This is a genomic window from Streptomyces thermocarboxydus (genome assembly GCF_024760485.1).
GTDB lineage: Bacteria > Actinomycetota > Actinomycetes > Streptomycetales > Streptomycetaceae > Streptomyces > Streptomyces cellulosae.
On sequence record NZ_CP058273.1, the window covers coordinates 3827400 to 3942742 of the forward strand.

The window sequence follows — 115343 nt, forward strand, 5'->3', positions numbered from 1 at the left end:
GTCGGAGCCGCCGGTGCCGCGGTTGACGGCGGTCACCATCCGGCCGAACAGCGCCGCGGAGGCGGCCCGGGCGCGTCCGGCCATCGGCTGGGGCGGGGTGAGCCGTGAGGGCGGTACGACGAGCACCACCTGTTCCCGGTACACGCCCCGCAGTTCGGCGGCGAGGCGGTGCGCCAGCCCGTCGTCGCCGCACACCACCATGTGGGCGGACGGATCGCTGGGCGGGGCGGGGTTGGGAAGGAGGCTCACCACAGGGCAGAAGACTGCCTGATCATGACGTGTGGTTCCAGGGCGCACGACTAGCATGACGGGCGCACGCCTGAGGCGGACGCCGTACACCGGGACGTGCGGTGCGTACGTCGACGAGGGAGAGGTGTGGGGGAGTTGCCCGGTCAGCCCGACCCGGCCCGCCGGTCCCGTACGCCTCTGAGCCGGCAGCGGGTGCTGTCCGCCGCTGTCGCCCTCGCGGACGAGGGCGGGGCGGACGCGCTCAGCATGCGGAAGATCGCCCAGCGGCTCGGCGTCGTCCCCATGGCGCTCTACAAGCACGTGGCGAACAAGGACGAGCTGCTCGACGGCATGATCGACACCGTGGTCGGCGAGATCGACCCGCCGGTCGAGGGCGCGGACTGGCGGAGCACCGTCCGGCTGCGGGTGCTGTCGGCCCGCCGCATGCTGCTGCGCCACCCGTGGGCACCCGCGGTCATCGAGACGCGGATGAAGGAGCGCCCCGCCCCGACGCCCGCGGTGATGGCCTACCTGGACGGGATGATCGGCGTGTTCCGCGCCGGCGGGTTCTCGCTCGACCTCGTCCACCATGCGATGCACGTCATGGGGAGCAGACTGATGGGTTTCTCCCAGGAGCTGTTCACCGACTCCCCGTCCTCCGCCGCCGCCTCCTCGCCTCCGCCGGAGGAGATGGCCGCGCGCTACCCGAACATCGCCGAGTTGGCCGGCGCGGTCGCGCACGAGGCCGGGTCGGTCGTCGGCGGCGGCTGTGACGACCAGTACGAGTTCGAGTTCGCACTCGACCTGACCCTGGACGGCCTCGAACGCCTTCGCAACGCAGCCGCCACTGCCGACTGAAGCGCACGGCCGCGCGACCCCTTGCCAGGTGTACGGCGTACACCCATGATGAGAGGTGTACGCCGTACACCCACCCCCCACATCCACCCCCGGTGCGATGGAGGCGACAGGATGAAGGCGATCGTCCAGGACCGTTTCGGTCCCCCGGACACTTTGCGGCTCGCGGACGTGGACCGTCCCGAACCGGCCGACGGACAGGTGCTGGTGCGCGTGCACGCCGCCGCGGTCAACCCGTACGACTGGCACATGCTGCGCGGCGACCCCTACGCGGCCCGGCTGCTCGGAGGGATCGGCCTGACCCGCCCGAAGCAGCGGGTGGCCGGGATCGACGCGGCGGGTGAGGTGGCGGCGGTCGGCCCCGGGGTGCCGGGTCTGAGCCCCGGTGACGCGGTGCTGGGCTTCTGCCCCGGAGCTTTCGCCGAGTACGCCGTCACCACCCCGGACCTCCTCGTCCCCAAGCCCGAGAGCCTCACCTTCGAGCAGGCGGCGGCCGTCCCGATGGCGGCGGTGACCGCGCTGCGCGGCATCAGCACGGTGGGGCGGGTCCGGGCCGGGCAGCGCGTCCTCGTCAACGGGGCGGGCGGAGGCGTCGGCACGTTCGCCGTGCAGGTGGCCGTGTCGCTGGGGGCGGAAGTCACCGGCGTGTGCGGCGCGGACAAGGCCGGCCTGGTGCGCTCGCTCGGCGCCGCATACGTCGTCGACCACGCCCGCGAGGACTGGACGGACGGACGCCGGCGCCATGACGTGATCCTCGACAACGTCGGCAACCTGCCGCCGTCCCGGGTACGCCGGGCGCTGACCCCGGCGGGCACGCTGGTGGCGAACGGCGGAGGGACGCCGGGGCGGGTGTTCGGCGCGATCGGCGGGATGCTGCGCGTGGTCGCCCTGAACGTCGTGGTGCGGCAACGGCTGGCCGTGATCGTCCCGTCGGCCCCGTCCGGCCCGACGCGGGAGGACCTCACCGCCGTGAGTGAGCTCGTCGCGTCCGGGCGGCTCACCCCGGTGATCGGCCGCACGCTCCCTCTGAAGGACGCCGCCGAGGCCGTGCGCCACGTCGAGCGGGGCCACGCGCTCGGCAAGACGGTCCTCGCCGTGAGGTGAGCGGGGGCGCGGGAGCCGCCCGGACATAGGGGACGACACCCACGTCCGGCGTCATCCGTGCGGGTGCCGCCCCCCCCTGTCTCTGGGTGCCGACACGGATGGCGTAGGCGCGCGCGTCGGGTGAGGGTGTGATCACCACGCCTTTCCCGCCCCCCGCTGCCGCCTGGAGCGCGCGTGGGGCGCCGAATCGGTCGGAAGGAGTCCGCCCCCTGATGCACGCGGCGCCGCAGGGAACCGGCCTGAACGACGGTCTGCCGTCCGCCGGTGGTCCGCGGTGAGCGTCACGGCGTGGATGGCGGTGGCGGTCTTCGCCGCGGTCTACGTGCTGATCGCCACGGAATGGGTGCACCGGGTCGCCGCAGCGCTGGGCGGCGCGGTGCTGATGCTGCTGATCGGCGCGACCGACGCCGAGCACGCGTTCTTCTCCGAGGACGCCGGCATCGACTGGAACGTCATCTTCCTGCTGCTCGGGATGATGCTGGTCGTCGCGGTGCTGAAACGCACCGGCGTCTTCGAGTTCATCGCCATCTGGGCCGCGAGACGGGCGCGGGGACGGCCGTACCGGCTGATGGTGCTGCTGGTCGTGGCGACCGGCTTCCTGTCGGCGTGGCTGGACAACGTCACCACCGTGCTGCTGATCGCGCCGGTGACGATCCTGGTCTGCCGGCGGCTCGGGGTGCCGGTGGTGCCGTACCTCGTCGCCGAGGTGATGGCGTGCAACATCGGCGGCGCCGCGACCCTCATCGGGGACCCGCCGAACATCATGATCGGCTCGCGGGCGAACCTCTCCTTCAACGACTTCCTGGTCCACATGACGCCGATCGTCGTCGTGTTGATGATCATCTTGGTGCTGATGTGCCGGGTGATGTTCCGCAAGGCGTTCCACTACGACCCCGAGCGGGCCGAGTCGCTGATGGAGCTGGACCCCAAGGCGGAGATCAAGGACAAACGCCTGCTGCTGATCAGCGGGGTCGTGATCGTCGCCGTCATGACGTGCTTCGTGCTGCACACCTGGCTCCACCTGGAGCCCTCGGTGGTGGCCATGAGCGGCGGTCTGCTGCTGCTCGCGCTGTCCCGGCTCAGTCCCGGGGACGTGGTCAAGGACGTCGAGTGGGAGACGCTGGCGTTCTTCGCGGGACTGTTCGTCATGGTCGGCGGGATGGTGCGGACGGGCATCATCGGCGACCTGGGCGAACTGGCCGCGGAGGCGACCGGCGGCAACCTCGGGACGACGGCCATGGCGCTGGTCTTCGGCTCCGTGGTCCCGTCGGCGATCATCGACAACATCCCGTTCGTGGCGTCGGTGAGCCCGATCGTCAGTGAGATCGTGGCGTCGGCGGGCGGGGCCGGCGAGGCGGAGATGCTGTGGTGGTCGTTCGCGCTGGGCGCGGACCTGGCCGGGAACGCGACGATCATCGCGTCCTCGGCCAACGTGGTGGTGATCGGCATCGCCGAGCGCGAGGGCCATCACATCTCGTTCTGGCAGTTCAGCAAGTACGGCCTGATCGTCACGGCGGTCACCGTGTCGGTGGCGGGGGCGTACGTGTGGCTGAGGTACTTCGCACTGGCGTGAACCGCTGTGCGTGACCGGCGGAACACGGTGAGCTGCCGTTCGTTTTACACGCCTCGCACATGTATGCGACGTACACGAAATTTGTCGTACGGTAAACTTTACTTCGGCTTGGCGCTCTGTTGGGCTGCCGAATGCTCAGTCCGCGGGAAGCGGACCCGGATGCGAGGGGGGACGTGACATGAACCGACGTGCGGTACGCCGCGACACGAACCGGCCCGTGCGCATCGACATCACCCCCCGCGACAGCGTTCCCGAACCGGGCGCCGCCGTCTCCGGCGCCTGACCCGCCCGGCCGCCCCGCCCCTCCGTCAAGGGCGCGGCAGCTCGCCCGTACACCCGGCCCGTACGCCACCTCCGCCCGATCAGGGCCTCCCGGCGTCGCGCCGTACGCGGACCAGGACCACCCGCCGTCACCCCTCACCGCACCCCCGCGGACACCGCGCGCGACGCGGCGCCTCGAGAAGACCGCCGTCCGCCCGCACACCACCCGAGCCCCTTTCAGGCACTGACGCCGCCGTCACCGACCCGGAGGACCGACGCCCGTGCACAACACCGCCACCATGCTCATCGAACTGGGCGCGATCATCCTCGCCCTGGGTCTGCTGGGCCGCCTCGCCGGACGCGTGGGCTTCTCGCCCATCCCGCTCTACCTGCTGGCCGGACTCGCCTTCGGCCACGGAGGCTTCCTGCCGCTGCAGGCCAGCGAGGAGTTCACCGCCGTCGGCGCCGAGATCGGCGTCATCCTGCTGCTGCTCATGCTGGGCCTGGAGTACAGCGCGTCGGAACTGGTCACCAACCTCAAGACGCAGTACCCGTCGGGGGCGGTGGACTTCGTCCTCAACGCGGTGCCGGGCGCCGTGGCGGCGCTGATCCTGGGCTGGGGCCCGGTCGCGGCCGTCGCGCTGGCGGGCGTCACGTGGATCTCGTCCTCCGGCGTGATCGCGAAGGTGCTCGGCGACCTGCGCCGGCTCGGCAACCGCGAGACACCGGTGGTGCTCGGCGTCCTCGTCATCGAGGACCTGGCGATGGCGGTCTACCTGCCCATCCTCACGGCGGTGCTGGCGGGCGCGGGCCTGGCGGGCGGCTCGGTCACCCTGCTGATCGCGCTCGGCACCGTGGGCGCCGTGCTGTACCTGGCGCTGCGTCACGGCCGCCTGATCAGCCGCGCCGTCTCGTCGGACAACGCGGAGATGCTGCTGCTGGTGGTGCTGGGCCTGACGTTGCTCGTCGCGGGCCTCGCGCAGGAACTGCAGGTGTCGGCGGCCGTCGGCGCGTTCCTCGTGGGCATCGCGCTGTCCGGGGAGGTCGCGGAGGGCGCGAGCAACCTGCTCACCCCGCTGCGGGACCTGTTCGCCGCCGTCTTCTTCGTCTTCTTCGGCCTGTCCACCGACCCGTCGGACATCCCGCCGGTGCTGGTCCCGGCGCTGCTGCTGGCCCTGGTCACGGCCCTGACGAAGGTGGCGACAGGCTGGTACGCGGCCCGGCGCGCGGGCATCAAGGGCGGAGGCCGCTGGAGGGCGGGCGGCACGCTGGTGGCGCGCGGCGAGTTCTCGATCGTCATCGCGGGCCTCGCGGTCGGCGTGGAGCCCCGCATCGGCCCGCTGGCCACGGCGTACGTCCTGATCCTGGTCGTCGTCGGCCCGCTGACGGCGCGCTGGACGGAGCCGCTGGCCCGCAAGCTCACGGGGCGTCCGGAGACGCCGGTGGAGACGGAGCGGACAGCGCCGGAGCCGGCGAAGGTGTGAGGCGTCGAAGAGGCGAGCGACTACTCGCGGCTGAGGATGTCGGCGGCGACGCCCACGCCCTCACGGGTGCCGATGACGATCAGGGTGTCGCCGCCGGCCAGCCGGAAGTCGGGCCCGGGGGAGGGGATGGCCTCGGCGCGGCGCAGCACGGCGACGACGGACACACCGGTCTCGGTGCGCATCCGGGTGTCGCCGAGCACGCGCCCGTTCCAGTAGGAGGTCGCCGGCAGCTCGATCCGCTCGGCGACCAGGCCCAGTTCGGCCGTCGCCAGCAGGTTGGGGCCGTGGTGCGAGGGAAGCAGCGCGTCGACGACGGAGGCGGCCTCCTCGGCGTTCAGCTTCAGGCACACCGCGGTGTCGTCCGGGTCGTCCTTGCGGTAGACGTTCAACGTCCGGGAACCGTCGAGATGGGCGATCACCGACAACCGCCGCCGCTCCCGCGTCACGAGGTCGTACCGCACCCCGATCCCCGGCAGCGGAGTGTGCCCCATCCGCCCAGCGCCGCCCATGACCGTCCCCCTACACCGTCTCAGTTCACCTACGGGCCATGACCGACGGCACCCTACGGCACGAGGGGTCGGGGGGCGACATCCGGGCGGGGGCGAGACGCCCCGGAGCCGGGCGCGGCGGGCCCGGGGGGGACGAAGCCCCAGCGTACGGCGCACCGGGACCCTCGGTTACTCTGCGGCAGCGCCCGGGGGGAGCCGGGCCTCCACACGCCGGACCGGGGGGTTCCGGTCGGCCCGAGTTCCAGGAGTACGCCCCATGAACGGACCGCGCCGCAGTGCGCTGCTCGCCTCCGTCAGACCGATGCTCGAGCCCGACGAGCGGATCGAGGTCGTGACCATCGTGACCACGAGCCCCGTCTCGCTCGGCAGAACCACGGCGTTCGCCCTGGCGTCGGCGATCGTGAGCGGCGGCAGCATGACGATGGCCCCGGCGCCGACGGCGATGCACCTGGTCATGACGGACCGCCGCTTCTTCCTCTTCCGAGGGGAGCCGACGGTCGTCTGGCCGCGAGAACTGGTGATGACGTTCCCGCGCGCCGGCCTGGTCCGCACGGAGATCGACGACCGCAGGATCAACTCGTCCTTCGTCCTGTCCTACCCGGGCTACGAAGAGAGCCTCCAGCTCACGTTCTCGGCGTTCGGCAGGAAGAAGAGGAACCAGATAGCGGCGGCGGTGCCGGTGGGGGGCTGACACCGCAGGCACCGCCTGGACGGCGCGCAGCACGCGGCAGGCGGTGCCGGTCAGGCAGGCGGCCAACGGACGCCGGAGCGCTTCAACAGCCGCTGATACGCGGTGAAGAAGCATGCGACGGCATCGCGAGCGCTCACCGGCGTGCGCGCGGGCGCCGAAGGGGAAGGGCTGCGGGTCGGGTCACACCTTCTTGACCACGATCATGTCCGGGACCAGCTTCTCCAGGTCGTCGACGTCCGAGGTGAAGACGGTGACCTGTCCCTTCTGCTGTCGCGCGATGACGGCCAGCACGGCGTCGATCGCGTACGTGTGGCCGTGCAACTTGGCACCGGCCAGGAGCCGGCGCGCCTGGCGGGCCTCGTTCTTCCCGATGTCGACGACCTGGAGCCGGGACAGTACCCAGTCCCAGCGTTGCTCGGTAGTTCTGCCGTCGTACGCCTCGACCAGCGTCATCGGTGAGGTCACCACCTCGGCTTCCCCGCGTGCCGCGAGATCGAGCCAGGCGATCATCTTCCGGTCCCCGCGTACCGCGAGGGACAGGGCTTCACAGCCCAGCACGAAGACGCGAAGGGGCCGCCCACCGCGCTCACCGGCTCGCTGCTTCACGCAGCCTCTCCGGCATCGCGCTTTCCGGCGGCCCGACGCCGGACGTGTTCGGCGTCGAGTTCGTCCAGCTCCTCGAGCGCTGCCGCCTGCTCGTCCTCGGTGACGGGGCCGTGTTCTTCCTGCAGCCAGTCGACCAGTTCCCGAAGCCGGTCCCGGTCACGCTTGAAACGCAGCGCCTCGGTGACATACGCCGACAGGCCCCGCTCGGCCGCGTCCACGCGGATCTCGTCCAGGAGATCCTCGGGGATCGTGACGGTCACCTTCTTCGTCGCCATACAAAGGACCATACTCCTGGTATCAGACTCCTTACCACTCGGCCCACGTGACCGAACCCGGTGATCAGACGGCGGTGGCGGGCCACGGCCGACGGCTGAGTACAGGTCGGCGTGGAGTGAAGGCGAAGGGCGGGAGACACGTCCGGGAGTTGATCCTCAACTCGGCTCCCGAGCGGACCCCAGAAAGCACTCAGGGGCCCGACCCGCTAAGCGGATTAGGCCCCTGAAGTGGTGTTACGGCTGTCGGGGTGGCGGGATTTGAACCCACGACCTCTTCGTCCCGAATGAGGTTCGGGCGTGATCATCACCGGTCTCTTTGTTGTTTTGCCTGGTCAGGGCGTTGGAGTGCGGTGGTGTCGGGTGGCCTGGAAAGGGCTTGGGTAGCGGGTTGGCTCCCAGATGGCTCCCAGCGAGACCGCAGCCAACGGCCGCTGAGTCCGCGATTCGCGCCGTGTCCGCGAAGGCCGACGAGGCGAGCAGGCTTACGGATATACGTGTCACAGAGGGTGATGCACCTGGGCGGTTGATCACCGGACCGGTCAGGGCAGCCCAGTCCTGCCTGGAGACTGGCAGACTGCGATTGTGATACGCGAACCAGCAGAACTGCAGATCGATGACGACGGCCGTGTGTCCCTGCCGCTGGGACTCCTCGCGGAGGCCGGCCTGGATGCAGGCGGTCGGATCCTGGCGTTCAGCGACGGCGACGGGCGCATTGTGCTGCAGCGAGAGGCAGACGCCTTCAAGGCGCTGCTGCAGGACGGGACTCTGTGAGTGGAGATCCCGCCGCCGCTAGGCCACTCCCGTCGCAGCGGTCGGCGATCGTCGGCCTGCGACCGGGTGGCGTCGGTGAGTGCGCGGCTTGCGGCTGCCCGCCTCCACCACGGGGAAGCGCCGAGAATAGAGCTGGACGGATAGGAATGGGTCCTCGCCAGGCGGGACGACCCGGAGAAAGCTGTCCCTAAGCTGCTGGAGATATGAGCGAGCAAGGACTACCAGAAGCGCCGGCCGAGCAGTGGACACCACCGGAGGGGTCGTGGGCGTCGTCGGCCGCGAGCCGGCGGAGCATGCTTGGCAACCGGAATCGCGATACCGCACCCGAGCTGCTCCTCCGCTCGCTTGTCCACGCCGCTGGACTGCGTTACCGGGTGGCTGCAAAGCCGCTCCCGAAGATGCGCCGCACGGCCGACATGGTCTTCCGCCCAGTGAAAGTCGCAGTCTTCATCGACGGCTGCTTCTGGCACGGCTGCCCGGAGCACTTCGTGATGCCGAAGACGAACCGGTCGTACTGGGAAGAAAAGATCGGCCGGAACATCCAGCGCGACCGGGATACAGACGATCGCCTCGCGGAGGCAGGCTGGCTGGTGCTCCGCTTCTGGGAACACCTCGAACCAGAGGCGTGTGCCGCGACTGTCATCGAGGCAGTGGCCGCCCGGCGGCAGGAGGTCCAAGCCTCGAAGCATCCGAAGAATACCTCCTGACCGTCGCGTCGCTGGCGGTAGCGGCCATCTGATCTTCGCCCGGTTCAGCGAGAAGAGCTCGTGCCGCTGGTGTCCTTCTTGCCCCCTCTATGAGATGGAGTTGATCAAACTGGCGGGGTCTGGTCAGCTCCCGTCGTAGGCCACCTGCAGTCGTATGGTGCCCTTGGCCGTGTGCAGAAAGGCGTCGCCCTGTCCGGCCAGAGCTTCGGCTCCAGTCTCGTCCAGAATGATGCGGCTGTCGGTCGCCGTCTTGACCCGCAGGGCGAGTTGGGCAGGGAAGTTTGAGCGGATGGTCGTCGAGATAACGTCCGCACTCGGTCGCTGCGTGGCTGCGATGACATGGATGCCCGCAGCGCGGGCCTTCTGCGTCAGGCGCTTGAGCAACGCTTCGATTTGCTTCTTCTCTTCGGGATCGCTGGTGAGATCGGCGTACTCGTCCAGGACGATAACGATCCAGGGCTTTCGGTCTGCTTTGTCGACCTTGGCGTTGTACTCGACGAGCTTGCGTGTGCGGATCGCCTTCATCTCCTTGTAGCGCACGGCCATCTCGTCGACGGTTTCCTCAAGGATCTCGATGGCGTCAGCGGCGTCCATGCCGATCATGCCGTCAAGGTGAGGGTCGTCCTCGAAGTCGACAAGCTCGGTGCCCTTGGGATCGACGAGGCGGAGTCGCAGGGTGCTCTTGTCGTACCGGACCAGGCCCTTGAGAATCGTGTCCAGGGCGACGGACTTTCCTGATCCAGTAGTGCCGGCCACCAGCAAGTGCGGGGAGTCTGCGGAGGACAGATCAATGGTGACGGGGTTGCCCTCGATGTCGGTGCCCAGCGGGGCGATGAGGCTCTCGGGATCGGCCGGGCACCGCTGCCAAAGCGCCTTGGCGTCGACTCCGTACTTCTCGTCGTCGATCTTGGGGATCTCGAAGAGCACGGAGCCGCGGTCGCTACGGGTGCGAATGCTGAACCCGGAGGGCAATGCCAGGGCCAGGAAAATCTCGTCGCGCCGGTTGGTCAGCTTATCCACGGTGACCCCAGGACTGGGGATGAACCGGAAGATGTAGAAGCCGGGTCCTTCCTGCCACTTGCCGACTTCCGGAGCGGTGACCGCGACCTTGTGGCGGGCGAAGACGTCAACGACCTTGTTGTATCGAAGCCTCAGCTCCTCGTCGGAGAGCCCACCGCGGTGAACCTTCAGAGGGACAGGATCTACCTCTGCGGCAGGGTGATACGCAACTCCATGTTCCGGCAGGGACGTTGGCGCGGCCGCCTGGGCAACCTCAACAGGTGCCGTCGGTTCTTCCGGGGTGGGCAGTTCGACGGGAATACCCATTGAGGAGGTCTTGACGACATCGTCGGGGACTTGAACCGCCCCACTGAGGTTCCCAGAGACAACAAGGCGGTCGGCATTGGTGGGGTCCTGATTGGCGCGCAGAGCGCCGATGAGGTTCAGCAATTCCTGCTTGTTCAGCCTCACCAGGGTGTGCTTGCCGAGGCTTCCGACCGCGGGTGCCGGCTGGTCATCCTCGGCTGAGATGGCCACGGCAACGCCGGTAACCTGACCGAGCTGGACATCTTCGGAGCGTAGGGCGTCAAGGACCGTCGCCTCGACCTGACGGTGGTCGTCATTACCGATCAAGGTGCGAGCTGGAAGGTCTGCGGCCTGCAGGGCGTTTCCACTGGTCTGGGCGATTGCGGCGGCAAGCTCGTCCAGCCAGAAGGGACGGTCGTGGCGAGCCTCGCCGTCCGAACGGAAGGCATCCTCACACAGGTCGGTGGTGCGGTTGAGCTGTTCTTCAGCCGAACCGACGTCGAAGGTCTGGCGAAACTTGGACTCAGCGACCAGGACATCCAGGCGAACTGTGCCGTCGTCCTGGATGGTCAGCACGAACCGGCCCAGATCGGCACGGGTTTTCTGTCCGCGACCGAACCAGCGGTGGTGCTCGTCGAAGCTGATCCAGGTGACCAGGCTCGTACCCTGTCGAGAGACGGGAAACTGCTGATCGATGACAAATCGCGTCGCGACCAGGCCCACGACTTCGTTGACCGTGGTGCCGATGCCGAGGGAGCGCAGCACGGCGCCAGGGGCCACATTGCGGCCGACCTCGTAGATTCGCTTAGCGGTGCCTTCGGAGTCCTGCGGGGTGACGACGCCGATCTGCTCCAGGCGGCGCCGCAGTCGCTGGACGACGAACTGCCGACCGGTCTGCGAGCTGACGATGAGAGTGTAGGACTCGTTCTTGCCAACACTGGGCTTGACGAGGATGACGTCAGGGCGGTTGCGCAGGGCATCGATCTGCTCACGGCCGATGAAACTGTCGAGGGTGACGACCCAATGGGCCACGCGATGCAAAGTGGCGAACAAGTTTTGGTGCTGGTCGAACTGCACCTGCATCTCGAAGTAGTCGATGCCGTCGACACTCTCCCGGGAGACCGGGGAACGGCGGTCGTAGCGCACGCACAAGGTTGACCAGGACTCAAGAGTCTCGTCGGCGGTCTCGGGCAACAGCGCTCTCACGACGTTCTCGCTGGTCTGAGCCAGGTTGTGTGAAGCTGGGTGCTTCCAAGGGTTGAAGGAGCCCGACAAGGACTCCTTCTTGGTGCTCTCCTTGATGCTGGTCTGGGTACCGAACAGTGCCGGAGCCAGCGCGAGGTCGATGGAGTCTTCTAGCCCTGACAGGTCTGCTTCCTGCTCGGGCTCCCATGCCTGCAGGATGAGTTGGACGTCGGGCAGGAAGCTGTCCTCGGACATCTCCGCACCGGAGAAGTGCAGGTCGAAACCCTGGATGATCTCGTGATGGGTGGCCTGGGGAGCCAGCACAACCAGATCAACTTTCAGGCGAGGGTTCTTGGCTCGCATCTGCTTGGCCACGCGCATCGGCAGGACAGGGTCGCCGTTGCGGTCCAGGAGCAGCACGCGTAGGCCGTCAAGCTTGTGGGGGTAGGTCGTCAGGTAGTCGGTGATGACGCGGACCATCTCGTCGATCGCGGTCTCGTCGACGCTGGAGAGCCATTCCTTGGACTCGTTGCCGCTGAGGCGGACCGGGGCGTACTCCTCGTGCCCGGCTGATTCGCGCATCGGGATGGCGATCGTGCCGCCGGGCCCGACGAGGACCGCCGGTGTCCCATGTGGGGAGATACGGTCGATGGCGTCGAAGAAGAGATCCTCGTTCTCCTGGTTGAGACTCAGACCTCCCTCCCTGTTCAGGGCGGTCTCGATGCTGCTGGCTGCCTCCGCGTAGTTCTTTGCCAGCCAGCGCAGCTTCAGCGGGTGGGTGGCCAGCATCATCATGCGGTGATCGGCCAGCCCAATGACATCGGTCAGGACGACGGCCTCAAGGTCTGCGTTCGGAGCGTTGTCGGGAACCAGGGTGGTGCGAGCTTCGCGGAGTATGCCTTCCCACTCGCGTACGTAATCGTTGATCTTCTCAGCGTCAAGCCCGTCGGAGAACCGCTCGAAGTGCTCCAGCTTGAGGCGCTTGAGCTGACCCGCGAAATGTGATGCAGGGACAGGCGCAGGCTCGTCGACCTGCCACTGCCGGGGGTCATTGAACTTCTCGAGGAAGGTGTCGAAGGTCAGATTGCTGGCATAGCCAGGGGGGTTTCGCCAGCCGTGGATGAGGGCCGCCAGTGCGATCTGCCCGGGGATGCCCAGGGGGTCCCAGCGAAAGCGTCGCTGGGCGGCGCCGTCCATCTCGACCAGGATGCGCAGCGGGGCCCACTCGGTGTTCGGGTCAAAGGGCTCGTCCTCCTCCGGCAGGGGCGGCTTGGTCAGGTCCAGCAGGCAGTCCTTGACCTCCAAAGTCAGGCGAAGGCCGGTGGAGTCCTGGATATCACGCAGGGTGCGTGCGTACAGGAAAGCGAACAGCCAGCGGCTCCACCGCCCTGCTTCCTGGTTGCCTTCAAGCCCGACGACGACGGAGCCTTCCTCTTCGTCAGAGAAGTAGGTCAGCTCGCGCAGCAGGGCACGCAGTGGGTCCTGGACGAACTGAGAGTCCGGGAAGGCAAGCTTTTCGGCTTTGCGGCGCGACCGCTTGGACAGCAGGTCGGCCAACGGCTCGGCTCCACCAACGGGAGCCTCGTCAAGGAATCGTTGTGCGGCTTCCTGGTCTCCGCGATCAAGCGCATCTTCGATCATCATGGCGTCGAACTCGTCGACCCGATCTGCGTCGGCCCTCTCGATCTCCTGCCGGACCTGCTGGCCTAGACCGATCTTCTTGGACTTCTGCTCAAAGACCTCAAGCCAGAGGGTCAGATCCTGCTCGCGGCGCAGCTGACGAGAATCCTGCGGGGTAGAGCCACTGCGATTGAGGTTTAGTACGAGGCTGCGCATACGCGTCTTGGCAGTCTCGGAGTCCGTGCCAATGTGGTCCAGCGACTCCTCGCTGAATTCGGTCGCGGTGATGCGGTCTATCAGGTCGTCCTCGGTGATCTCCTTGCCGGTGGGCTGCTTGAAGGCACTGACCGAGACGTTCTTCTTGATCCGGGCCGGCAGCGCGGCGGGCTTGAGGAAGAGTCCTCGGTCCGGGAAGAGGTCAAGAGCGGGCAAGGCTGCAGAGATCTCGGGGTAGACCACGTCAGGGGTGTGGACCTGAGTTGCTGCGACCTTCTGCGTGGTCTCGACCAGGAAGGCCGCCCAGCGGTGCAACGACCGGGGCTCCTCATCGGTGACGGCACGCCAGATCTCCGGCAGAAAGTCGACCATCAGGGCCGGAACGGTGCCGCTGCCACCCGCCTCCCGCCAGGCTTCTGCCATGAACCTGTCGAACCCGCGCTCGCCAGAGGAGTCGTGGTAATCGCCCAGGATCGTGGCATCGTTCAGGGCATTCATGGCCGCCAGCCCCTGTGCGTCCGGAGACTGCCCCCACTCGAAGAGCAACACCGCCGTACCCTGTCCCGAATTTCGCCACTTGGTCAGCTGGTCCTGCGGATCCAGGAGGTAGTCAGCAGGGACGCCTTCAATGGGCTCTGAGGTTCCGACCTTGACGACAACCTGGCGGTCCGGTGACTCCAACAGCCGCTGGGCCGTGCGACGGAGGGCCTCGGCCACGGTCGGCCGGTCGAACCCGCTGACTCGCAGGACGGCATGGGCTCCGCTGATCTCAGTGACCTTGCGGAGTGCTTCGTCGGCGACGAATCGACCGAGCGCTCGGATGCTGCTGTCGGTCACCGGGGCTCCCCTCGAACCATGCTGGTTGCATCTGAATATTGAGTGAGCAGACCGATAGCGGCCAGCTTCTCCCGGAACGCCTTGCCGTTGTGGTCAAGGACCGATGAGTCGACCTCATAGGCCAACGGGCTCGCAGCTGCGACCTTGTTCTCCACCACGAGCCCGTACTTCTCGTACAGCAGCGCGCAGAACTGGTCGAACTCCATCTCCGTGCCCTGCGGGACGGTGGCAGATACCAAGCCCTCAAGCATCGGCGGCTTCATGGTGAAGTGCCGGCGCCCAGCCGTCGCGTTCAGGGCTCCCACAGCAGCGAGGGTCTCGCTGAAGAACGCTCGAGGCGAGCCGACCGCGTTGCCGGCCTCCTTCGTGAATCTTTCGTAGCGGCGCTTCCTGGCCTCATCGCCTTCGGCTTCGAGTTCCTCGATCATTTCCCGAGCCTGGACGTTGATCGCGTTGACGATGTCATTGCGGAAGCCGGTGAGGTTCTTCTGCGACTCTCTGCGCAGCGGGGTTGCCTCGTTGCCGAAGTCCAACAGGATCGACTCGCGATTGGTAGCACCGAGCTTCGTGCGTGCGAGGTGCAGCTGGTGGCGTGCCAAGCAGTAGGGGACCCAGTGCATGAGGCTCTCGGTGCGCTTGGCCCTGGGGACCGTCGCGATCCGAGTGACGATGTTGCGGGTCCCTTCCCTCAGCAGATCAGGCCACGGGCTGAGATCCTCACGCAGCTTGATTTCTGCGTCCGAGCCCTCCACGGGCGCTTCGTCGTAGTCGAAGTCGTGTGCGCTGAGCGCCTTGGCAAGGTTGCCCAGCGGGGTGCCGCTGTCCTGCACGAGGTCGCGCAGGCCCTGTCGGGTCGCTTCCTTGCGGTCCGGATCAGGGTCAGTGCGTAGGACTTTGTAGGCCCAGCTCCCGCCATCGCGGAAGAGGTAGCGCTCGATACTCGGAGCGTTGATGCCGGCAGCGACCTTGCTGGCCTGCTTGCGCTTTTTGGCGCTCCTCTTGGAGGATGCGTCGATCTGCTTGATTCGTCGTTCGACTGCGTCGTAGTGGATGAGCTCACCGACGAACGGATAGATGTGCGCGCCGAACCAACTGGGCTGGCTACGACGTCCAGGGATCTCAACCAACAGGGACGAGAACAGGGCGTGGAGCGTTTCCACCGTCTCGGGAGAGTCTAGCTCGACGGCCTTGCTGAGTTCCTCGTCGCCCTCAACGATGCGGGCCTTGGTCGCGATCCGCCGGGCCAGGTCGTGCGAGGTCCTCTTGTAAGCCGTGGCGGCTCCGTTGTTCAGGAGTCCCGGGAACTTCTCCGGGTCCTCCTGATGCGCCAGGTAGACGCCGCGGGCGATCGCGAGCATCTCAAGCGGGACGTAGAAACCGCGGCCCTGCTGTTCGAGATTCACTCCGAAGAGGCGAAGGACAACCTCGGCCTTGGAACGATCAGCCATCACGCACGCACCGACCTGATCTTGTCGCCGACGTCGATCATGAGCTTCCTCATGATGTTGCCCACCAGCACCTGGATCTCGTCCTCTTTGTTCGACGAGTCAGCCAGCTCTGCCAGGGATCCACTCAGGCCGCGGATCTCTGCCTCGTGCTGGACCTCGCTACGCAGGCCCGCGGCCCACCGCGTCAGCAACTCGAAGCGCAGGAGGTCCGCCTCCACCGAGACTGCGTTCTGGTTAGGTGCGATGGCCGGGATACGAATGTAGATGGCTCGGTTGAGCCACTCGACGGCGTTCTGCATCTCGGGGGTTGTGCCCGTGCCGGCTTCCCTTTGCCACTGGGTAACCTGGTCGACGACCTCGACGCCCTTGCTGGGCACTCGCCGGGAGATTACGGCGGCGCGGGCACGGTGGGTGAAGAAGGCGGGGTCAAGTATGAAGAAGTCGGGATTGCTTCCCGCCCGGTGGATGCCCTGGACGGCCTCCAGGCCCTTGAGGAAGCGGTCTCGCACCCTGGTGTCTGCCGGGTCCCGGTTCTTGTCCTGGACACGGACGAAGTCGTCGCCGGCCTGCAGGCCCATGCGGGCGAACCGGTCCGTGTCGTCGTCGCTGTTGAAGAAGTCAGCTCGTCGCAGGAACGTGTACAAGCCCCGCAACTGCTCGGCCTGCTTCTGGACGTCCCGATTCGTACGGACCTTCTGCAGATAGCTGCTGGCGTCCGCGGGAGGGAAGTCGCCAGCCGTGTCCGGGTCCAGTCGGTCGTCGACCTGGCGCCGAGAGACCTTGCCCGGGTCCAGCTTTCGTAGCGCGAAGAAGGCAGGAACCAGATGACGTTGTTGCTGGGTCAGCCGGTCACCGAAGAGAGCTTGGTGGTACAAGTGGGGAGCCTGCCACAACCTATTCGAGTGCGACCGCTGGTACTTGGCATGGACGTTCTCGCAGGACAGGCCGCCGGTGAGCATGTAGCTGGTCACCGACAGCGCCTGGCGTGTCGTGATTACCGCCCCAGTGCGCTCGGCCGCGGCGAACACGTCCCGGATCGCGGCCCGACGCTGAGGCCCGCGGGTAAGGTCGTTTAGTTCGTTGCGGTTGGCCAGGATCGGGCAGACGTTCCGTGCATCACAGGTCTCGCAGGGCTTCCACCGCGACCATTGGTTCGTCGTCCACTGCTTCAGGACCCAAGGAATGAGTCCGCCGTTGTCACTGTCAGCCGCTACGGACTGGTAGTTGAGATTGATAACAGTGACTGTGCCATCGGGGTCGGTGACCTGCCCCCGGACTATGCCCTCTGTGAGGGTCTTCACCAGAATCTTGGCGCGCCCGGTGCCGCCTTTGCCCAGGTTGTCATCTTCAGCGACGCACTTGCGCAGTTGGCCCTCGTTTGCGCAGATGATCGCGATGCCCTCGTCCGGAGGGTCAAGAAGTTCCACGAGTTTGCGAGCGCCCGCCTGCGGGCTGAGCTCGCTGAGATCGCTGAGGATGTACAGCGGGCGTCCGCTACGGGTCTGGCCTATAGAGCGGCTGGCGTCTCCGGCCCCGGACAGCTCGAGGAAAACAGCCTTCCGGACCTCTGGTGTGATCGGCTCGGCATCGACCCGCAGCTCGGCCAGAAGGCTGGCACACAGGCTCGTCTTGCCATGCCCGGCGTCCCCGGTGAGGACGATGGTCTTCGTGGTTGGCCGTTCAATGGCGTCCAGCAGGTATTTCAGCGTCACGACAGGGAACAGCGACTGCGTCCAGTCTGCCTGCAGCTCGTAGATCATCTCAGAGGTGTCGGCGTCGAACGGCTGGTAGCGACGTATCCGTTGGACGTGTTTGTTGACCTCTAGCGGCATCTGCTGTCCTTCGTCGACCGGGCCGTAAGCGCTGCAAGATTTTAGCCGCCAGCGCGCCTGACGGTAGATCAAATGGGGTGTCACAGTGCCTAGGTACGTCGGGCTCGCCAGCGCGTGACACTGTCGGGGACCTTGGGGGATCGGTGATGGCCGCGCTTGATGCTGCGGTGCTCGATGGTGACTGCGAGTCGCGTTGAGGAAGCGCGGGCCCTCAACGCCGTGGTAGCAGCAGCACCGCAGCTGATGGCGGTTGATGGGCTGGCCTAGGTGCTCGTGATGCTGGTAAGTGAGGCGTAGAACCGTCGTGATCGGCAGTTCAGGCGGCACTTAGGTGTCGGTCTGCCGCGCGCGCTCACCCTTGATCGAGTACGATGACCGCTCGTTCCGCCGGTTCTACAAGCAAGCGCAGAGGGGGCACACGTGGGTGAGCGGCACCCCTTGCGGGCCAAGCGGCGGCCGAAGTTTGAGGAGGGTGTCGGCTCTCTGCGAGTCGTGGATCTCTTCGCCGGCTGCGGTGGCCTCACCCTCGGTATTGCCCAGGCAGCCCGCAAGCATGACGTCTCGCTCGATGTTCGTCTCGCGGTTGACTTTGAGGCAGCTCCCACGAAGGTATTTAAAGCAAACTTCCCCAAGGCCAACGTCCGACAGGGAGCCGTCGAATCCTACTTTGACGGTGACCTTGGCGCACCGTTGACCGCTCAGGAGACCGAAACTCTCTCGATGGTGGGTGAGGTGGAGCTCCTGATCGGCGGGCCGCCGTGTCAGGGGCACAGTAATCTCAACAACCACACCCGTCGCGACGATCCCAAGAATCGGCTGTACCTGCGGATGGCTCGTGCGGCAGAGGTTCTGCGCCCCAGTGTAGTCGTCATCGAGAATGTGCTGGCCGTTGTCAATGACAAGCAGCAGGTCGTCTCCCGGGCCATCGTTCACCTCAAGAAGCTTGGCTACGAGGTTGCGACCAGTCGTATCGACCTACTCAAGCTCGGGGTCGCTCAGACGCGCAAGCGCCACATACTGCTGGCCGTCCGCGAAGACGCGCTGCCTTTTGGCTTTTCTGCTGCTGACCTGCTAAAGATCGAAGACCACAATGCCGCGCCCCATGACCTGCGTTGGGCGATCGGCGACCTGCTCGACGTGCGACCTAAGTCATTTTTCGATGAAGCTGCCGTACCCAACGCAGACAATCAGCGGCGTATGAAGTATCTCTTCGATAATGACGTGCACAATCTGCCGAACGAAGAGCGCCCCAAGTGTCACCAGGGCAAACATAATTACACCGCAATGTACGGCCGTTTGTGGTGGGACCGTCCGTCTCAGACCATTACCAGTGGCTTCGCGACGATGGGACGCGGGCGTTTTGTCCACCCTGGTGTTCCCCGATGTCTGACCGCCCACGAGGCTGCGCGTATCCAGGGCTTCCCGGATTATTTCAAGTTCGTCGACGAGAGGGTCAAGCCGCGCTATGAGCTGACCCACACCGAGGTTCAGATCATCATCGGCAACGCCGTACCCCCACCCCTGACCGAGGCGCTGACTTCCAGGCTCTTCGACGCTGACGTTCTGCATGTGAAGGACGACGCTTCCCAGCAGCTTGAGGACGACTTCGCTGCCTCTGCTGTAGACCTCGCCTGCTGAGCCTGCAGTGGGCTGAGTCCCTCCGAGGGCCGAGCCCGGCTCAGGTAGTCGGGGCATCGGCGCAGTACGGCTGGCCTCTCGGTTTCGGACTGCGGACTAGAGACGTTTCCTCCAGGGATGGTCCGGGGCGGTCACAGGGCGTGGGCGAGTTCCGGGGTCGTGCCGTTGGTCGGACCGTGACCGGTTGGGGCGCATAGCAGAGCAGGCACGGGCTTCGTGATCATTGGGGTGTCGAAGCTCAACGATCATGAGGTGGCCCGTGCCTGCCGCTGTATCTTCCCTCATCCCGCCGGTGCTGATGAAGTTGGGTCCGCTGGGTGCCGGTCAAGTGTCCGACCTGCGCCCCTTCCTGGATCTGGTGCCCGATCCCCGTGCGAGGCGGGGCCGCTGGTACTCGCTAACCGCGATCCTCCTCGTCTGTGCCTGCGCGACCGTGTCCGGAGCGAGGAGCGTCGACGAGATCGCCGAGTGGGCCCAGCGGGCCTCGGACGCCGTGCTGACGGCTGTCGGGGTGCGCCGGCATCCGCTGAGGTGGCGCCGTGCTCCCTCACGGACCACGATCGGCCGCGTACTGGCGACCGTTGACGGTGACGTCCTGGACCGGGCGGTCTGCGCCTACCTCGCCGACCGGAACGCAGCGGGACCGGCTTCGGGACAACGGCAGGTGATCGCCGTCGACGGCAAGTCGCTGAGGGGATCGGCCCGCCTGTCCGCCGGCCGCAGGCACCTGCTCTCCGCGGTCACCCACCACCGGGCCGTGACCCTCGCCCAGGCGGAGGTCGGAGCGAAAACCAACGAGACCGCGCACTTCCAGCCCTTGCTCGAGCACCTCGACCTGGCCGGATCCATCGTCACCTTCGACGCTCTCCACTCGGTTCGGGCGAACGTGACCTGGCTGGTCGGGACGAAGAACGCTCACTACATTGCGATGATCAAGAAAAACCAGCCAACCGCCTACCGGCAGCTCGCGGGCCTGCCCTGGCCGGACGTTGCCATCCAGCACACCGCCTCCTTCGCCGGACGCGGCCGCCGTGAATCCCGCTCCCTCAAGACCTGCGGCGTCGCCGACGAACTCGGCGGGATCGCCTTTCCTCACGCCCGCCTCGCCCTCCGCGTTCACCGCCGCCGCCGGCAGTCCGGCCGGCGCGAGACCCGCGAGACCGTCTACGCGGTCACCAGCCTCGACGCCCACCAGGCCACACCCGCCGAACTCGCTGCCGCAGTCCGCGGCCACTGGAGCATCGAGGCACTGCACCACGTCAGAGATGTCACGTTCTCCGAGGACGCCTCCACCGTCCACACCGACACCGCACCCCGAGCCATGGCCACCCTCCGCAACCTCGCCATCGGCCTGCTCAAGACCCTCGGAGCCACCAACATCGCCAAAACCACCCGCGCAATCCGAGACCAGCCCGAACGAGCCCTCCCACTCCTGGGCATCACCAACAACCCCGACCCTCACGGAACTTGATCAAGCCCTGAGGCCTTGGGCAGCGCCAACTTGCCGCGCGATGTACCGCTTTGGGCCGTCCTATGTCCAACACGATGCTGTCCCGCATCGAACTCGCCAAGCGGCGATGCGATATCGACGACCTCGTCGCCATCGCCGAAGCCCTGCAGGTATCGCCCCTCGCCCTCCTCCAGGGCCCGGGCGCCACCTGAGCCGCCCACGCATCCCTCCCGCCCTCGCGACCAGGAGCCGCCCCCTTGCACCGACCCACGCCCGCGCCCGTCCCCCACAGGCCGTCCGACGCCCCTCCGCCCCGCCTCTACCGCCCCGAGGAGATCGCCGACACCCTCGGCTGCTCGGCCTGGTGGGTCAAGGACCGCGCGCGGCGGCGCCTGATCCCGCACACCCGGGTCGGCCGCGCCTACCGCTTCACCGCCGAGCACCTCGCCGAGATCATCCGCCTCTACGAGGAGCGGCCGGCACAGCCTGCGCAGACAGTCGCCCGGGGGACCGAGCCGCTCTCCGAGCCCGGTACGCAGACCGACTCCGCGCAACGTCGCCGCCCCGCCGTGGCGCCGGCGACTCGCCTGCGGGCCCGCCCGCCGCGTCGACAGCAGCAGTACAGCACTGTCGCGTGACCCGATCGCATCTGCCGTAGCCGAGGACAAGGAAGAGGGGGGCAGCGGGACTTGGGTTTCGCGGAGAAGCGTGGAAACTACTGGCGCGGCCGGTACAAGGTCGCGCCCGGCAAGCACAACACGGTCGTCGACGAGAACGGCAAGGCGATCAGGTTCGCCACCAAGGGCGAGGCCCAACGGGCAGCGGCCGAGGCCGAGAACAAGTACCGTCGCGGCGACTGGCGCGACCCTGCCCTCGGCCAGGAGACCTTCGGTGAGTACGCGAACCGCTGGTATGAGGCCCAGGACCTGGCGGCCTCGACCATGCAGAACTACAAGCGTCACATCGAGGAGCACCTGCTCCCCGAGTTCGAGGACAAGGCGCTCGCCGGCATCCTGCGCACGGACGTCGACCTGTGGGAGAAGAAGGAGAAGGCCCTCTATGCGGCCTCCAGCGTCAAGACCTGGCACTCGACGCTCCATCTGATCTTCGAGGACGCGATCGACGAGGGCCTGATCACGTCCAACCCGGCCGCTCGGCGGCGCGGGCGGGGTAAGCGCGCCGGCCGCTCCCGAGACCGTGGTCCGGAGAAGGTGGTCACCGACGCGCTCGGCATCCTGCTGACCGCCGAGCGCGCCGCCCTGCTCTCCGGCCGTGACGACGAGTTCGTCGCCGTGGTCCTCAAGGGGTACACCGGCATGCGCTGGGGCGAGATCGTCGGCCTGGAGACCGCGTTCGTCCGCCCTGGAGCCGTCCGGGTCGAGTGGCAGCTGTACGAGCTCGACACGGGGGAGTTGGTGCGTTGCCCGCCGAAGGACGACAGCTACCGCACCATCGACTCGATGGACTGGCTGTCCGCGCTGGTCGCCAACCACATCGCCCGCACGAAGCCCAAGCCGTGCCCCTGCCACGGCAAGACCTACGTCTTCCGAGGGCAAGGTGCGGCGCGCACGGGCGGTCACCAGGGCGCGAAGCTCGTCGACGTCGCCCGCCGTGCCGGCGTCTCGACCGGCACGGTGTCCAACGTCCTCAACCACCCCGATCGCGTCACCGAGGCCACGCGAGAGAAGGTCGAGCAGGCCATCGCGGACCTGGGGTTCGTGCGGGGCGGCGTCGTGCCGGAGCATGCCGCCCACTGGCGCAGGAACGGTTTCGCAACCTGGCTGTTCACGCCGGCGGTCTCCGGCTGGTACCCGAAGAAGGCACCACAGGAGCCACGGCCGGTGCCCTTGCTCGGCGAGCCCTGGCCTGGCGTCCCGGCTCGGGGGCGAGGTGCCAGCGACCGGGCCGACGCCTGCTGGCTCCCGATAGCCAAGGGACTCACGCCCCACGGCCTTCGCCACACCCACCGGACGATGATGGAGGACCTGGGAACCGAGAAGGTGCTCATGGACGAACGCATGGGCCACATCGACGGCTCGGTCTCGGCACGCTACGCCCACGTCACCCCCGGCATGCGCCGCCGCCTCATGGTTGGCCTGACCGAACAGTGGGAGGCGACGCTCAACGCGCGCCTGGCGATGTGTCCGACGTCGCCGGTACGGGCGCTCAACGATCTTCTGTGCGCACGCCAGTAGAACAAGGGCTGCTCGGTTTCACACCCGAGCAGCCCTCAGCGCACTATGCGCCTACAGCCAGGAGATCGTCTGTTCTTCCTCGCACGGCGTGCCTGACTCAGTCCATCGGTGCACGATCGTCCCCTGACGAGAGGTCCCCATATCGAGAGCGAGGAGAAAATCAACGAAAGACTTGGACGGGATGCGGTCGGCGGTGAGTTCGTCGAATACGTGCGGGTTGTGGCCCTCGCCGACGGGCCTCATCTCCAAGACGACGTTCTCGGCAGCGATGTCACCCAGATTCTCCACGCGCAGTCGCTCCCTCACACGCCGCATCCTGACCCGCCCTTTGCTGTCCTGCTTGGGTTCGGTGTCCCACTGGAAGCTTGAGCGGAGGAGCGCCCCCGTCTGTGGGCTTTCTGACGTGTCACTCTCTGAGGTGCCAGCCGCATACGCATCGTGCTCCAGGCATGTCCGCACCTTTGCCTTGAGATCATCCGCAGATGCGTAGCTGCCAGTGAGGCCGTGTTCCTGGAGCTCCTTGCGGAACGAGTTCAGAGCAGCGAGCTGCTCCGGATCGTGGTCGCGCGAGATCGGCGCGTCGGAGAAGAAGACGTGAACTGCCGCACCGCGATCACGGGCTCTGAGGATCTCTTCGGCCGTACCGGAGACCGCGCGCTTCGTCGCCTGGCCGAGCCGGCTGTTGAACACCGCGATGACGATGTCTGCCTCGTCGGCGAACTGTGCGTTGATCACCTCCTGCGCGTCGCCCTGCCCGACCAGCGGTACTGCCCCCAGTTCCCATCGAAGAGGAAGGAGGTGGACCTTGCGCCGCATCGTGTGGTCGCTGTTCCAACTGCGGATGGAGTCCTCCACCACATCGCGATCAGGAGCGGTGTCGCCAGGGGAAGCGATGAGGACGCTCAGCGTCAGGGTCTGGATGGCCATGGCAGCAGGCTAACCACAGCCACCGACAATCCATCCCGGACAGCGAATCTCCATGGCTTGGGGAGCCGGATCACCGAGTCGGCTCCCAAACGGCTCCCAAGACGGCCCGGGAAGCCATTCAGGGGCCTGATCCGATGTCTCGGATCAGGCCCCTGACCTGGTCTTACATGTGTCGGGGTGGCGGGATTTGAACCCACGACCTCTTCGTCCCGAACGAAGCGCGCTGCCAAGCTGCGCCACACCCCGGTGTCGCTCGCTGTCGCGGCGACGACGTTTACTTTAGCCCACCGGTGGCTAGAGACGAAATCTGGTTTTCGGGCGGGTGTGGTCCAGGGCCACCAGGAGGACCGCCACGGCGTAGATCGCGAGCCCCACGAGGAGCGCGTTGGCCAGCACGCCGCGGTAGCCGTGGCGGGCCACGTCGAGGAACGGGTAGAGGTAGCGGCCGGCGGAGACGGGGAGCAGTTCGCCCCGGGCGAGGGTGAAGGCCAGGTACGCCAGCGGGTACAGCAGCCACGTCGTGGCCTGGCGCAGGTGCAGGCGGGCCGGGGGTGTCAGGACCAGCCAGTCCAGCAGCGCGGCCACCGGCAGCGCCGTGTGCAGCAGGTGGCCCGCGACCGGCTCGAGCCACGCGACGCCGCCTCCGCTCGACCCCGCAGTCATGGCGTACGCCGGCGCCGCGTCCGCGAGGGCTATGTGGTGGACCAGAGCCCCTACGACCACATACAGCAGCGCCGCCCCCGTCACCGCGCCCGGCAGCGGGTGCCGTGCCGTCCACGCCCGGCGTGCCGAGGCGAACGTCACCAACGCCAGCAGCGCCGTGCTCTGGATCACGAAGTAGCTCAGTACCCGGGTCGGGCTGCCGAGGAGGATCTCGATCAGCACGGCCGCCGTCGCCAGCACGGCCAGGGCCAGCCGGTACGCCGCGGTCAGCGGCCGGCGCACCGGCGGTATGACGGCTCGGGCGGGGACGACGGAGGGGAGCACCTGCGGAGCCGTCCGCGGGAGGGCGGGGATGTCCGGGAGGTCCCTGGGTATCGGGGCGGTCATGCCCCCAGCGTGGGACGGCAGACCGGGCGCGGCGATGTGGCGTGGGCCGGTCGGGTTATCCGCCCGTCAGACAGCCCGACCCCACGCCGACCCGACCCGACCCCACGCCGACCCGCCGGCCCGCGAACCCGCCGGCCCTCGCCTCAGCGCCCCACCAACGTCAGCAGCGTCGCCTCCGGCGGGCACGCGAACCGCACCGGCGTGTAGCGGCTCGTGCCGCAGCCCGCCGAGACGTGCAGGTACGACCTGCGGCCCTCCGCCGTGTGCCTGGACAGGCCCTTCACGCGGTCCGTGTCCAGGTCGCAGTTGGTGACCAGGGCGCCGTAGAACGGGATGCACAGCTGCCCGCCGTGCGTGTGGCCGGCGAGGATCAGCGGGTAGCCGTCCGCCGCGAACGCGTCCAGCGCCCGCAGGTACGGCGCGTGCACCACGCCCATCGAGAAGTCCGCCCCGCTCGACGGGCCGCCCGCCACCTCCGCGTACCGGTCCCGCTTGATGTGGGGGTCGTCCAGTCCCGTGAGCTCGATCGACGTGCCCTCGACCTTCAGCGTGCCCCGCGTGTTGGTGAGGTTGAGCCAGCCGGCCGAGTCGAAGCCGTCCCGCAGGTCCTCCCACGGGTTGTGGACGGCGTCCACGACCGGCGGGTTGCCGTTCAGGCCGTGGCGGCCCTGCACCTTCTCGACCAGGTAGCGGGCGGGGTTGCGCAGCCGGGGGCCGTAGTAGTCGTTGGAGCCGAAGACGTACGCGCCGGGGAACTCCATCAGCGGGCCGAGCGCGTCCAGGACCTCGGGGACGCCCTCGGGGTCGGACAGGTTGTCACCCGTGTTGATCACGAAGTCGGGGCGCAGGCCCGCCAGCGAGCGCAGCCACCGCTGCTTCTTGCGCTGGCCGCCGACCATGTGGATGTCGGACACCTGCAGCACGCGCAGGGGGCGCATCCCGGAGGGGAGGACGGGGACGGTCACCCGTCGGAGTCGGAAGGAGCGGGCCTCGAAGCCCGCGGCGTACAGCAGTCCGGCGGCGCCGGCCGCCGTGATTCCCAGGGGGATTCCGTATCGCGCGCGCATGCGCCCATCGTGTCAGACCCTGACGGTTCCTCCGTACGACCCTCGGGGCCAACTGGTACGACCCTCAAATCAGCAGGCGCAGCCGCGGCCGCACCTGCGACAATCAAGTCATGACCACGCTCAAGTCGAAGCTGCAGGATGACCTCAACGCCGCGATCAAGGAGCGCGACGAGCTCCGCTCCTCGACGCTCCGGCTGACGCTCGCCGCGATCACCAAGGAGGAGGTCGCGGGCAAGGAGAAGCGCGAGCTCTCCGACGACGAGGTGCAGAAGGTGATCGCCCGCGAGGCCAAGAAGCGCCGTGAGGCGGCCGACGCCTTCGCGCAGGGCGGCCGTCCCGAGCAGGCCGAGCGGGAGAAGGCGGAGGGCGAGGTGCTCGCCACGTACCTGCCCAAGCAGCTGTCCGACGACGAGCTGAACGCGATCGTCGCCCAGGCGGTCGAGGAGGCCCGCGCCGCCGGCGCCGAGGGGCCGCGCGCCATGGGCGCCGTTATGAAGATCGTGAACCCGAAGGTCGCCGGTCAGGCGGAGGGCGGCCGGGTGGCCGCCGCGGTGAAGAAGCTGCTGGCCGGCTGAGACGCCGTAACGACGGCCTACGGCCACGAACGGGCTGCGGCCCCTTCCCCGTCCGGGGAAGGGGCCGCAGCCCGTTGTCGGACGACCGTCGTCAGTCGCGGCCTCCCGGCCCGTTGCCAGGGCCCTGGATGAAGCCCTCCGGGATGGAGAAGGTCGGGTCCGGCTGGCCGCCGTTGCCGCCCCCGTTGCCGTTGCCGTTGCCGTTGCCGTTGCCGTTGCCGCCGCTGATCAGGCCGCCGATGAAGCCGTCGTCGCCCTTGCCGTCGTCGTCACGGCCCCGGTCACGGTCGCGGTCCTTGGGCTTCTTCGCGTCCGGGATGTGCACCCGGTTGAACCCAGGGGCGTCCTTGCCCTCCAGCGCGCCGGACATCGCGTCACGCCAGATGGGGCCCGGGACGGCGCCGCCGAAGACCAGCTCGTGGTACTGGCCGCCGATGCTGATGTCCCGCATCTTCACCTTCTGGCTGGCGCTGCCCACCCACACGGCACCCGACAGGTTCGGCGTGTAGCCGACGAACCAGGCGTTCCTGCGCTCGTCCGTCGTACCCGTCTTACCGGCGTTGTCGCGGCCCGAGAGCCCGGCCTGCTGACCCGTACCGGAGTCGATCACGCCCCTGAGCAGTTCGTTCACCGTGTCCGCCGTCTTCTCGCTCATCGCGCGCGAGCACGTGGACTTCGGGACCGGCAGGGACTGCGACTGGTTACCCGTCTTCTGGGTGATCGACTCGATGGCGACCGGCGTGCAGTACATGCCCCGGGAGGCGAAGGCCGCGTAGGCGCTCGCCATGGTGAGGGGCGACAGACCGGTGGAGCCGAGGGTCATCGAGGACGGCACCTCGGGGATCTTGTCCCCGTTGCCCTGGACCACGCCGAGCTTGTCGGTCATGGTCACCACCGGGCACATCCCGATGTCCTCGATCATCTGCACGAAGTAGGTGTTGACCGACTTGGCCATCGCCTCCTTCAGCGCGTACGGCCCGACCTCGGTCTCGTTCTCGTTCTCCAGCTTGTAGTCGCCGTCGTTCACCCACGGCTTCTCACAGCCGCGGACGGTGTCCGGGTACGGCATCTCGTACGGCGCGGAGTACTCCTGCGTCGGCGGCCGGCCCTCCTCCAGGGCGGCGGCGGCCACGAACGGCTTGAACGTCGAACCGGTCGGGAAGCCGAAGTTGGAGCCGCCCCAGGCGGAGTCCACGGAGAAGTTGATCTCCGTCTGGTTCTTGCCGTAGCCGTACGGCTTCGACTGGCCCATCGCGACGATCTTGCCGGTGCCCGGCTCGACCAGCGTGGACGCGGCGGCGACCTTGTCCGACTCGTAGACGTGGTTCTTGAGCGACTCCTGCACCGACTCCTGGGCCTGCGGGTCCAGCGTGGTGCGGATGGTCAGGCCGCCCTGGTTCCAGACCTTCGCCCGCTCCTCGCGGGTCTTGCCGAAGACCGGGTCGTTGAGGAACACCTTCTCCACGTACTTGCAGAAGAAGCCCGCGCCCTTGGCCGCGGTGATGCAGCCGTTCTTCGGCTCGCTGACCTTGAGGCCCAGCGGGGAGCGCATCGCCTCGGCGGCGTCCTCCGGAGACACGTCCCCGACCTCGGCCATCCGCTTCAGGACGATGTTGCGCCGCTTCTTCGCCTCGGCCTCGTCGTTGACCGGGTCGTAGCGGCTCGGCGACTGGACGATGCCGGCGAGGAGCGCGGCCTCCTGGAGGTTGAGATCCTTGGCCGGCTTGGAGAAGTACCGCTGGGACGCGGCTTCGACGCCGTAGGCCTGCTGGCCGAAGAACGTGATGTTCAGGTAGTTCTCGAGGATCTTCTTCTTGCCCAGCTCCTCCTCGACCTGGATCGCGTACTTCAGCTCCTGGATCTTGCGGCCGATCGTCTGCTGGGTGGCCTGCGCGACCTTCGTCGGGTCGTCGCCCGCCTCCTCGACGAAGACGTTCTTCACGTACTGCTGGGTGAGCGTCGAGGCGCCCTCGGAGACCTCGCCGCTGCGGGCGTTCTTGTTGAGCGCGCGCAGCACGCCCTTGAGGTCGACCGCCCCGTGCTCGTAGAAGCGGGAGTCCTCGATGGCGACGATCGCCTTCTGCATGTACGGCGAGATGTCCTTGAGCTCCACCACCGTGCGGTCGCGCGAGTAGACGGTGGCGATCAGGCCCCCGTCGGCGTCGAGGATGGTGGTGCGCTGGCTCAGCGGCGGCGTCTTCAGAGCGGCCGGGAGCTCGTCGAAGCTCTCCACCGACCCCTTCGCCGCCAGGCCCAGCGCGCCCACGGCGGGCAGCGCGATGCCGGCCAGGACGGCACCGGCCAGGACACTGACACCGAGGAACTTGGCGGCCTGCTGCGTGGAGGACAGACCACCGCCCGAGCGCTTCTTTGGCATGGGAGCAGCCTACGTTCTCATTCGCCGGACAAGCGTATATGCCTTGGCCTAAGCTGCACTCAACTGTCACAGCAGTGAGGCCACGTATCAATACGTCCGGCGACCCCGAATCGTTCCGGATCTTCTCGACTTTCTTTGTGCGTGTTCGTACGAGATCGGTCGAGGGGCGTGAAGACCGTGTCCGGATCGCCTCGTGTGTCACGCGGTGCCCGTTGTGACGCAACTGAACTGACCCGCAATGCCCTATTTGCCGTGCATGTCGCCCCCTCACTCCCCCGGGTGATCTGCCGCTTACCCATAGTCCGTTCGGACCATTCAAGATTGGGCCCGCTGGGGGTGTTGCGCTGTGCCCACCTTCCGTAACGTCCTCAACTGGCGGCGGTGAATATGCCGCTGCCGCCGTGGGGGAGCCTCGATTCGGGAGAGGACGGCGCCGGTATGGGCTGGGTTACCGACTGGAGTGCGCAGGCTGCCTGCCGCACTACCGATCCGGATGAACTGTTCGTTCAAGGAGCAGCGCAGAACAGGGCCAAGGCGGTGTGCACCGGTTGCCCGGTGCGCACGGAGTGCCTGGCGGACGCGCTGGACAACCGCGTCGAGTTCGGCGTGTGGGGAGGCATGACGGAGCGCGAGCGCCGTGCGCTGCTGCGCCGGCGGCCCACCGTGACCTCCTGGCGCCGGCTGCTGGAGACCGCGCGCTCGGAGTACGAGCGCGGCACGGGCGTCGTGCCGCTCAACGACGACCAGGTCTACGAGGACTACGCCGCGGTGAGCTGAGAGCTCTCGGTGAGGGCTCTCGGGGGGTCCTCGGCGGTGGGCAGTTCCGGGGTGCCTCGTCGTGCGCGGGGGCGCCCCTGTTGGTCGGGGGCGTGTACGCGCGCGCCCTCAGGGCGTATACGCACGCCCCTCAGGCCGTGCCCGGCAGCTCCGTGCCCCCGGCGGCCAGCCGCTCGCCGATGTCGCGCAGGCCCGCGAGGTCGTGGACGTCGCCGGGCAGGGCGGCCACCTCGGTCATCGCCACCTCGGGGTGGAGTGCCGTGAAGCGGTCACGCGTGCGCCGCTCGCGCTCGAGCAGCTGCATCCGCTCCGCGTGCAGCCTCAGCAGACCGGCGGTGAGACGCTCCACCGAGCGCTCGCCGTCCGGCGTGGTGTGGTCGGTCGGTTCCTCTTCGGGAGCCGCGCCCTCGGCGTCCTCGGTGGCGGGGGAGCCTCCGTCGGTGACGTTACGCGCGGATGATTCTGAACTGCCGTACGTGTCGGGAGAGTTACGAAGTCCAGCTTTCCCGTCCGGCTGATCCACAATGCGGGCGTCCTCAAGATTTTCCGCGGCGGCCAGCGCCCGCTCCGCCGACAGCCGGACGGCCCCGCTGCCGTGCACGCGGTTCAGCACCAGACCGGCGAGCGGCATGTCCTCCGCGGCCAGCCGTTCCACGAAGTACGCGGCCTCCCGCAGCGCGTCCCGCTCCGGCGCCGCGACGACGAGGAACGCCGTGCCCGGCGCCTGGAGCAGCTTGTACGTGGCGTCCGCGCGCGTCCGGAACCCCCCGAACATGGAGTCCATCGCCGCCACGAACGTCTGCACGTCCCGCAGCAGCTGACCGCCGAGCACCTTGCCGAGCGCGCCGGTCATCATCGACATCCCGACGTTCAGGAACTTCATCCCCGCCCGGCCGCCCATCTTCGCCGGCGCCAGCAGCACCCGGATGAGCTTGCCGTCGAGGAAGGAGCCGAGCCGCTTGGGCGCGTCCAGGAAGTCCAGCGCGGAACGCGACGGCGGGGTGTCGACCACGATCAGGTCCCACTCGTCCCGCGACCGCAGCTGCCCCAGCTTCTCCATCGCCATGTACTCCTGCGTGCCGGCGAAGCCCGCGGAGAGCGACTGGTAGAAGGGGTTGCCCAGAATCGCGGCGGCCCGCCCCGGGTCCGCGTGCGCCTCGACGATCTCGTCGAAGGTGCGCTTCATGTCGAGCATCATCGCGTGCAGTTCGCCGCCCGCGGAGTCGTCGATGCCCTTCACCCGGCGCGGGGTGTTGTCGAGGGAGTCGATGCCCATGGACTGGGCGAGCCGGCGCGCCGGGTCGATGGTGAGGACCACCACCTTGCGGCCCCGCTCCGCTGCCCGCAGGCCCAGCGCCGCGGCCGTGGTCGTCTTGCCGACGCCGCCCGAGCCGCAGCACACCACGATCCGGGTGTCCGGGTTCTCGATCAGCGGGTCGATCTCCAGCGCGCGGGCGGGCGAGAGGTGCTCACGGACCGGGTCCCGGTCCTGCGCCGGTTCCGGACGACGGCTCATGACATCCCCTGCTTCCGGTGGGTCCGACTCATGACGGGGGCGATGCGGTGGCGCGGATGGCCGGGAGAACGGGTGCGGCCGCTCATGACACGCCCTGCCCGCGTAGCGTCCGCGCCAGCGCGTACAGCCCGGCCAGGTCCATTCCCTCGGCGAGCAGCGGGAGTTCGTGCAGCGGCACGCCCAGCTCCGCCAGCACGGCACGCTGTTCGGTTTCCAGCGCGTACCGCTCGGCGTACTCCTCCGCCTGCGCGAGCAGCGGCTCCACCAGCCGCTCCGCGTGCCCGCCGCGCCGCGCGCCGCCGAGCCCGGCCGAGGACAGCGTGCGCGCCACGGCGGAACGGGGGACGCTGCCGACGAGGTCCAGGTCGGCGGCGTCCAGCACCTGCGGCCGCACCATGTTCACGATGACCCGTCCCACCGGCAGCCCGGCGGCGCGCAGTTCCGCGATGCCGTCCGCGGTCTCCTGGACCGGCATCTCCTCCAGCAGGGTGACCAGGTGCACGGCCGTCTCCGGCGACTTCAGCACGCGCATGACGGCCTGCGCCTGATTGTGTATCGGGCCGATCTTGGCGAGCCCGGCCACCTCGTCGTTGACGTTGAGGAAGCGGGTGATGCGGCCGGTCGGCGGGGCGTCCATCACGACGTAGTCGTAGACGAACCGTCCGCCGCGGTCCTTGCGCCGGACCGCCTCGCAGGCCTTGCCGGTGAGCAGTACGTCCCGTACGCCGGGGGCGATGGTGGTGGCGAAGTCGATCGCGCCGAGCTTGCGCAGGGCGCGGCCGGCGCTGCCGAGCTTGTAGAACATCTGGAGGTAGTCCAGAAGGGCCAGTTCGGGGTCGATGGCGAGGGCGAACACCTCCCCGCCCCCGGGAGCGACGGCGATCTTCCGCTCCTCGTACGGCAGCGCCTGCGTCTCGAAGAGCTGCGCGATGCCCTGCCGGCCCTCGACCTCGACGAGAAGCGTCCGCTTCCCCTCCTCGGCCAGGGCCAGCGCCAGAGCGGCGGCCACCGTGGTCTTGCCGGTTCCGCCCTTACCACTCACGACCTGGAGCCTGCTCACGTCTTCGAGCCTAAATGCTCACCGCGCGTGGCGGCGGCTCCGGGTGATGTTCCCGCCTCCGTGTGCCGTCCGGGCGGGCGGTGCAGGCGACGCGGGCGGCGGGCGCGGCAGCGGCTAGAGTCGGCCGCATGACCAAGTGGGAATACGCGACTGTGCCGCTGCTCGTCCACGCGACGAAGCAGATTCTGGACACCTGGGGCGAGGACGGCTGGGAGCTCGTCCAGGTCGTGCCCGGGCCGAACAACCCCGAGCAGCTGGTGGCCTACCTGAAGCGCGAGAAGCAGGCATGAGCGGCGTCGTCGAGTCCCGGCTGGCCGAGCTGGGCCTGAGCCTGCCCGAGGTCGTCCCGCCGCTCGCCTCGTACCAGCCCGCCGTCGTCTCCGGCAGGTACGTGTTCACCTCCGGCCAGCTGCCGATGGTGGACGGCAAGCTGCCGGTGACCGGCAAGGTCGGGGCGGAGGTCACCCCCGAGGAGGCCAAGGACCTGGCCCGCATCTGCGCGCTGAACGCGCTCGCCGCGGTCAAGTCCGTCGCCGGTGACCTGGACCGCGTCGCGCGCGTCGTGAAGGTCGTCGGCTTCGTCGCCTCCGCCGCGGACTTCACCGGCCAGCCGGCCGTCGTCAACGGCGCCAGCGAACTCCTGGGCGAGGTGCTCGGCGACAAGGGCGTCCACGCCCGCAGCGCGGTCGGCGTCGCGGTCCTGCCGCTGGACGCGTCCGTCGAGGTCGAGATGCAGGTGGAACTCACGGAGGCCTGACCCTCCGGCCGGGCGTCCCCGGATCTCCTCCGGGCCACGCTCCCGCCATCGCCGTACGCCGCCCCGGCCGGCCCCGCGCCTGCCGGGGCGCGGTGTTTCCGGTCGCCGGCCGGGGGCATCTCCCATCCCCAGGGGCACTCGAACATCCGGCCGTCTCGGGATAGCCTCCGGCCATGGCGAATGCGCAGGCTGGGGGGCAGTGGTACCCGCCGGAGTGGCCCGGGCGGATCAGAGCGCTGGCGAGCGGTGAGCTGACACCCGTCGCGCCGAAACGGGCGGCCACCGTCATGCTCCTCAAGGACACCGGCGCCGGGCCCGCCGTGCACATGCTGCGCCGCCGTACGTCCATGGCGTTCGCGGGCGGCGCGTACGCCTACCCGGGCGGCGGCGTCGACCCGCGCGACGACGACCGGCACGTCCGCTGGGCCGGGCCCTCGCTCGACTGGTGGGCCGACCGGCTCGGCGTGGACCGCGCCGGCGCCCAGGCGATCGTCTGCGCGGCCGTGCGGGAGACCTACGAGGAGGCCGGCGTGCTGCTCGCGGGCCCCGCCCCGGACGCCGTCGTCGGTGACACCACCGGCGCGGACTGGGAGGCCGACCGTGCCGCGCTCGTCGCGCGCGAGCTGTCCTTCGCGGAGTTCCTCGACCGGCGCGGCCTGGTGCTGCGCTCGGACCTGCTGGGCGCCTGGACCCGCTGGATCACCCCCGAGTTCGAGCCGCGCCGCTACGACACCTGGTTCTTCGTCGCCGCCCTCCCCGAGGGCCAGCGCACCCGCAACGCCTCCACGGAGGCCGACCGCACGGTGTGGATCACCCCGCGCGAGGCGGCCGGCGGCTACGACCGGGGTGAGCTGCTGATGATGCCCCCGACGATCGCGACCCTGCGCCAGCTCACCGCGTACGGCACGGCCGCGGAGGCGCTCGACGCGGCGCCCGCGCGGGACCTCACGCCGGTGCTGGCCACCGCGCGCCTGGTGGACGGCGAGATCGTCCTCGCCTGGCCCGGGCACGACGAGTTCACCAAGCACATCCCGACCGGGGGAGCCCCCGCATGACGGACGCCACCGCCCTCCCCGGCCAGCCTCGCGGCGGGGTCCTCTCCGGTCCCGCGACCGCGCGGGCCGTCAACGTGCTCGCCCCGAACCCCTCGGCGATGACGCTGGACGGCACGAACACCTGGATACTCTCCGAGCCGGACTCCGACCTCGCGGTCGTCGTCGACCCGGGCCCGCTCGACGACGGGCACCTGCGGCACGTCGTCGCCACCGCCGAGGAGGCCGGGAAGCGGGTCGCCCTGACCCTGCTGACGCACGGTCACCCCGACCACGCCGAGGGCGCCGCCCGGTTCGCCGAGCTGACCGGCACCAAGGTGCGCGCGCTGGACCCGGCGCTGCGGCTCGGCGACGAGGGGCTGGCCGCCGGGGACGTCGTCACCGTCGGCGGCCTGGAGCTGCGCGTCGTACCGGCCCCCGGGCACACCGCCGACTCCCTGTGCTTCCACCTCCCGGCGGACCAGGCGGTTCTCACCGGCGACACCGTGCTGGGACGCGGCACGACGGTCGTGGCCCACCCCGACGGGCGCCTCGGCGACTACCTGGACACCCTGCGCCGGCTCAGGTCCCTCACCGTCGACGACGGCGTCCACACGGTCCTGCCGGGACACGGGCCGGTGCTGGACGACGCCCAGGGCGCCGTCGAGTACTACCTCGCGCACCGCGCCCACCGGCTCGCCCAGGTGGAGACGGCCGTCGAGGACGGTCACCGCACCCCCGCCGAGGTCGTCGCCCACGTCTACGCCGACGTCGACCGCTCCCTCTGGCCGGCCGCGGAACTCTCCGTACGGGCCCAGCTGGAGTACCTCAAGGAGCACGGGATCATCTGACCGCACGGCCGCGCCCCCACAGCCGGAGGCCATGGGGGCGCGGGAAAGCGGGGTGACGCGTCAGCGGGAGCGCTTGGCGAGCCGCTCCACGTCCAGCAGGATCACCGCGCGGGCCTCGAGCCGCAGCCAGCCGCGCTGGGCGAAGTCCGCCAGGGCCTTGTTGACCGTCTCGCGGGACGCGCCGACCAGCTGGGCCAGCTCCTCCTGCGTGAGGTCGTGCACCACGTGGATGCCCTCCTCCGACTGCACGCCGAAGCGGCGCGAGAGGTCCAGCAGGGCGCGCGCGACGCGGCCCGGGACGTCGGAGAAGACCAGGTCGGACATGGCGTCGTTGGTCTTGCGCAGCCGGCGGGCGACGGCGCGCAGCAGCGCCGTGGCCACCTCGGGGCGGGCGCTCAGCCAGGGCGTCAGGTCGCCGTGGCCCAGGCCCAGCAGCTTCACCTCGGTGAGCGCCGTGGCGGTCGCCGTGCGCGGACCCGGGTCGAAGAGGGACAGCTCACCGATCAGCTCGCCCGGTCCGACCACGGCCAGCATGTTCTCGCGGCCGTCGGGGGAGGTGCGGTGCAGCTTCACCTTGCCCTCGGTGACCACGTACAGGCGGTCGCCCGGGTCTCCCTCGTGGAACAGTGAGTCGCCCCTCGCCAGGGTCACCTCACTCATGGAGGCGCGAAGCTCCGCGGCCTGCTCGTCATCGAGCGCCGCGAAAAGCGGGTTCCGCCGCAGAACGTCGTCCACGAGTTCTCTCCTATTCGACCTGCTCAGGGGATCTTGGTTCCCCTGCGTGCCAGGGGACCGTGGTTCCCATTTTGCCGGACCGTCCAAACAGTGTGATCTGTCACAAGGATGCCGCACAGGTTGGCCGGGGTATGCGGCAGGGGTCCAATTGGACGCCGATCTTCTGGGTCCGGGGCGGATGTCCGTGCCGGGTCGTAGGCTGGCCGGGTGTCCAAATCGCCGGTGAGAGCACAGGCCGAGGGGGCTGCGCGGGTGAGTGCAGAACGCGATTCCGCTGTGGGCGAACAGGTCTCCGATGGCGGTAGGAAGACGGCGAAGAAGGCTGCGCCGGCGACGGAGGCTGCGCCTGCGGAGAAGGCGACCGCCAAGAAGGCCGCGCCTGCGAAGAAGGCTGCGCCTGCGACGAAGGAAGCCGCCAAGAAGGCCGCGCCCGCGAAGAAGGCCGCTGCCAAGAAGTCCGCCGCGGGCGCGAAGGCGCCTGCCGCGAAGAAGGCCGCCGCCAAGAAGCCCGCCGCCAAGGCCGCCAAGAAGGCTCCCGCCAAGTCCTCCGCCCCCCTCAAGAAGGCCCCCGCCCCCAAGAAGCAGGTCGTCGCCCCCAAGAAGGCGACCGCCTCTGTGCCGGCCGCCCCGGCGAAGACGGTGGCCGCGCACCCGCAGGGGGAGTCCCGTACCGCGCTGGTGCGGCGGGCCCGCCGGATCAACCGCGAGCTCGCCGAGGTGTACCCGTACGCCCACCCCGAGCTGGACTTCGAGAACCCCTTCCAACTCCTCGTCGCGACTGTGCTGTCGGCCCAGACCACCGACCTGCGCGTCAACCAGACGACCCCCGCGCTGTTCGCGAAGTACCCCACCCCCGAGGACCTGGCGGCCGCCAACCCGGAGGAGGTGGAGGAGATCCTCCGCCCCACCGGCTTCTTCCGCGCCAAGACCAAGTCGGTCATCGGCCTGTCGAAGGCGCTGGTGGAGCAGTTCGGCGGGGAGGTGCCCGACCGGCTCGAGGACCTGGTCAAGCTGCCCGGCGTGGGCCGCAAGACCGCGTTCGTCGTGCTCGGCAACGCCTTCGGCCGCCCCGGCATCACGGTCGACACCCACTTCCAGCGCCTGGTGCGCCGGTGGAAGTGGACCGACGAGACCGACCCGGACAAGATCGAGGCGGCGGTCGGCGCGCTGTTCCCGAAGAGCGAGTGGACGGACCTGTCCCACCACGTCATCTGGCACGGCCGCCGCATCTGCCACGCCCGCAAGCCCGCCTGCGGCGCCTGCCCGATCGCCCATCTCTGCCCGTCGTACGGCGAGGGCGAGACGGACCCGGAGAAGGCGAAGAAGCTGCTGAAGTACGAGAAGGCCGGCCAGCCGGGCCAGCGGCTGAAGCCCCCGCAGGCCTACCTGGACGCGGGCGGCAAACCGGCCCCGCCGCTGGGGGCCGGATGAGGGCAGGCCGGGCGCCCCTGCGCCGCGCGGAACGATCTCGGGAGCGTCGCGCGTTGCACTCGTGGGACGGGGCCGGACGACGGGGGTGGGCATGACGCGTGCGAGCGGGACGCAGGGCGGTCCGGTGGCCCTGAGCAGGGACGGGCTGCCCGCGTGGCTGGACCCGGTGGTCCGCGCCGCCGAGACGGTCCGGCCCACGCAACTGAGCCGCTTCCTGCCGCCGCGCGACGGCTCGGGACGGCAGTCCGCCGTCCTCATCCTCTTCGGTGAGGGCGAGCGCGGCCCCGAGCTGCTGCTCATGGAGCGGGCCGGCTCGCTGCGCTCGCACGCGGGGCAGCCCGCCTTCCCGGGCGGCGCCCTCGACCCCGAGGACGGCGACCCGCAGGGCGAAGGCCCGCTGCGGGCGGCGCTGCGCGAGGCGGAGGAGGAGACCGGGCTCGACCCGTCCGGCGTGCAGCTGTTCGGCGTGCTGCCGAGGCTCTACATCCCCGTCAGCGGCTTCGTCGTGACGCCCGTGCTCGGCTGGTGGCGCGAGCCCAGCCCGGTCGGCGTCGTCGATCCGAACGAGACGGCGCGGGTGTTCACCGTGCCCGTGGCCGATCTCACCCACCCGGACAACCGTGCGACCGCGATCCACCCCAGCGGCTTCCACGGGCCCGCATTTCTGGTCGAATCGGCCCTCGTGTGGGGGTTCACCGCGGGGGTCATCGACCGGTTGCTGCACTTCGCGGGCTGGGAGCGCCCCTGGGATCGGGACAAGCGGGTCCCGCTGGACCGGAGGGCGTGACAGGGTGGGCGCCGTGCTGCGTAGGACGAGGCGAGGCTTGAATCGGTGAACGTGCTGGACATCCTGCTGCTGGTGGCAGCCGTGTGGTTCGCCGTGGTCGGCTTCCGGCAGGGCTTCGTCGTCGGCATCCTGTCGGTGATCGGTTTCCTCGGGGGCGGTCTGATCGCCGTCTACACGCTGCCGGTCATCTGGGACGCGCTGACGGACAACTCCGAGGTGGGCACCACCGCCGCCGTCGTGGCCGTCGTGGTCGTCATAGTGTGCGCGTCCGTCGGGCAGGCCCTGACCACTCATCTGGGCAACAAGCTGCGCCGGTACATCACCTGGTCCCCGGCCAGGGCGCTCGACGCCACCGGCGGGGCCCTCGTCAACGTCGTCGCGATGCTCCTGGTCGCCTGGCTGATCGGCTCCGCCCTCGCCGGGACGACGCTGCCGACGCTCGGCAAGGAGGTGCGCCAGTCCAAGGTGCTGCTCGGCGTGTCCCGCGCGCTGCCGGACCAGGCGGACATCTGGTTCGCCGACTTCTCGTCCGTCCTCGCGCAGAACGGCTTCCCGCAGGTCTTCAGTCCGTTCGCCAACGAGCCCATCACGGACGTCCGTCCGCCGGACCCGGCGCTCGCGGGCAGCCCCGTCGCCGCCCGCGCGCAGCGCTCCATCGTCAAGGTGACGGGCACGGCGACGAGCTGCGGCAAGGTGCTCGAGGGCACCGGCTTCGTCTTCGACGACCGGCGCGTCATGACCAACGCCCATGTGGTGGGCGGCGTCGACGAGCCGGTCGTGCAGATAGGCGGCGAGGGCCGCACGTACGACGCCACGGTCGTCCTGTACGACTGGAAGCGCGACATCGCCGTGCTCGACGTGCCCGACCTGGACGCGCCCGTGCTGCGGTTCGCCGCGGAGGACGCGAGCAGCGGGGACGGCGCGATCGTCGCCGGCTTCCCGGAGAACGGCGCGTACGACGTCCGCGCGGCGCGGCTGCGGGGGCGCATCACGGCCAACGGCCCCGACATCTACCACCGCGGCACGGTGCGCCGCGACGTGTACTCGCTGTACGCGACGGTCCGTCAGGGCAACTCCGGAGGCCCGCTCCTCACCCCTCAGGGCGAGGTCTACGGCGTCATCTTCGCGAAGTCGCTGGACGACGACCGGACGGGATACGCACTGACCGTGGACGAGATCCGCGAGGACATCGCCCGGGGCCGCAGCGCCGCCCAGGAGGTGGACAGCGACAAGTGCGCGCTGTGAGCGGGAACCGAACCGGAAGCCGGCCGGACGTCAGGAACGGACGGACGGTCCGTCAGCCCCGCGGGTGACGGAGCCGGACCGATACCCAGCGCGCGCGGCGGCGGAGAATGCGCGGGATGCCGACCCTGAGATCCGTAGCTGCCATCTGTGGTGCACCGCCTCGCTGGTGGGAGCCCACACCGCTCGCCGAGCGGCGATTGCGGCTTGCGTCACTGTAGTCGTGCGTCCAGCCCATACCCCGACGTTTGCCCCCGGCCCAAGGTCCATAACCGCCTGAGGGGCCGCCAATTGGCCTATGCGCCAGGCAATTGGCGTTCGTAGGACAAGCGTTCAGCGGGAGGGGTGTGAACGGGTACGGAACGGGCGCGCGAGCGGTACGGAACGCATCCGTCCGGTCACCGACCGGCTCCTCACCGGTCCGGCTCCTCACCGGTCCGGCACGTCACCGGTCCGGCTGCTCACCGGTCCGGCACGTCACCGGTCCGGCTGCTCACCGGTCCGGCACGTCACCGGTCCGGCATGTCACCGGTCCGGCACGTCACCGGTCCGGCACGTCACCGGTCCGGCTCGGGATCCTTCAGCCAGTTGATCAGCTCGGCCGAGAAGGCCGCCGGGTCCTCCTCGTGCGGGAAGTGCCCCAGCCCGTCGAACAGCCGCCAGCGGTACGGCGCTTCGACGTACTGTCCCGAGCCCGCCGCGCTGCGCGTGCGCACCACCGGGTCCAGGGAGCCGTGCAGATGCAGCGTCGGCACCCGCACCGGACGCTTCATCCGGCGGTTGAACTGAATGCCGTCCGGGCGGGCCAGCGACCGCACCATCCACCGGTACGGCTCGATCGAGCAGTGCGCGGTGGACGGGATGCACATGGCCCGCCGGTAGGTCTCCAGGGCCTTCTCGTCGGGCGGCTGCGGCCCGGACCACTCCTGGATGAGCCGGGCCACCATCGCCCCGTCGTCCGCGGTGAGCCGGCGCTCCGGGATCCAGGGCCGCTGGAAACCCCAGATGTGCGACTGGGCGGCCGTCTGCCGGGCGTCGGCGAGCATCGAGGAGCGCCAGCGCCGCGGGTGCGGCATCGAGGACACCGCGAGCCGCCGCACGAGCTTGGGGCGCATCGCCGCGGCCGTCCAGGCGAGGTAGCCGCCCAGGTCATGGCCGACCAGCGCCGCGTCCGGCTCACCCAGGGAGCGGATCACACCGGTGATGTCCAGCGCGAGGTTGGCCGGGTCGTAGCCGCGCGGGGTGCGGTCGCTGCCGCCGACGCCCCTCAAGTCCATGGCGACGGCCCGGAACCCGGCGTCGGCGAGCGCCGTCAGCTGGTGCCGCCAGGTCCACCAGAACTGCGGGAAACCGTGCAGCAGCAGCACCAGAGGGCCGTCGCCCAGCTCCGCGATGTGGAAGCGGGCGCCGTTGGCGGCGACGTCACGGTGGACGAGGCCCGGGGCGTCCGGGAGGTCCAGGCGAACGACCGAGGCCGGCTGCGCCGAAGGAGTGGCGGGGTCCGTCATGAGGACGAGCGTGCCACAGCCTCGACGGCCTCGGGGCCACGGTGCGCGGGGAGGGCCGGACGCGGGTGCGGCTTGGCCTTCTGCAGCACGCCCGCCGTCTCCTTCATCGAGGCGGCGACCTTCTGCGGGCCGCGGCCCTTCTTGGCCTTCTTGGCGAACACGACGCCGATGAGGGCGAGGAGGCCGGCGACGAGGCAGTTCGCCGCGAAGGACAGCAGGAAGCACACCGCCATGTTCCAGCCGCTCCACGTGCGGATGCCGTAGGCGAGCGCGAAGTTCAGCATCGGCAGGGAGAACAGCAGCAGTACGCCCGCCGCCATGAACGCGCCGCCGCTCGTCGCCCCCCGCTTCACGTCCTGCCTGAGCTGCGCCTTCGCCAGCGCGATCTCGTCGTGCACCAGCGCGGACATCTCCGCCGTCGCCGTGGCGAACAGCTGGCCGATGCTGCGTTCGGCGCCGACCGGGCTGCCGTCGGGTGCGCTCATCGCGGTCTCCCTCTTCTCCGTACGCCTCGCGTACGTCCGTCGTGCCTGCGCGGGACGGTCCCGTTCTTTTGTACCGTCTCGTCAGATCATGCCGGACCGTCGTCCCGATCGCCTGCCCCGCCCGGCACTTGTGCAAGCGCGTCTCGCGCGGCGGCCTTCTCCCGGGCGATCCGCCGGTGCTCGGCGGCCTTCTTCTCCAGGATCCCGGCCATGCGGAGGTGGTACTCCGGGTCGTCCTGCTCGTAGACGTCCGGGACCCCGTCGAGGTCCTCGTCCCGCTCCTCCTCCTCGGCCAGCTTGCGGTACCTGGCATTGCGGATCTTCAGCAGCACCGTCGCCAGCACGGTGGCGATCAGCGAACCGGTGAGAACCGCGGCCTTCACACTGCCAGCCATCGTCGTGTTCTCCTCGAAGGCGAGCTCGCCGATCAGCAGCGACACGGTGAAGCCGATGCCGGCGAGCGTGGCGAGCGCGAACACGTCCGCCCAGGCGAGGTCGTCGCTGAGCGAGGCGCGGGTGAACCGGGCGGTCAGCCAGGTGCCGCCGAAGATGCCGAACGTCTTGCCGACGACCAGGCCGAGCACGACGCCGAGCGTCTCGGGCTGCGTGAACACCTTGCCCAGCGCGTCCCCGGAGACGGCCACACCGGCGCTGAACAGCGCGAACAGCGGGACCGCGAGTCCTGCCGACAGCGGACGCACGCGATGCTCGATGCGCTCGCCGGGGGAGTGCTCCTCGCCCTCCTCGCGGTGGCAGCGCAGCATCAGCCCCATGGCGACACCCGCGATGGTGGCGTGGATGCCGCTGTTGTACATCAGCCCCCAGATCACCACGGCCAGCGGCACGTACACGTACCAGCCGCGCACCCGCCTGCGCAGCAGCAGCCAGAAGACGACCAGACCGGCGACCGCGCCGCCGAGTGCCGCGAAGTTCAGTTGCTCGGTGAAGAAGACCGCGATGATCAGGATCGCGAACAGGTCGTCCACGACCGCGAGGGTGAGCAGGAAGGCGCGCAGCGCGCTGGGCAGCGAGGTGCCGATGACGGCGAGCACGGCCAGCGCGAACGCGATGTCGGTGGCGGTGGGCACGGCCCAGCCCGCGAGGGAGCCGCCGCCCACTCCGCTGGTGAGCGTGTAGACCAGCGCGGGCGCGATCATCCCGCACAGGGCGGCGATGACGGGAAGGGCGGCGGCCTTGGGGTCGCGCAGGTCGCCGGCGACCAGTTCCCGCTTGAGTTCGACGCCGGCGACGAAGAAGAAGATCGCGAGCAGGCCGTCGGCCGCCCAGTGTGCGACGGACAGGTTCAGTCCGAGCGACTCGGGGCCGAAGTGCCAGTGGCTGACGGTCTCGTAGCTGTCGCCCAGCGCGGGTATGTTCGCCCACACCAGCGCGGCGACGGCGGCCAGCAGCAGCAGGACGCCCCCGACGGTCTCGGTGCGCAGGGCCTCCGCGACGAAGTTCCGCTCGGGCAGCGAGAGCAGGCCGAACGCCTTGCGGGGGGTGGGGGTGCGGGGGGCGCTCACGGGCGTCTCCTCCGGTCGTAGGGCAGCACGAATCGTGTGCCGACCAGACTTCCCGGCGCTCCATGAGACAGCGTGTTTCCGCTCTTGAGCCTAACCAACGGACCGGTGGCCCGCATCAGCGGTTTCGTGGTGGCCCATGTCACAGCCACCGGGCCGGATGCGAGAAACCGCCCGCGCCCCCACGAGCGGGGGTACGGGCGGTCGAGGCACCCGGCCGGGCGCGAGGGGAAGCGGACGGGAGCCCGTCCGCTTCCGCCGCGCGCGGCGGCCTGGGCGGCCCGGTCAGTCCTCGCTGGGCGCGGCCGGAAGCTTCGTCTGGATGAGGTCCATGACCGTGGAGTCCGTCAGCGTGGTGACGTCCCCGAGCTGGCGGTTCTCCGCGACGTCCCGGAGCAGACGCCGCATGATCTTTCCGGAGCGGGTCTTCGGCAGCTCGGCCACCGGCAGGATCCGCTTCGGCTTGGCGATCGGGCCGAGCGTGGCGCCCACGTGGTTGCGCAGCTCGCCGACGAGGTCGTCGGACTCCGCGGCCGTGCCGCGCAGGATGACGAAGGCGACGATCGCCTGACCGGTCGTCTCGTCCGTGGCGCCCACCACGGCCGCCTCGGCGACCGACGGGTGGGAGACCAGCGCGGACTCGACCTCCGTGGTGGAGATGTTGTGGCCCGACACCAGCATCACGTCGTCGACCCGGCCGAGCAGCCAGATGTCGCCGTCGTCGTCCTTCTTCGCGCCGTCACCGGCGAAGTACTTGCCCTCGAAGCGCGACCAGTAGGTGTCGATGAACCGCTGGTCGTCGCCCCAGATGGTGCGCAGCATCGACGGCCACGGCTCGGTCAGCACCAGGTAGCCGCCACCGCCGTTGCCCACCTCGTTCGCCTCGTCGTCCACGACCGTGGCGGAGATGCCCGGCAGCGGGGTCTGGGCGGAGCCCGGCTTGGCGGAGGTCACGCCCGGCAGCGGGGAGATCATGATGCCGCCGGTCTCGGTCTGCCACCAGGTGTCGACGACCGGGGTGCGGTCCGCGCCGATGTTCTTGCGGTACCAGATCCACGCCTCCGGGTTGATCGGCTCGCCGACGGAGCCGAGCACCCGCAGCGACGACAGGTCGAACTTGGCGGGGATGTCGTCGCCCCACTTCATGAACGTCCGGATCGCGGTGGGCGCCGTGTAGAGGATCGTCACGCCGTACTTCTGGACGATCTCCCAGAAGCGGCCCTGGTGGGGCGTGTCCGGCGTGCCCTCGTACATGACCTGCGTGGCGCCGTTGGCGAGCGGGCCGTAGACGATGTACGAGTGCCCGGTGACCCAGCCGACGTCGGCCGTGCACCAGTACACGTCGGTCTCCGGCTTGAGGTCGAACACCGCCCAGTGCGTGTAGGACGTCTGGGTCAGGTAGCCGCCGGAGGTGTGCAGGATGCCCTTCGGCTTCCCCGTGGTGCCTGAGGTGTAGAGGATGAACAGCGGGTGCTCGGCGTCGAACGCCTCCGGGGTGTGCTCGCTGCTCTGGCGGTCCACCGCGTCGTGCCACCACACGTCGCGGCCCTCGGTCCAGGCGACGTCCTGGCCGGTGCGGCGGACGACGAGGACGTGCTCCACGTTGTCCACCCGGCTGACGGCCTCGTCCACCGCCGGCTTCAGGGCGGAGGGCTTGCCGCGCCGGTAGCCGCCGTCGGAGGTGATGACGACCCGCGCGTCGGCGTCCTGGATGCGGGTGGCGAGCGCGTCCGCCGAGAAGCCGCCGAAGACGACCGAGTGCGCGGCGCCGATACGGGCGCAGGCCAGCATCGCGACGGCCGTCTCCGGGATCATCGGCATGTAGACGGCGACCCGGTCGCCCTTGCGGACACCCAGCTCCAGCAGGGCGTTGGCGGCCTTGGAGACCTCGTCCTTGAGCTCGGCGTAGGTGATGGCGCGGCTGTCGCCCGGCTCGCCCTCGAAGTGGATCGCGACCCGGTCGCCGTGGCCCGCCTCGACGTGCCGGTCGACGCAGTTGTAGGCGACGTTGAGCTCGCCGTCCTGGAACCACTTGGCGAACGGCGGGTTCGACCAGTCGAGGGTCTCGGTGGGCTCCTTGGCCCAGGTCAGCCGGCGGGCCTGCTCGGCCCAGAAGCCGAGCCTGTCAGCCTTGGCCTGTTCATACGCCTCCGCGGTGACGTTGGCGTTCGCGGCCAGGTCGGCGGGGGGTGCGAAGCGTCGCTCCTCCTTCAGGAGGTTGGCCAGGCTTTCATTGCTCACGGCATCTGCCTTTCCAGGGTGTCCGTTGTGTCCCAGGCCACAGCTCATCAGACCCGGGGGTGCGCTGACAAGGGTCGACGGGAAATTGGTTTAGACCTGTCGCGGTCGCGACCTGTGGCCGCCGACACCCCTTCCCACGGTGCGGGGGGCAACCCGGTTCAAGAGGTGTAACGCCTCTCACATTCGGGCGTGCGTCACACCGCCAGGTCCACATCGCGTACCCGGTCGAAAACCCTCTCCTCCTCCTGCTCGGCGAGGAGGTACGCCTGGGCCTCGCCCACGTGGAAGTACACCCCGTGCAGTTCGAGGCTCCCCTCCTGCAGGGCGCGGGCGACCGACTCGTGGGCGCGCAGATGCTCCAGCTGCTGGACCACATTGGTCAGGCAGAGCCGCTCGACGTCGTCGGCGGGGTCCCGCCCGGCCAGCCGGGGCGCGGGCGCGCCGGGGTCGCGCAGCCGCTCGAGGCTCGGCCCGCCGTACCGCAGCCAGCGTCCGAGCGGTGTGGCGGCGGGGGAGGCGGGGCGGGAGTCGAGTAGGGCCTGCATGGCGCCGCACCCGGAGTGGCCGCACACGGTGATCGACCGTACCGCCAGCACGTCGACGGCGTACTCGATGGCGGCGGCCACCGAGTCGTCGCCGCTCTCCGCCCCGGGGGGTGGCACGAGGTTGCCGACGTTGCGCACCACGAACAGGTCGCCGGGACCGCTGGAGGTGATCATCGAGGTGACCACGCGGGAGTCGGCGCAGGTCAGGAAAAGCTGCGACGGCCGCTGCCCCTCCCGCGCCAGCCGGGCCAGTTCACTCCGCACCAGGGGCGCCGTGCGGCGCTGGAACGTGCTGAGTCCGCGCACCAGTTGACGACTGCTCGAGGTGCGTCCGCGGGCGGTCGAGTCCCGGTCGGTCTCGGGGGCCGTTTCGCCGCTCTCGAGCGTCTCGTCCGGGCAGACCCCGGTGTCCTGGGCGGGGGAGGGGCGGTCGCACTGGTGGTTGCGCCAGGCCGTCCAGGGCCGGCAGCGGCAGTCGCCGGTGGAGGCGGACTCCCCGTCGGGCGCGGGCCCGGAGGCGAGGGCGCCGGGTTCGGCGATCCGCACTCCGGCGCGCCGGCCGGTGATCCTCACGCTGCCGCCGCGCGCGGTGTGCGCCCTCTGCCAGTCCTGCAGCGTCTCGTACGCCGCGTGGTCCATGAAGGACCCGTCCAACGCCACGACCGCGCCGGCCCCTTGGGGCACGAGATGCAGCGCCCGGCTGAGCCGCGGCACCGCGAGGAACGTCAGCTGTCCGCGGACGTGCACGTGATGGACGCCGTTCTCCTCCTCGTGGGTGATCCGGGTCCGGGTGAGCCGGTGCAGGGCCACGCCCACGGCCACGGCGATGCCCAGCGCCACGCCCTCCAGCACCCCGAGGGAGATCACCCCGAGGGCGGTCACGGCGTAGACCAGCACCTCGCGGTGGCGCGTCACCGTGCGGATGTGGTGCAGGGACACCATCCGGGCGCCGACCGCCATGACCAGGGCGGCGAGCGAGGCGAGCGGGATCAGCTCCAGGAGCGGGACGAGCAGCAGCGCGGCCGTCACCACCAGGGCTCCGTGCAGCATGGTGGCGTTCCGGCTGACGGCGCCCGCGTGGACGTTCGCCGTGCTGCGGACGGCGACCCCGGCCACCGGCAGGCCGCCCAGGGCGCCGGAGACGACGTTCGCCGCTCCCTGGCCGAGCATCTCCCGGTCCAGGTCGGAGCGGACGACATGGCCGGCGCCGGGGCGGGCGGCGGCCAGCTTGTCCACGGCCGTCGCGCCGAGCAGCGACTGCACGCTGCACACCAGCGTCGTGGTCAGCACGGCCGCGACAAGGCCGAGCACCGGTCCCTCGGGCAGCCCGGCCAGCGCGTGGCTGCGCCATGACGGCAGGTCCACCACGGGCAGCACCAGTCCGGCCGTCGCGGCGACCGCGGTGGCGCCGCCCACGGCGACGAGGGCGGCCGGCGTCCTCCGCAGCAGGTGTCCGGCGCGGCCGGGCAGCCGGGGCCAGAGCAGCAGGACGGCCAGGGTCAGCACGCTCACCGCGAGGGCGGCGGGGTCGAGGCGCGCCAACTGGGCGGGCAGGGCCAGGAGGTTGTCGGGCACGGAGCTCTGCGGCTCGCCCCCGAGAACGATGTGCAGCTGGGCGACGGCGATCGTGACGCCGATGCCGGCGAGCATGCCGTGCACGATCGCGGGGCTCACGGCGAGGGCGGCGCGTGCCACGCGCAGACAGCCGAGCGCGAGCTGGGAGAGGCCGGCGAGGACGGTGACGGCGCAGGTGGTGCGCCAGCCGTACTGGTGGATGAGGTCGGCCGTGACGACCGTCAGCCCCGCCGCCGGGCCGCTCACCTGGAGGGGAGAGCCGCCGAGCCGTCCGGCGACGAGCCCGCCCACCGCCGCGGCGACGAGCCCGGCCTGGAGGGGCGCGCCGGTGGCGAGGGAGATGCCGAGGGACAAGGGGAGGGCGATGAGGAACACCGCGACGGCGGCCGAGAGATCGGCGCCCGCGATACGGAAGCCCCGGCGGCGGGGTGGCGGGCTGTGCGGGGGATGGGCTCGCTCGGTGTGCGCCGGCTCGGCGTCGGCGGGAAGGCAGGCTGACATGGACTGGTGTCTCCTTCGGGTCTGCGCTGTCGCGTGAGGTGGGTCCGCTCGAACGGACTCGAACGGACTGGACCGAAGCGGTCGCGGCCGCGGGGCACGGCCCCCGGAACGGCGGGACGGACGGCTGGACGGCTGGACGGACGGCGGGACGAACAAGGGGCGAACCGCGGGGGCCAATGGCGGGACGACTGGCGAGCCGGGCCCAAAGCTCAGTAAACAGATCGTAATTGCGAGTAAAGGACCGGCATAGACTTTCCGGGCAAATAGCGGCAGGTGTCACCCCGAAGGGTGAAGTAGCCATTTCATCGGCTTGTCGTATTAATTCACTTCTTTCTTCCGTGCGACGTTGACGTCGCGGTCGGCATGGACCGGCGCAGCACCACACAACGCCTCATCGAGCTCGGCCCGAGAGAAGGAAGAAGGTGGGCGAATGGCCGCCACCCACAGGATCGCCACGGGCACCGTGATCACCGCGGTCTGCCTCTCCGCGCTCGCCGGCTGCGGAACCGGCGGGGGCGGGCCGGAGGAGGAGAAGGCACAGCCGGCCCCCGCGCCCAAGAACGTCGTGCGGCTGATCGGCGACGGCTCCACCGCCTACACCGGCGCCCAGCCGCACCTGCCGAAGCCGAAGCGGCTGAAGCCCGGCGAGAAGCCGCCGCAGTTCGTGGTGTTCTCCTGGGACGGAGCGGGCGAGGACAGCCAGAAGCTGTTCTCCCACTTCCGCAAGGTCGCCAAGGAGAACGACGCGACCATGACGTACTTCCTCAGCGGCGTGTACCTCCTGCCGGAGGAGAAGCGCGACCTGTACCGCCCGCCGCAGCACTCGCCGGGCCGCTCCGACATCGGCTTCAACGACGAGCAGGGCATCGCCGACACCGTGGAGCAACTGCGGCTCGCCTGGCTCGAGGGCAACGAGATCGGAACCCACTTCAACGGCCACTTCTGCGGCAGCGGCGGCGGGGTCGGTCAGTGGTCGGTGGAGGAGTGGAAGGAAGAGATCGCCCAGGCCAAGCAGTTCGTGAAGACCTGGAAGACCAACGCCGGCATGAAGAACGAGGCCCCGCTGCCCTTCGACTACGACAAGGAGCTCATCGGGGCCCGCACACCCTGCCTGGAAGGGCAGAAGAACTTCATGAAGGCTGCCCGGGAGCTGGGCTTCCGCTACGACACCAGCGGTGTCAACAATCAGGTCTGGCCCGAGAAGAAGTCCGGGCTGTGGGACCTGTCGATGCAGCTCGTGCCCTTCCCCGGGCACTCCTTCGAGCAGCTCACCATGGACTACAACTTCATGGTCAACCAGTCCGGCACCACCACCCAGGGCGACCCCGGCAAGCACGAGATGTGGGGCGACCAGATGCGGGACGGCCTGCTCCAGGGCTTCGAACGCGCCTACGACGGCAACAGGGCGCCCCTGATCATCGGCAACCACTTCGAGTCCTGGAACGGCGGCACCTACATGCGCGCCGTCGAGGAGGTCGTCGAGGAGGTGTGCACCAAGTCCGACGTGCGGTGCGTCTCCTTCCGCCAGCTGGTGGACTGGCTGGACGCGCAGGACCCGGCGACCCTGGAGAAGCTGCGCTCGCTGGGCGTCGGCGAGGCCCCGAAGCAGGGCTGGAAGACCTTCCTGGCCTCCGGCCCCGCCCCGGCCCCCAAGGGCGCGCCGGGTTCCTCCGCGCCGAAGGAGTGAGGCTCAGGCCTCGGCGGTGACGCTCTCGCCGAGCACGAAACCGGGGTCGACCTGCGCCGCCAGGTCGGCTCCGGTGCGCTCGTTCCCCCACGACTGGGCGTTCTTCAGGTGGAAGTGCACCATCTGGCGCGTGTACCGCTCCCGGTCCCGCCGCTCGTACGTCGCGTCGGCGGCCTCGCGCAGCGTGCGCAGGGCGAGCCGGTTGGACTCCTCCAGTGCGGCGAACCGCGGCGGGCGGCCCTTCTCCATGGCGCGCACCCAGTCCGAATGGCCCACGGTCACCAGCAGGTCGTCGCCCACCTCCGCACGCAGGAAGTCGAGGTCGTCGGGGCCTTGCACCTTGTTGCCGACGACCTTCAGCGCCACGCCGAAGTCGCGGGCGTACTCCTTGTACTGGCGGTAGACGGAGACGCCCTTCCGGGTCGGCTCGGCGACGAGGAACGTCATGTCGAAGCGGGTGAACATGCCGGAGGCGAAGGAGTCCGAGCCGGCCGTCATGTCCACCACGACGTACTCGCCGGGCCCGTCCACCAGGTGGTTCAGGCAGAGCTCCACGGCCCCGGTCTTGGAGTGGTAGCAGGCGACCCCCAGGTCGGCGTCGGTGAAGGGGCCGGTGACCATCAGGCGGACCGTGCCGCCGTCCAGCTCCACCGGGCGCGCGCAGGCGTCGTAGACCGGGTTGTCCTCCTGGACCCGCAGCAGCCGGGAGCCCTCGCCGGGCGGGGTCGTCTTGATCATCGTGTCGGCGGACGCGATGCGCGGGTTGCTGCCGCGCAGGTAGTCCTTGATCAGCCGGAGGTGCTCGCCCATCGGGGGGAGGGCGGCGGCCTCGGAGTCGTCCAGGCCCAGCGCGGCCCCGAGGTGCTGGTTGATGTCGGCGTCCACGGCGACGACCGGGGCGCCCTCGGCCGCGAGATGACGGATGAACAGGGAGGACAGGGTCGTCTTTCCGCTCCCGCCCTTCCCAACGAAAGCAATTTTCATGTTCACGAAGCGTAGTGAGTACGTAGCTGTAGGTCACGGCAGGCGTGAAGAAGACCACTCCAACGTGGGGCGGGCGTCCGGGGTGCGTAGGGTCGTACTCATGAGTACGACGGGCGCGACCGCCGATCCCCTCGCGGCCCTGGGCAACCTGCCCGGTGTGGCCGACTCCGTGGAGTCCGTACGCAAGGCCGTGGACCGGGTCTACGGGCACCGGGTCATGCGGCGGCGCAGCAACGAGATCACCTCCGAGGCGGCCCTGCGCGGCGCCCGGGGTTCGGCGGCGCTGTCCGGCGCGGACTGGGCCCTGGAGGAGGTGCGGCGGCGCAGCGACTTCAGCGGTGACGACGAGGCGCGCACCATGGGCGCGGCGCTGCGGCTGACGGCCGAGGCGGGTCAGCTGCTGTCGATCTGGCGGCAGTCGCCGCTGCGGGTGCTGGCGCGGCTGCACCTGGTCGCCGCGGCCGACAAGGCCGAGCACGTGGGCCGGCCCCGCCAGGCGGGCGAGCCGGTCGACGAGCCCCTGATCGACCTGCCCCTGCCGGGCGCCGACGAGATGCACGGCCGCCTGGAGGGGCTGGCCGAGATCGTCATCGCGGGCGGTTCGGCGCCGGCGCTGGTGACGGCCGCCGTGGTGCACGGGGAGCTGCTCGCGCTGCGTCCGTTCACGTCCCACAACGGCCTGGTCGCGCGCACGGCCGAGCGGATCGTCCTGGTCGGCAGCGGCCTCGACCCCAAGTCGGTGTGCCCCGCCGAGGTCGGCCACGCCGAACTGGGCCTGGACGCCTACCGGGAGGCACTGCGGGGCTACGTGTCCGGCACGCCGGAGGGCATGGCCGCCTGGATCGCCCACTGCGGGCGAGCCGTGGCGCTGGGTGCGCGCGAGTCCACGGCGGTGTGCGAGGCGTTGCAGCGCGGAGCCGCCTGACCGGCCGGAAGGTCACGCGGGCCGGGGTGGAGGGGCTCCGCGCAAGAATGCGGCGGTACGAATACTCGTACCGCCGCTGGCATGTCCACCGCGTTACCAAGCGTCCTCGATATGTGCCCATCAGGCCGGGGACTTTGCCCGGCCTGGTGCGGCTGGCCCGTAATCGACGGGTCGACGTCGCGTGGGTGCGCGGTTTCCATGCACGGTCCGTGGGGCCTAAAGCGTTCTGAAAGTCGTCCTCTCGGACGTCCTTGGTCTCGCGGGCCGTCAACTCCTTTGTACTCCGGCATCCCGGAGAGGGGAAGTGCTGGCCGCGTTCCTTTACTTTTTGGTTCAAACGAGCAGTAAACGGACGCCGAAACGGCGAACGCGTCCCGTAGCGGGGACGCGCGGCGAAGAAGAAGTACGTTCAGGCAACCGTCGAGCGGCGCCTGCTGGCGTACCAGACAAGCCCCGCGGTGGCCGCCGCGGCGCCTATCGCGGCCGCCGCGACAAGGGCGGGACGCGGCGCAACGGAGAACGCCGGGAAACGCTGCTTCAGCCGCACCGGACGGTGGAAATCCAGGATCGGCCACTCGCGCGTCAGGGCTTCCCGGCGCAGCGCGCGGTCCGGGTTCACGGCGTGCGGATGCCCGACGGCCTCCAGCATCGGGATGTCGGTCACCGAGTCGCTGTAGGCGTAGCAGCGGGCGAGGTCGTAGCCCTCGGACGCGGCCAGCTCCCGGACCGCCTCCGCCTTGGTCGGGCCGTACGCGTAGTACTCGACCTCGCCGGTGAAGCAACCGTCGTCGCCCACCACCATGCGGGTGGCCACCACCCGGTCGGCGCCCAGCAGTTCGCCGATCGGCTCGACCACCTCGGCGCCCGAGGTGGACACGATGACCACGTCACGGCCGGCGGTGTGGTGCTCCTCGATGAGGGTGGCGGCCTCGTCGTAGATGATCGGGTCGATCAGGTCGTGCAGGGTCTCGGCGACGATCTCCCTGACCTGCTGGACGTTCCACCCGCGGCACAGTGCGGACAGGTACTTCCGCATCCGTTCCATCTGGTCGTGGTCCGCGCCGCCGGCGAGGAACACGAACTGGGAGTACGCGGTCCGCAGGACGGCCCTGCGGTTGATCAGGCCGCCTTGGTAGAAGGACTTGCTGAAGGTGAGTGTGCTCGACTTCGCAATGACCGTCTTGTCCAGGTCGAAGAAGGCGGCTGTGCGGGGCGACAAGTGGTTTTCCACGTCCTTGAGCATAGGCGCAGCCCATTCGGCGTAGCGTGTGGCGCGTGGGTTTGCCTGAGAGGGCCCTCGGGTACACCATGGAAGTCACGGATCGTTCGCGACCGTGTCTAACCCGGTCCGACTCCTCCCCCCCCGAGTCGGCCGTGGGGACGACCCCCGCTCTCCCCCCCGGCGGGGGTCGTCGCATGTCCGGATGCATTTCCGCCGCTTTTTCCTCTTCTTCCTGTCGCGTAGTTCCGCGCGAAGGAATTGATTGTCATGTGCGTGTTCAGTGACGGAGAGTGGCGGTCGGGCGGCTCTGAGGTTATCCACAGAAGCCGTGCCGAACTCACCGGTATGCCGTGGCGGGCTCACCGGTACGGGTGACGGCGATATTCACAGCCATCGCCCCGTCCACAGTTTTCCACCAAGATCCACAAGATTTCCGGGACCGCTGCACTGTCATTCCCACGCGTCCCGCTCGCCGCGGTTTCACAGCCGCTTCCGTCGTACCGGGACGCCCGTCGGCCGGCTTCTCGCCGGCCGGTCCGCGGGAGGCCGCAGCGCGGTCTCCCACACCTGGAACAGGCGGGGCCCGAGGGCCGCGCCAGGTAGGGAGCACTGGGGACGACATGACCGGAACCGTCACGCACGACCCGCCGCCCGGAGGCAACCGCCCGGGCGCACCACTGATCGTCACCGAGGACACGGCGCTCCTCGACGACCTGCTGCGCCTGTGCGCGGCCGCCGGCGCCACCCCGGAGGTCCACCACGGACTGCCAGGGCCGCACGGCGGCTGGGATGCGGCGCCCCTGGTCCTGGTCGGCGACGACGCCGCCCGGCGGGCCCGCGGCGCGCCCCGCAGACAGGGGGTGGTGCTGGTCGGCCGCGACCAGGACGACCCCGGCGTCTGGCGGCGGGCCGTCGAGATCGGCGCCGACCACGTGCTGATGCTGCCCGACGGCGAGCAGTGGCTGGTCGACCGCATCGCCGACGTCGCCGAAGGCGTCGGACGGCCCGCCCTGACCGTCGGCGTCATCGGCGGCCGCGGCGGCGCGGGCGCGTCCACCCTGGCGTGCGCCCTCGCCGTCACCTCCGCCCGCGAGGGGCTGCGCACCCTGCTGGTGGACGCCGACCCGCTGGGCGGCGGACTGGACGTCGCGCTCGGCGGCGAGACGGCGAAAGGGCTGCGCTGGCCCGCCTTCGCCTCGTCGCACGGCCGGGTCGGCGGCGGGGCGCTGGAGGAGTCGCTGCCCGAACTGCACGCGCTGCGGGTGCTCAGCTGGGACCGCGGCGACTGCCTCTCGGTACCGCCCCGGGCCGTGCGCGCGGTCCTCGCCGCCGCCCGGCGCGGGGGCGGAGCGGTCGTGGTCGACCTGCCGCGACGTGTCGACGAGGGCGTCGCGGAGGTCCTCGCCCAGCTCGACCTGGCACTCCTCGTGGTCCCCGCCGAGCTGCGCGCCGTCGCGGCGGCCGGCCGCGTCGCCTCCGCCGTGGGCATGGTCCTGCGCAACCTGCGCGTCGCCGTCCGCGGACCGTACGCACCCGGCCTGGACGACCAGGAGGTGGCCCGGCTGCTCGGCCTGCCCCTCGTCGGGGACGTGCCCGTCGAGCCCGCCCTCCAGCGCCCGTACGGCACCGGCCGGCCGCCCGGGGTGACCGGACGGGGCCCGCTGGCCCGCTTCTGCCGGGAGTTCTGGGAGCGCGCGCTGGTGGAGGCGAGGGCGGCATGAACGGCACGCAGACGACCGGGGCGGAGATGCCGCCCGGGCTGCTCGACGGGGTGCGGCGGTGGCTGGCAGAGAGCGGCGCCGAGCCGACGCCCGCACGGGTGGCGCAGGCCCTGCGGGAACAGGGCCGGGTGCTCGGCGACGCGGAAGTGCTCGGCGCGGCCGAGCAGTTGCGGTCCGAGCTGGTCGGCAGCGGACCGCTGGAGCGGCTCCTGTCCGACCCGACGGTGACCGACGTGCTGGTGTCGGCGCCGGACAGGGTCTGGGTGGACCGCGGCGGCGGCCTGATGCTCACCTCGGTCTCCTTCCCGGACGAGCCGTCCGTACGGCGCCTGGCGCAGCGGCTTGCCGCGGTGGCCGGGCGGCGCCTGGACGACGCGCGGCCCTGGGTGGACGCCCGCCTCCCCGACGGGACCCGGCTGCACGCGGTGCTGCCACCCGTCGCGGTGGGCGGCACCTGTCTGTCCCTGCGGGTCGTGCGGCCACGCGCCTTCACCCTCGACGAACTCGTGGCGGCGGGGACGGTGCCGCCGGGCGGGGACCGGGTGCTGCGGGCACTGATGGAGGCGCGGCTGTCCTTCCTGGTCAGCGGCGGCACGGGCACCGGGAAGACGACCCTGCTCAGCGCCCTGCTGGGGCTGGTCGGGCCGGACGAGCGGATCGTGCTGGCCGAGGACTCGGCCGAACTGCGCCCCGACCACCCCCACGTCGTACGGCTGGAGACCCGGCCCGCCAACCAGGAGGGCGCCGGACTCGTGACCCTGGAGGATCTGGTGCGCCAGGCCCTGCGGATGAGGCCGGACCGGCTCGTCGTGGGCGAGGTGCGCGGACCCGAGGTGGTGCATCTGCTCGCAGCGCTCAACACGGGACATGACGGCTCCGGCACGGTCCACGCCAACGCGGCGAGCGACGTCCCCGCCCGGCTGGAGGCGCTCGGCACGGCGGCGGGCCTCGACCGGTTCGCCCTCCACAGCCAGTTGGCGGCCGCCCTGTCGGTGGTGCTGCACCTGGTGCGGGACCGCAGCGGCAGGCGGCGGATCGCCGAGGTGCACGTCCTCGAGCGGGACCCTTCGGGGCTGGTGCGGACGGCGCCGGCGCTGCGGTGGGGACCGGAGACCTTCGTCGCCGAGCCCGCCTGGCCGCGCCTGCGGCATCTGCTGCGCGCCGCGCGGGACGAGGAGGCGCGGGCCGTGCGAGAGGCGGTCGGGGCATGAGCGGGGTGACCGGGACGACCATGGGCGCCGCGGTGGCGTGCCTGGGGACGGCGGCGTGGGTGCTGGGCGGCGCCGGACACGGGGAGGTGAGGCGGGCGCGGGCGCTCGCCGGGGACGGCCAGGGGTCGGCGGGACGGCCTCCTCTCGTGCTGTGGGCGGTGGACCGGCTGCGGGGGCGACTCCGCGTCGAGTGGGCGTCGTTGGCTGCCGGTGTGGTGCTGGCGGTGCTCGGGGCGTCGGTGCTGCCGGTCGTCGCGGGGGCGGCCGGGGTGCCGTTGCTGCGGAAGGTGCGGCGGGCGGCCGCGGCGCGCAAGGAGCGGGACGGCCGTGCGGACGCGGTGGTCGCGCTGTGCGGGGCGCTAGCCGGGGAGTTGCGGGCCGGACGGCAGCCGGGTGAGGCGCTGTTGCCGGCCGCCCGGGACTCCGGAGGGCTCGGTGACATGCAGGCGGCCGTGCTGGCGGCGGCGCGGTTCGGAGGCGACGTGCCGGACGCGCTCACGGCGGCGGCCCTGCAGCCCGGCGCCGAGGGACTGCGCGGGCTCGCCGCGTGCTGGCGGGTGGCGGTGGACCAGGGCGCGGGACTCGCCGACGGCCTCGACCGGCTGGAGGCGGCGCTGCGCGCAGAGCGGAACCAGCGGGCCGACCTGCGCGCCCAGCTGTCCGGGGCCCGCACCACGGGGGTGATGCTCGCGGGACTCCCGGTGGTGGGGCTGGCGCTGGGCGCGGCCCTGGGCGCCGATCCGCTGCACGTCCTGCTGCACACGCCCTCGGGATCGGTCTGCCTGGCGGCCGGCGGGGTGCTGGAGGGGCTGGGTCTGTGGTGGGCGCTGCGGATCATGCGGGGTGCCGAGGAGGTGGCGGCGGCATGAGCGGGGACGTCGTCCACAGGCTGGGGACGCTCGCGGGGATCGCCGCCGTGCTCGTCGGGGCGTCGGCCTGGTGGCACCGGCTCCGGTGCGAGCGGCGGACCCGGCGGAGGCTCGACGCGTTTGCGGCCTGGGAGCGACGGAGAACGGGTGCGCGCCTCCCGCTGCTCAGGGCCGTGGGCGGACGGCTGCCGTACGTGGCGGTCGTGGGCGCCGGGTGGGTGACGGTGGGCGGACTCGGCGGCGTGGGGCTGGGGACGGTCCTGGCGGCCGGACTGTGGCAGTGGCACCGGCGGCAGAGGCGGGCGGCCGCTGAGGCGAGCGCCTCCGACACGGCTCTGGACACTGCTCTGGCAGCACGCCAACTCCCGCTCGCCGCCGACCTGCTGTCCGCCTGCATCACGGCGGGCGCCGGACCGGTACCGGCGGCGCAGGCCGTCGGGGAGACCTTGGGCGGCCCGGTCGGGGACGCCCTGGCGCGGGGCGCCGCGGAGGTGCGGCTCGGCGGCGAACCGGGGGAGGCCTGGCGCCGGCTGGCCGCCCTGCCAGGCGCGGTTCCGCTGGCGCGGCTGCTGGAGCGGGCCGATGTGTCCGGCCTCCCGCTGGCCGCACCGGTGGGCCGGCTCGCCGCCGAGGCGCGGGCGGAGTGGTCCCGCTCGGCGACCGCGCGGGCCCGGCGGGCGGCGGTGCTGATCAGCGCGCCGGTGGGTCTGTGCTTCCTGCCCGCCTTCATCGCCGTCGGCGTCCTGCCCGTGGTGATCGGGCTCGCGGGCGGGGTGCTGGAAGGGGGTGGGTGAGAAGGGGCGGCGGACGGCGGAGAACGACAGCAGCGGACGACGGCGACAGACGACGGCAACAGACACGGCATGTATGGAGGTTCGGATGTATCAGGCGGTGCGGGCGCGGCTGCGTGCCCTGACGGCGAGGGTGCGCGGGGCGCGGAGGGACGCCGGAATGGTGACCTCGGAGTACGCGATGGGGATCGTGGCGGCGGTGGCGTTCGCCGTGGTGCTCTACCGGGTGGTCAACAGCGGCCCGGTCAGCACGGCCCTGCGGAACATCGTGCAGCAGGCCCTCGATGGCCGGATGTGACGGGGGGCGCGGCAGATGGCGCGGCAGACGGTGCGAGAGAGGGTGCGACCGCGGGTTCGTGACGGCGGAGGCGGCGTTGGTGCTGCCCGTGCTGGTGCTGTTCGCGACGGCGCTGGTGTGGGGGCTGATGGTGGTGGCCGCGCAGATCCAGTGCGTGGACGCGGCTCGTACAGGGGCCCGCGCGGCCGCACGGCAGGATCCGCCGGACGCGGTGGTCGAGGTGACCCGGGAGGCCGCGCCGGCCGGTGCGCGGGTCACGGTCGGCCGGGACGCCGAGCAGGTCCGGGTGACCGTCGTGGCCAGGGCGCCGATGCTGCGGGCGCTGCCCTTCGAGCTGAGGGAGGAGGCCGTCGCGGCGGTCGAGGAGGCAGTGGTGGCCGTGGGCGAGGGGAGGTGAAGGACGCCTCCCGGGGGCCGGCGGACCGAGGCTCCGCCTCCGTCTGGTGCGTGGGTGCGGTCGCCGTGCTGTGCGTGGTGTTCGGGGTGGTGCTCGCTCTCGGGCACGCCGTGGTGGTCCGGCACCGGGCGGCGGGAGGCGCGGACCTCGCGGCGCTCGCCGCCGCCGACCACTGGGCGCACGGTGCGGCGGAGGCGTGCGCGTGGGCGGACCGGGTGGCCCGGGCCCAGGACGCGCGGCTGGTGCGGTGCGTGATGACCGGTGAGGTGTCGGACGTGTCGGTGGCGTCCGGCGCGGGGCCGTTCACCGCGGAGGTCAGGGCACGGGCGGGACCTGCGGGTCCGGCGCAGCCTCCGCCGGCCCCTCGGCCGACGGGCTGATCCGGTCGCCGCCCCTCTCGGAAGCCTCCGCTTCCGAGACCCCCTCCGCCTTCTCCTCGACCGTCTTCTCCTCACCCGCCCCCTCCAGCAGGACGTCCAGCAGCCGCACGGCCCCCCGCTTGTGCAACGGGTCGTTGCCGTTGCCGCACTTGGGGGACTGGATGCAGGAGGGGCAGCCGGCCTCGCACTCGCAGGAGGCGATGGCCTGCCGGGTGGCCGTGAGCCAGGAGCGGGCGGTGTGGAAGGCGCGTTCCGCGAATCCCGCGCCGCCGGGGTGGCCGTCGTAGACGAAGACCGTGGGCAGCAGGGTGTCGGGGTGCAGCGGGATCGAGACGCCGCCGATGTCCCAGCGGTCGCAGGTGGCGAACAGCGGCAGCATGCCGATCGAGGCGTGCTCGGCCGCGTGGAGGGCGCCGCCGAGGATCTCCGGGTTGATGCGGGCCCGGTCCAGTTGGTCCTCGGTGACCGTCCACCACACGGCGCGGGTGCGCAGCGTACGAGGAGGGAGGTCGAGTTTGGTCTCGCCGAGGACCTCGCCGGTGATGACCCGCCGCCGCAGGAAGGAGACGACCTGGTTGGTGACCTCCACGGAGCCGAAGCAGAGGCGTCCGTCGCCCCAGGGGATCTCGGTGTCCGTCTCCAGGACGGAGATGGACGTCGTGTCCCGGGCCACCGTCGTGTACGACGGGCTGGCCTGTTCGACCAGGGCGACGGAGTCCTCCAGGTCGAGGGAGCGGACGACGTAGGTGCGGCCCTGGTGCAGGTGGACCGCGCCCTCGTGGACGCTGGTGTGGGCGGCGCCCGCGTCGACCGTGCCCAGCAGCCGGCCCGTCCCCGCCTCGACGACCTGGACGGGGCGTCCGCCCTCCCCGCGGATGTCGGTGAGGTCGGCGGCCCGCTCACGGCGCGTCCAGTGCCAGGCCCGCGTCCGCCGGCGGAGCAGCTTCGCGGCCTCCAGTTGCGGCAGCAGCTCCTCGGTGGTCGGGCCGAAGAGGGCGAGGTCGTCCTCGGTGAGGGGCAGTTCCTCGGCGGCCGCGCACAGGTGCGGGGCGAGGACGTACGGGTTGTCGGGGTCGAGGACGGTGGACTCGACGGGGCGGTCGAAGAGCGCCTCCGGGTGGTGGACGAGGAAGGTGTCCAGCGGGTCGTCGCGGGCCACCAGCACGGCGAGCGCGCCCTGCCCGGAGCGTCCCGCGCGGCCGGCCTGTTGCCACAGGGAGGCGCGGGTGCCCGGGTAGCCGGCGATGACCACGGCGTCCAGGCCGGAGACGTCCATGCCGAGTTCGAGGGCGTTGGTGGCGGCGAGGCCGAGGAGTTCGCCGGAGTGCAGGGCGCGTTCCAGGGCGCGGCGCTCTTCGGGGAGGTAGCCGCCCCGGTAGGCGGCGACCCGCGGGGGCAGGGAGCGGTCGACCTCGGCGAGGCGCTCTTTGGCGATCACGGAGATCAGTTCGGCGCCGCGCCGGGAGCGGACGAAGGCGACCGAGCGGACGCCCTGCACGGTGAGGTCGGTGAGCAGGTCGGCCGCCTCGGCGGTGGTGGTGCGGCGGACCGGGGCGCCCTTCTCGCCGTGCAGCTCGGTCAGCGGAGGCTCCCAGAGGGCGAACACCAGTTCACCACGGGGTGAGGCGTCGTCCGCGACCTCGACCACGGGCAGGCCGGTGAGGCGGCGGGCGGCGACGGCCGGCTCGGCGGCGGTCGCCGAGGCCAGCAGGAACACCGGCGACGCGCCGTAGCGGGCGCACAGCCGCCGCAGCCGGCGCAGCACCTGGGCGACGTGAGAACCGAACACGCCCCGGTAGGTGTGGCACTCGTCGATCACGACGTACTTGAGCGCCTTGAGGAAGGAGGACCAGCGGGGGTGGGACGGCAGGATGCCCCGGTGCAGCATGTCGGGGTTGGTCAGGACGTAGTTGGCGTACTGGCGGATCCATTCGCGCTCTTCGAACGGAGTGTCGCCGTCGTGGACCGCCGCGCGCACCGAATGGCCCAGCGGCTGTGAAAGTTCCTTCACGGATCGGCACTGGTCCGCGGCGAGGGCCTTGGTGGGGGCGAGGTAGAGGGCGGTGGCGCCCCTGCCGTTCGGCGCCTCGGCCCCGTCCAGCAGCGTGGACAGCACCGGCACGAGGTACGACAGGGACTTGCCGGAGGCCGTGCCGGTGGCGACCACCACCGAGTCGCCGTCCAGGGCGTGCTCGGCGGCCCGCGCCTGGTGGGCCCAAGGGTGTTCGATTCCCGCGGCCTGGACGGCGGCGATCACTTCCGCGCGGATCCGGTCCGGCCAGACGGCATGCCTACCCGCACGTGGGGGCAAGTGCTCCGTATGAGTAATGCGCGAAGCCCGGCTCGGTCCGGACGCGAGCCGGTCCAGGACATCGCCCGGCGCGGCGGTCCTGGATCGCGTGTCCGTCGGGGGTCGATCGGATCGGTGATTCTTGGCCATCGGCACCGAGTGTGTCACCGGCGTGACGGACAATGGGGCCAAGGCGTCGTGCACGCCTGCCGGTAAGTGATTGAATGCCAAGGCGGCTGGCGAACCGTCCCGGGGGCTGAGCCGAGATGTCCCAAGGGCGACCGCTCGATAGCTAGGTGCTGGAGGATCCGTGGACCTGTCCCTGTCGACCGAGACCGTGGGCGATCGCACGATCGTCAGGGTCGGTGGCGAAATCGACGTATATACCGCGCCCAAGCTGCGCGAGCAGCTGGTCGAGCTGGTGAACGACGGCAATTTCCACCTTGTCGTCGACATGGAAGGTGTGGACTTCCTCGACTCCACCGGTCTCGGCGTGCTGGTCGGCGGCCTGAAGCGGGTGCGAGCCCACGAGGGCTCGCTGCGCCTGGTCTGCAACCAGGAGCGCATTTTGAAGATCTTCCGCATCACCGGCCTCACCAAGGTGTTCCCGATCCACACCTCGGTCGAGGAAGCGGTGGCGGCGACCGACTGACCACCCGCTCCCGGGCGGTCGTGCCCGGGCAGCACGAGAGACACCGAAGGGGGCCGGGCGTTCGGCGGCCCGGCCTCTTCAACGCACGCCCGTAGTCGCGAGGGGGATGCATGGCCACCGTCGAACTCCGCTTCAGCGCGCTGCCCGAGCACGTCCGGACCGCCCGGCTCGTGGCGGCGGCGGTGGCGCGCAGGGCCGGGGTGGACGAGGCCGTCCTCGACGAGGTGCGCCTCGCCGTCGGCGAGGCTTGCTCCCGCGCCGTCGGACTGCACCAGCACGCCGGTATCTCGGCGCCCGTGCGGGTGCTGCTGACCGAGGAGGAGAAGCAGTTCTCCATCGAGGTCGGCGACGAGGCCCCGCACGCTCCCGTCCGTGCCCGCTCGGCTGACGAGGTGCTCGGCGACCCCGACGCGGAGACCGAGGAGGACGAGATGGGCCTCGCGGTCATCAGCGGCCTCGTCGACGACGTCGAGGTCAGTGCCGGGGAGAACGGCGGATCGATCCGCATGAGGTGGCCGACCACGCCGCAGGCCGCGCAGTTCACCTGACCGGTTCACCCGTACGCCGACCGTTTTCCGAAGGGCCCCCTGCGTGGGGGCCCTCCGGCGTGTGCGGGGGCCGGGGACCGCGCTTACAGTGGTTCCCAGCGGAAGATCGCGTGAATTCGTTCACGATCCTCCGCGCCCGGGAAAATGCGATCACGAGAATGCCCCGAAGGCATTACCGATTTCCGGCCGACCGGTCGCCGGAGATCAATGGTGAAGGCGACTGCACGCCATTTACATTTCTCGCGGTCTGTTTAGATCAGGTTCCGGTACCTACAATCCCGTCCACATCTTGAGCTCAGCCCAAGCGTCAAGGAGGACGAATGGCGGGGCTTTCCATCTCATACGAGTCGGGCCAACCCACATCCCTCGCAGCCGCCGTGCTGACCGACGAGAACCGCGTGCTCGTGGTGACCATCGGCATCGTGGCCCTGGCGGCGCTGGCCGTCGCGGCGATCCTGGTGCGCCAGGTGCTCGCGGCCGGAGAGGGCACCGACAGCATGAAGAAGATCGCGGCCGCGGTCCAGGAGGGCGCCAACGCCTATCTGGCCCGCCAGCTGCGCACGCTCGGCGTATTCGCCGTGATCGTTTTCTTCCTGCTCATGCTGTTGCCCGCGGACGACTGGAATCAGCGTGCCGGGCGGTCGGTGTTCTTCTTGATCGGAGCGGCGTTCTCGGCGGCCACCGGCTATATCGGCATGTGGCTCGCGGTACGCAGCAATGTCCGGGTCGCAGCCGCGGCCCGGGAAGCCACTCCGGCCGAGGGCGAGCCGGAAAAGGATCTCACCACCGTTTCGCACAAAGCGACGAAGATCGCTTTCCGTACGGGCGGTGTGGTCGGCATGTTCACGGTGGGACTGGGTCTGCTCGGCGCCGCCTGTGTCGTGCTGGTGTACGCGGCCGACGCGCCGAAGGTGCTCGAGGGCTTCGGCCTCGGGGCCGCGCTGATCGCGATGTTCATGCGGGTCGGCGGCGGCATCTTCACCAAGGCCGCCGACGTCGGCGCCGACCTGGTCGGCAAGGTCGAGAAGGGCATTCCGGAGGACGATCCGCGCAATGCCGCGACCATCGCCGACAACGTGGGCGACAACGTCGGCGACTGCGCGGGCATGGCGGCCGACCTCTTCGAGTCGTACGCCGTGACGCTGGTGGCCGCGCTGATCCTCGGGTCCGCGGCGTTCGGCAACGCGGGCCTGGCCTTCCCGCTGCTCGTCCCCGCGATCGGTGTGATCACCGCGATGATCGGCATCTTCGCGGTGGCGCCCCGGCGCGCCGACCGCAGCGGCATGAGCGCGATCAACCGCGGGTTCTTCATCTCCGCGGTGATCTCGCTCGTCCTCGTCGCGATCGCCACATTCGTCTACCTGCCGTCGTCGTACGCCGACCTCGACGGGGTGACCGACGAGGCGGTGCTGGGCAAGAGCGGCGATCCGCGGGTCCTCGCACTGGTCGCGGTGGCCATCGGCATCGTGCTCGCCGCGCTGATCCAGCAGCTCACCGGCTACTTCACCGAGACCACCCGGCGCCCGGTACGGGACATCGGGAAGACCTCGCTGACCGGACCGGCCACCGTGGTCCTCGCCGGAGTCTCCGTGGGTCTGGAATCGGCCGTCTACACCGCCCTGCTGATCGGCCTCGGCGTGTACGGGGCGTTCCTGCTGGGCGGCACGTCGATCATGCTGGCGCTGTTCGCGGTGGCGCTGGCCGGCACCGGTCTGCTCACCACGGTCGGTGTGATCGTCGCGATGGACACCTTCGGCCCGGTCTCCGACAACGCGCAGGGCATCGCCGAGATGTCCGGCGACGTCGAGGGCGCGGGCGCGCAGGTGCTCACGAACCTGGACGCCGTCGGCAACACCACCAAGGCCATCACCAAGGGCATCGCCATCGCCACGGCCGTGCTCGCGGCGTCGGCGCTGTTCGGCTCGTACCGGGACGCCATCACCACCGGCGCGCGGGAGGTGGGCGAACGGCTCAGCGGCGAGGGCGCGCCGCTGACGCTGATGATGGACATCTCGCAGCCCAACAACCTCGTCGGCCTGATCGCGGGCGCGGCGGTCGTCTTCCTCTTCTCGGGGCTGGCGATCAACGCGGTGTCGCGGTCGGCGGGTTCGGTGGTCTACGAGGTGCGGCGGCAGTTCCGCGAGAAGCCCGGGATCATGGACTACAGCGAGAAGCCCGAGTACGGCAAGGTCGTCGACATCTGCACCAAGGACGCCCTGCGGGAGCTCGCCACGCCCGGTCTGCTCGCGGTGATGGCGCCCATCTTCATCGGGTTCACGCTCGGTGTGGGCGCACTCGGCGCCTTCCTGGCCGGCGCGATCGGCGCGGGCACGCTGATGGCGGTGTTCCTCGCCAACTCCGGCGGGGCGTGGGACAACGCCAAGAAGCTCGTCGAGGACGGCCACCACGGCGGCAAGGGGAGCGAGGCCCACGCGGCCACCGTCATCGGCGACACGGTCGGCGACCCCTTCAAGGACACCGCCGGCCCGGCGATCAACCCCCTGCTGAAGGTGATGAACCTGGTGGCGCTGCTCATCGCGCCCGCGGTCATCAAGTTCTCCTACGGCGCCGACAGGAGTGTCGGGATGCGGGTGCTGATCGCGGTGCTCTCCGCGCTGGTCATCATCGCGGCGGTGTACGTGTCCAAGCGGCGCGGGATCGCCGTGGACGACGACGAGGGAGGCGCGGAACCGAAGTCCAACTCGCCCGATCCGGCGGTGGTTTCCCGGTAGGGCACGCCGGACACCGGTTCAAGGTGCGGGCGGGCGGCGCGGATTGACGCGCCGCCCGCCCGCACCGTTTTGTGCCCGTGACCCTTGTCTCGCCTGGTGCAAATGGCTGCAAAAGATGGCATACCGGATGTCCGACAAGTGGGTGTAGGCCATCCGGCGTGTATGTTCCGGGGCCGAAGGCCATGGAAGGGACCAATCCGGTGAACAAGAAGCTCGCGGCCGCACTGTCCGGCGGTGCGGTACTGGTACTGGCGCTGACGGGATGCGGCGGCGACGACAGCGACGAGAAGCTGAACTCCTGGGCGAAGGAGGTCTGCGACGCCGTGCAGCCGCAGGCCGCCAAGATCAAGGCGGCCAACACCGCCATCCAGAAGGAGACCTCGGACAACAGCACGCCGCAGGCCGTCCAGCAGGCCGACTCGAAGGCCTTCCAGGACATGTCCGACGCCTACAAGGCCATCGGCGCCGCCGTGAACAAGGCGGGCGCGCCCGACGTCGAGAACGGCGAGCAGAAGCAGCAGGACGCCGTGAAGGAGCTCAACAGCATCTCCGCGTCCTACGCCACCCTGAAGAAGCAGGTCGACGGCCTCAACACCAAGGACCAGGCGGAGTTCGCCGACGGTCTGAAGGACATCGCGGCCGAGCTGGACAAGCTGAGCAAGAGCGGCAGCGACGCCCTCAGCACGCTGGAGGAGGGCAAGGTCGGCGAGGCCATGTCCCGCCAGGCCAGCTGCCAGACGGCCACGGCGTCGGCGGGCGCGACCAAGAGCTGAACCCGCTCGCGCGGCGCGGGTGCTGGCACGAGCTGACACGGGCCCCCAGCGGGCGCGACCAACAGCTGACCGAGCTCCCGCCCGCCCCGGCGCGACACCGAGAGCTGACGACGGCTCAGCGCACGCGGGTGCGCGCCGGGTGGGGGCGGCGGCCACAATGGGGGGCGTGAGTGACGCCAGCCTGCCGCCCCTGCCCTCGTCCGACCGCACCGACGCCGCCGCCCGGCTGCGGGAGGCGCTGCTCGGCGCCTCCTTCACCGCCGACGGACTCCTCGACCTGCTCGGCGCCCCCGCCTACGCGGCACTGGCTCGCAGCGAGACCGTCCCCGCGCTCCGCGCCACCCGCGGGGACACTCCGCTGGAGCTGCTCGTACGGCTCTTCCTGCTCCAGCAGCCGGTGGCGCGCGCGGGCCTGGACGGCGTCCTGCCCGTCGACGCGTGCCTGGAGAGCGGCTGGCTCCGCCCCGCCGGCGGCGACTCGCTCGCGGCGACCGTGGACGTCCGGCCGTACGGAGGGTCCGACGGTGAGGACTGGTTCGTGGTGTCGGACCTCGGGTGCGCGGTCGGCGGCGCCGGGGGCATCGGCAGCCGGGAGCCTGGCGTGGTGCTCGGTGTCGGCGGCGCGTCCACGACGCTGGCCGGCATCACCGTCCGTACGCCCGTGAGGTCGGCGCTCGACGTCGGCACCGGGTCCGGCATCCAGGCGCTGCACGCCGCCCGGCACGCGACGCGCGTGACCGCCACCGACGTGAACCCGCGCGCCCTGCACATCACGGCGCTCACCCTGGCGCTGTCCGGGGTCCCGGCCGCCGATCTGCGCGAGGGATCGCTGTTCGCCCCGCTGCGGGACGACGAGACGTACGACCTGATCGTGTCCAACCCCCCGTTCGTCATCTCGCCCGGGGCGCGGCTCACCTACCGCGACGGCGGGATGGGCGGGGACGACCTGTGCCGCACGCTCGTCCAGCAGGCGGGGGAGCGGCTCACCGAGGGCGGCTACGCGCAGTTCCTCGCGAACTGGCAGCACGTGGAGGGGGAGGACTGGCAGGACCGGCTCCGCTCCTGGGTGCCGCGCGGCTGCGACGCGTGGATCGTGCAGCGCGAGGTGCAGGACGTGACGCAGTACGCCGAGCTGTGGCTGCGGGACGCGGGCGACCACCGCGGGGACGAGGCGGAGTACCGGGCGCGGTACGACGCATGGCTGGACGAGTTCGAGGCGCGCGAGGTCAAGGCGGTCGGCTTCGGCTGGATCACCCTGCGCCGGTCGGACGCGGCCGTGCCGTCGGTCACGGTGGAGGAGTGGCCGCACCCGGTGGAGCAGCCGCTCGGCGACACGGTCCGTGCGCACTTCGAGCGGCTGGACTACCTGCGGTCGCACGACGACGCGGCGCTGCTCGAGGCGCGCTTCGAGCTGGCGCCCGACGTGGTGCAGGAACAGGTCGGGCTGCCCGGCGCCGAGGACCCGGAGCACGTCGTGCTGCGCTCGAACCGCGGGATGCGCCGGGCGACCAAGGTCGACACGATCGGCGCGGGGTTCGCCGGCGTCTGCGACGGCACCATGACCGCCGGGCGGATCCTGGACGCCATCGCCCAGCTCCTCGGCGAGGATCCCGTCCTGTTGCGTGACCGCACCCCGGCGCAGATCCGGCTGCTGGTGGAGCAGGGGTTCCTGAACCCGGTGGACTGAGGCTCCGCGTTCCGGGTGCGGGTGGTCGTGGGTTGCTCGCGCGGTTCCCCGCGCCCCCGCAGGGCGCCGCGCCTCAACGGGTGCGGGGAACCGCGCGACCAGCCCCCACCGCCCCGCGGCCGACAACGAAACCGCGCCACGACACGTCACACACGCCCCTCGCACCACCCACGCCACGGTGACCGGCTCCCGTACGCCCCTGTGTCGTGCGCCGCATCTTTCACGCCCATGTCGGCCCCGGGGCCGGTCTGTCCCGAACTCGCGGAAATTTCCGGAAGCGGAGTGCGCGTGCCCGCTTCCGGTCTTCCCGACGCCCTCCCGAGCCGCTCCGTTCACCTCCGGTTCGTCCTCCCGCCGCCGATGCCTGGCAGCGTCACCGGCAGTCGGCACAGGGACGGACGACGAGGGGGCGCGGGCGACGATGGAGAGCGGTCCTGCGATCTTCACAGGGACGGTGTTCTGCCTGTTCGGCGCCGGTTTGCTGGCCTGGACGGTGTCCCGCGCGCGACAGCACCGCCCGGTCGCCCTCGGTGTGAACCGCGTCGCGTCGACCACGGTCGCCGGGACCGTCGCGACCGTCTCCCTGGCCCTCGGCGCCTGGTGCTTCACCCGCCTCTGAGGTGCGCCGTGATCCGGACGCCCGCGGTAACCGGGGGATCGCGCTCCGCATAAGAGCGGGCGGAGTCTGGACACTCCGGGCGGCAGGAACGGTGGTAGTCGGGTTACCGTTCGAGTGGCCGTTGCGGGCTTTTCCCGTTTGACACGGGGGCGGGATGTACCGTCACACTCCGCAGCGTCACCATGACCCGACCCCGGGGAGAAGCGCCTGGGGAGGCCCGAGCGTCGACGGAGAGAAGAGCGAAGTTGTCCCCGACCAGCGAGACCGCGAACGGCGGCCGCCGACTCGTCATCGTCGAGTCGCCTGCCAAGGCGAAGACGATCAAGGGCTATCTCGGCCCTGGCTACATCGTCGAGGCGAGCGTCGGGCACATTCGCGACCTTCCCAACGGCGCTGCGGAGGTTCCGGAGAAGTACACCGGCGAGGTGCGCCGCCTCGGTGTGGACGTCGAACATGACTTCCAGCCGATCTATGTGGTCAACGCGGACAAGAAGGCGCAGGTCAAGAAGCTCAAGGACCTGCTGAAGGAGTCCGACGAGCTCTTCCTCGCCACCGATGAGGACCGCGAGGGCGAGGCCATCGCGTGGCACCTCCAGGAAGTGCTGAAGCCGAAGATCCCGGTCAAGCGCATGGTGTTCCACGAGATCACCAAAGACGCGATCCGGGAGGCCGTGGCCAACCCGCGCGAGCTCAACCAGAAGCTGGTCGACGCCCAGGAGACCCGCCGCATCCTCGACCGTCTCTACGGCTACGAGGTCTCGCCGGTCCTGTGGAAGAAGGTCATGCCGCGGCTGTCCGCCGGCCGCGTGCAGTCCGTCGCCACCCGGCTCGTCGTCGAGCGGGAGCGCGAGCGCATGGCGTTCCGCTCCGCCGAGTACTGGGACCTGACCGGCACCTTCTCCACCGGCCGCGCCGGCGACCCGAGCGACCCGTCGACGCTGGTCGCGCGGCTGCAGACGGTCGACGGACGCCGCGTCGCGCAGGGCCGTGACTTCGACTCCCTGGGCCGGCTGAAGAGCGCGAACATCCTCCACCTCGACGAGGCGAACGCCCGCGCGCTCGCCGCCGCCCTGGAGGACACGCGTTTCGCGGTCCGCTCGGTCGAGTCCAAGCCGTACCGCCGCTCGCCGTACGCGCCGTTCCGTACGACGACGCTGCAGCAGGAGGCGAGCCGCAAGCTCGGTTTCGGCGCGAAGGCCACGATGCAGATCGCGCAGAAGCTGTACGAGAACGGCTACATCACTTACATGCGTACGGACTCGACGACCCTGAGCGAGACGGCGGTCGCCGCCGCCCGCGCCCAGGTCACGCAGCTGTACGGAGCTGACTACCTGCCGCCGCAGCCCCGCACCTACGCGGGCAAGGTGAAGAACGCGCAGGAGGCGCACGAGGCGATCCGTCCTTCGGGGGACCGTTTCCGCACGCCCGCCGAGACCGGTCTGACCGGCGACCAGTTCAAGCTCTACGAGCTGATCTGGAAGCGGACCGTCGCCTCGCAGATGAAGGACGCGACCGGCAACAGCGTGACGGTGAAGATCGGCGGCACCGCCGCCGACGGCCGGGACGTCGAGTTCAGCGCGTCCGGCAAGACCATCACCTTCCACGGCTTCCTCAAGGCCTACGTCGAGGGCGCCGACGACCCGAACGCCGAGCTGGACGACCGTGAGCGCCGGCTGCCGCAGGTCGCCGAGGGCGACGCGCTGAGCGCCGAGGAGATCTCGGTCGACGGCCACGCCACCAAGCCCCCGGCCCGCTACACCGAGGCGTCGCTGGTCAAGGAGCTGGAGGAGCGGGAGATCGGCCGCCCGTCGACGTACGCGTCGATCATCGGCACGATCCTCGACCGCGGCTACGTGTTCAAGAAGGGCACGGCCCTGGTGCCGTCGTTCCTCTCCTTCGCCGTGGTCAACCTGCTGGAGAAGCACTTCGGCCGGCTCGTCGACTACGACTTCACCGCGAAGATGGAGGACGACCTCGACCGCATCGCGCGCGGTGAGGCCCGCGCCGTGCCGTGGCTGAAGCGGTTCTACTTCGGTGAGGGCACGGACAACGGCGACGCGGCCGAGGCGGGCAACGGCGACGGGGACCACCTCGGCGGTCTCAAGGAGCTGGTGACCGACCTGGGCGCGATCGACGCGCGCGAGGTGTCGTCGTTCCCGGTGGGCAACGGCATCGTGCTGCGGGTCGGGCGCTACGGCCCGTACATCGAGCGTGGCGAGAAGGACACCGAGGAGCACCAGCGCGCCGACATCCCGGAGGACCTGGCGCCCGACGAGCTGACCGTCGAGCTGGCCGAGGAGCTGCTCGCCAAGCCGAGCGGCGACTTCGAACTGGGCACCGACCCGGCGACCGGGCACACGATCGTCGCCAAGGACGGCCGCTACGGCCCGTACGTCACGGAGATCCTGCCCGAGGGCACGCCGAAGACCGGCAAGAACGCGGTCAAGCCGCGCACCGCCTCGCTCTTCAAGTCGATGTCGCTGGACACGGTGACGCTCGACGACGCGCTGAAGCTGATGTCGCTGCCGCGCGTGGTCGGCGTGGACACCGACGGCCAGGAGATCACCGCGCAGAACGGCCGCTACGGCCCGTACCTGAAGAAGGGCACGGACTCGCGGTCGCTGCAGTCGGAGGACCAGATCTTCACCATCACGCTGGAGGAGGCGCAGGCGATCTACGCCCAGCCCAAGCAGCGTGGCCGGGCCGCGGCCAAGCCGCCGCTGAAGGAGCTGGGCACCGACCCGGTCAGCGAGAAGCCGGTCGTGGTGAAGGACGGCCGCTTCGGCCCGTACGTCACCGACGGCGAGACCAACGCGACGCTGCGGTCCGGCGACAGCGTGGAGACGATCACGCCGGAGCGCGGGTTCGAGCTGCTGGCCGAGAAGCGCGCCAAGGGTCCCGCCAAGAAGACGGCGAAGAAGACCGCCAAGAAGACGACGGCCAAGAAGACGGCCGCCAAGAAGGCGCCGGCGAAGAAGACGGCGGCCGCCAAGACGACCGCCGCGAAGAAGACCACGGCCGCGAAGAAGGCGCCGGCGAAGAAGACCGCCGCCAAGAAGACGGCCGCGGCGAACGGCGCGGAGGACTGATCACCGTCCCGCCGGGCACCGGAATCCCCGTCCCCTGACGCGGGTTCCACCGCCCGGCGTTCGGAATGCGAACGTCCCGGTACGGTTCCGTATCGGGGCGTGTGCATGTCAGGCGCGTCGGCCCCGGGGTGTCCCTCCGGGCCGATAGGCTGAACGCATGACGCGAGCCGAGCAGCCCACGGCCTCCCCACCGGCCCCCGACGACGCCCTTGTCGCGGACTCCCGCGAGCGTGCCGTCCGCGCCCTGCTGCGCCGACCGCAGGTGAAACGGCTGTGGAGCGCACAGCTCGTGGGCGGCGTCGGCGACGTCCTCGCCCTCCTCGTGCTGACGCTCCTCGTCCTTCAGGCGTCGGTCGCCGAGCAGGCGTTCGGCGGCGGATACCGGGGAGCGGCGTTCGCAGTGGCGACCGTTCTCGGTGTGCGGATCCTCGCGACGCTGCTGTTCGGCGCCGTGCTCCTCGGCCCGCTCACGTCGCTCACCTCGCAGGACGGTCCGCTCGACCGCCGCTGGACCATGGTCGGCGCGGACGGGCTGCGCGTCGCCCTGCTGATCGTCGCGCCCCTGTGGATCGACTGGACGCCCGGCAACGCCCTGGCGATCCTGCTCGTCACCGCGTTCGTGGCCGGGGTGGCCGAGCGTTTCTGGACGGTGTCCCGCGAGGGCGCCGCGCCCGCGCTGCTGCCCGGGCCGCCGCCCGAGGGCGCCAGCATCCGGCCGCTGCCCGACCACCTGGACGCCCTGCGCCGCCTGTCGCTGCGCACCGGCTTCGTGGCGATACCGCTCGCCGCGCTGACCCTGGTCGTCGCGGCCCTGGCCAACAACCTGCTGGGCACGGGCATCGAGTGGTTCGGCCGGCACCAGGCGGCCCTCGCCTCGTACGTCGCGGCCGGACTGTTCGCCGCGTCGCTGTCCGTCGTCACCTTCCTCGAGCTGCCCGGCACGCGCACGCCCCGTCCTCGCTCGCCGCTGGAGGGCCTGCGCCGCCCGCGGCACGCCGCCGGAGCCGACAAGGGCCGCACCGGCGCGCTGCCGCTGCTGGTGGTCGCGGGCGCGTCCGTGGCCGGCGCGGTGGCGGCCGCCGTCGCCGTGGCCGTGCTGCACGCCAAGGACCTGGGCGGCGGTCCCGTCCTGTTCGGCCTGATGGTGGGCGCGCTCACCGGCGGCGTGGTCGTCGGCATCCGCACGGCGCCCGCCCTGCTGCCGTCGCTGTCCCGGCGGCGCATGCTCGCCCTCACCCTCGCCTTCACGGGCATCGCGCTGCTCGCCGCCGGCCTCGTCCCGGACGTCACCAGCGTGCTGCTGATCCTCGCGCTGGCCGGCGTCGGCGCGGGCATGGCCGCCAACATCGCGCACACCCTGCTCGACCAGGAGACCGAGGAGCAGCGCCGCTCCCGGGTCACCGAGCACCTGCACGCCGTGGTCCGCGTGTACGTGGGGCTCGGCGCGGTCGTGGCCCCCGTGATCGCGGCGGCGATCGGCCCGCACCGGCTGGAGAACGGCAAGTTCGTCTTCGCCCACGGCGGCGCCGCCTTCACGCTCATGCTCGTCGGCGCCCTGCTGCTGCCGGTCGCCGCGCTGGTGCTGGCCAAGGTCGACGACCGCTCCGGCGTCCCGCTGCGGCAGGACCTGCGGGACGCGCTGCTCGGCGGCGACGACCCCGCCCCCGCGCCCGCGGGCACCGGCTTCTTCATCGCCCTGGAGGGCGGCGACGGCGCCGGCAAGTCCACCCAGGCCGAGGCCCTCGCCGACTGGATCCGCTCCAAGGGCCACGAGGTCGTCCTCACCCGCGAGCCCGGCGCGACCCCGGTCGGCAAGCGGCTGCGCTCGATCCTGCTCGACGTCTCCAGCGCCGGCCTCTCGCACCGCGCCGAGGCCCTGCTCTACGCGGCGGACCGCGCGGAGCACGTGGACACCGTCGTACGCCCGGCGCTGGAGCGCGGCGCGGTCGTCATCAGCGACCGCTACATCGACTCCTCCGTCGCCTACCAGGGCGCCGGACGCGACCTGTCGCCGACCGAGATCGCCCGCATCAACCGCTGGGCCACCGCCGGACTCGTGCCGCACCTGACGGTGCTGCTCGACGTGTCGCCGGAGACCGCGCGGGAGCGGTTCACCGAGGCGCCGGACCGGCTGGAGTCGGAGCCCGCCGAGTTCCACGCGCGCGTGCGCTCCGGTTTCCTCACCCTCGCCGCCGCCGACCCCGGCCGCTACCTGGTCGTCGACGCGGGCCAGGAGCCGGAGGCCGTCACCACGGTGATCCGGCACCGGCTCGACCGCATCCTGCCGCTGTCCGAGGCCGAGATCGCCGCCCGCGAGGAGGCGCGCCGCAAGGCCGAGGAGGAGGCCCGCCGCAAGGCGGAGGAGGAGGCGGCCCGCAAGGCCGAGGAGGAGCGCCTGGAGCGCGAGCGCCAGGAGCAGCTCGCCAAGCTGCGCGCCGAGGAGGAGGAGCGCAAGCGCCGCGAGCTGGAGGAGGCGCAGCGGCGCGAGGCCGAGCGCCAGGCGGAGGAGGCCCGCCGGCGCGCCGAGGAGGCCCGCCGCCGCGCCGAGGAGGAGCGACAGCGGCTGCTCGCCGAGGAGAAGGCGCGCGCCGAGGAGGAAGCGCGCCGCAAGGCCGAGGAGGAGCGCCGCCGCAAGCAGGCGGAGGAGGAGGCCCGGCTGCGCGCCGACGGCCGAGGCGCAGCGCCTGGAGAAGCAGCGCAAGGCCGAGGAGGCCCTGCTGCGCGCCGAGCAGGCCCGGCAGCTCGCCGAGCGCGCGGCGGCCGCGGCGGAGGCGGGCCCGCGGACGACGGCGACGCCCTCCGAGGCGCCTGCGCGGCCCGCCCCGCGTCAGGACGCCCCGCGTCAGGACGCCGACGAGGCGATCACCGTGCCGACGCCGGTGGTCACGCCGACCAACGCGACCGGCGGCCCGGTGGACGAGACGGCCGTCCTGCCCCGCGTACGGGACGAGGACGCCGCGCGGGACACGGACCGTTCGGCGCCGGCCGACGCCGAGGTGACGACCGAGCTGCCCCGCCCGCAGGTGCCGGGCGCGGCGGACGAGACGGCGGTGCTGCCGCCGGTGCGCGAAGGTGCGCCCGGTCCCGAGGGCCCCGACGACCGTACGCGTGAGCTGCCGCAGATCGACGCCGAGAGCGCCCCGCGCCGCCGGGAGCGTCCCGACTGGGCGGAGGAGACCCCGCTGGACGACCTGCCCTCGCTGGCCGACGAACTGCTCGGCCCGCACGAGGACGACCACGGCGACGACGAGGGCCGCGATGGCGGCGGACGGTGGCGCCGGCGCTGAGACGTGGCTGTGCGTGCCGGGCGTGCCTTCGGGCGCGCCCGGCACTGCTGTGTCCGGGACCGATGGGTCAGGAATGTCAGTGCGGACCCGCACAATGGATCCGGCACAGCACGAACGCGACGGAAGGGCGGGCTGACCCATGACCGTGTGGGACGACCTGGTCGGGCAGGAGCGGGTGAGCGAGCAGCTCGCCGCCGCCGCCCGGGACGCCGACGCGTTCGTCACCGCAGCGGCGAGCGACGAGCCCCCGCCCGAGGCGTCCCGTATGACGCACGCGTGGCTGTTCACGGGCCCGCCCGGCGCAGGACGCAACCAGGCGGCGCGCGCCTTCGCCGCCGCCCTCCAGTGCGTCAGCCCCGACCGTGCCCTCGGCGGCGCCCCCGGCTGCGGCTTCTGCGACGGCTGCCACACCGCGCTCGTCGGCACCCACGCCGACGTCTCCACGGTGGCCGCCGTCGGCGCGGAGATCCTGGTCAAGGACATGCGCGACACGGTCCGCAAGTCGTTCACCGCCCCGGCGAACGGCCGCTGGCAGGTGATCCTCGTCGAGGACGCCGAGCGGCTCAACGAGAAGTCCGCCAACGCCGTCCTCAAGGCCGTCGAGGAGCCCGCCCCGCGCACGGTGTGGCTGCTGTGCGCCCCGTCCGTCGAGGACGTCCTGCCGACGATCCGCTCCCGCTGCCGCCACCTCGTCCTGAGCACGCCGTCGGTGGACGCCGTCGCCGACATGCTGGTCCGCCGTGAGGGCATCGAGCCGGACGTCGCCGCCTCCGTCGCCCGCGCCACCCAGGGCCACGTCGACCGGGCGCGCCGCCTGGCCACCGACCCGGACGCGCGCGCCCGCCGTGCCGCCGTGCTGAAGCTGCCGCTGCGCGTCGAGGACGTCGGCGGCGCGCTGAGGGCGGCCCAGGAGCTGGTCGACGCGGCCGCCGAGGACGCCAAGCAGCTCGCCGAGGAGATGGACGGCAAGGAGACCGAGGACCTGAAGGCGGCGCTGGGCGCGGCCCAGGGCGGCCGGCTCCCGCGCGGCACGGCGGGCGTGGTCAAGGACCTGGAGGACATGCAGAAGCGGCGCAGGACGCGCACCCAGCGCGACAGCCTCGACGTCGCCCTCGCCGACCTCACCAGCTTCTACCGCGACGTCCTCGCTCTGCAGCTCGGCTCCCGCATCGCGCTCGCCAACACGGACGCCGAGGACGCGCTGGAGCGGCTGGCCCGCAGCAGCACGCCCGAGTCGACGCTGCGCCGCATCGAGGCGATCGCGGCCTGCGGTGAGGCGCTGGACCGGAACGTGGCGCCGCTGCTGGCGGTGGAGGCGATGACGATGGCGCTGAGGGCGGGCTGAGCGAAGGCCCCCTTTCGGGGCCTGTAACTCGTACGGGGCACGACACGCACGGAACGCGTTCGACCGGTCGCTCACCGTTACGCTCCCGGTATGCACACACGGCGCACCCCACGCAGGACCCGTACCGCAGCAGCCCTGTTCACCGCGGCCGCGCTGTCGCTGGCGGGCTGCTCCTCCGGGACCTCGACGAGTACGACGGCCAGTTCACCGGTGGCGGGAGCGGCCGCCGCGCTCGCCCCGCTGCCGGGCTCGACCCCCACGTCCCTCGCCGAGTACTACGAACAGGAACCGGCGTGGCGCGACTGCGGCGTCCCCGGGTTCCAGTGCGCCACGGTCAAGGCCCCGCTCGACTACGCCGAACCGTCCTCCGGTGACGTCCGCCTCGCCGTCTCCCGCAAGAAGGCCACCGGACCCGGCAAGCGGCTGGGCTCCCTGCTGGTCAACCCGGGCGGCCCCGGCGGCTCGGCGGTCGACTACCTCCAGATGTACGCGGGCATCGGCTACCCCGAAGAGGTGCGCGCCCGCTACGACATGGTGGCCGTCGACCCGCGCGGCGTCGCCCGCAGCGAGCCCGTCGAGTGCCTGAACGGGCACGCGATGGATGCGTACACCCGCACGGACACCACCCCGGACGACGAGAAGGAGACCGAGGCGCTCGTCTCGGCGTACCGGACGTTCGCCGAGGGGTGCGGGGCGAAGGCGCCGAAGCTGCTGCGCCATGTGTCGACCGTCGAGACGGCCCGGGACATGGACATCGTGCGCGCGGTGCTCGGCGACGAGAAGCTGACGTACGTCGGCGCGTCGTACGGCACGCTGCTGGGCGCGACGTACGCGGGGCTGTTCCCGGAGCGGACCGGGCGGCTGGTGCTGGACGGGGCGATGGACCCCTCGCTGGACGCGCGGCGGATCAACCTGGAGCAGACGGAGGGCTTCGACACGGCCTTCACGGCGTTCGCGAAGGACTGCGTGCGGCGGAGCGACTGCCCGCTGGGCGGGAAGGGGACGTCGCCGGAGAAGGTCGGCGAGAACCTGAAGAAGTTCTTCGAGAAGCTCGACGCCCGCCCGCTGCCCGCAGGCGACGCCGACGGCCGCGAGCTGACCGAGTCGCTGGCGACGATGGGCGTCATCGCGGCGATGTACGACGAGGCATCCTGGCAGCGGCTGCGCGAGGCGCTGACGAGCGCGATGAAGGAGAAGGACGGCGCGGGCCTGATCGTCCTGTCCGACAGCTACTACGAGCGGGACGCGGGCGGCGCGTACAGCAACCTGATGTCCGCCAACGCGGCCGTCAACTGCCTCGACCTGCCGCCCGCCTTCGAGAACCCGGAGCAGGTCGAGAAGGCGCTCCCCGACTTCGAGAAGGCGTCCCCGGTGTTCGGCGAGGGCCTCGCCTGGGCCTCGCTGAACTGCGCGTACTGGCCGGTGCAGCCCACGGGCGAGGCCCAGCGGATCAAGGCGAAGGGCGCGGCGCCGATCGTGGTCGTGGGCACCACCCGGGACCCGGCCACGCCGTACCGCTGGGCGAAGGGCCTGGCCGGCCAGCTCTCCTCCGCCCGCCTCCTCACCTACGACGGCGACGGCCACACGGCGTACGGCCGCGGCAGCGCCTGCGTCGACGCGGCGATCAACACGTATCTGCTGAAGGGCACCCCTCCGGCGGACGGAAAGCGCTGCTCGTAGCGGGTACGGCCACCCCCGGAGGCGACGGCTCCGCCCCGCCTCCGGGGGCGGTACGAAGCACCCTCGGAAACTGTGTAGACTTACCGACGTCGCTGATCGCACCATGGTGCGCAGGACACGCCGCCTTAGCTCAGATGGCCAGAGCAACGCACTCGTAATGCGTAGGTCTCGGGTTCGAATCCCGAAGGCGGCTCTCTCTGAAAGGTCCAGCTCATTTCTCATGAGCTGGACCTTTTTCGTTCAGTACGCGTCCGCCGCCGGTCCGGCCGGGATGCGTTCCGCGCGCAGGAGCGCCCGGGCCGTCCTCAGGATCTCGGCGTCCTCGTCCGCACCGCACGCGTCCAGCACGCGCAGCAGTCGCGTCCCCCATACGTCCGGGTCCGACGCATGCGCGTCGAGGACGCGGACGGCGTAGGGGCCGGCCGTGGTGTCGGGGGACGTCAGGCGGCGGCGGACCGCCTGCCTCAGCGCGTCGTGGAGGTCGTGGACGGTTCCGCGGGCAGGGCCCGTCAGGGCGGCCGCCGCTCCGGTCGTCAGCGCGGTGGCCACCAGTTCCGCTCCGGTCAACGTGGGTCCCCTTCGGATGTGCGGGTTGTGCGCTTTCGCACGGCCACTGTGTCCGCAGGTGCTGCAATGCTGATGAACTGGCGATGAAGTGCGGGAGCGGAGGCTCGGGTTGGGCGGGAATTCTCAGCGGCTGCGCATCGAGGTGCTCGGCCCGCTGCGGGCCTGGCGGGACGGGGAGCCTCTGGCCCTGGGGCCCGTCCGACGGCAGACCGTGCTGGCCGCCCTGCTGCTCCGCGACGGCGCCGTGGTCAGTCACGAGCAACTGCTCGACGGCGTCTGGGGAGCCGACCCGCCCGCGTCCGGCACCAAGGTGCTGGCCAGTCACGTCAATCCGCTGCGCAGGACGCTCGACCGGGCCGGGACCCGCCACACGGAGTCGGTGATCCGCAGCGGCAAGGGCTGGTACCGCTTCGTCCTCGACGACGTCCGCCTTGATCTGACCGACCTCGCCGAGCTGGGGGACCGGGCGCTGCGGACCAAGGCGAGCGGTGATCTGGCTGGAGCAGCCGGGCAGTTGACCGACGCCCTCGCGCTGTTCCAGGGCGAGCCGCTCGCCCACCTCTCCGGGCCGTTCGCCGCGGCCGAGCGGGAACGGCTCCTCGAGCGGCGGCGCACCCTGAGGCTCGCCCGGCTCTCCTGCCTGGTCGATCTCGGGCGGTACGGCGACGCCCTGGACGACCTGGCCCGCCTGCCCGAGTCCGACCGGTACGACGAGTCGGTGCTGGCCCTGCGCATGCGCGCCCTCTACGGCTGCGAACGCCAGGCGGAGGCCCTCCACGCCTACGAGGACATGCGCCGGCGTCTCGCCGACGAGCTGGGCGTCGACCCCGGGGAGGAGCTGCGGCGTGTGTACGAGGCCGTGCTGCGTCAGGACGACGGCACGCTTCTCGGCACCGCCGCCGAGCGTCAGGTCGTCGCCCTGCAGCCGCCCGCCCCTCGGCGCCCCGTCAATCAGCTGCCGGGCGACACCGGGCAACTGGTGGGGCGAGAGGACGAGTTGTCCGTCCTGACCGGTCCGGACCCCGACGACGCCGTCTCCGTCGTCGCCGTTGACGGTCCCGCCGGGGTCGGCAAGACCGCCCTCGTCGTGCGGGCGGCCCACCGCATCCGCGACCGCTACCCCGACGGGTGCCTCTTCGTGGACCTGCACGCACACAGCCGCGAACGCGGCAGACCCGCGCCGGAACGCGTGCTGCGGCGGCTGCTGCGCTCCCTCGGCGCGGACGGCAGCGAGGTGCCGGACGACCTCGACGACCTCATGACCGCCTGGCGGGCCGTCACCAGCCCGCTGCGTCTGCTGCTCGTCCTCGACGACGCCGCCGGCACCCGGCAGATCCGGCCGCTGCTGCCCGCGGGACCCGGCAGCAGGGTGATCGTCACCGGCCGGCAGCGGCTCGCGGGCCTGGACGCCGACCGCCGGGTCACCCTGGAGACCCTCGGCCCCGGCGAGGCGGCCTCCCTGCTGCGGCACATCGTCGGCCGGGAGCGGACGGACCAGGAACCGGAGGCGACCCGGGAACTGGTCCGGCTGTGCGCCGGGCTGCCGCTGGCGCTGCGCATCGCGGGCACGCGGCTGCAGACCAGGCCCGCCTGGTCGCTGGCCTACCTGGTGGAGCGGATGACGGACGACGAGGGGCGCCTTGGCGAACTCAGCGCGGGCGACCGCAGCGTGGAGGCGGCGTTCCGGCTGTCGTACGACCAGTTGCCGCCGGAGCAGCGGCGGGGGTTCCGGACGCTGGGGCTGGCGCCGACGGTGGAGTTCGACGTGCGCACCCCCGCGGCGATGCTCGGCCGGCCCGCCCGGGACGCCGAGCGAATCCTGGAGAGCCTGGTCGACACGAGCCTGTTGCAGCAGCCCCGGCCGGGGCGATACCGGCTGCACGACCTGGTGCGGGTCCACGCGCGCCGGCTGGCCGAGGCCGAGCCCGGCGAGGCGGGGCCGGCACGTGAGGCGGCGCTGCGTCTCTACCTGGACGCGGCCCGCGTGGCCAGTGACTGGGGCGCCGGCGGCTATCCCACCGGGCCCGGGCCGTCCGGGACGTCGTTCACCGGCTGGCGGGAGGCCGCGGTGTGGCTGGACGAGGCCGGCGGGGAGTTGGTCGACGTCATCGCGCACGCCGTGGCGTCCGGCGAGACCGACCACGCCTGCTGGATCGCGGAGGCCCTGACGGACCACTTCGTCGGCCGCGGCCGCCTCCACGAGTGCCAGGCGGCCCTCGAGACCGCGCTGCCGTACGCCGACGCGGCGTCGGACCGGCGGATGGCGCCCGCGCTGCACAACTGCCTCGGCTACACCCTCACCCACCGAGCGCGTTTCCCCGAGGCCTGCCGTCATCTGCGGACCGCGCTCGTCCTCGGCCGTGAGCGCGGGGAGCCGCACGAGGAGGGGCGGGCCCTCGTGGGACTCGGGGCGATGACCGGGCTCGGGGCGACGGTCGGGCTGGGGACGACCGCCGGGCCGGGAGCCACAGGGCCGGACGCCGGCCAGGTCGAGGGAGGGGTGTCCGTGCTCGTCGCGGGGCGGGAGCTCGCCGAGCGGTACGACGACCACTGGCTCGTCGCCATGGCCTCCTTCGCCCTCGGGTTCGTCCGCCACCGCCAGGGCCGGGACGAGGAGGCGCTGGCCTGCTTCCGGGACGCCCACACCCGCGGCCGGGCCATCGGCCGCCCGCGGGCCCTGAGCAGGGCGCTGACCTCGAACCTCGATCTGCACCTCTACCTCGACCCGTCGGCGGCCAGGGTCCTGTTCCGCCGGGTGGCCGACCTGATCCAGCGGACCGGTGACGTCCTCCTGCACACCCTCACGCTGGCGCGGCTCGGCACGGCGGAGCACAACGCGGGGAACCTGGACGCGGCGGCCGAGGTGTTCCGGCGCGCCCTCGCGCAGCACGGGACACCGGGTCCGCTCGACGACCCCGACCACGACCGGCGCGAGATGGACCTGCGGTGCCGGCTGGGCCGTGCCTACCGGGCGGCGGGGCGGACCGCGGAGGCCCGGGAGCAGTTCCGGGTCGCGCTGTCCGTGCCGGGCGCCGACCGGTACCCGAAGGAGCACAAGCAGGCGGTCGAGGGGCTCGCCGCCACGGAGGGGCCGGTGCGGGCCGGCTGACCCGTGAGGAAGGCGGGACCGGAAAGAACGAGGCCCCGGTCGTTCACCTCTGGCGACCGGGTCCTCGTGAAGCGGATCGGCCGGCGGCGACACTCCCCCGAGTTGCGCGTCCTACGCGCGCACCCCCGACCGGATCCGATGTTGTGATCACATCAAACCTTGCCAACGGACGGCTAACATAAGGCCAATGGATTTCCCCTCGGCCACCCGGAAGGCAGTGGTGCGGCGTGACACGGCGCGGCCTGCGCTTCGGACTGCTGGGGACGCCTGTTCTCTTCGGCGGTGAGCCGACGCCCGGTCAGTCACCCCCCGGGCGCGCCCCCCGCACCCGCGACGGCACCCCCGTCGTCCCCGTCACCAGCCCCAAACTCCGTACCCTCCTGACCGTCCTGCTGCTCGACGCCGGGCGGGTCGTCTCCGTCGAGGCGCTGAAGGACGCCCTGTGGGGCGGGGCGCCGCCCGTCTCCGCGCTGCCCTCACTGCACAACCACGTCGCCCGGCTGCGCCGCCTCCTCGGCGAGCCCGGACGGCTCCTCACCGCGCCCACGGGGTACGTCCTCCGTGTCGACGACGGCGAACTCGACGTCCAGGTCTTCGACGCCCATGTCTCCGCCGCCCGTTCCGCCCGTGCCGAGGGCGACTGGGAGCGGGTGCGCCGCGAGTGCCGGGCCGCGCTCGGACTGTGGCGGGGGATGCCGCTGGGCGGGCCGGCCCCCGAGGTGGGCGGGTACGCCCTCGTGCGCCGCCTGGAGGAGGCGCGACTGCTGCTCCACGAGTGGCGCTACGACGCCGAACTCGCCCTGGGCGACGAAAGCCTGGCCGACCTCGTGCCCGAGCTGTCCGCCCTGGCCGCCGAGCATCCGCTGCGGGAGGCCTACCACCGTCAGCTGATGCTCGCCCTGCACCGCACCGGCCGTCAGGCAGAGGCCCTCGTCGTCCACCGCGATCTGCGCGCCCGGCTCGCCGACGAACTCGGCGTGGAGCCGGGTCAGCCCGTGCGCGAGGCCCATGTGGAGGTGCTGCGGGGGAGCGGGACGCGGGACGGCGCGTCCCGGTGGGTACGGCCCGCGCAACTCCCGCCCGCACCTGCCCACTTCGTCGGGCGTGCCGACGTACGGGAGGGCGTCGCCCGGGTGCTCTCCGGGACGTACGTGACCGGTGCCGTCGTCCTCAGCGGGACCGCCGGCGTCGGCAAGACCGCCCTTGCGCTCCAGGTCGCGCACAACCTGGAGGAACGTTTCAGCGGCGGTCAGCTCTACCTCAACCTGCGCGCCACGGAGCCGGGTGCGAAGCCTCTGACCACCGCAGAGGCCCTCGCCTCACTTCTCCGCGACCTCGGCGTCTGCTCCGGTGACGTCCCCGAACAGCCCGACGCCGCCTCCGCGTTGCTGCGGTCCCTGCTCGCGCCCAGCCGCACCCTGCTCGTGCTGGACGACGCGGTGAGCGCCGCCCAGGTGCGGCCGCTGCTGCCTGCGGGGCCCGGCTGCGGCGTCCTCGTCACCAGCCGGTCACCCCTCACCGCCCTCGACGGCGCCGCCCGCTTCCCCCTCCGGCCACTGAGCGACGAGGAGAGCGCCGCGCTGCTGTGCGCCGCGTCCGGGCGGGACGGGATCACCGCCCGGCACCCGCTGGTCGCCCTCACCGGCCGGCTCCCCCTGGCGCTGCGGGTCGTCGCCGCCCGCCTCGCCGCCCGCCGGTCCCTCACCCCGGACGCGCTCGCCGCCCGGCTCGCCGCCCGCCGGTCCCTCACCCCGGACGCGCTCGCCGCCCGGCTCGCCGGCGCCGACAGCCGGCTGGACCTCCTCGACCACGACGACCTCGGCGTCCGCCGCTCCCTGGACGCCGCCTTCGACGCGCTCACCGCCTCCGAGCACCGCACCGACCAGGACGCCGCCCTCGTCCTGCGCCACATCGGCGCCCTCGACCTGCCCTCCTACGACGCCCCGTCGCTGGCCCGCCTCACCGGCGTCGACGAGGCACGGGCGGAGGCGGCGCTGGAGCGGCTGGCCGGCGTGGCACTGCTGGAGGAGACCGTGTACGGGCGCTTCGAGCCGTACGACCTGGTGCGGGACTACGCCCGCGAACGGGCGGCGGAGCCCTGCGCGCACTCCGCGTCGGGGTGTCACTTCGCGTCGGCGTAGCACTCGACCACCGCCGTGGTGAACGGGAACCGTACCGGCGTCCGACCGAACGCGATCCGTCCCGCCTGTTCGGCGGCCTCGCGGATCGCCGCCGTCACCGCCTCCGTCTCCTCCTCGGGGCAGTGCACGATCACCTCGTCGTGCTGGAAGAAGACCAGCTCCGCCGCCATGCCGGTGAGCGCCTGACGGAGCCCGGCGAGCAGCAGCAGCGCCCAGTCGGCCGCGCTGCCCTGCACCACGAAGTTGCGGGCGAAGCGGCCCCGGGCGCGGGCGTCCGTCGAGGCGTAGCCGGGGGTCCACGCGCGGGCCGCCTCGGAGTCCGGCTCGTCCCCCGCCACCGGGATGCCCGCCTCCTCCGCCGCGTCGTCCGTCGTCCGCGCGGCCGGCGGGCAGGTGCGGCCCAGCCAGGTGCGCACCAGCCGGCCCTCCTCGCCCGCGCGCGCCGCCTCGTCGACGTACGCCACGGCCTTGGGGAAGCGCCGGCGCAGCGCGGCCAGATTCTTCAGGCCGTCGCCGGAGGTCTGCCCGTACACCGCGCCGAGCACGGCGATCTTGGCGCGGTCGCGGTCGCCGGAGAAGGCCCGCTCGGACACCGCCTGGTAGAGGTCGCTCTCCCGGCCGGCCACCTCCATCAGCCCGGGGTCGCGGGAGATCGCCGCCAGCACCCGCGGCTCCATCTGGTCGGCGTCGGCGACGACGAGCCGCCACCCCGGGTCGGCGACCGCCGCGCGGCGGATCACCTTGGGGATCTGCAGGGCGCCCCCGCCATGGGTGACCCAGCGTCCTGTCACCGTGCCGCCCGCGAGGAACTCGGGGCGGAAGCGGCCGTCGCGCACCCAGTCCTGGAGCCAGGACCAGCCGTGCGCGACCCAGATCCGGTACAGCTTCTTGTACTCCAGCAGCGGCTTCACCGCCGGATGGTCCACCGACCGCAGCTCCCAGCGGCGGGTGGACGTCACCTTGATGCCCGCCTGCGCGAACGCCTTGATCACGTCGGCCGGCAGATCGGGCCGGACCCTGCGGCCGAAGGCGGCCGACACCTCCTCCGCCAGCTCTGCCAGCCGACGCGGCTCGCCGCCGCCCGCGTACCGCTCGCCCAGCAGGTCGTGCAGCAGCGCGCGGTGCACGTCCGCCCGCCAGGGCAGCCCCGCGCGGTTCATCTCGGCGGCGATCAGCATGCCCGCCGACTCGGCAGCGGTCAGCAGCCGCATCCGGTCGGGGTGCGCGGTGGCGTCGGTGCGCCGCTGCTGCTCGGCGTAGACCGCGAGCAGGTCCCCCAGCGGCAGCGGGGCCGCCTGGGGGTCGAACAGCGACGACTGCGCCCCCGGCTCCGCCTGCCGCTGCGGCGGGTCGGGCGGCACGGGTCCGCCGCGCAGCCGGGCCAGCGCGGCCGCAGCCGAACGCGGCTCCCCGTACCGCCCCTCGTGGCCGAGGAGCAGGGTCTCGGCGGCCTCGACGTCGTACGCCCGCTCCACTCGCACCCCCGTGGCGAGCAGACGCGGGTACACCTCGGCCGTGGACCGCCACACCCACCGGGTGACGCCCGGGCGGCTCCGCACGGCCTCGGCGAGGTCCGCCTCGCGCCGCACCGGGCCGGAGGGCAGCCCGTCCGGTCCGAGGGGGGCGACGTCCACGCCACCGTCCTCGGCCGGAGCGAGCGCCCACCTGCCGGACATGTACGCGAGTGTCGCAGGGGGGTGTGACAACGGCCTGGTGGGAGCGGGTCGGGGCCCGGCGTCAGTCCTGCCGCTCCGGCTCGTCCCCCGTGGTCGTCTCCACGTACTGCGCGAGGATCTCGGTCACGTACCGCTCGGTGGCGTCCTTGGTGACGCCGAGGCCGCTGAGCACGCCGGCGCCGTTCTCGTGCTCGAGGAGGGCCAGCAGGATGTGCTCGGTGCCGATGTAGTTGTGGCCGAGGCGCAGCGCCTCGCGGAACGTCAGCTCCAGCACCTTCTTGGCCGCCGGGTTGTACGGCACCAGTTCCGGGGCGTCCTCGACGGCGGGCGGCAGCGCCGCGCGCGCGGCCTCGCGGACCGCGTCCACGGTGACGCCCTGCTCGGTGACCGCCTTGACGGCCAGGCCCTGCGGCTCGGCGAGCAGCCCGAGGATCAGGTGCTCCGGACCCATCTCGGCGCTGCGGGCGGCCTTCGCCTCGTTGTGCCCGGCCATGATCGTGTTGCGGGCGCGGGGCGTGTAGCGGTTGAAGCCCTGGCTGGGGTCCAGGTCGTTGCCGCCCTGGGGGACGAAGCGCTTCTGGGCGGCCTGCCGGGTGACGCCCATGCTCCTGCCGATGTCGGTCCAGGAGGCGCCGGAGCGGCGGGCCTGGTCGACGAAGTGGCCGATCAGATGGTCCGCGACGTCGCCGAGGTGCTCGCCGGCGAGCACCGCGTCCTGAAGCTGTTCGAGGGGTTCGTCATGGACCGTCTTGATGGCCGCGATGAGGTCGTCGAGACGGACGGTGGACTTGATGGCTGGGTTCGTCGTCATGTGTCAACCGTAAGTTGACAGTGACGGGGCGTCAACCCGCGGTTGACACTTCCGGGTGATGTGGGCCGGCGTGGCACGATCGGCCGTGTGAGTACGTCCGGCACCGTCGACCGCGCCTTCCGTTCCGCCCTGTACGACTCGGGCGACGACACCCTCGACACGGGGGCGTCCCTGCTCGCCGCCGACCCCTCGGCGGACGCCGAACTCGCCCGGCGCGGCGAGGAATTCGTCGCGTCCGCCTGGAAGCGGGGGTGGCAGCCCGCGGACGTCGTGCGGGTGGTGCGGCGGGAGCTGGACGAGACGCATGTGCGTCTGGTCGGTTCGTTGATTCGCGCTCAGGCGCGGAGGGAGGCGGCCGAGGGGCGGGCGCGGGGGGCCCGGTGGGATGCGCAGGTCGCCGAGGTGCCGACAGGTGACGCGGGGGCGCGCGGGGATCGGTTTTCGTACGCGACCACTGTTCTGGAGTTGTATCGGCTGTTGTTGCGGCTGCCCGCGTTGGAGCCGCTCGACCAGGCTGCGGGGGCGGCTGGGTCGGCGGGGTCGCCTTCGCCCGGTGGGCGCGAGCGGAAGCCTGAGTCGCGGATGCTCGGGCGGATCCGGGCGCTGCTGGCGAAGGCCGAGGCGACCGGGTTCCCGGAGGAGGCGGAGGCGCTGAGCGCCAAGGCGCAGGAGCTGATGGCGCGGCACAGCATCGACGAGGCGTTGCTCGCCGCGAAGGCGGTTGTTGTTGAGGGGCCGGAGGCCGTCCGGATCGGGGTGGATGCGCCGTACGAGCAGGCCAAGGCGGTGTTGCTGGACGCGGTGGCCTCGGCGAACCACTGCCGGGCGGTGTGGAACGAGGCGTTCGGGTTCTCGACGGTGGTCGGGTTCGCGGCCGACCTCGAGGCGGTCGAGCTGCTGTACACCTCGCTGCTGGTGCAGGCGAGCGGGGCGATGACGAAGGCGGAGGCCGCGCAGCGGGCGGGCGGGCGGAAGCGGACGAAGGCGTTTCGGCAGGCGTTTCTGGCTGCGTACGCCCACCGGGTGGGGATGCGGTTGGCGGCGGTTGCCGCTGAGGCGGCTGCGGGGGAGGAACTGTTGCCTGTGCTGGCGTCGCGGGAGGTTGCCGTGGGGGAGCGGGTGGCTCGGCTGTTCCCGGAGACGACCACTACGCGGTTGCGTGGGGTGCGGGATGCGGCGGGGTGGGACGAAGGGGTACGGGCGGCGGAGCGGGCGCAGGTGCGGGGGCGTAGGCCGTTGTCGTGACGCGGGGGCAGTGCGGGCGGGCGGGGGTGCGGTGCCGTCTGCGGGCCGCCTGCGCCCACCCGTGCCGCCCCAAGCGGCACGACTGCCCGCAGGCGGCGGTGGTGCGGCCCTCCGGTTCCTACGAGCCCAGCCCCTCCGTAGGCAGTCCCGGCGGCAACGAGCCGCCCTCTGCCTTGGTGTACGTTTCCTCGCCCGCCGCGCCGTCCCACGTGATCGTGAGCGACTTACCGTCGGCCGAGGTCACCGTGCCCTTCGTGCGGTCGGCGTTGCCAGCGGGGCACTTCAAGGTGATCGTCGCGTCGGTGTCGCCCTTCGCCGTGCCGCTGCACACCGTGCCGCCCGTGGCGAAGAGGGCCGCCTCCTCGCCGTTGACCATCAGGACCACCGCCTTGCCGTCCGCGGTGGTGAGCCAGCTGCCCTGGAGGTCGCCGGCCGGGGCCTTGTCCGAGCCGCCCGTGCCGCCGCCGGTGTCCGCGGTCCGGGTGACGGACGGGGCGGGCGTGGCCGAGGAGCCGTCCGAGCCGTCGCCGTCACCGCCGCACGCCGTCAGCGTCAGCGCGCCGGCCAGACCCACGGCCGCGACCGTCCACCGGGCCCGCCGGGAACGCCCTCCGCCCGCGGGTACCGGACCCGTGGGCGCCGGACCTGTGTGCACCGGACCCGTGCGCACCGGACCCGTGCGCACCGGACCCGTGCGCACCGGACCCGTGCGCACCGGACCTGTGTGTGCCACCGAAGCCTCCACAGTCACCGCTGGTCCCCTCCCTGGCGCCGGCCGGGCGGCCGGACCGCCGGTGTCAGCTAACAGGAACCGCCCCGCGCCCGGCCAGGGTTGCGTGACGCACCTCGCACCATCGCCGCCGTGCCGCCCGGAACACATCACCGCCCACCCATCGGAAGGGCACATGAGGGAACACAAACGCCCCCGCGTGCGTCTCTAAGGCAGCGGGGGCCCGGTAAAACGTCCGTCGAAGCGGGCACCGTGCGACGGGTGGGGCTGTAACCGCGCCGACACCCCTCGTGCACGTGCATCCGTCCATGCATATGCACGTGAACGCAGCTATGATCCGGGTCAGTTGATCAGTGCATCAATGGTCACATCAGCCAGTGCACCAGCGGGGAGCGACCTGTGGACCACGACGTGTACGACGGTGACGGGCACGAGGGTGCCGGCGCGTCCGGCGTGTACAACGGCATGGCGGCCACCCGGTTGGACGGTGTGGCCTGGCAGAAGAGCAGGCACAGCAACTCGCAGGGGTCCTGCGTGGAGTTCGCCCGGCTGCCGGGCGGGGAGGTCGCGGTGCGCAACTCCCGTTTCCCCGACGGCCCCGCGCTCGTCTACACCCGCGCGGAGATCGAGGCCATGCTGCTCGGCGTGAAGGACGGCGAGTTCGACCACCTGGTCGCAGGCTGAGGCGGCCGGGCCGCCCGCACCCGCGGCCCCCTCGGGAGTGACGCGCGTAGACAAACGGCACGCGCGTGCGCCGTACGGAGATCAGGGCTGCGGGAGCCGGAACAGCGCCCACACGACCTTGCCGCTGAGCGCGCCGGCCAGCGGGTGCCAGCCCCAGCTGTCGCTGAAGGAGTCGACCAGGAACAGTCCGCGCCCCGACTCGGCGGAGCAGTCGTCGGACAGGTCCTCCGCCTCCCGGGCGACCGGGCCCTCGTCGCTGGGATCGCGCACCGCGCACACCAGGCGCTCGGTCCACCGCATCAGGTGCAGCCGTACCGGGGGCTCCGGTCCGGCCAGGCGCGGGGTGTTCGCGGGCAGGGCGTGGCGCAGGGCGTTGGTGACGAGCTCGGAGACCACCAGACAGACGTCGTCGAAGCGTTCGCCGAGGTGCCACTGGTCGAGCGTGCCCCGGGTGAACTGCCGTGCCTCGCGCACCGCTTCGTAGCGGGCGTGCAGGGCGCAGGAGGCGGCGTCGGAGGCGGCCGCGAGGTTCAACGGCGGAAGGCCCTGCCGTAACGGCTGGAGCATGGTCGATCCATTCGTCCCCATGCGAGGCACTCCCGGGAATTCGCGGTCGTAGCGAGGCGGCGGTGGTGCGGGGACCATGGTTTCGGATGCGCACACCAGATGCAAGGGCAGATGCACGTGCAGCTGACCGAAATCAGCCCTGCCGTTCTGGTTTTTGGGTAATTTTTCCGTCATCCAGGCGTCTTCTCCTGGCTGTTCTCTTACCCCCTCGTTGCGGTGCGGTGCCCGTTCCGTGCCGCTTCCTGACCGGATCGAGCGGCCGAATTCCGTTTGTGTAATCGGGCGAGTACTGCTCGGAGTGTTTTAGTGGCAGACTGCGGGCCTTGAAGACGTTGGGGAGGCTGTCGAACGTGAGCGCGGGAGAGCCGGGATCGGTGGTGCGGCGCATGCTGCTCGGATCACAACTCAGGCGACTGCGTGAGGCGCGGGGGATCACGCGCGAGGCCGCGGGCTACTCGATCCGCGCCTCCGAATCGAAGATCAGCCGGATGGAGCTGGGCCGGGTGAGCTTCAAGACCAGGGACGTGGAAGACCTGCTGACGCTGTACGGCATCACGGACGAGCAGGAGCGCGCCTCGCTGGTCTCCCTGGCCAAGGAGGCCAACGTGGCGGGCTGGTGGCACAGTTACTCGGACGTCCTGCCCAGCTGGTTCCCCACCTATGTCGGCCTGGAGGGCGCGGCCTCGCTGCTGCGCGCCTACGAGGTGCAGTTCGTGCACGGTCTGCTGCAGACCGAGGAGTACGCGCGCGCGGTGGTGCGGCGCGGCATGAAGAGCGCGAGCGACGCCGACGTGGAGCGCCGGGTGGCGCTGCGTCTGGAGCGGCAGAAGTACCTGCTCGCGGAGAACGCCCCCGAGTTCCACGTGGTGCTCGACGAGGCCGCGCTGCGCCGGCCCTACGGCGACCGCGCGGTGATGCGCGGCCAGCTCCAGCATCTGATCGACGTCTCCGAGCGGCCCAACGTCCGCCTTCAGGTGGTGCCGTTCAGCATGGGCGGCCACTCCGGGGAGTCCGGCGCCTTCACCATCCTCAGCTTCCCCGAGTCCGACCTGTCGGACGTGGTGTACCTGGAGCAGCTGACCAGCGCCCTCTACCTGGACAAGCCCGAGGACGTGGCCCAGTACGAGAAGGCGCTCAAGGAGCTGCAGCACGACAGCCCGGGTCCCGCCGAGAGCCGTGACCTGCTCCGGGGACTGCTCCAGCTGTCCTGAGGGCGCCCCCAGCTGTCTCAAGGCCCCCTTCAACTCCCGTTGCACACAAGTACGATGACGTGTGATCACACCCCGGTGTGCTGATCGTATTTCTGCTGACGCAGCGAGGGATCGAGGGATCACATGTCGTCGTACTTCACCGACCTGGCTCAGCAGTACATCGACGGTGAGTGGCGCCCCGGCACCGGCTCCTGGGACATCATCGACTTCAACCCGTACGACGACGAGAAGCTCGCGTCGATCACCATTGCCACGGTCGACGAGGTCGACCAGGCGTACCGGGCGGCGGCCCGCGCGCAGAAGGAATGGGCGTCCGTCAGCCCCTACGCCCGCCGCGCGGTGTTCGAGAAGGCGCTCCGGCTGGTCGAGGAGCGCGAGGAGCGGATCGCCGAGGCGATCGTCGCCGAGCTGGGCGGCACCCGGCTGAAGGCCGCCTTCGAGCTGCACCTCGCCAAGGAGTTCCTGCGCGAGTCGGTGCACCTGGCGCTGGCCCCCGAGGGCCGGATCCTCCCCTCGCCGGTGGACGGCAAGGAGAACCGCGTCTACCGCGAGCCGGTCGGTGTGGTCGGCGTGATCAGCCCCTTCAACTTCCCCTTCCTGCTGGCGCTGAAGTCCGTCGCCCCCGCGCTCGCGCTGGGCAACGGCGTGGTGCTCAAGCCGCACCAGGACACCCCGGTCGTCGGCGGCTCCCTGGTCGCGAAGATCTTCGAGGACGCGGGGCTGCCCGCCGGGCTGCTCAACGTCGTGATCACCGACATCGCGGAGATAGGCGACGCCTTCATCGAGCACCCGGTGCCGAGGGTCATCTCCTTCACGGGCTCCGACGGGGTCGGCCGGCACGTCGCGACCGTCTGCGCCTCCCACTTCAAGCGCGCGGTGCTGGAGCTGGGCGGCAACAGCGCGCTGGTGGTGCTGGACGACGCCGATGTGGACTACGCCGTGGACGCCGCCGTGTTCAGCCGGTACGTCCACCAGGGCCAGGTCTGCATGGCCGCCAACCGCGTCCTGGTCGACCGGGCGGTGGCCGACGAGTTCACCGAGAAGTTCGTCGCCAAGGTGCGCTCGCTCAAGGCCGGCGACCCGCGCGACCCGGAGACCGTCATCGGCCCGGTGATCAACTCCCGCCAGGCGGAGGCCCTCGCCGGCGTCGTCGAGCAGGCCCTCGCCGAGGGCGCCACCGCCCTGGTGCGCGGCGGGCGCAGCGCCAACCTGGTCGAGCCGTCCGTCCTCACCGGGCTGCCCGCCGACTCCGCCCTGCTGCGGCAGGAGGTCTTCGGTCCCGTCGCCTTCCTCGTCCCGTTCGACGGCGAGGAGGAGGCGGTGCGCCTGGTGAACGACACCCCCTACGGCCTCAGCGGCGCCGTGCACACCGCCGACGTCGAGCGGGGCGTGCGGTTCGCGCGGCGGATCGACACCGGGATGTTCCACGTCAACGACGGCACCGTGCACGACGAGCCGATCGTCCCCTTCGGCGGCGAGAAGCACTCGGGCCTGGGCCGGCTGAACGGCGACACCATGCTGGACGCCTTCACCACCACCAAGTGGATCTCCGTGCAGCACGGCCGCAGCGGCTTCCCGTTCTGAGCCGCCCCGCTCGCACACGTGGGCCGCTCCCGGCGCCGTCCGGGTGCGGCCTACGGCGGTCGGCATGTCAGTGATCCGTCTTCCCGTGCTCGGCGCGGTGCGCCGGCACGGGCGGGCCCACGGCTACCAGGAGCGCAAACCGTCCCCGGGTCGATGCCCGGCCGGCTCGCGACGGCCGCGGGGTGGAACCCGGTCTCCCGCACGGCCGCGGCCGTACGGCACCTGTCCGGTGTGCCGGGCGCCGAGTCCGGGCGTGCGGGGGCCGCGATCCTGTGGCTGCTCGTGCTGCTCGCGGTGTTCCTCCCGCCGGCGGTACGGCGGTTCGCCCGGCTGAGCAGATAGGGCACGCGCGGTCCGGCTCCCGTACGGAAGGGGGCCGGACCCCACCCGTGCCTGTCCGACGGATCGTGCCGGACAGGCCCCGGCTCAGTGGTGGAACCCGGTCGCCGCGTTCCGGTCCCGGGTGAGCGGGTGCGACTGGCTCCGCAGGTCCGGCAGCAGCCGGGTCAGGTCCTCGGCGAACAGGTCGGCCAGGTCCTCCGAGAAGCCGTTGCGGCACACCACCCGCAGCACCGCGAGGTCCTGACGGTTCGCCGGGAAGGTGTACGCGGGCACCAGCCAGCCGTTCTCCCGCAGCCGCCGCGACACGTCGAACACGTCGAACGACGTCACGTCCGGTGCGGTGGTGAACGCGAACACCGGCAGCTCGTCGCCCCGGGTGAGCAGCCGGAAGTCGCCCAGCGACTCGATCCGCGCGGACAGTCCCGTGGCCACGTCCCGCGCGTTCTGCTGCACCGCGCGGTAGCCGTCCCGGCCCAGCCGCAGGAAGGAGTAGTACTGCGCCACCACCTGGGCGCCCGGCCGGGAGAAGTTCAGAGCGAAGGTGGGCATGTCGCCGCCCAGGTAGTTCACCCGGAACACCAGCTCCTCGGGCAGCGCCGCCGCGTCCCGCCACAGCACCCAGCCCACGCCCGGGTAGACCAGCCCGTACTTGTGCCCCGAGGTGTTGACCGACGCCACCCGCTCCAGGCGGAAGTCCCACACCAGGTCCTCGTCGAGGAACGGCGCGATCATCGCCCCGGACGCCCCGTCGACGTGCACGGGGATGTCCAGTCCCGTGCGTTCCTGGAGGTCGTCCAGGGCCGCGCACAGCTCCGCGACCGGCTCGTAGGACCCGTCGAAGGTGGAGCCGAGGATGCCGACGACCCCGATGGTGTTCTCGTCGCACAGCTCCGCCGCGGCCGCCGGGTCGATGTGGAACCGGTCGCCCTCCATGGGCACCTGACGGGGCTCCACCTCGAAGAACGTGCAGAACTTGTCCCAGCAGACCTGGACGTTGACGCCCATCACCAGGTTGGGGCGGGCCTCCCGCGAGGGGTAGCGATCCGCGTTGCGCAGCGCCCAGCGCCGCTTCAGGGCCAGCCCCGCCAGCATGCACGCCTCGCTGGACCCGGTGGTCGAACAGCCCACGGCCGCCGCCGGGTCGGGCGCGTTCCACAGGTCGGCGAGCATCGCCACGCAGCGCCGCTCCAGCTCGGCGGTGCGCGGGTACTCGTCCTTGTCGATCATGTTCTTGTCGCGGCACTCCATCATCAGCACCCCGGCCTGCGGCTCCATCCAGGTGGTGACGAAGGTGGCCAGGTTCAGCCGCGCGTTGCCGTCCAGCATCAGCTCGTCGTGCACCAGCTGGTACGCCGTCGACGGGGCCATCGGTCCGTCGGGCAGCCGGTGCCTGGGCGGCGCCTCGGCCATCCCCCCGACCGGGTTCGCGGGCCCCAGGAAGGGGTTGACGGACATCGGGCGCTCACCGGCCGGCCGGCCGGGGTGCAGCGGCATGGGTCCTCCGTAGGGGTGGGGCGGCCCGGGCGGGTCCGCCGGGGGAGCGGGGGTCATCTGACGGCCGTCCCGTCCGGCCGCAGCTGCATGTGCGGGCGGCCGGTGACGAGCAGCCAGGCGGGGAGGGAGGCGAGACAGAGCAGGGCGAGCATGCCGGGGGAGGCGACCAGGACGGCCGCGACGAACAGGCTCACCCAGCCCTGCCGGGTGACGGCGAGCAGCAGACCCAGGACGCCCGACGACACCCCGACGGCCGGATGCACCCCGGGCACCAGCGCGTGCGCGCACAGGCCCAGCGCCGTCCCCACGAACACCGACGGGAAGATCCGCCCTCCGCGGAAGCCGCAGGACGCGGCGACCAGCAGCGCGGCCAGCTTCACCACCGTCATCACGGCGAACTCGCCCGCCGTCCAGCCGTCGGGGTCGGCGGCCAGCTCGGCGATCTCGTCGAGCCCCTTGAACAGGGTGAGGTGCCCGCCCAGGGCCGCGAGCGCGCCCAGGACCACCCCGCCGGCCGGGAGCATCAGCATCGGGTGCCGCAGCCGCCGGAACGCGCCGTGCACGTACGGGAAGGCGTACACGGCACACATGCCGAGCAGCGCGCCCGCCGAGGCCACCACGAGCGAGGCGAGCAGGTCGCCCCAGCCGGGCCGCCCGAACGGCGGCAGATGCAGGTCGAAACTCGGCTCCGACACCAGCGTGGTGGTCAGGGCGCCCGCCCCGGCGGCGGCCAGCGGTGCGAACAGGCTGTCCCACAGCTGTCCCTTCACCCGCTGCCCGGCCAGCGCCTCGGAGATCACCAGCGCGGCGGCCACCGGCGTGCCGAACAGCGCCCCGATGGTCCCCGCCTCCGCCAGGGCCACCCAGCCCCGCTGTGCCGTCGCCGGGAGGACACGGGCGCCGAACCACACCGCCAGCGAGACGTTCACGGCGATGACCGGGTTCTCCGGCCCCAGACTGGGCCCGCCCGCCAGGACCAGCCCGGTCACCAGCAGCAGCCCGGGCAGCACCGTAAGCGGCAGCACCGGTGCCTCCAGGCCGGTGGTCGCCGGGTCGGGGCCCGCGTGCCCGGGCGCCTTCCACACCACGAGCCCGACCGCGACACCCGTGGCGAACAGCATCGCGAACATCCAGGCCACGGAGTAACGCCCGACGCCGAGCGCGTCCGGCAGGTCCTGCCAGAGGGCGTGCTGCAGCTCCTCGGCGGCCGCGCTCACCCCCAGCAGGACCAGGCTCGTCACCGCGCCGACCAGCAGCGCGGGCACGATGGTCGGCAGGAGGGCGCGTGCCGGGGCGGTGCCGGGCGCCGACTGCGTGCTGTCCTGGGCCACGCGCACACGATAAAGGGGGCGAAAGAGATAAACCGGTAACGCGCTTGCACCTCACGTGGCGTGAGGACCCAGCCTGGATCCCGCAAGGGAAAGGAGCGGACATGAGCTGGTCCGTAGGACAGGTGGCCGGTTTCGCCGGCGTCACGGTGCGCACCCTGCACCACTACGACGCCATCGGCCTGCTCGTGCCGAGCGAGCGCAGCCACGCGGGGCACCGGCGGTACAGCGACGCCGACCTCGACCGGCTGCAGCAGATCCTGTTCTACCGCGAGCTCGGCTTCCCGCTCGACGAGGTCGCCGCGCTGCTCGACGACCCGGACGCGGACCCGCGCGCGCATCTGCGCCGCCAGCACGAACTGCTGACCGCCCGGATCGAGAGGCTGCAGAAGATGGCGGAGGCCGTGGAACAGGCCATGGAGGCACGCACGATGGGAATCAACCTGACCCCCGAGGAGAAGTTCGAGGTCTTCGGCGACTTCGACCCCGACCAGTACCAGGAGGAGGTCCAGGAGCGCTGGGGCGACACCGACGCCTACCGCCAGTCGCGGGAGCGGACGGCCTCCTACACCAAGGAGGACTGGCAGCGGATCCAGAACGAGATCGACGACCTGACCCGGCGCTTCGTCGCCCTGATGGAGGCGGGCGAGCCGGCGGACTCCGAGGCGGCGATGGACGTCGCCGAGGACCACCGCCAGGGCATCTCCCGCAACCACTACGACTGCGGCTACGAGATGCACACCTGCCTGGGCGAGATGTACGTCGACGACGAGCGGTTCACGCGCACCATCGACCAGGCGAAGCCGGGTCTCGCCGTGTACATGCGGGACGCGATCCTCGCCAACGCCGTACGGCACACCGTCTGACCGGTCGTGGCCCGGACCTGTCCCGGGCCACGACCAGCGGCGATCCCCCTGCCGCGCCGGCTCGCGGCTTTCCCCGGGGCGGGGCACAGTGCATCCTGGGTACCCCCGCGGAACCTGGGCTTCTACGGCTGCGTTCATAATTTGGGCAGCCAGCCCCGCCCTTGACCCCCAGCTGCAGGAGCCACATCCCCGTGACCACGCTTGCGCTCGGCCCCGAGTGGCTGAGCCCGGACTATCTGATCGAGACCTTCAGCCTCCCCGGCATCCTGCTGATCGTCTTCGCGGAATCCGGACTCTTCGCGTTCCTGCCCGGTGACTCCCTGCTGTTCACGGCGGGTCTCTTCGTGGCCGAGGGCACCTACATCAGCCAGCCCCTGTGGCTGGTCTGCACGCTGATCGTGCTCGCCGCCGTGATCGGCGACCAGGTCGGCTACATGATCGGCAAGTTCTTCGGGCCCCGGCTGTTCAGCCGGCCGAACTCCAAGCTCTTCAAGCAGGAGAACCTGGACAAGGCCCACGAGTTCATGGAGAAGTACGGGCCCAAGGCGATCGTCCTGGCCCGCTTCGTGCCCATCGTGCGGACCTTCGCGCCCATCGTGGCCGGCGCCGGCCGGATGAAGTACCGCACGTTCCTCACGTACAACGTCATCGGCGGCGTCGCCTGGGGCACGGGCGTCACCCTCGCCGGCTACTGGCTGGGCCAGATCGGGGTCATCAAGAACAACGTCGAGGCGATCCTCGTCCTGATCGTCCTGGTCTCCGTGGTGCCGATCCTCGTCGAGTACCTGCGCGAGCGCGGCAAGAAGAAGCGCGCCGCCGCCGAGGCCCCGGCCGTCGCGCAGCCGCCCGTCATGGACGACGCCACCACCCAGCTGCGCCGCATCGCCCCGGCCGCCGCACCGCAGCAGCCCGGACACCAGCAGCCCCGCCCGCAGCAGTACGGCGGCCAGCGCGGCTACCCGCAGCAGCAGCCCCACCCGCCCTACGGCGGCCGGCCGAACGGCTACCCGCAGCAGCAGCCGCCTCAGCAGCCGTACGGCGACGACCAGCAGCAGTACAACCAGCAGTACGACCGCCAGCAGCCCTACAACGGCGGCTACTGAGCACGGAGCGACCCTTGCCGGGCGGCGGGCGGTGCGCGGGCTAGAAGCCTCGCGTCCGCTTCGCCGCCCGTCGCTTTTCCTCGGAGCCGATCCGCAGGAACAGCCGGGAGATCTCCGAACCGAGGTTCACCCCGATCGCGATGGCCATCGCCAGCGCCACCGCCTTGGTGAGCGAGGTCAGACCCCGGTTCACCTCGTTCTGCGCGATGCCCAGCAGACCGAAGTACGTGGCCGAACCGGGCAGCAGCGGCCCGATCGCGGCCGTCGTGTACGGCAGCGCGGACGCGAACTGGTAGCGGGCCAGCAGCTGCCCGAACAGACCGACCAGACCGGCCGCCACCGCCGTGGACGCCACCGGCGAGATGTCGCCCGTGTAGTGCATCGCCCCGTACACCACCCAGGCGACGCCGCCGTTCAGCGTCACCATCAGCACGGTGGACCGCTCCTGCTGGAGCAGCACGGCGAAGGCCAGCGACAGTCCGAGGGACGCGGCGATCTGGAGCACGGGCTGCGGGTCCGACCCGCCGAGCGCGGCGTCCGGCACCAGGTTGGCGCCCAGCTGCACGCCGAAGTACAGCACCGTCAGCACGCCGATCACGATGCCGACGAAGAAGTACAGCACCTCCAGCAGACGCGCGGACGCCGTGATGTAGAAGCCGGTCAGACCGTCCTGCACGCCCGCCACCAGCGCCCGCCCGGGCAGCAGCGCGAACAGCCCACCGGTGATCACCGCGGACGCCTTCACGTCCGCGTGCGCCAGCGTCAGCGCCACCCCGATCGCGGCCGGCGCCGTCGCGGCCACCGTGAACTGGTAGAACTCCGGCAGCCCGCGCCCGGCGCACAGCCAGGCCAGCCGGTCGCCGAGCATCGCGCCGACCGCCGCCGCGACGAACACCAGCAGACCACCGCCGACCAGCACCGAGGCGGACCCCGCGAGCAGCCCGCTCGCGGCTGTCAGGCCCCAGCCCGGGTAGGGGTGCCGGTTACGGCGGATCTCCGCCAGCCGCCGGTACGCCTCCTCCAGGGTCACCTGGGTCTCGTCGTCGCTGAGGTCGTCCACCAGCTGGTAGACCGCCGCCAGCCGGGTGTAGTCGGGGCTGCGGCGGCGCACCGTGCGGGAGGCCGTCACCGGGTCGTCGACCAGGGACGGCTGGTAGGAGACCGACAGGAGGGTGAAGGTGACCGTGGGCTCGCAGCGGTCCAGGCCGTAGGAGCGGCACACGGCGAACATCGCCGCCTCCACGTCCTCGGCGCCCTCGCCGCCGGCCAGCAGCAGCTCCCCGATACGCAGGCTCAGGTCCAGCACGCGCGGCACCGCGGGGCCGGACTCGTCGTGCCGCTGCACCGGCTCGGTGGGGGGCCGCTCCGTCACCGGCATGCGCAGCATCGTGCGCATCCGGTCCTGCCAGGGCACGTCCTTGGTCAGCCGGACCAGCGGGACACCGGTCGGCGGGGTGAACGTGGCCTGCCGGGCGCTGTAGGTCCTGGGCGTGCTGAAGGCCGAGCCCTCCGGCTCGTGCTGCGGGGCCGGGGCGACGTCCAGACCGTCCGGAAGGGCGAATTCCGAGGTGGTCTCGGACTCCGGTCCCGGCTTCGGCACGGCCAGCCCGTCGGGCACGGCGAACTCGGACGTCGTCGACGACTCGCTGTCGGCCGGCGCGGCGAGACCGGATGGAGGTACGAAGGCGCTCCTCGCCTCGTCCGACTGCGGCTTGCGGTCCTCCGCGTCCGTCACGTGCCTTTCTCTCCCTGCTGACGACACCGTCCTTCAGTGTGCCCTCTGTCGCGTCGGTATGCGCCCACAGCGCGACGACGGGCCGCACGCGCTGGCGTGCGGCCCGTCGTCACGACGCGTGGCGCGGGGGCTCAGTGGCCGCCCTGCTCCTTGAAGCGCTTGTAGGACTGCTCGATCTCGGCCTCGGCCTCGACCCGGCCCACCCAGTTGGCACCCTCGACCGACTTGCCCGGCTCCAGGTCCTTGTAGACCTCGAAGAAGTGCTGGATCTCCAGACGGTCGAACTCCGACACGTGGTGGATGTCCCGCAGGTGCTCCACACGCGGGTCCGTCGACGGGACGCACAGCAGCTTGTCGTCGCCGCCGGCCTCGTCGGTCATGCGGAACATGCCGACGGCGCGGCAGCGGATGAGGCAGCCCGGGAACGTCGGCTCGTCCAGGATGACCAGCGCGTCCAGCGGGTCGCCGTCCTCGCCGAGGGTGTTCTCGACGAAGCCGTAGTCGGTCGGGTAGGCGGTCGAGGTGAAGAGCCGACGGTCCAGGCGGATCCGACCCGTCTCGTGGTCCACCTCGTACTTGTTCCGCGAACCCTTCGGGATCTCGATCGTGACGTCGAACTCCACCGGACGCTCCTCCATGATCAGCACATCGTTCTGGTGGTTAAGTGTCCCTCACGCAGGTGTGTGATCGCGAAAGGGGCTGGTGGTCGTGCCAGAGCTGAGGCCTTGGCGGGCCGCGGGACCGCACGTCGTGCGGATCGCGGACGCCGTACGACCGCGTCTGGCGAGGGTCGCCGCGGCCACCGGGCCGTGGTTCACCAGGAGGCGCCCGCCGGGATCGCCGCAGGCCCCACGGATCGCGAGGCCCGCAACCGGGTGGTACACCGCGACCGCCGCCACCGCCGGTCTGGCGCTGGCCGCGGGAGTGGCGACCGCCGCCGGCCCCTGGGACTCCACGGGTCAGCGTACGGCCGAGCGGCACCGGGCCGTGGCCCTGGACGCCTCGCGTGGCACAGATCACGACGGCTCCCGGGCGCGCGCCGGAACCCCGCCGCGCGGACCGCAGGAGGCGCCGCCCGCGCCGTCCGTGCTCACCGGACTGGGCGGCACCGCCACCGCCGCGCGTTCCGCGCCCGCCGGGAAGGCGCTCGCCTCCGTCCTCGACCCCCTGCTGAAGGACCCGGCGCTGGGCCGCCGCTCCGCCGCCGTGGTCGACGCCGCGACCGGCCGCCGCCTCTACGGTGCGGACCCGGGGAACGCGCTCACCCCCGCCTCCACCACGAAGATCGCCACGGCGGTCGCCGCGCTGTCCGCGCTGGGACCGGACCACCGGCTCACCACCCGTACAGTCTACGAGCCCGACACGAAAGAGGTCGTGCTGGTCGGCGGCGGCGACCCCACGCTCACCGCCCGCAAGAAGGCCAAGGGCTCCGCGAGCCTGCGCGACCTGGCCGCCCGCACCGCGGCCGCCCTCGCCAAGCGGGGCGTGCGCAAGGTGACGCTGTCGTACGACACGACCCTCTACAAGGGGGACACGGCCCACCCGATCGGGGTCAACCCGAACCTCGCCGCCGTCACCCCCCTGATGGCCGACGAGGGCCGCACCGACGACTCCTCCAGCGGACCCGTGTCGCGCGTCGCCGACCCCGCGGCGGACGCCGCCAGGACCTTCGGCGACCTGCTGAAGGAGCACGGGATCACGGCCACGCCGCCCGGCCCGTCGAAGTCGACCACGCGCGCGACCACGCTGGCGACGGTCTCCTCTCCGCCGCTCTCCTCTCTCGTCGAGCGCATGCTGACCAACAGCGACAACGACCTCGCCGAGGCGCTCGCCCGGCACACCGCGGTGGCCACCGGCAAGCCGGCGGACTTCGCGGGGGCGGGTGCGGCGGTCACCGCGCGCCTGAAGCAGCTGAAGCTGCCCGTGAAGGGGGTCGTGATCAAGGACGGCAGCGGGCTGGACCGGGGCGGCCGCCTCACCGCCGGCCTGCTGACCGCGCTGCTGGTCAAGGCGGGCGACCCCGCCCACCCGGAACTGCGCCCCGTCCTCACGGGCCTCCCCGTCGCCCACTTCACCGGCACGCTGTCCGGCCGCTACGCGGACGGAGCGGCGGGCGTGGTCCGCGCCAAGACCGGCACCCTCACGGGCGTCAACACGCTCGCGGGCACGGTCGTGGACCGCGACGGGCGCCTGCTGGCGTTCGCGTTCCTCGCGAACGACACGGTGGGGCCGGAGGCGGCCCAAACGGCCTTGGACAAGGCGGCGACGGCATTGGCGGCGTGCGGGTGCCGCCTCTAGGGGCGCGGGGAACTGCGCGAACGGGGTCCGGGGGCGGAGCCCCCGGGAACGAGAGGGCAGGACACTGGACGTCTGCGCAGTTCCCCGCGCCCCCGAGGGGCGTTGCCCGGCCGCGAGCTGTGAGGATCTGCCCGTTTCCCCACCCCTCACGTACCGTTGACACATGACGAGCATCGGTGGTGCTGCCTCATCCGGCATGGTCGACTGGAACCTCGCGGTCGCGACCGCGACCAGGCTCATGCGGCCGGGCCCAGACGTCAGCCGGGACGAGGCCCGCGCCGTCGTCGCGGAGCTCCGCCGCCACGCGCGGTCCGCGGAGGAGCACGTCCGCGGCTTCACGAACCTCGGCACGCCCGAGACCCATGACACGCCCCTCCTCGTGGTGGACCGCCCCGGCTGGGTGAAGGCCAACGTCGCCGGCTTCCGCGAACTGCTCAAGCCCCTGCTCGACAAGATGCAGGAGCGGCGCGGCACGGGCCCCGGCAACATGGTGATGGGCGCCGTCGGCGGCAAGGTCACCGGCGTGGAGCTGGGCATGCTCCTGTCGTTCCTGGCGTCCCGCGTGCTCGGCCAGTACGAGACGTTCGCCCCCGCGACCCGGGACCTCCCGGCCGGCGGGAACGGCGGCGGACGGCTGCTGCTGGTCGCCCCCAACATCGTCCACGTGGAGCGCGAACTCGACGTGGAGCCGCACGACTTCCGCCTGTGGGTGACGCTCCACGAGGAGACGCACCGCACCCAGTTCACCGCCGTGCCCTGGCTGCGGGACCACCTCGAGGGCGAGATCCAGGCGTTCCTCGCCGAGACCGACGTCGACCCGATGACCGTGCTGGAGCGGGTGCGCGAGGCCGCGCAGTCACTGGTCGGCGGGCGTCCCGAGGGCGAGGAGGGCGACGAGGGGCGCTCCCTGGTGGAGATCGTCCAGACCCCCGCCCAGCGGGAGATCCTCGGCCGGCTCACCGCCGTGATGTCGCTGCTGGAGGGCCACGCCGACTACGTCATGGACGGCGTCGGCCCCGAGGTCGTGCCGAGCGTCGCCGAGATCCGCGAGAAGTTCCAGCAGCGCCGCGCCAAGGGCGCCTCCCGCCTGGACATGGCACTGCGCAAGCTGCTCGGCCTGGACGCCAAGCTCCGCCAGTACCGCGACGGCGAGCGCTTCGTCCGCGCGGTCGTCGACGAGGTCGGCATGGAGGGCTTCAACCGGGTGTGGACGTCGCCGAACACCCTCCCCACCAAGGCGGAGATCGGCAAACCGGCGGACTGGATCGCACGGGTGCACCGCAAACCGGAGGCATAGGCACCGCGCCCCGTAGCGCGGGGCGTCCCGGCGGCGGCAGACGGACGCCCCGCCAATCACCCGTCCGAGGGACCGTGGGCCCCCGGCAGGCGTGCAATGCTCGGGGAACGGCCCGGTTCTGTCACCATCTACACACTCTGCGTGACCGACCCCCGGGCTCACCCCCCCCCGGACATCATCAGAAGGGAACCGGACATGGGTCCCCATCCTGCGGTCGCGGCGATACGCCTGGCGGTCCGCCGCGTCCTGAACGACATCCTCGCGGAACACGGCCGGACGCCCGGCCGCCTCACGCCCGACGAGCGGTCCTCCTCCCCGCTCGTGCTCGTGGCCTGCTCCGGCGGCGCCGACTCCATGGCGCTCGCCTCCGCCCTCGCCTTCGAAGCCCCCCGCGCCGGACTGCGCGCCGGCGGCGTCACCGTCGACCACGGCCTCCAGGCGGGCTCCGACCTGCGCGCCGCCGAGGTCGCCTCCCGGCTGCGCGAACTCGGCCTGGAACCCGTCGAGTCGGTCGCCGTCACGGTCGGCCGCGGCGGAGGCCCCGAGGCAGCCGCCCGGGACGCCCGCTACGCCGCCCTCGACGCCGCCGCCGAGCGCCACCGCGCCGCCGCCGTCCTGCTCGGCCACACCCGCGACGACCAGGCCGAGACCGTGCTGCTCGGCCTCGCCCGCGGCTCCGGCATCCGTTCCCTCTCCGGCATGGCCGCGGTCTCGGGGGCCGACGGCCGTTACCGGCGCCCCTTCCTCCAGCTCGACCGGCAGACCGCCCGCACGGCCTGCATGGTCCAGTCCCTGCCCGTCTGGGACGACCCGCACAACACCGACCCCGCCTACACCCGCTCCCGGCTGCGCCACGAGGGCCTGCCCGCCCTGGAGAAGGCCCTCGGCAAGGGCGTCGTCGAGGCCCTCGCCCGTACGGCCCAGCTCTCCCGCGACGACGCCGACGCCCTCGACGCCTGGGCCGGGAAGGCCGCGGCCGGCGTCCGCGACGACGACGGCCGCCTGGAGTGCGCCGCGCTGCACGACCTGCCGCCCGCCGTGCGCCGCCGTGTGCTGCGCCGGGCCGCCATCGAGGCCGGCGCACCGGCCGGTTCGCTGTTCGCCCGCCACATCGAGGAGGTCGACCGGCTGGTCACCGGCTGGCGCGGTCAGGGGGCCATCAATCTCCCCGGCCGGGTCGTCGCCCGCCGGCAGGGTGGCAGACTGGTGATTCGGCAGGGCTGAATCCGGACCCCACCGACCGAGAAGTCGCGGGGCGGACCGGACCGGCCGGTGGGACGACCGAAAGTGATGCGGGTGGACGCGAACGACATGGGTGCCGACCTCGAGAAGGTGCTCATCACCAAGGAAGACATCGACGCCAAGCTGGCGGAGCTGGCCTCGAAGATCGACGCGGAGTACGCGGGCAAGGACCTGCTGATCGTCGGCGTGCTCAAGGGCGCGGTGATGGTGATGGCCGACCTCGCCCGGGCGCTGTCCACCCCCGTCACGATGGACTGGATGGCCGTGTCCTCGTACGGGGCGGGCACGCAGTCCTCGGGTGTGGTGCGGATCCTCAAGGACCTCGACACCGACATCAAGGGCCGCCACGTCCTGATCGTCGAGGACATCATCGACTCCGGCCTGACGCTGTCCTGGCTGATCTCCAACCTCGGCTCGCGCGAGCCCGCCTCCCTCAAGGTGTGCACGCTGCTGCGCAAGCCCGAGGCCGCCAAGGTCGCCATCGACGTCGAATGGGTCGGCTTCGACATCCCCAACGAGTTCGTCGTCGGCTACGGCCTGGACTACGCGGAGAAGTACCGCAACCTGCCGTTCGTCGGGACGCTCGCGCCCCACGTCTACGGCGGGTGAACCGCGGCGGCCCCGGCCGCCGTACGTGATCGGGAACCCCGGCGGGCTCCGCGGCGTTGGAGCATGCGTGGACGCCATTGCCGGCCGTCCCTCGCAGCGTCGGGGGCCCGTGCTGGGGTACCGTCCGAAGAACAGCCTTTATCAAACTCACTATGGCAGGAGGGACGGGGCGGCACCGCTCCGTATGGATGGACGTGAAGCGATACTTCCGTGGGCCGGTCATGTGGATCGTGCTGGCCGTCCTTGCCGTGGTCGTGTTGATGCAGGTCGTCGGCTCGTCCGGCGGCTACAAGACGGTGGACACGGGCCAGGTCGTCCAGGCGATCAATGAGAACAAGGTCGAGTCGGCCAAGCTGACCACCGGCGACGAGCAGACCGTCAAGGTCCAGCTCAAGGACGGCCAGAAGGTCGAGGGCAGCTCGAAGATCCAGGCGAGCTACATCGGCGACCAGGGCGTCACCATCGCCAGCACGCTGCAGGACAAGTTCCAGAACAAGCAGATCCCTGACGGCTACACGGTCTCGCCGTCGAAGCAGAACCCCTTCGTGAGCATTCTGCTGTCCCTGCTTCCCTTCGTCCTCATCGTGGTCGTCTTCCTGTTCCTGATGAATCAGATGCAGGGCGGCGGCTCCCGTGTCATGAACTTCGGGAAGTCCAAGGCGAAGCTCATCACCAAGGACACCCCGAAGACGACGTTCGCCGACGTCGCGGGCTCCGACGAGGCCGTCGAGGAACTCCACGAGATCAAGGAGTTCCTGCAGGAGCCGGCGAAGTTCCAGGCCGTCGGCGCCAAGATCCCCAAGGGCGTGCTGCTCTACGGCCCGCCCGGCACCGGCAAGACCCTGCTCGCGCGCGCCGTCGCGGGCGAGGCGGGCGTCCCGTTCTACTCGATCTCGGGTTCCGACTTCGTCGAGATGTTCGTCGGTGTCGGCGCCTCCCGTGTCCGTGACCTGTTCGAGCAGGCCAAGGCGAACGCCCCGGCGATCGTCTTCGTCGACGAGATCGACGCGGTCGGCCGCCACCGCGGCGCCGGCCTCGGCGGCGGTCACGACGAGCGCGAGCAGACGCTGAACCAGCTGCTCGTCGAGATGGACGGCTTCGACGTCAAGGGCGGCGTGATCCTCATCGCCGCGACGAACCGCCCGGACATCCTCGACCCGGCGCTGCTGCGTCCCGGCCGCTTCGACCGCCAGATCGCGGTGGACCGCCCGGACATGCAGGGCCGCCTCGAGATCCTCAAGGTGCACCAGAAGGGCAAGCCGGTCGCCCCGGACGTCGACCTCGGCGCCGTGGCCCGCCGCACGCCCGGCATGACGGGCGCCGACCTGGCCAACGTGCTGAACGAGGCCGCGCTGCTCACCGCGCGCAGCGACCAGAAGCTGATCGACAACAAGATGCTCGACGAGGCGATCGACCGCGTCGTCGCGGGCCCGCAGAAGCGGACCCGGATCATGTCCGACAAGGAGAAGAAGATCACCGCGTACCACGAGGGCGGACACGCCCTGGTCGCGGCGGCCTCACCGAACTCCGACCCGGTCCACAAGATCACCATCCTGTCGAGAGGCCGCGCCCTCGGCTACACCATGGTCCTGCCGGACGAGGACAGGTACTCCACCACGCGCAACGAGATGCTGGACCAGCTGGCGTACATGCTGGGCGGCCGCGCGGCGGAGGAGCTCGTCTTCCACGACCCGACCACCGGTGCCGCCAACGACATCGAGAAGGCCACGGGACTGGCCCGCGCGATGGTCACGCAGTACGGCATGACCGAGCGGCTCGGCGCCATCAAGTTCGGCGGCGACAACACCGAGCCCTTCCTCGGCCGTGAGATGGCTCACCAGCGCGACTACTCGGAAGAGGTCGCCGCGCTGGTCGACGAAGAGGTCAAGAAGCTCATCGAGAACGCGCACAACGAGGCGTGGGAGATCCTCGTCGAGAACCGCGACGTCCTCGACAACCTGGTCCTGGCCCTCCTGGAGAAGGAGACGCTGGGCAAGGAGGAGATCGCCGAGATCTTCGCGCCGATCGTGAAGCGCCCGCCCAGGCCCGCCTGGACCGGCTCCTCGCGCCGTACGCCGTCGACCCGCCCGCCGGTGCTCTCCCCCAAGGAGCTCGCGCTGACGAACGGGGCGAACGGCGCCACGCCGGCCATCTCCACCACGAAGGCCGCCACGACGGAGCCCGCCCCGCAGCCGGAGCGGACCCCGGAGGAGCGCCCCGAGAGCTGACATGAGGCTCCCGGCGCCCCACCGGGCCCGGAATGGATGCCGCGTCCCCCTGGTTCTAGCCTGGGGGACGCGGCATTTTGCGTAACCCGCAGTTCGAGACGCGTGTGCGGCACGCGTGCAGGCACAGGAACGAGGCATCCATGACCGACCCCGTGACGCTGGACGGCATAGCCCCCATCGGCGAGTTCGATGAGAAGCGGGCCCGCAACGCCGTGCGCGAGCTGCTGATCGCGGTGGGCGAGGACCCGGACCGTGAGGGCCTGCAGGAGACTCCGGCGCGAGTGGCGCGTGCTTACCGGGAGATCTTCGCGGGGCTGTGGCAGAAGCCCGAGGACGTGCTGACAACGACGTTCGACCTCGGCCACGACGAGATGGTGCTGGTCAAGGACATCGAGGTGTACTCGACCTGTGAGCACCACCTGGTGCCGTTCCGGGGCGTGGCACACGTCGGGTACATCCCGTCGACCAGCGGGAAGATCACCGGCCTGTCCAAGCTGGCCCGCCTGGTGGACGTCTACGCCCGGCGCCCGCAGGTGCAGGAACGACTCACCACGCAGATCGCCGACTCCCTGATGGACATCCTGGAGCCGCGCGGGGTCATCGTGGTCGTGGAGTGCGAGCACATGTGCATGTCGATGCGGGGCATCCGCAAGCCCGGCGCCAAGACGATCACCTCGGCGGTGCGAGGACAGCTGCGGGACGCGGCGACCCGCAACGAGGCGATGAGCCTGATCATGGCGCGCTGAGCCGGAACGAAGACGAGGAAGGGGCACGGTCCGAGCGGACCGTGCCCCTTCTCGTTTCTGTGCGGCCTCTAGCTCGCCGGGGCCGTGCCCGGGTGGTCGTCGTCCTCGTCGTCCGGGAGCTTGCAGACGTGCTCCAGGAACTTGGCGGCCGCTATCACGCCGATGCCGGCCACCACGGAGAAGCCGGCGTAGATGGCCTGGTCGCGGCGGGCGGGGATGTCGAGGGAGCCGAGCAGCACCACGAACGTGCCGCCGTAGAGGCCGGCGACGAGGGCCGCCACCAGGGCGCTGGCCTGTCCGAAGACGACCGCGCGGGCGGCCTGCAGCGGGTCGACGCCCTTGGCGTCCGGCCGGCGCTCGCGCTGGGCCTTGAGGCGGGCGCGCAGGGAGAGCGCGGTCGCCGCGAGGACCGTGGCGATCAGGGCGAGGACGATGGGCGCGGCCACGGGCACGCTCGGGAGGGTCCCCAGCGAGTTCCACAGGCGGGCGCCGGCCCAGGACAGGACTCCGGCGACGACGAAGACGCCGGCCAGCACCCTGATGCGCAGCTCTTTCACGGTGTCCCTTCGCGTTCCCCCGGCCGGCGGCCCGGGGCTGTGGCCGTCCTCGACCTTAACGGCTACTCGGGCAGCCGGAGTTCCAGGTCGGCGCGCGGCGTGACGCCGTCCCGGGTGACCGCGTCCAGCAGCTCCGCCACCGGGCCGCGTCCGGGGAGCTCGGCGGCCGGGTCGACGTCCAGCCAGGGGGCGAGGACGAAGGCGCGCTCGTGGGCGCGCGGGTGCGGCAGGGTGAGGTTCGGGTCGTCGGAATGGAGGTCGGCGTAGGCGACGATGTCGACGTCCAGGGTGCGCGGGCCCCAGCGCTCGTCCCGTACGCGGTCGAAGGCCTCCTCGACCGCGTGGGCGCGCTCCAGCAGGGAGGACGGCGGCAGGGTCGTCTTCAGTACGACGACCGCGTTGAAGTAGGACGGCTGGCTGCCGGGCTCGACGCCCCACGGCTCCGTCTCGTACACGGGCGAGACCGCCTTGACCCGGATGCCGGGGGTGTCCTCCAGGGCGTCCACGGCGCCCTGGAGGGTCTCCAGGCGGTTGCCCAGGTTGGCGCCGAGGGACACCACGGCCCGCTTCGGGTTCTGGAGCGTGGTGTCGGCGGCGTCCACCTGCTCGACCACGGAGGCGGGGACGGGCTGGACGGTCGGGTCGGTGTGGCCCGTCGTGGACGGCCTGGTCATGCGCGGCTCCGGGTGATGGTGACGGTCACGTCGTCGAAGGGCACGGTGATCGGCGCGTCCGGCTTGTGGACGCGCACCTCGACCTCCTGGACGACGTCGTGCTTCAGGCAGACCTGGGCGATGCGCTCGGCGAGGGTCTCGATGAGGTTGACGGGCTCGCCCTCGACGACGGCCACCACCTCCTCCGCCACGATGCCGTAGTGCACGGTCTTCGTCAGGTCGTCGTCGGCGGCGGCCGGGCGGGTGTCCAGGCCCAGGACGAGGTCCACGAGGAAGGTCTGGCCCTCCTCGCGTTCCTTCGGGAACACACCGTGGTGCCCGCGGGCCTTGAGGCCGCTCAGCGCGACACGATCCACGCGAATCACTCCTGCTGTCGTCGGTCCGGCCGGTCGGTGCCCTGTGCGGACGGCACACCGGTCCGCCTTCGAATCTACCCGCGGTGGGCGCCTGCCCCGGCGGTCCGGGGTGGCGGGGTGAGTTCCGCCACGTGCGGATCAGGGCGGGGTCGGGGTGTCGTCGTCCTCGTCGTCGTCCTCCTCGGCGAGGACCGGGGAGGCGTGGTGGGACCAGAGCTTCCAGCCGGACGGGGTGCGCCGGTACACGTTGGTGGCGACGACGAGCTGCCCGACCAGCGGCCCCAGCTCCTCGCCCTCCGCCGGGGCGGGACCGCCGCTGAGGATGTTCTCCGTGCAGGTCACCACGGCCGTGTCCCCGGTGACGGACACGTGCACGTCGGTGAGGAAGAACTGGATGTAGTCGGTGTTCGCCATGATCAGCGCGTACGAGCGGAGCACCTCGCCGCGTCCGGTGAGCACCGGCCAGCCGGGGTGCACGCAGGAGACGACGCCCGCGTCGGCGGGGTCGTGGTACTCCTCGTCGACGCCGAGGTCGGCAGGGGTGAGCCAGGCCGACGCGACCTCCTCGAAGTCACCCCGCTCCAGTGCCTCGTAGAAGGCGGTGTTGGCGGCCTCGACCTGCTCGACGTCGGTGTGGGGTGCGGTCACCGGGCTCCTTCCGCACCGTGCTCGGGGGCTGTGGGGTCGTCGGGGCGCGCGTCCTGTATCGCGCGGACCACCCGGACGGCGTCGGCGCTGGCCCGGACCTCGTGCACACGCACCGCCCAGGCGCCCGCCTGGGCGGACAGGGCGGAGACGGCGGCGGTGGCCGCGTCGCGCTCGCGGGCGGGCGGGGGCGGGGCGTCGGGGCCTGCCAGCACCCGGCCGAGGAACCGCTTGCGGGACGCGGCGACGAGCAGGGGGTGGCCGAGGCCCAGCAGGCGGTCGAGGCGGGCGAGCAGCGCGAGGTCGTGGTCGGCGTCCTTGGAGAAGCCGAGGCCGGGGTCGACGATCACGCGGTCGGGGGCGATGCCGCCCTCCAGGACGGTCTCCACGCGCGCGTGGAGCTCGTCGGCGACCTCGGTGACCACGTCGTCGTACACACCCCGGACGTTGCCGCCCTCCAGGTAGCCGCGCCAGTGCATGACGACGAACGGGGCGCCCGCGGCGGCGACGACGCCGATCATCGCGGGGTCGGCGAGGCCGCCGCTGACGTCGTTGACCAGGGCGGCTCCGGCCGCGAGTGACTGCTCGGCGACGGAGGCGCGCATGGTGTCGACGGAGACGGTGACGCCCTCCGCCGCGAGGCCCCGGACCACCGGGATGACGCGCCTGAGCTCCTCGGCCACGTCGACGCGGGTGGCGCCGGGGCGGGTGGACTCGCCGCCGACGTCCACCAGGTCCGCGCCCTGCGCGACCAGGTCCAGGCCGTGCTTGACGGCCGTGGTGGTGTCGAACCAGCGTCCGCCGTCGGAGAAGGAGTCGGGGGTGACGTTCACGACCCCCATGACCGCGCACCGGTCCCAGTGGGGGAGGCCCGCGACCTGACGGCGTCCGCTTCGAGTGCTCATACGTTCAGCGTAGGCCCAGGGAGGTGGCGTGGTGCCGCACGGGCCCGGCGCGCGGGAAACGCCGTCGGCCGACATTGGCGGCGCCTTTCGGGCCGTATTGCCGTGAGGGGGACGCGCGGAAGATCGGGGAGAGCGGGAAAGGCGCGGAAACGGGGTGCCGGCGGGGCGGGGAGAAGCGGATCGGAAGGGGCGGGGAGGAAGGGCGCCGGCGGCGTATTCGGAGGACGGAAGAGGTCCGGCACGCGCCGTCGGGAGGGGCGTCCGGGGCGGCAGCACGGGGCGTACGGCGGGGGGACGGAGGAAGGGGCCAACCGGAATGCGGCGGGGGCGAGTTGTGCGCCGACGCGAGCCCATTACGGATCTTGACCAAAATTCAACGACCCGCTTTTCACGCGCGTCTCCGTTCGCTGACGGTCTGTGAAAGGTCGCGAGTGGCTTTCTTTTTGCGGGGCGGGGCACCATCATTCGCCTACGCGCGGTAAGTTTCTGGCCATGCCACGTGGACGTCACCGTCATTCCCCGCCTCTGCACAGGATGCTGCCCCCGTCGGCGATCGCAGGCGTCTCCGTCGTCTGCGCCCTGGGGCCCTGGGTGTTCACACAACCGGTGGTGCTCCGGCTCCTGGCCGCGGCCGCCGCGGCCACGGCGATCGTGGGCGCCGTCGTGATGCGTCACTGGGACGCCCAGGCGGGCAAACGCGTCGCCGATCTCACGCGCGCGCGGGCGAGCGACGAGTGGCGTTTCGAGGAGCGGGTCGCCGAACTCGAGTCGGACCTCGAGGAGTCGCGTGAGCTGCGCATGAAGCTGGAGCAGCGGCTGCGCGCCAAGCGCGCGGAGCTGGCGGGGCTGCGCAACGAGCACGCGGCGCTGCTGCGCCGGTACGCGGCGGCCGAGGCGGAGCGCGCCAACGTCCTCGAGGAGCGCCGGGTCCTGGAGATCGAGGCGGCCGTCCCGGCCCGCGCCCTGCCCGCCGGCGCGCCCGCGGCGCCCGAGCCGGAGCCCGAGCCGGAACCGGCGGTCTCCGAGGCGACGGCGGACGTGGAGCGGGCGCAGGACGCCGAACCCGAGGAGCAGCAGGACGAGAAGGCCACCGGCGTCTTCTCCCCGGAGGGTTCGAAGCTGTACCTGAAGGCCGACGCGGCGCTGGCGCGGCTCGCGGCGGAGCGGGAGGCGGAGACCGAGGCCGGGCCGGAGAGCGAGACGCAGGCCGAAGCGGAGCCCGAGGCCGAGACGGACGCCGACGCGCCGGAGGAGACGGCCGCGCGGCCCTCCGTGCCGGCCGCGCGCAAGGAGACCGCCCCCGGAGCGGCGAAGGCGGCGGACGCCCCCGAGCCCATCGCCGCGAAGACCCCCAAGGGCGGCAACACCCCCGAGGACGACGGGCCCGAGCCGACGAAGCGGCGCAGGCCCGAACCGGCGCAGGAGGACGAGGCCGGGGGGCAGCCCCGGGCGGCCGGCGACCATGAGCGCGCGGCCGCCCCCACCGCACCGGCTGCCTCCGCCGCCCCGGCCGTGCGGCAGCGCGCCGGGCACTTCACGGTGCCGACCGCGGTGGCGGTCGTCCCGCCGACGCAGCCCGTACGGAGGCCGGTGCAGGACGACGGGTTCGACTTCTTCGGCACCAAGAACGCCCGGCGCGAGGCCCTGGACGCCGTGCAGAACGAGGACCTCGCCGACGTCGTCGGCCAGGAGGCGCTCGCGCTGCACAAGGCGGAGGCCGAGGCGCGGTACAAGCCGGCCGCCGAGGAGCCGCGCGCCGGTCAGGTCATCGACCTGACGGCCCACGACGAGACCGAGCACATCGACGTCCAGGGACTGCGCAGCGCGGTCTCCTGACCCACGTGGACACGGAGAAGGGGCCCAGGCGGGGCCCCTTCTCCGTGCGCGGACGCCGGTCACGCCATCCAGCGGTCCGGCAGCGCGTCCCTGCGCCCCGTGCGGGACCGTTCCGCCTGCGCGCGCAGCAGGGCGGCGGCCTCCCCGGCGGGGCGCAGCCGGGCGGTCACGGTGGCGTTGGCGCCGGTGTCCACATGGACGTCGGCGACCCCGTGCGCCCGCTGCCAGGGCCCCTGGGCGAGCCGTACGCTCTGCACCTTCGCGTGCGGCACCAGCGAGAGGCTGCGCCGCAGCAGCCCGCGCCGGGAGGCGAACACCGCGTCCGTGACGGCGAGCCCATGGCCCCGCCACCACACCGGCACGCACCACCGCGCGCCGCGCGGCGGGCGGGAGAACGCCTCGGGCGGGGGCACGGTCACCACCCCGGGCAGGACACGCGCGACGACCGACTCGGCCATCGCGCGCGGGGCCACCGGGAGCAGCAGGGAGTTGGACGACCCGGCCACGTCCAGCTCGACGCGCACCCAGCCGCGCCGCCGCCACAGCAGCGGCTCGACCAGCCGTACGGTCTGCACCCGGCCGGGCGGCACCGTCTCGTGCGCCCGGTCCAGCAGCCCGTGGTCGATGCGCAGTCCGTCGGGCGACTCGCCCAGTGTCCAGTCGTACTCGGCGACGAAGCGGCCCACGCTGCTCGCGCCCGCCGCGCCGAGCATCGGGATGCCGGCCGCGAGCACCGTCCACAGGCTGTGGGTGGCCGTCCACAGCAGCGGCAGGGCGACGGCGGCGACGAGCAGCCAGCCCCACGTGGCCCCGGTCAGCAGCAGTGAGACGGCCAGCACGCCCGGCGGCACCCGCAGCATCTGCTGGGAGGGCGCCTCGCCCACCTCGTGGGCGGTCTCCGGGGCGAAGCCCGCCGCCCGGGCCAGCAGTTCCGCCCGCAGCGCCCGCGCCTCGCCGGCCCCGAGGAAGGCCAGTTCGTCCTTCTTGTCGGCGCCTATGACGTCGAGTTTCAGCTTCGCCACGCCCGCGACCCGGGCCAGCAGCGGCTGGGTGACGTCGATGGCCTGGATCCGCTCGAGACGGATGTGCGCGGTGCGCCGGAACAGCAGCCCGGTGCGCACCCGCAGCTCGCTGTCGGTCACCGCGAAGTGGGTGAACCACCAGCTCAGGAAGCCGTAGAGGGCGGCGGCCGGGATGAGCACGGCGAGCCCCAGCAGCAGCGTGGTCGTGGTCAGCCGGGTGAGCTGGCGCTGCGCGCCGTCGGGGTCGTGCACCGCCCAGCCCATCAGCACGGCCACCGGGGCCCACGCCCGCCGCAGCGGTGTGACGGGGTGCAGCCGCCGCTCGATCACGGGCGGCCGGCCGGTCACGTCCTCCTGGACGCCGGGCGCGGTCACAGTCCCGCCGACCGGGCCTCGCCCAGCTCGGTGAGCCGGTCGCGCAGCCGCTCCGCCTCGGCCGGGTCGAGCCCGGGGATGGTCGCGTCGGTGGCCGCCGCGGCGGTGTGCAGCTGCACGCTGGCCAGCCCGAAGTGCCGTTCGACGGGCCCCGAGGTGACCTCCACGAGCTGCATCCGCCCGTACGGCACGACCGTCTCCTCGTGCCAGAGCACACCGCGGCTGATCAGCAGGTCGTCGGCGCGCTCGGCGTACCGCCAGGAGCGCCAGTTGCGCTCCAGCATCACCCAGCCCCACAGCAGCAGCGCCGGCGGCAGCACGGCGAGGGCGCCCCAGGCGGGCCCGATCAGCAGGCCCGGGACCAGCGCGGTGGCCAGGGTCAGCAGCCCCAGCCACACCACCAGCAGCAGCCGCCGCATCGTCAGCAGCCCGGGCGGCAGCGCGCGCCACACCGGCTCCACGCCGCCGTCCGGCGCCGGTGCCTCCGCCGGCGAGGGCGTCCCCTGCGCGTCGTCCGCCGTCCCCGCGTCGTGCGGGCTCCCCGTCTCCATGGAGCCAGCGTACGTAGGACAGACTGTGTGCATGACTCCTACGACGGAGACCATGGTCGGAATCGGCGGCGCGGCGGAGAGCACCGACATGGTGCTCAACATCGGCCCGCAGCACCCGTCCACGCACGGCGTGCTGCGGCTGAAGCTGGTGCTGGACGGCGAGCGGATCGTCCACGCGGAACCCGTGATCGGCTACATGCACCGGGGCGCGGAGAAGCTGTTCGAGGCCCGCGACTACCGGCAGATCATCATGCTGGCCAACCGGCACGACTGGCTGTCGGCGTTCTCCAACGAGCTGGGCGTGGTCCTCGCCGTGGAGCGGATGCTCGGCATGGAGGTCCCCGAGCGCGCGGTGTGGCTGCGCACGCTGCTCGCCGAGCTGAACCGGGTGCTCAACCACCTGATGTTCCTCGGCTCCTATCCGCTGGAGCTCGGCGGCATCACGCCGATCTTCTACGCCTTCACCGAGCGCGAGAAGCTTCAGCACGTCATGGAGGAGGTCTCCGGCGGGCGCATGCACTACATGTTCAACCGCGTCGGCGGCCTCAAGGAGGACCTCCCAGCCGGCTGGACGGGACGCGCGCGTGCCGCGGTCGCCGAGGTGCGCTCACGCATGGACCGCTTCGACGACCTGGTGCTCGGCAACGAGATCTTCCGCGGCCGCACCCGGGGCGTCGGCGCGCTGTCGGCGGAGGCCGTGCACGCGTATGGGGTGAGCGGGCCGATCGGGCGCGCCTCCGGCGTCGACTTCGATCTGCGCCGCGACGAGCCGTACCTGGCCTACGGCGAGCTGGGTGACGTCCTGAAGGTGGTCACCCGTGAGGAGGGCGACTGCCTCGCCCGCTTCGAGTGCCTGCTGGAGCAGACGCACAACTCCCTGGACCTCGCCGACGCCTGCCTCGACCGGCTGGCGGAGCTGCCGCCGGGTCCGGTCAACCAGCGGCTTCCGAAGGTCCTCAAGGCGCCCGAGGGGCACACGTACGCGTGGACCGAGAACCCGCTCGGCATCAACGGCTACTACCTGGTCAGCAAGGGCGAGAAGACCCCGTACCGGCTGAAGCTGCGGTCGGCGTCGTACAACAACATCCAGGCGCTCACCGAGCTGCTGCCGGGCACGCTGGTCGCGGACATGGTGGCGATCCTGGGGTCGATGTTCTTCGTCGTCGGCGACATCGACAAGTAACGCTCAGCCGGTGAACACGTCCCCGACGCCCACCGGCTGCACCAGCCATCCGAAGTCGCCGAGGCCGCCCGGCGCGGTCAGCTCGGCGGCCTCCCCGGCGGCGGCGAGGGCGCGGACGTAGCCGGCCGGGTCGCTGCTCGCCTGCGACAGGGGCGGACGCCCGCCCGTGACGCCCAGGGCGCGCAGGGCGTCCCGCTGGGCCAGCAGGCGTGCGCCCGGCAGCGCGGGGGCGGCGGCGCACGCGTCCAACGCGACATGCGCCGTGAGGTCGCGGGAGCCGTCCGGCACGGGGGCCGTCTCCCGGCCTTCCCGGAACGCGGTCAGCGTCCCGAACGGGGGGCGCGCCGCGGCGGTGTGCGCGTAGTCCACGGCGACGGCGGCGCCGCGCGCGACCGTGCCGACGGCCGCCGTCCACGCGCGGTCCCGGGGGAGCCCGATCTCCGCGCGCAGGCCCTCCTCGGGCGGCAGCGGCCACCACCGGTCCAGCCATTCCGCGTCCGCCCCGGCGACCGGCTCCCCGAGCCGCTCGGCGCCGTCCGCGCGCACCAGCACGTACCGGGGGGTGCCGGAGGCATCCGTCCCGGCGACGTCCACCGGCACGTTGTCCAGCCACTCGTTGGCGAACAGCAGCCCCGTGATCCCCTCGGGCGGCTCGTCGCGCCACTCGATCCGGTCGTCCAGTTCCGGGGGGCGCGCGGCGAGCTCGACGGCGTACGGATGCACGCGCGACGACACGTCCGCGGGGAGCGCCCCCAGCACGCCGGTGACCAGTTCGCCCCGTCCGGCCGCCATGTCCACGAAGTCCAGCACGGGCGGCCGGCCCAGCGCCTCGTCGACCCGGCACAGCAGCCGGGCCACGGCGCGCGCGTACAGCGGGGAGGCGTGCACGGACGTGCGGAAGTGGGCGGCCGGGCCCGCTCCGGGGCGGCGGTAGAAGCCCTCCGGGCCGTACAGGGCCTCTTGCGCCGCCTCCCGCCAGCCGCGGAAACCGTCCTCCGCCGTCCCCGTCGTGTCCGCCGTCACCGCTGTTCCGTGTCCGTCGTCGCCGTGCTCACCGGGCCAGGCTACGTGCGTGATCCGGACGGGCCTCC

General features: G+C 71.5%; 96 protein-coding genes, 2 tRNA genes and 3 pseudogenes (1 of these 101 only partly in view). 59 read left to right on the top strand and 42 right to left on the bottom strand.

Annotated elements, in window-relative coordinates:
* Positions 1 to 201, bottom strand: the start of a protein-coding gene (locus tag AY578_RS17690; protein WP_258907385.1) for an NAD-binding protein. 1674 nt of this gene lie to the left of the window's left edge; 201 of the gene's 1875 nt are visible here — the first part of the coding sequence; it begins with the start codon at positions 199 to 201; its stop codon lies beyond the left edge, outside the window.
* A gap of 240 nt (positions 202 to 441) precedes the next feature.
* Between AY578_RS17690 and AY578_RS17695 the strand changes: the two genes are divergently transcribed.
* The 4 genes from AY578_RS17695 (at position 442) to AY578_RS17710 (ending at position 5505) form a co-directional block, all read left to right on the top strand.
* Positions 442 to 1086, top strand: a complete 645-nt coding sequence (locus AY578_RS17695; RefSeq protein WP_370878992.1) for a TetR/AcrR family transcriptional regulator — start codon at positions 442 to 444, stop codon at positions 1084 to 1086.
* Between the two features lie 111 nt (positions 1087 to 1197).
* Positions 1198 to 2187, top strand: a complete 990-nt coding sequence (locus tag AY578_RS17700; RefSeq protein ID WP_028959507.1) for an NAD(P)-dependent alcohol dehydrogenase — start codon at positions 1198 to 1200, stop codon at positions 2185 to 2187.
* Between the two features lie 292 nt (positions 2188 to 2479).
* A complete protein-coding gene (locus AY578_RS17705; protein ID WP_202415915.1) occupies positions 2480 to 3760 on the top strand; it encodes an ArsB/NhaD family transporter in 1281 nt (426 codons plus the stop codon).
* Between the two features lie 542 nt (positions 3761 to 4302).
* Positions 4303 to 5505, top strand: coding sequence for a cation:proton antiporter (locus AY578_RS17710; RefSeq protein WP_019524315.1), 1203 nt, complete (start codon positions 4303 to 4305; stop codon positions 5503 to 5505).
* Positions 5506 to 5525: 20 nt separating this feature from the next.
* Here the strand turns inward: AY578_RS17710 and AY578_RS17715 are convergent, their stop codons facing one another.
* Complete coding sequence (locus AY578_RS17715; protein ID WP_258902971.1) at positions 5526 to 5996, bottom strand: cation:proton antiporter regulatory subunit; 471 nt, start codon at positions 5994 to 5996, stop codon at positions 5526 to 5528.
* A 274-nt stretch (positions 5997 to 6270) separates the two neighbouring features.
* Between AY578_RS17715 and AY578_RS17720 the strand changes: the two genes are divergently transcribed.
* The gene (locus AY578_RS17720; protein WP_258902972.1) at positions 6271 to 6705 is read left to right on the top strand and encodes a hypothetical protein; all 435 of its coding nucleotides are present in this window, start codon (positions 6271 to 6273) and stop codon (positions 6703 to 6705) included.
* Between the two features lie 180 nt (positions 6706 to 6885).
* On the opposite strand, the gene AY578_RS17725 is transcribed toward AY578_RS17720, so the two are convergent.
* Both AY578_RS17725 and AY578_RS17730 read right to left on the bottom strand, forming a co-directional pair.
* Positions 6886 to 7311: a PIN domain-containing protein gene (locus AY578_RS17725; protein WP_258902973.1), complete on the bottom strand. Its 426-nt coding sequence runs from the start codon at positions 7309 to 7311 to the stop codon at positions 6886 to 6888.
* Positions 7308 to 7586 (bottom strand): CopG family transcriptional regulator, encoded by a 279-nt coding sequence (locus AY578_RS17730; RefSeq protein ID WP_258902974.1) that lies wholly within the window; start codon positions 7584 to 7586, stop codon positions 7308 to 7310. Before AY578_RS17730 ends, AY578_RS17725 begins: the two co-directional genes overlap by 4 nt.
* A gap of 582 nt (positions 7587 to 8168) precedes the next feature.
* Here AY578_RS17730 and AY578_RS17735 point away from each other — a divergent pair.
* Positions 8169 to 8357 carry a hypothetical protein gene (locus tag AY578_RS17735; protein ID WP_125505105.1) on the top strand — a complete coding sequence of 63 codons (189 nt, stop codon included), beginning with the start codon at positions 8169 to 8171 and terminating at the stop codon, positions 8355 to 8357.
* 203 nt (positions 8358 to 8560) lie between these two features.
* A complete protein-coding gene (locus AY578_RS17740; RefSeq protein ID WP_258902975.1) occupies positions 8561 to 9064 on the top strand; it encodes a very short patch repair endonuclease in 504 nt (167 codons plus the stop codon).
* A gap of 123 nt (positions 9065 to 9187) precedes the next feature.
* Here AY578_RS17740 and AY578_RS17745 read toward each other — a convergent pair whose 3' ends face one another.
* From AY578_RS17745 to AY578_RS17755, 3 genes are read right to left on the bottom strand one after another with little or no spacing between them, the layout of a single operon-like run.
* A complete protein-coding gene (locus AY578_RS17745; protein ID WP_258902976.1) occupies positions 9188 to 14227 on the bottom strand; it encodes an FtsK/SpoIIIE domain-containing protein in 5040 nt (1679 codons plus the stop codon).
* Positions 14224 to 15675, bottom strand: a complete 1452-nt coding sequence (locus AY578_RS17750; RefSeq protein ID WP_258902977.1) for a hypothetical protein — start codon at positions 15673 to 15675, stop codon at positions 14224 to 14226. Before AY578_RS17750 ends, AY578_RS17745 begins: the two co-directional genes overlap by 4 nt.
* Complete coding sequence (locus AY578_RS17755) at positions 15675 to 17591, bottom strand: hypothetical protein (RefSeq protein WP_258902979.1); 1917 nt, start codon at positions 17589 to 17591, stop codon at positions 15675 to 15677. Before AY578_RS17755 ends, AY578_RS17750 begins: the two co-directional genes overlap by 1 nt.
* A 408-nt stretch (positions 17592 to 17999) precedes the next feature.
* On the opposite strand from AY578_RS17755, the gene AY578_RS17760 reads away from it, so the two are divergent.
* The 5 genes and pseudogenes from AY578_RS17760 (at position 18000) to AY578_RS17780 (ending at position 22790) form a co-directional block, all read left to right on the top strand.
* Positions 18000 to 19145, top strand: coding sequence for a DNA cytosine methyltransferase (locus AY578_RS17760; RefSeq protein ID WP_258902980.1), 1146 nt, complete (start codon positions 18000 to 18002; stop codon positions 19143 to 19145).
* A 328-nt stretch (positions 19146 to 19473) separates the two neighbouring features.
* Positions 19474 to 20616, top strand: a complete 1143-nt coding sequence (locus AY578_RS17765) for an ISAs1 family transposase (protein ID WP_337663095.1) — start codon at positions 19474 to 19476, stop codon at positions 20614 to 20616.
* An 11-nt stretch (positions 20617 to 20627) separates the two neighbouring features.
* Positions 20628 to 20807, top strand: a pseudogene (locus tag AY578_RS17770) (helix-turn-helix domain-containing protein); the annotation flags it as partial.
* 45 nt (positions 20808 to 20852) lie between these two features.
* On the top strand, positions 20853 to 21233 hold the full coding sequence (locus AY578_RS17775; protein WP_258902981.1) for a helix-turn-helix domain-containing protein: 381 nt from the start codon (positions 20853 to 20855) through the stop codon (positions 21231 to 21233).
* Between the two features lie 51 nt (positions 21234 to 21284).
* Positions 21285 to 22790, top strand: a complete 1506-nt coding sequence (locus tag AY578_RS17780; protein ID WP_258902982.1) for a LacI family DNA-binding transcriptional regulator — start codon at positions 21285 to 21287, stop codon at positions 22788 to 22790.
* 51 nt (positions 22791 to 22841) lie between these two features.
* On the opposite strand, the gene AY578_RS17785 is transcribed toward AY578_RS17780, so the two are convergent.
* From AY578_RS17785 to AY578_RS17800, 4 genes are all read right to left on the bottom strand, one after another.
* Positions 22842 to 23717: a DUF4062 domain-containing protein gene (locus AY578_RS17785; RefSeq protein ID WP_258902983.1), complete on the bottom strand. Its 876-nt coding sequence runs from the start codon at positions 23715 to 23717 to the stop codon at positions 22842 to 22844.
* Between the two features lie 172 nt (positions 23718 to 23889).
* A tRNA-Pro gene (locus AY578_RS17790) sits at positions 23890 to 23963 on the bottom strand.
* A gap of 48 nt (positions 23964 to 24011) precedes the next feature.
* Positions 24012 to 24767 (bottom strand): Pr6Pr family membrane protein, encoded by a 756-nt coding sequence (locus AY578_RS17795; RefSeq protein ID WP_258902984.1) that lies wholly within the window; start codon positions 24765 to 24767, stop codon positions 24012 to 24014.
* A 143-nt stretch (positions 24768 to 24910) separates the two neighbouring features.
* Complete coding sequence (locus AY578_RS17800) at positions 24911 to 25834, bottom strand: metallophosphoesterase (RefSeq protein ID WP_258902985.1); 924 nt, start codon at positions 25832 to 25834, stop codon at positions 24911 to 24913.
* 110 nt (positions 25835 to 25944) lie between these two features.
* Here AY578_RS17800 and AY578_RS17805 point away from each other — a divergent pair, with 110 nt between their 5' ends.
* Positions 25945 to 26409 (top strand): GatB/YqeY domain-containing protein, encoded by a 465-nt coding sequence (locus tag AY578_RS17805; RefSeq protein ID WP_019527062.1) that lies wholly within the window; start codon positions 25945 to 25947, stop codon positions 26407 to 26409.
* 91 nt (positions 26410 to 26500) lie between these two features.
* On the opposite strand, the gene AY578_RS17810 is transcribed toward AY578_RS17805, so the two are convergent.
* On the bottom strand, positions 26501 to 28786 hold the full coding sequence (locus AY578_RS17810; RefSeq protein WP_258902986.1) for a transglycosylase domain-containing protein: 2286 nt from the start codon (positions 28784 to 28786) through the stop codon (positions 26501 to 26503).
* 438 nt (positions 28787 to 29224) lie between these two features.
* On the opposite strand from AY578_RS17810, the gene wblA reads away from it, so the two are divergent.
* Positions 29225 to 29563 carry a transcriptional regulator WblA gene (gene wblA, locus AY578_RS17815; protein ID WP_019527064.1) on the top strand — a complete coding sequence of 113 codons (339 nt, stop codon included), beginning with the start codon at positions 29225 to 29227 and terminating at the stop codon, positions 29561 to 29563.
* A 130-nt stretch (positions 29564 to 29693) separates the two neighbouring features.
* Here the strand turns inward: wblA and bagB are convergent, their stop codons facing one another.
* Positions 29694 to 31079, bottom strand: a complete 1386-nt coding sequence (gene bagB, locus AY578_RS17820) for an ATPase BagB (RefSeq protein WP_258902987.1) — start codon at positions 31077 to 31079, stop codon at positions 29694 to 29696.
* A gap of 82 nt (positions 31080 to 31161) precedes the next feature.
* Complete coding sequence (bagA, locus tag AY578_RS17825; RefSeq protein ID WP_136238747.1) at positions 31162 to 32139, bottom strand: ATPase BagA; 978 nt, start codon at positions 32137 to 32139, stop codon at positions 31162 to 31164.
* 128 nt (positions 32140 to 32267) lie between these two features.
* On the opposite strand from bagA, the gene AY578_RS17830 reads away from it, so the two are divergent.
* The 4 genes from AY578_RS17830 (at position 32268) to AY578_RS17845 (ending at position 34778) form a co-directional block, all read left to right on the top strand.
* A complete protein-coding gene (locus AY578_RS17830) occupies positions 32268 to 32429 on the top strand; it encodes a Sp36 family protein (RefSeq protein WP_003975360.1) in 162 nt (53 codons plus the stop codon).
* The gene (locus tag AY578_RS17835) at positions 32426 to 32896 is read left to right on the top strand and encodes a RidA family protein (protein WP_019527067.1); all 471 of its coding nucleotides are present in this window, start codon (positions 32426 to 32428) and stop codon (positions 32894 to 32896) included. The genes AY578_RS17830 and AY578_RS17835 overlap by 4 nt, the downstream gene beginning before the upstream one ends.
* 173 nt (positions 32897 to 33069) lie before the next feature.
* The gene (locus tag AY578_RS17840) at positions 33070 to 33951 is read left to right on the top strand and encodes an NUDIX hydrolase (RefSeq protein WP_026244159.1); all 882 of its coding nucleotides are present in this window, start codon (positions 33070 to 33072) and stop codon (positions 33949 to 33951) included.
* Positions 33948 to 34778 carry an MBL fold metallo-hydrolase gene (locus tag AY578_RS17845; RefSeq protein ID WP_019527069.1) on the top strand — a complete coding sequence of 277 codons (831 nt, stop codon included), beginning with the start codon at positions 33948 to 33950 and terminating at the stop codon, positions 34776 to 34778. Before AY578_RS17840 ends, AY578_RS17845 begins: the two co-directional genes overlap by 4 nt.
* A gap of 60 nt (positions 34779 to 34838) precedes the next feature.
* Here the strand turns inward: AY578_RS17845 and AY578_RS17850 are convergent, their stop codons facing one another.
* A complete protein-coding gene (locus tag AY578_RS17850; RefSeq protein WP_006132548.1) occupies positions 34839 to 35513 on the bottom strand; it encodes a Crp/Fnr family transcriptional regulator in 675 nt (224 codons plus the stop codon).
* Positions 35514 to 35789: 276 nt separating this feature from the next.
* Here AY578_RS17850 and nth point away from each other — a divergent pair, with 276 nt between their 5' ends.
* From nth to AY578_RS17865, 3 genes are all read left to right on the top strand, one after another.
* Entirely contained in the window at positions 35790 to 36944 is a 1155-nt protein-coding gene (gene nth, locus AY578_RS17855) for an endonuclease III (protein ID WP_019527070.1), read from the top strand.
* A gap of 91 nt (positions 36945 to 37035) precedes the next feature.
* Positions 37036 to 37731: an NUDIX hydrolase gene (locus AY578_RS17860; RefSeq protein WP_026244160.1), complete on the top strand. Its 696-nt coding sequence runs from the start codon at positions 37036 to 37038 to the stop codon at positions 37729 to 37731.
* A gap of 45 nt (positions 37732 to 37776) precedes the next feature.
* Positions 37777 to 38976, top strand: a complete 1200-nt coding sequence (locus AY578_RS17865; RefSeq protein WP_019527072.1) for a MarP family serine protease — start codon at positions 37777 to 37779, stop codon at positions 38974 to 38976.
* 52 nt (positions 38977 to 39028) lie between these two features.
* Here AY578_RS17865 and AY578_RS17870 read toward each other — a convergent pair whose 3' ends face one another.
* The 6 genes from AY578_RS17870 to AY578_RS17895 form a co-directional block, all read right to left on the bottom strand.
* Positions 39029 to 39211, bottom strand: coding sequence for a hypothetical protein (locus AY578_RS17870; RefSeq protein ID WP_078492825.1), 183 nt, complete (start codon positions 39209 to 39211; stop codon positions 39029 to 39031).
* A 319-nt stretch (positions 39212 to 39530) separates the two neighbouring features.
* Positions 39531 to 40481, bottom strand: coding sequence for an alpha/beta fold hydrolase (locus tag AY578_RS17875; protein WP_137207485.1), 951 nt, complete (start codon positions 40479 to 40481; stop codon positions 39531 to 39533).
* On the bottom strand, positions 40478 to 40966 hold the full coding sequence (locus tag AY578_RS17880; protein WP_019527092.1) for a phage holin family protein: 489 nt from the start codon (positions 40964 to 40966) through the stop codon (positions 40478 to 40480). Before AY578_RS17880 ends, AY578_RS17875 begins: the two co-directional genes overlap by 4 nt.
* Before the next feature lie 86 nt (positions 40967 to 41052).
* Positions 41053 to 42489 (bottom strand): Na+/H+ antiporter NhaA, encoded by a 1437-nt coding sequence (gene nhaA, locus AY578_RS17885; RefSeq protein WP_258903005.1) that lies wholly within the window; start codon positions 42487 to 42489, stop codon positions 41053 to 41055.
* Positions 42490 to 42771: 282 nt separating this feature from the next.
* The gene (gene acs, locus AY578_RS17890) at positions 42772 to 44727 is read right to left on the bottom strand and encodes an acetate--CoA ligase (protein ID WP_019527090.1); all 1956 of its coding nucleotides are present in this window, start codon (positions 44725 to 44727) and stop codon (positions 42772 to 42774) included.
* Positions 44728 to 44921: 194 nt separating this feature from the next.
* Positions 44922 to 47348 carry a bifunctional SulP family inorganic anion transporter/carbonic anhydrase gene (locus tag AY578_RS17895; RefSeq protein WP_258903006.1) on the bottom strand — a complete coding sequence of 809 codons (2427 nt, stop codon included), beginning with the start codon at positions 47346 to 47348 and terminating at the stop codon, positions 44922 to 44924.
* Positions 47349 to 47778: 430 nt separating this feature from the next.
* On the opposite strand from AY578_RS17895, the gene AY578_RS17900 reads away from it, so the two are divergent.
* Positions 47779 to 49035, top strand: a complete 1257-nt coding sequence (locus tag AY578_RS17900) for a polysaccharide deacetylase family protein (protein ID WP_019527088.1) — start codon at positions 47779 to 47781, stop codon at positions 49033 to 49035.
* Between the two features lie 3 nt (positions 49036 to 49038).
* On the opposite strand, the gene AY578_RS17905 is transcribed toward AY578_RS17900, so the two are convergent.
* Positions 49039 to 50019 (bottom strand): ATP-binding protein, encoded by a 981-nt coding sequence (locus AY578_RS17905; RefSeq protein WP_136238743.1) that lies wholly within the window; start codon positions 50017 to 50019, stop codon positions 49039 to 49041.
* Between the two features lie 100 nt (positions 50020 to 50119).
* On the opposite strand from AY578_RS17905, the gene AY578_RS17910 reads away from it, so the two are divergent.
* A complete protein-coding gene (locus AY578_RS17910; protein ID WP_028959473.1) occupies positions 50120 to 50944 on the top strand; it encodes a Fic family protein in 825 nt (274 codons plus the stop codon).
* Positions 50945 to 51353: 409 nt separating this feature from the next.
* Here AY578_RS17910 and AY578_RS17915 read toward each other — a convergent pair whose 3' ends face one another.
* On the bottom strand, positions 51354 to 52187 hold the full coding sequence (locus AY578_RS17915; protein ID WP_028959472.1) for an HAD family hydrolase: 834 nt from the start codon (positions 52185 to 52187) through the stop codon (positions 51354 to 51356).
* Between the two features lie 599 nt (positions 52188 to 52786).
* Between AY578_RS17915 and ssd the strand changes: the two genes are divergently transcribed.
* From ssd to AY578_RS17950, 7 genes are all read left to right on the top strand, one after another.
* Complete coding sequence (gene ssd / locus AY578_RS17920; RefSeq protein WP_215049038.1) at positions 52787 to 53887, top strand: septum site-determining protein Ssd; 1101 nt, start codon at positions 52787 to 52789, stop codon at positions 53885 to 53887.
* Entirely contained in the window at positions 53884 to 55098 is a 1215-nt protein-coding gene (locus tag AY578_RS17925; protein WP_028959470.1) for a TadA family conjugal transfer-associated ATPase, read from the top strand. Before ssd ends, AY578_RS17925 begins: the two co-directional genes overlap by 4 nt.
* Positions 55095 to 55967 (top strand): type II secretion system F family protein, encoded by an 873-nt coding sequence (locus tag AY578_RS17930; protein WP_028959469.1) that lies wholly within the window; start codon positions 55095 to 55097, stop codon positions 55965 to 55967. Before AY578_RS17925 ends, AY578_RS17930 begins: the two co-directional genes overlap by 4 nt.
* Positions 55964 to 56761, top strand: a complete 798-nt coding sequence (locus AY578_RS17935) for a type II secretion system F family protein (RefSeq protein ID WP_258903009.1) — start codon at positions 55964 to 55966, stop codon at positions 56759 to 56761. The genes AY578_RS17930 and AY578_RS17935 overlap by 4 nt, the downstream gene beginning before the upstream one ends.
* Positions 56762 to 56846: 85 nt before the next feature.
* Positions 56847 to 57056, top strand: coding sequence for a DUF4244 domain-containing protein (locus AY578_RS17940; RefSeq protein ID WP_019527080.1), 210 nt, complete (start codon positions 56847 to 56849; stop codon positions 57054 to 57056).
* A complete protein-coding gene (locus tag AY578_RS17945; protein WP_136238740.1) occupies positions 57043 to 57453 on the top strand; it encodes a TadE family type IV pilus minor pilin in 411 nt (136 codons plus the stop codon). The genes AY578_RS17940 and AY578_RS17945 overlap by 14 nt, the downstream gene beginning before the upstream one ends.
* A complete protein-coding gene (locus AY578_RS17950) occupies positions 57450 to 57833 on the top strand; it encodes an Rv3654c family TadE-like protein (protein WP_136238739.1) in 384 nt (127 codons plus the stop codon). The genes AY578_RS17945 and AY578_RS17950 overlap by 4 nt, the downstream gene beginning before the upstream one ends.
* On the opposite strand, the gene AY578_RS17955 is transcribed toward AY578_RS17950, so the two are convergent.
* On the bottom strand, positions 57769 to 60354 hold the full coding sequence (locus AY578_RS17955) for a DNA 3'-5' helicase SftH (RefSeq protein ID WP_251143237.1): 2586 nt from the start codon (positions 60352 to 60354) through the stop codon (positions 57769 to 57771). The two genes, AY578_RS17950 and AY578_RS17955, sit on opposite strands and share 65 nt — an antisense overlap.
* A gap of 79 nt (positions 60355 to 60433) precedes the next feature.
* Here AY578_RS17955 and bldG point away from each other — a divergent pair, with 79 nt between their 5' ends.
* From bldG to AY578_RS18010, 11 genes and pseudogenes are all read left to right on the top strand, one after another.
* Positions 60434 to 60775 (top strand): anti-sigma factor antagonist BldG, encoded by a 342-nt coding sequence (gene bldG, locus AY578_RS17960; RefSeq protein ID WP_019527076.1) that lies wholly within the window; start codon positions 60434 to 60436, stop codon positions 60773 to 60775.
* Positions 60776 to 60885: 110 nt separating this feature from the next.
* Complete coding sequence (locus tag AY578_RS17965) at positions 60886 to 61323, top strand: ATP-binding protein (protein WP_136238737.1); 438 nt, start codon at positions 60886 to 60888, stop codon at positions 61321 to 61323.
* A 320-nt stretch (positions 61324 to 61643) separates the two neighbouring features.
* Complete coding sequence (locus tag AY578_RS17970; protein WP_026244161.1) at positions 61644 to 64055, top strand: sodium-translocating pyrophosphatase; 2412 nt, start codon at positions 61644 to 61646, stop codon at positions 64053 to 64055.
* 182 nt (positions 64056 to 64237) lie between these two features.
* Positions 64238 to 64828 carry a small secreted protein gene (locus AY578_RS17975; RefSeq protein ID WP_086020222.1) on the top strand — a complete coding sequence of 197 codons (591 nt, stop codon included), beginning with the start codon at positions 64238 to 64240 and terminating at the stop codon, positions 64826 to 64828.
* Between the two features lie 157 nt (positions 64829 to 64985).
* Positions 64986 to 66515, top strand: coding sequence for a DUF7059 domain-containing protein (locus tag AY578_RS17980; protein WP_019527429.1), 1530 nt, complete (start codon positions 64986 to 64988; stop codon positions 66513 to 66515).
* Between the two features lie 421 nt (positions 66516 to 66936).
* Positions 66937 to 67134, top strand: coding sequence for a hypothetical protein (locus AY578_RS17985; protein ID WP_019527428.1), 198 nt, complete (start codon positions 66937 to 66939; stop codon positions 67132 to 67134).
* A gap of 245 nt (positions 67135 to 67379) precedes the next feature.
* On the top strand, positions 67380 to 70223 hold the full coding sequence (topA, locus tag AY578_RS17990; protein WP_019527427.1) for a type I DNA topoisomerase: 2844 nt from the start codon (positions 67380 to 67382) through the stop codon (positions 70221 to 70223).
* Positions 70224 to 70380: 157 nt separating this feature from the next.
* Positions 70381 to 73510: pseudogene (gene tmk / locus AY578_RS17995) on the top strand (dTMP kinase).
* A 139-nt stretch (positions 73511 to 73649) separates the two neighbouring features.
* Positions 73650 to 74855, top strand: a complete 1206-nt coding sequence (locus tag AY578_RS18000; protein ID WP_019527425.1) for a DNA polymerase III subunit delta' — start codon at positions 73650 to 73652, stop codon at positions 74853 to 74855.
* A 90-nt stretch (positions 74856 to 74945) separates the two neighbouring features.
* Positions 74946 to 76535, top strand: a complete 1590-nt coding sequence (locus tag AY578_RS18005) for an alpha/beta hydrolase (protein ID WP_028959463.1) — start codon at positions 74946 to 74948, stop codon at positions 76533 to 76535.
* A gap of 119 nt (positions 76536 to 76654) precedes the next feature.
* A tRNA-Thr gene (locus tag AY578_RS18010) sits at positions 76655 to 76728 on the top strand.
* Between the two features lie 47 nt (positions 76729 to 76775).
* Here AY578_RS18010 and AY578_RS18015 read toward each other — a convergent pair.
* Complete coding sequence (locus AY578_RS18015; RefSeq protein ID WP_019526515.1) at positions 76776 to 77102, bottom strand: hypothetical protein; 327 nt, start codon at positions 77100 to 77102, stop codon at positions 76776 to 76778.
* A gap of 109 nt (positions 77103 to 77211) precedes the next feature.
* Between AY578_RS18015 and AY578_RS18020 the strand changes: the two genes are divergently transcribed.
* Both AY578_RS18020 and AY578_RS18025 read left to right on the top strand, forming a co-directional pair.
* The gene (locus AY578_RS18020) at positions 77212 to 80211 is read left to right on the top strand and encodes an AfsR/SARP family transcriptional regulator (RefSeq protein WP_215048682.1); all 3000 of its coding nucleotides are present in this window, start codon (positions 77212 to 77214) and stop codon (positions 80209 to 80211) included.
* 227 nt (positions 80212 to 80438) lie between these two features.
* Positions 80439 to 82352: an AfsR/SARP family transcriptional regulator gene (locus AY578_RS18025; protein ID WP_258903010.1), complete on the top strand. Its 1914-nt coding sequence runs from the start codon at positions 80439 to 80441 to the stop codon at positions 82350 to 82352.
* On the opposite strand, the gene AY578_RS18030 is transcribed toward AY578_RS18025, so the two are convergent.
* Both AY578_RS18030 and AY578_RS18035 read right to left on the bottom strand, forming a co-directional pair.
* Positions 82334 to 84028, bottom strand: a complete 1695-nt coding sequence (locus tag AY578_RS18030) for a bifunctional 3'-5' exonuclease/DNA polymerase (protein ID WP_026244075.1) — start codon at positions 84026 to 84028, stop codon at positions 82334 to 82336. The genes AY578_RS18025 and AY578_RS18030 overlap by 19 nt on opposite strands.
* A gap of 61 nt (positions 84029 to 84089) precedes the next feature.
* A complete protein-coding gene (locus tag AY578_RS18035) occupies positions 84090 to 84839 on the bottom strand; it encodes a Clp protease N-terminal domain-containing protein (protein ID WP_019526519.1) in 750 nt (249 codons plus the stop codon).
* A gap of 87 nt (positions 84840 to 84926) precedes the next feature.
* Here AY578_RS18035 and AY578_RS18040 point away from each other — a divergent pair, with 87 nt between their 5' ends.
* Positions 84927 to 86084, top strand: coding sequence for a DUF2786 domain-containing protein (locus tag AY578_RS18040; protein WP_019526520.1), 1158 nt, complete (start codon positions 84927 to 84929; stop codon positions 86082 to 86084).
* A gap of 118 nt (positions 86085 to 86202) precedes the next feature.
* Here AY578_RS18040 and AY578_RS18045 read toward each other — a convergent pair whose 3' ends face one another.
* The gene (locus AY578_RS18045) at positions 86203 to 86658 is read right to left on the bottom strand and encodes a hypothetical protein (protein ID WP_019526521.1); all 456 of its coding nucleotides are present in this window, start codon (positions 86656 to 86658) and stop codon (positions 86203 to 86205) included.
* Positions 86659 to 87213: 555 nt separating this feature from the next.
* On the opposite strand from AY578_RS18045, the gene AY578_RS18050 reads away from it, so the two are divergent.
* On the top strand, positions 87214 to 87498 hold the full coding sequence (locus AY578_RS18050) for a DUF397 domain-containing protein (protein WP_019526522.1): 285 nt from the start codon (positions 87214 to 87216) through the stop codon (positions 87496 to 87498).
* Between the two features lie 81 nt (positions 87499 to 87579).
* Here AY578_RS18050 and AY578_RS18055 read toward each other — a convergent pair whose 3' ends face one another.
* Positions 87580 to 88065 (bottom strand): ATP-binding protein, encoded by a 486-nt coding sequence (locus tag AY578_RS18055; RefSeq protein ID WP_019526523.1) that lies wholly within the window; start codon positions 88063 to 88065, stop codon positions 87580 to 87582.
* A 133-nt stretch (positions 88066 to 88198) separates the two neighbouring features.
* The gene (locus AY578_RS18060; RefSeq protein ID WP_168713443.1) at positions 88199 to 88453 is read right to left on the bottom strand and encodes a hypothetical protein; all 255 of its coding nucleotides are present in this window, start codon (positions 88451 to 88453) and stop codon (positions 88199 to 88201) included.
* On the opposite strand from AY578_RS18060, the gene AY578_RS18065 reads away from it, so the two are divergent.
* The 4 genes and pseudogenes from AY578_RS18065 to AY578_RS18080 all read left to right on the top strand — a co-directional run bounded on the left by AY578_RS18065 (position 88452) and on the right by AY578_RS18080 (position 91202).
* Positions 88452 to 89276, top strand: coding sequence for a Sco1979 family transcriptional regulator (locus AY578_RS18065; protein ID WP_051101710.1), 825 nt, complete (start codon positions 88452 to 88454; stop codon positions 89274 to 89276). The genes AY578_RS18060 and AY578_RS18065 overlap by 2 nt on opposite strands.
* Before the next feature lie 123 nt (positions 89277 to 89399).
* The gene (locus AY578_RS18070; protein ID WP_136238734.1) at positions 89400 to 90860 is read left to right on the top strand and encodes an aldehyde dehydrogenase family protein; all 1461 of its coding nucleotides are present in this window, start codon (positions 89400 to 89402) and stop codon (positions 90858 to 90860) included.
* 64 nt (positions 90861 to 90924) lie between these two features.
* Positions 90925 to 90996: pseudogene (locus tag AY578_RS18075) on the top strand (PadR family transcriptional regulator); the annotation flags it as partial.
* A 17-nt stretch (positions 90997 to 91013) separates the two neighbouring features.
* Positions 91014 to 91202, top strand: a complete 189-nt coding sequence (locus AY578_RS18080) for a hypothetical protein (RefSeq protein ID WP_019526526.1) — start codon at positions 91014 to 91016, stop codon at positions 91200 to 91202.
* Positions 91203 to 91286: 84 nt separating this feature from the next.
* Here AY578_RS18080 and gad read toward each other — a convergent pair whose 3' ends face one another.
* Both gad and AY578_RS18090 read right to left on the bottom strand, forming a co-directional pair.
* On the bottom strand, positions 91287 to 92696 hold the full coding sequence (gene gad / locus AY578_RS18085; RefSeq protein WP_019526527.1) for a glutamate decarboxylase: 1410 nt from the start codon (positions 92694 to 92696) through the stop codon (positions 91287 to 91289).
* A 53-nt stretch (positions 92697 to 92749) separates the two neighbouring features.
* Positions 92750 to 94027 (bottom strand): ion channel protein, encoded by a 1278-nt coding sequence (locus tag AY578_RS18090; protein ID WP_136238732.1) that lies wholly within the window; start codon positions 94025 to 94027, stop codon positions 92750 to 92752.
* 101 nt (positions 94028 to 94128) lie between these two features.
* On the opposite strand from AY578_RS18090, the gene AY578_RS18095 reads away from it, so the two are divergent.
* Both AY578_RS18095 and AY578_RS18100 read left to right on the top strand, forming a co-directional pair.
* Entirely contained in the window at positions 94129 to 94890 is a 762-nt protein-coding gene (locus AY578_RS18095; protein WP_019526529.1) for a MerR family transcriptional regulator, read from the top strand.
* A 191-nt stretch (positions 94891 to 95081) separates the two neighbouring features.
* Positions 95082 to 95993: a DedA family protein gene (locus tag AY578_RS18100; RefSeq protein ID WP_019526530.1), complete on the top strand. Its 912-nt coding sequence runs from the start codon at positions 95082 to 95084 to the stop codon at positions 95991 to 95993.
* Positions 95994 to 96033: 40 nt separating this feature from the next.
* Here AY578_RS18100 and AY578_RS18105 read toward each other — a convergent pair whose 3' ends face one another.
* Together AY578_RS18105 and AY578_RS18110 are read right to left on the bottom strand one after the other, a co-directional pair.
* Positions 96034 to 97728, bottom strand: a complete 1695-nt coding sequence (locus AY578_RS18105) for a threonine/serine exporter family protein (RefSeq protein WP_028959454.1) — start codon at positions 97726 to 97728, stop codon at positions 96034 to 96036.
* A 131-nt stretch (positions 97729 to 97859) separates the two neighbouring features.
* Positions 97860 to 98351, bottom strand: coding sequence for an inorganic diphosphatase (locus AY578_RS18110; RefSeq protein WP_026244076.1), 492 nt, complete (start codon positions 98349 to 98351; stop codon positions 97860 to 97862).
* 79 nt (positions 98352 to 98430) lie between these two features.
* On the opposite strand from AY578_RS18110, the gene dacB reads away from it, so the two are divergent.
* The 6 genes from dacB to folE all read left to right on the top strand — a co-directional run bounded on the left by dacB (position 98431) and on the right by folE (position 106148).
* On the top strand, positions 98431 to 100026 hold the full coding sequence (dacB, locus tag AY578_RS18115) for a D-alanyl-D-alanine carboxypeptidase/D-alanyl-D-alanine endopeptidase (RefSeq protein WP_258903012.1): 1596 nt from the start codon (positions 98431 to 98433) through the stop codon (positions 100024 to 100026).
* Between the two features lie 163 nt (positions 100027 to 100189).
* Complete coding sequence (locus tag AY578_RS18120; RefSeq protein WP_078611385.1) at positions 100190 to 101323, top strand: Rv3626c family coenzyme F420 biosynthesis-associated protein; 1134 nt, start codon at positions 100190 to 100192, stop codon at positions 101321 to 101323.
* A 195-nt stretch (positions 101324 to 101518) separates the two neighbouring features.
* Entirely contained in the window at positions 101519 to 102547 is a 1029-nt protein-coding gene (gene tilS, locus AY578_RS18125) for a tRNA lysidine(34) synthetase TilS (RefSeq protein ID WP_019526535.1), read from the top strand.
* A 66-nt stretch (positions 102548 to 102613) separates the two neighbouring features.
* Positions 102614 to 103174 carry a hypoxanthine phosphoribosyltransferase gene (hpt, locus tag AY578_RS18130; protein ID WP_019526536.1) on the top strand — a complete coding sequence of 187 codons (561 nt, stop codon included), beginning with the start codon at positions 102614 to 102616 and terminating at the stop codon, positions 103172 to 103174.
* A gap of 188 nt (positions 103175 to 103362) precedes the next feature.
* Positions 103363 to 105402 (top strand): ATP-dependent zinc metalloprotease FtsH, encoded by a 2040-nt coding sequence (ftsH, locus tag AY578_RS18135; protein WP_019526537.1) that lies wholly within the window; start codon positions 103363 to 103365, stop codon positions 105400 to 105402.
* Positions 105403 to 105542: 140 nt separating this feature from the next.
* Positions 105543 to 106148 carry a GTP cyclohydrolase I FolE gene (gene folE, locus AY578_RS18140; RefSeq protein WP_019526538.1) on the top strand — a complete coding sequence of 202 codons (606 nt, stop codon included), beginning with the start codon at positions 105543 to 105545 and terminating at the stop codon, positions 106146 to 106148.
* 68 nt (positions 106149 to 106216) lie between these two features.
* On the opposite strand, the gene AY578_RS18145 is transcribed toward folE, so the two are convergent.
* The 5 genes from AY578_RS18145 to folP all read right to left on the bottom strand — a co-directional run bounded on the left by AY578_RS18145 (position 106217) and on the right by folP (position 109285).
* Positions 106217 to 106705, bottom strand: coding sequence for a DUF3180 domain-containing protein (locus AY578_RS18145; protein WP_019526730.1), 489 nt, complete (start codon positions 106703 to 106705; stop codon positions 106217 to 106219).
* 62 nt (positions 106706 to 106767) lie between these two features.
* A complete protein-coding gene (gene folK / locus AY578_RS18150; protein WP_019526729.1) occupies positions 106768 to 107379 on the bottom strand; it encodes a 2-amino-4-hydroxy-6-hydroxymethyldihydropteridine diphosphokinase in 612 nt (203 codons plus the stop codon).
* Positions 107376 to 107735: a dihydroneopterin aldolase gene (folB, locus tag AY578_RS18155; protein ID WP_240801063.1), complete on the bottom strand. Its 360-nt coding sequence runs from the start codon at positions 107733 to 107735 to the stop codon at positions 107376 to 107378. Before folB ends, folK begins: the two co-directional genes overlap by 4 nt.
* 138 nt (positions 107736 to 107873) lie before the next feature.
* Positions 107874 to 108383 carry a nuclear transport factor 2 family protein gene (locus tag AY578_RS18160; protein WP_019526727.1) on the bottom strand — a complete coding sequence of 170 codons (510 nt, stop codon included), beginning with the start codon at positions 108381 to 108383 and terminating at the stop codon, positions 107874 to 107876.
* Entirely contained in the window at positions 108380 to 109285 is a 906-nt protein-coding gene (gene folP / locus AY578_RS18165) for a dihydropteroate synthase (protein WP_161231899.1), read from the bottom strand. Before folP ends, AY578_RS18160 begins: the two co-directional genes overlap by 4 nt.
* A 534-nt stretch (positions 109286 to 109819) precedes the next feature.
* Here folP and AY578_RS18170 point away from each other — a divergent pair.
* A complete protein-coding gene (locus AY578_RS18170; RefSeq protein WP_019526725.1) occupies positions 109820 to 111121 on the top strand; it encodes a hypothetical protein in 1302 nt (433 codons plus the stop codon).
* A gap of 59 nt (positions 111122 to 111180) precedes the next feature.
* Here AY578_RS18170 and AY578_RS18175 read toward each other — a convergent pair whose 3' ends face one another.
* The gene (locus AY578_RS18175) at positions 111181 to 112518 is read right to left on the bottom strand and encodes a PH domain-containing protein (protein ID WP_028959450.1); all 1338 of its coding nucleotides are present in this window, start codon (positions 112516 to 112518) and stop codon (positions 111181 to 111183) included.
* Positions 112515 to 113069 carry a PH domain-containing protein gene (locus AY578_RS18180; protein WP_258903015.1) on the bottom strand — a complete coding sequence of 185 codons (555 nt, stop codon included), beginning with the start codon at positions 113067 to 113069 and terminating at the stop codon, positions 112515 to 112517. Before AY578_RS18180 ends, AY578_RS18175 begins: the two co-directional genes overlap by 4 nt.
* A 31-nt stretch (positions 113070 to 113100) precedes the next feature.
* Between AY578_RS18180 and AY578_RS18185 the strand changes: the two genes are divergently transcribed.
* Entirely contained in the window at positions 113101 to 114252 is a 1152-nt protein-coding gene (locus AY578_RS18185) for an NADH-quinone oxidoreductase subunit D (RefSeq protein WP_037953274.1), read from the top strand.
* Between the two features lie 3 nt (positions 114253 to 114255).
* Here AY578_RS18185 and AY578_RS18190 read toward each other — a convergent pair whose 3' ends face one another.
* The gene (locus AY578_RS18190; protein ID WP_028959448.1) at positions 114256 to 115275 is read right to left on the bottom strand and encodes an SAM-dependent methyltransferase; all 1020 of its coding nucleotides are present in this window, start codon (positions 115273 to 115275) and stop codon (positions 114256 to 114258) included.
* Positions 115276 to 115343 lie beyond the last annotated feature (68 nt).

Bases quoted from the DNA above. Each gene is read 5' to 3' on its own strand.
- AY578_RS17700 (WP_028959507.1), top strand. From the start codon at position 1,198: ATGAAGGCGATCGTCCAGGACCGTTTCGGTCCCCCGGACACTTTGCGG.
- AY578_RS17705 (WP_202415915.1), top strand. From the start codon at position 2,480: ATGGCGGTGGCGGTCTTCGCCGCGGTCTACGTGCTGATCGCCACGGAA.
- AY578_RS17715 (WP_258902971.1), bottom strand. From the start codon at position 5,996: ATGGGGCACACTCCGCTGCCGGGGATCGGGGTGCGGTACGACCTCGTG.
- AY578_RS17720 (WP_258902972.1), top strand. From the start codon at position 6,271: ATGAACGGACCGCGCCGCAGTGCGCTGCTCGCCTCCGTCAGACCGATG.
- AY578_RS17730 (WP_258902974.1), bottom strand. From the start codon at position 7,586: ATGGCGACGAAGAAGGTGACCGTCACGATCCCCGAGGATCTCCTGGAC.
- AY578_RS17740 (WP_258902975.1), top strand. From the start codon at position 8,561: ATGAGCGAGCAAGGACTACCAGAAGCGCCGGCCGAGCAGTGGACACCA.
- AY578_RS17750 (WP_258902977.1), bottom strand. From the start codon at position 15,675: ATGGCTGATCGTTCCAAGGCCGAGGTTGTCCTTCGCCTCTTCGGAGTG.
- AY578_RS17785 (WP_258902983.1), bottom strand. From the start codon at position 23,717: ATGGCCATCCAGACCCTGACGCTGAGCGTCCTCATCGCTTCCCCTGGC.
- AY578_RS17795 (WP_258902984.1), bottom strand. From the start codon at position 24,767: ATGACCGCCCCGATACCCAGGGACCTCCCGGACATCCCCGCCCTCCCG.
- AY578_RS17800 (WP_258902985.1), bottom strand. From the start codon at position 25,834: ATGCGCGCGCGATACGGAATCCCCCTGGGAATCACGGCGGCCGGCGCC.
- AY578_RS17805 (WP_019527062.1), top strand. From the start codon at position 25,945: ATGACCACGCTCAAGTCGAAGCTGCAGGATGACCTCAACGCCGCGATC.
- AY578_RS17810 (WP_258902986.1), bottom strand. From the start codon at position 28,786: ATGCCAAAGAAGCGCTCGGGCGGTGGTCTGTCCTCCACGCAGCAGGCC.
- wblA (WP_019527064.1), top strand. From the start codon at position 29,225: ATGGGCTGGGTTACCGACTGGAGTGCGCAGGCTGCCTGCCGCACTACC.
- bagB (WP_258902987.1), bottom strand. From the start codon at position 31,079: ATGAGCCGTCGTCCGGAACCGGCGCAGGACCGGGACCCGGTCCGTGAG.
- AY578_RS17830 (WP_003975360.1), top strand. From the start codon at position 32,268: ATGACCAAGTGGGAATACGCGACTGTGCCGCTGCTCGTCCACGCGACG.
- AY578_RS17835 (WP_019527067.1), top strand. From the start codon at position 32,426: ATGAGCGGCGTCGTCGAGTCCCGGCTGGCCGAGCTGGGCCTGAGCCTG.
- AY578_RS17840 (WP_026244159.1), top strand. From the start codon at position 33,070: ATGGCGAATGCGCAGGCTGGGGGGCAGTGGTACCCGCCGGAGTGGCCC.
- AY578_RS17845 (WP_019527069.1), top strand. From the start codon at position 33,948: ATGACGGACGCCACCGCCCTCCCCGGCCAGCCTCGCGGCGGGGTCCTC.
- AY578_RS17860 (WP_026244160.1), top strand. From the start codon at position 37,036: ATGACGCGTGCGAGCGGGACGCAGGGCGGTCCGGTGGCCCTGAGCAGG.
- AY578_RS17870 (WP_078492825.1), bottom strand. From the start codon at position 39,211: ATGGGCTGGACGCACGACTACAGTGACGCAAGCCGCAATCGCCGCTCG.
- AY578_RS17875 (WP_137207485.1), bottom strand. From the start codon at position 40,481: ATGACGGACCCCGCCACTCCTTCGGCGCAGCCGGCCTCGGTCGTTCGC.
- AY578_RS17880 (WP_019527092.1), bottom strand. From the start codon at position 40,966: ATGAGCGCACCCGACGGCAGCCCGGTCGGCGCCGAACGCAGCATCGGC.
- AY578_RS17895 (WP_258903006.1), bottom strand. From the start codon at position 47,348: ATGTCAGCCTGCCTTCCCGCCGACGCCGAGCCGGCGCACACCGAGCGA.
- AY578_RS17900 (WP_019527088.1), top strand. From the start codon at position 47,779: ATGGCCGCCACCCACAGGATCGCCACGGGCACCGTGATCACCGCGGTC.
- AY578_RS17905 (WP_136238743.1), bottom strand. From the start codon at position 50,019: ATGAAAATTGCTTTCGTTGGGAAGGGCGGGAGCGGAAAGACGACCCTG.
- AY578_RS17910 (WP_028959473.1), top strand. From the start codon at position 50,120: ATGAGTACGACGGGCGCGACCGCCGATCCCCTCGCGGCCCTGGGCAAC.
- AY578_RS17915 (WP_028959472.1), bottom strand. From the start codon at position 52,187: ATGCTCAAGGACGTGGAAAACCACTTGTCGCCCCGCACAGCCGCCTTC.
- ssd (WP_215049038.1), top strand. From the start codon at position 52,787: ATGACCGGAACCGTCACGCACGACCCGCCGCCCGGAGGCAACCGCCCG.
- AY578_RS17925 (WP_028959470.1), top strand. From the start codon at position 53,884: ATGAACGGCACGCAGACGACCGGGGCGGAGATGCCGCCCGGGCTGCTC.
- AY578_RS17930 (WP_028959469.1), top strand. From the start codon at position 55,095: ATGAGCGGGGTGACCGGGACGACCATGGGCGCCGCGGTGGCGTGCCTG.
- AY578_RS17935 (WP_258903009.1), top strand. From the start codon at position 55,964: ATGAGCGGGGACGTCGTCCACAGGCTGGGGACGCTCGCGGGGATCGCC.
- AY578_RS17940 (WP_019527080.1), top strand. From the start codon at position 56,847: ATGTATCAGGCGGTGCGGGCGCGGCTGCGTGCCCTGACGGCGAGGGTG.
- AY578_RS17945 (WP_136238740.1), top strand. From the start codon at position 57,043: ATGGCCGGATGTGACGGGGGGCGCGGCAGATGGCGCGGCAGACGGTGC.
- AY578_RS17965 (WP_136238737.1), top strand. From the start codon at position 60,886: ATGGCCACCGTCGAACTCCGCTTCAGCGCGCTGCCCGAGCACGTCCGG.
- AY578_RS17970 (WP_026244161.1), top strand. From the start codon at position 61,644: ATGGCGGGGCTTTCCATCTCATACGAGTCGGGCCAACCCACATCCCTC.
- AY578_RS17975 (WP_086020222.1), top strand. From the start codon at position 64,238: ATGGAAGGGACCAATCCGGTGAACAAGAAGCTCGCGGCCGCACTGTCC.
- AY578_RS17980 (WP_019527429.1), top strand. From the start codon at position 64,986: ATGGGGGGCGTGAGTGACGCCAGCCTGCCGCCCCTGCCCTCGTCCGAC.
- AY578_RS17985 (WP_019527428.1), top strand. From the start codon at position 66,937: ATGGAGAGCGGTCCTGCGATCTTCACAGGGACGGTGTTCTGCCTGTTC.
- AY578_RS18000 (WP_019527425.1), top strand. From the start codon at position 73,650: ATGACCGTGTGGGACGACCTGGTCGGGCAGGAGCGGGTGAGCGAGCAG.
- AY578_RS18005 (WP_028959463.1), top strand. From the start codon at position 74,946: ATGCACACACGGCGCACCCCACGCAGGACCCGTACCGCAGCAGCCCTG.
- AY578_RS18030 (WP_026244075.1), bottom strand. From the start codon at position 84,028: ATGTCCGGCAGGTGGGCGCTCGCTCCGGCCGAGGACGGTGGCGTGGAC.
- AY578_RS18035 (WP_019526519.1), bottom strand. From the start codon at position 84,839: ATGACGACGAACCCAGCCATCAAGTCCACCGTCCGTCTCGACGACCTC.
- AY578_RS18055 (WP_019526523.1), bottom strand. From the start codon at position 88,065: ATGCTCCAGCCGTTACGGCAGGGCCTTCCGCCGTTGAACCTCGCGGCC.
- AY578_RS18065 (WP_051101710.1), top strand. From the start codon at position 88,452: ATGCTGCTCGGATCACAACTCAGGCGACTGCGTGAGGCGCGGGGGATC.
- AY578_RS18060 (WP_168713443.1), bottom strand. From the start codon at position 88,453: ATGCGCCGCACCACCGATCCCGGCTCTCCCGCGCTCACGTTCGACAGC.
- AY578_RS18070 (WP_136238734.1), top strand. From the start codon at position 89,400: ATGTCGTCGTACTTCACCGACCTGGCTCAGCAGTACATCGACGGTGAG.
- AY578_RS18080 (WP_019526526.1), top strand. From the start codon at position 91,014: ATGCCCGGCCGGCTCGCGACGGCCGCGGGGTGGAACCCGGTCTCCCGC.
- gad (WP_019526527.1), bottom strand. From the start codon at position 92,696: ATGCCGCTGCACCCCGGCCGGCCGGCCGGTGAGCGCCCGATGTCCGTC.
- AY578_RS18095 (WP_019526529.1), top strand. From the start codon at position 94,129: ATGAGCTGGTCCGTAGGACAGGTGGCCGGTTTCGCCGGCGTCACGGTG.
- AY578_RS18120 (WP_078611385.1), top strand. From the start codon at position 100,190: ATGACGAGCATCGGTGGTGCTGCCTCATCCGGCATGGTCGACTGGAAC.
- tilS (WP_019526535.1), top strand. From the start codon at position 101,519: ATGGGTCCCCATCCTGCGGTCGCGGCGATACGCCTGGCGGTCCGCCGC.
- hpt (WP_019526536.1), top strand. From the start codon at position 102,614: ATGCGGGTGGACGCGAACGACATGGGTGCCGACCTCGAGAAGGTGCTC.
- ftsH (WP_019526537.1), top strand. From the start codon at position 103,363: ATGGACGTGAAGCGATACTTCCGTGGGCCGGTCATGTGGATCGTGCTG.
- folE (WP_019526538.1), top strand. From the start codon at position 105,543: ATGACCGACCCCGTGACGCTGGACGGCATAGCCCCCATCGGCGAGTTC.
- folK (WP_019526729.1), bottom strand. From the start codon at position 107,379: ATGACCAGGCCGTCCACGACGGGCCACACCGACCCGACCGTCCAGCCC.
- folP (WP_161231899.1), bottom strand. From the start codon at position 109,285: ATGAGCACTCGAAGCGGACGCCGTCAGGTCGCGGGCCTCCCCCACTGG.
- AY578_RS18170 (WP_019526725.1), top strand. From the start codon at position 109,820: ATGCTGCCCCCGTCGGCGATCGCAGGCGTCTCCGTCGTCTGCGCCCTG.
- AY578_RS18180 (WP_258903015.1), bottom strand. From the start codon at position 113,069: ATGGAGACGGGGAGCCCGCACGACGCGGGGACGGCGGACGACGCGCAG.
- AY578_RS18185 (WP_037953274.1), top strand. From the start codon at position 113,101: ATGACTCCTACGACGGAGACCATGGTCGGAATCGGCGGCGCGGCGGAG.